Origin of the sequence: Arthrobacter sp. 260 (assembly GCF_013116745.1) — a bacterium.
Taxonomy (GTDB): domain Bacteria; phylum Actinomycetota; class Actinomycetes; order Actinomycetales; family Micrococcaceae; genus Arthrobacter_D.
Window position 1 is genome coordinate 115344 of the sequence record NZ_JABFOE010000005.1, and the last position, 113475, is coordinate 228818.

The 113475-nt window shown below is 64.5% G+C and carries 111 protein-coding genes and 1 tRNA gene (1 of these 112 cut by a window edge); 38 read left to right on the forward strand and 74 right to left on the reverse strand.

Annotated elements, in window-relative coordinates; genetic code table 11:
• Positions 1–96: 96 nt before the first annotated feature.
• The 6 genes from HMI57_RS07680 (at position 97) to HMI57_RS07705 (ending at position 3684) form a co-directional block, all read left to right on the forward strand.
• Entirely contained in the window at positions 97–522 is a 426-nt protein-coding gene (locus HMI57_RS07680; protein ID WP_171585358.1) for a hypothetical protein, read from the forward strand.
• Positions 515–895: a hypothetical protein gene (locus HMI57_RS07685; RefSeq protein ID WP_171585359.1), complete on the forward strand. Its 381-nt coding sequence runs from the start codon at positions 515–517 to the stop codon at positions 893–895. Before HMI57_RS07680 ends, HMI57_RS07685 begins: the two co-directional genes overlap by 8 nt.
• Positions 896–967: 72 nt before the next feature.
• On the forward strand, positions 968–1900 hold the full coding sequence (locus HMI57_RS07690) for a M23 family metallopeptidase (RefSeq protein ID WP_171585360.1): 933 nt from the start codon (positions 968–970) through the stop codon (positions 1898–1900).
• Between the two features lie 2 nt (positions 1901–1902).
• Positions 1903–2286 (forward strand): hypothetical protein, encoded by a 384-nt coding sequence (locus HMI57_RS07695; protein ID WP_171585361.1) that lies wholly within the window; start codon positions 1903–1905, stop codon positions 2284–2286.
• A gap of 293 nt (positions 2287–2579) precedes the next feature.
• Positions 2580–2831, forward strand: a complete 252-nt coding sequence (locus HMI57_RS07700) for a hypothetical protein (protein ID WP_171585362.1) — start codon at positions 2580–2582, stop codon at positions 2829–2831.
• Positions 2832–3393: 562 nt separating this feature from the next.
• Positions 3394–3684 (forward strand): hypothetical protein, encoded by a 291-nt coding sequence (locus HMI57_RS07705; protein ID WP_171585363.1) that lies wholly within the window; start codon positions 3394–3396, stop codon positions 3682–3684.
• 272 nt (positions 3685–3956) lie between these two features.
• On the opposite strand, the gene HMI57_RS07710 is transcribed toward HMI57_RS07705, so the two are convergent.
• Positions 3957–4415 carry a hypothetical protein gene (locus HMI57_RS07710; protein ID WP_171585364.1) on the reverse strand — a complete coding sequence of 153 codons (459 nt, stop codon included), beginning with the start codon at positions 4413–4415 and terminating at the stop codon, positions 3957–3959.
• 336 nt (positions 4416–4751) lie between these two features.
• Between HMI57_RS07710 and HMI57_RS07715 the strand changes: the two genes are divergently transcribed.
• Positions 4752–4997 carry a helix-turn-helix domain-containing protein gene (locus tag HMI57_RS07715; RefSeq protein WP_171585365.1) on the forward strand — a complete coding sequence of 82 codons (246 nt, stop codon included), beginning with the start codon at positions 4752–4754 and terminating at the stop codon, positions 4995–4997.
• A gap of 30 nt (positions 4998–5027) precedes the next feature.
• The gene (locus tag HMI57_RS07720) at positions 5028–5258 is read left to right on the forward strand and encodes a helix-turn-helix domain-containing protein (protein ID WP_216607238.1); all 231 of its coding nucleotides are present in this window, start codon (positions 5028–5030) and stop codon (positions 5256–5258) included.
• A 220-nt stretch (positions 5259–5478) separates the two neighbouring features.
• Here the strand turns inward: HMI57_RS07720 and HMI57_RS07725 are convergent, their stop codons facing one another.
• The 4 genes from HMI57_RS07725 to HMI57_RS07740 all read right to left on the reverse strand — a co-directional run bounded on the left by HMI57_RS07725 (position 5479) and on the right by HMI57_RS07740 (position 11981).
• Positions 5479–5679 (reverse strand): AsnC family protein, encoded by a 201-nt coding sequence (locus tag HMI57_RS07725; protein WP_228720987.1) that lies wholly within the window; start codon positions 5677–5679, stop codon positions 5479–5481.
• A 202-nt stretch (positions 5680–5881) separates the two neighbouring features.
• Positions 5882–8893 carry a bifunctional [glutamine synthetase] adenylyltransferase/[glutamine synthetase]-adenylyl-L-tyrosine phosphorylase gene (locus HMI57_RS07730; protein WP_171585367.1) on the reverse strand — a complete coding sequence of 1004 codons (3012 nt, stop codon included), beginning with the start codon at positions 8891–8893 and terminating at the stop codon, positions 5882–5884.
• A gap of 13 nt (positions 8894–8906) precedes the next feature.
• Entirely contained in the window at positions 8907–10247 is a 1341-nt protein-coding gene (gene glnA / locus HMI57_RS07735; protein ID WP_171585368.1) for a type I glutamate--ammonia ligase, read from the reverse strand.
• Between the two features lie 123 nt (positions 10248–10370).
• A complete protein-coding gene (locus HMI57_RS07740) occupies positions 10371–11981 on the reverse strand; it encodes an SLC13 family permease (RefSeq protein ID WP_171585369.1) in 1611 nt (536 codons plus the stop codon).
• Positions 11982–12090: 109 nt separating this feature from the next.
• On the opposite strand from HMI57_RS07740, the gene panB reads away from it, so the two are divergent.
• Entirely contained in the window at positions 12091–12975 is an 885-nt protein-coding gene (panB, locus tag HMI57_RS07745; protein ID WP_171585370.1) for a 3-methyl-2-oxobutanoate hydroxymethyltransferase, read from the forward strand.
• Between the two features lies 1 nt (position 12976).
• On the opposite strand, the gene HMI57_RS07750 is transcribed toward panB, so the two are convergent.
• Positions 12977–13141 carry an SPOR domain-containing protein gene (locus tag HMI57_RS07750; RefSeq protein WP_019481305.1) on the reverse strand — a complete coding sequence of 55 codons (165 nt, stop codon included), beginning with the start codon at positions 13139–13141 and terminating at the stop codon, positions 12977–12979.
• Positions 13142–13201: 60 nt separating this feature from the next.
• Here HMI57_RS07750 and map point away from each other — a divergent pair, with 60 nt between their 5' ends.
• The 3 genes from map to HMI57_RS07765 all read left to right on the forward strand — a co-directional run bounded on the left by map (position 13202) and on the right by HMI57_RS07765 (position 15743).
• Positions 13202–14080: a type I methionyl aminopeptidase gene (gene map, locus HMI57_RS07755; protein WP_171585371.1), complete on the forward strand. Its 879-nt coding sequence runs from the start codon at positions 13202–13204 to the stop codon at positions 14078–14080.
• Between the two features lie 62 nt (positions 14081–14142).
• A complete protein-coding gene (locus tag HMI57_RS07760) occupies positions 14143–14982 on the forward strand; it encodes a polyphosphate--glucose phosphotransferase (protein WP_171585372.1) in 840 nt (279 codons plus the stop codon).
• 5 nt (positions 14983–14987) lie between these two features.
• Entirely contained in the window at positions 14988–15743 is a 756-nt protein-coding gene (locus tag HMI57_RS07765; protein WP_171585373.1) for an SDR family oxidoreductase, read from the forward strand.
• A 99-nt stretch (positions 15744–15842) separates the two neighbouring features.
• On the opposite strand, the gene nrdR is transcribed toward HMI57_RS07765, so the two are convergent.
• The 6 genes from nrdR to HMI57_RS07795 form a co-directional block, all read right to left on the reverse strand.
• Positions 15843–16340, reverse strand: a complete 498-nt coding sequence (nrdR, locus tag HMI57_RS07770) for a transcriptional regulator NrdR (protein ID WP_171585374.1) — start codon at positions 16338–16340, stop codon at positions 15843–15845.
• Positions 16341–16451: 111 nt separating this feature from the next.
• Positions 16452–17813 (reverse strand): histidinol dehydrogenase, encoded by a 1362-nt coding sequence (gene hisD / locus HMI57_RS07775; RefSeq protein ID WP_346655159.1) that lies wholly within the window; start codon positions 17811–17813, stop codon positions 16452–16454.
• 94 nt (positions 17814–17907) lie between these two features.
• A complete protein-coding gene (locus tag HMI57_RS07780; RefSeq protein ID WP_171585375.1) occupies positions 17908–18303 on the reverse strand; it encodes a hypothetical protein in 396 nt (131 codons plus the stop codon).
• A gap of 84 nt (positions 18304–18387) precedes the next feature.
• The gene (locus tag HMI57_RS07785; RefSeq protein WP_171585376.1) at positions 18388–18777 is read right to left on the reverse strand and encodes a hypothetical protein; all 390 of its coding nucleotides are present in this window, start codon (positions 18775–18777) and stop codon (positions 18388–18390) included.
• The gene (locus HMI57_RS07790; protein WP_171585377.1) at positions 18770–19351 is read right to left on the reverse strand and encodes an Asp23/Gls24 family envelope stress response protein; all 582 of its coding nucleotides are present in this window, start codon (positions 19349–19351) and stop codon (positions 18770–18772) included. The genes HMI57_RS07785 and HMI57_RS07790 overlap by 8 nt, the downstream gene beginning before the upstream one ends.
• A complete protein-coding gene (locus tag HMI57_RS07795; RefSeq protein ID WP_216607239.1) occupies positions 19342–20061 on the reverse strand; it encodes an RNA polymerase sigma factor in 720 nt (239 codons plus the stop codon). Before HMI57_RS07795 ends, HMI57_RS07790 begins: the two co-directional genes overlap by 10 nt.
• Before the next feature lie 331 nt (positions 20062–20392).
• Between HMI57_RS07795 and HMI57_RS07800 the strand changes: the two genes are divergently transcribed.
• The 5 genes from HMI57_RS07800 (at position 20393) to HMI57_RS07820 (ending at position 22937) form a co-directional block, all read left to right on the forward strand.
• Positions 20393–20908, forward strand: coding sequence for an Asp23/Gls24 family envelope stress response protein (locus tag HMI57_RS07800; RefSeq protein WP_171585378.1), 516 nt, complete (start codon positions 20393–20395; stop codon positions 20906–20908).
• A gap of 158 nt (positions 20909–21066) precedes the next feature.
• Positions 21067–21249 (forward strand): hypothetical protein, encoded by a 183-nt coding sequence (locus HMI57_RS07805; protein ID WP_171585379.1) that lies wholly within the window; start codon positions 21067–21069, stop codon positions 21247–21249.
• Entirely contained in the window at positions 21246–21656 is a 411-nt protein-coding gene (locus tag HMI57_RS07810; RefSeq protein WP_171585380.1) for an Asp23/Gls24 family envelope stress response protein, read from the forward strand. Before HMI57_RS07805 ends, HMI57_RS07810 begins: the two co-directional genes overlap by 4 nt.
• Positions 21653–22219 (forward strand): DUF6286 domain-containing protein, encoded by a 567-nt coding sequence (locus HMI57_RS07815; RefSeq protein WP_171585381.1) that lies wholly within the window; start codon positions 21653–21655, stop codon positions 22217–22219. Before HMI57_RS07810 ends, HMI57_RS07815 begins: the two co-directional genes overlap by 4 nt.
• Positions 22220–22316: 97 nt before the next feature.
• Positions 22317–22937 (forward strand): hypothetical protein, encoded by a 621-nt coding sequence (locus tag HMI57_RS07820; protein WP_171585382.1) that lies wholly within the window; start codon positions 22317–22319, stop codon positions 22935–22937.
• A gap of 255 nt (positions 22938–23192) precedes the next feature.
• On the opposite strand, the gene HMI57_RS07825 is transcribed toward HMI57_RS07820, so the two are convergent.
• On the reverse strand, positions 23193–24293 hold the full coding sequence (locus HMI57_RS07825) for a D-TA family PLP-dependent enzyme (protein ID WP_171585383.1): 1101 nt from the start codon (positions 24291–24293) through the stop codon (positions 23193–23195).
• A gap of 224 nt (positions 24294–24517) precedes the next feature.
• On the opposite strand from HMI57_RS07825, the gene HMI57_RS07830 reads away from it, so the two are divergent.
• Positions 24518–25189, forward strand: coding sequence for a dihydrofolate reductase family protein (locus HMI57_RS07830; RefSeq protein ID WP_171585384.1), 672 nt, complete (start codon positions 24518–24520; stop codon positions 25187–25189).
• A 254-nt stretch (positions 25190–25443) separates the two neighbouring features.
• Here the strand turns inward: HMI57_RS07830 and HMI57_RS07835 are convergent, their stop codons facing one another.
• Positions 25444–26046 carry a hypothetical protein gene (locus HMI57_RS07835; protein ID WP_171585385.1) on the reverse strand — a complete coding sequence of 201 codons (603 nt, stop codon included), beginning with the start codon at positions 26044–26046 and terminating at the stop codon, positions 25444–25446.
• A gap of 123 nt (positions 26047–26169) precedes the next feature.
• Here HMI57_RS07835 and HMI57_RS07840 point away from each other — a divergent pair, with 123 nt between their 5' ends.
• Positions 26170–26514, forward strand: a complete 345-nt coding sequence (locus HMI57_RS07840) for a DUF1801 domain-containing protein (protein ID WP_171585386.1) — start codon at positions 26170–26172, stop codon at positions 26512–26514.
• A 673-nt stretch (positions 26515–27187) separates the two neighbouring features.
• On the opposite strand, the gene HMI57_RS07850 is transcribed toward HMI57_RS07840, so the two are convergent.
• From HMI57_RS07850 to HMI57_RS07875, 6 genes are all read right to left on the reverse strand, one after another.
• Positions 27188–27580, reverse strand: coding sequence for a hypothetical protein (locus tag HMI57_RS07850; protein ID WP_171585388.1), 393 nt, complete (start codon positions 27578–27580; stop codon positions 27188–27190).
• A 739-nt stretch (positions 27581–28319) separates the two neighbouring features.
• Positions 28320–28637: a hypothetical protein gene (locus HMI57_RS07855; protein ID WP_171585389.1), complete on the reverse strand. Its 318-nt coding sequence runs from the start codon at positions 28635–28637 to the stop codon at positions 28320–28322.
• A 64-nt stretch (positions 28638–28701) separates the two neighbouring features.
• Positions 28702–29238 (reverse strand): hypothetical protein, encoded by a 537-nt coding sequence (locus HMI57_RS07860; protein ID WP_171585390.1) that lies wholly within the window; start codon positions 29236–29238, stop codon positions 28702–28704.
• Between the two features lie 70 nt (positions 29239–29308).
• Positions 29309–29701 (reverse strand): hypothetical protein, encoded by a 393-nt coding sequence (locus HMI57_RS07865; RefSeq protein ID WP_171585391.1) that lies wholly within the window; start codon positions 29699–29701, stop codon positions 29309–29311.
• Positions 29702–29749: 48 nt separating this feature from the next.
• A complete protein-coding gene (locus HMI57_RS07870; protein ID WP_171585476.1) occupies positions 29750–30772 on the reverse strand; it encodes an NADPH:quinone reductase in 1023 nt (340 codons plus the stop codon).
• Positions 30773–30855: 83 nt separating this feature from the next.
• Positions 30856–31368, reverse strand: coding sequence for a hypothetical protein (locus HMI57_RS07875; protein WP_171585392.1), 513 nt, complete (start codon positions 31366–31368; stop codon positions 30856–30858).
• A 55-nt stretch (positions 31369–31423) separates the two neighbouring features.
• On the opposite strand from HMI57_RS07875, the gene HMI57_RS07880 reads away from it, so the two are divergent.
• Complete coding sequence (locus HMI57_RS07880) at positions 31424–31942, forward strand: flavin reductase family protein (RefSeq protein WP_346655160.1); 519 nt, start codon at positions 31424–31426, stop codon at positions 31940–31942.
• Between the two features lie 10 nt (positions 31943–31952).
• Here the strand turns inward: HMI57_RS07880 and dnaE are convergent, their stop codons facing one another.
• The 23 genes from dnaE to dinB form a co-directional block, all read right to left on the reverse strand.
• Positions 31953–35519: a DNA polymerase III subunit alpha gene (gene dnaE / locus HMI57_RS07885; protein WP_171585393.1), complete on the reverse strand. Its 3567-nt coding sequence runs from the start codon at positions 35517–35519 to the stop codon at positions 31953–31955.
• 69 nt (positions 35520–35588) lie between these two features.
• The gene (locus HMI57_RS07890; protein ID WP_171585394.1) at positions 35589–36524 is read right to left on the reverse strand and encodes an RluA family pseudouridine synthase; all 936 of its coding nucleotides are present in this window, start codon (positions 36522–36524) and stop codon (positions 35589–35591) included.
• The gene (lspA, locus tag HMI57_RS07895) at positions 36521–37141 is read right to left on the reverse strand and encodes a signal peptidase II (protein ID WP_171585395.1); all 621 of its coding nucleotides are present in this window, start codon (positions 37139–37141) and stop codon (positions 36521–36523) included. The genes HMI57_RS07890 and lspA overlap by 4 nt, the downstream gene beginning before the upstream one ends.
• A 158-nt stretch (positions 37142–37299) precedes the next feature.
• The gene (locus tag HMI57_RS07900; protein WP_171585396.1) at positions 37300–38070 is read right to left on the reverse strand and encodes a DivIVA domain-containing protein; all 771 of its coding nucleotides are present in this window, start codon (positions 38068–38070) and stop codon (positions 37300–37302) included.
• Between the two features lie 141 nt (positions 38071–38211).
• Entirely contained in the window at positions 38212–38508 is a 297-nt protein-coding gene (locus HMI57_RS07905; protein WP_171585397.1) for a YggT family protein, read from the reverse strand.
• A gap of 61 nt (positions 38509–38569) precedes the next feature.
• Entirely contained in the window at positions 38570–39088 is a 519-nt protein-coding gene (locus HMI57_RS07910; protein ID WP_171585398.1) for a cell division protein SepF, read from the reverse strand.
• Between the two features lie 38 nt (positions 39089–39126).
• A complete protein-coding gene (locus HMI57_RS07915; RefSeq protein ID WP_346655161.1) occupies positions 39127–39888 on the reverse strand; it encodes a YggS family pyridoxal phosphate-dependent enzyme in 762 nt (253 codons plus the stop codon).
• Positions 39885–40595 carry a laccase domain-containing protein gene (locus HMI57_RS07920; protein WP_171585400.1) on the reverse strand — a complete coding sequence of 237 codons (711 nt, stop codon included), beginning with the start codon at positions 40593–40595 and terminating at the stop codon, positions 39885–39887. The genes HMI57_RS07915 and HMI57_RS07920 overlap by 4 nt, the downstream gene beginning before the upstream one ends.
• Before the next feature lie 11 nt (positions 40596–40606).
• Positions 40607–41800: a cell division protein FtsZ gene (gene ftsZ, locus HMI57_RS07925; protein WP_171585401.1), complete on the reverse strand. Its 1194-nt coding sequence runs from the start codon at positions 41798–41800 to the stop codon at positions 40607–40609.
• Positions 41801–41986: 186 nt separating this feature from the next.
• Positions 41987–42859: a cell division protein FtsQ/DivIB gene (locus HMI57_RS07930; protein ID WP_171585402.1), complete on the reverse strand. Its 873-nt coding sequence runs from the start codon at positions 42857–42859 to the stop codon at positions 41987–41989.
• Positions 42856–44277: a UDP-N-acetylmuramate--L-alanine ligase gene (gene murC / locus HMI57_RS07935; RefSeq protein ID WP_171585403.1), complete on the reverse strand. Its 1422-nt coding sequence runs from the start codon at positions 44275–44277 to the stop codon at positions 42856–42858. The genes HMI57_RS07930 and murC overlap by 4 nt, the downstream gene beginning before the upstream one ends.
• Positions 44274–45383 carry an undecaprenyldiphospho-muramoylpentapeptide beta-N-acetylglucosaminyltransferase gene (gene murG, locus HMI57_RS07940; RefSeq protein WP_171585404.1) on the reverse strand — a complete coding sequence of 370 codons (1110 nt, stop codon included), beginning with the start codon at positions 45381–45383 and terminating at the stop codon, positions 44274–44276. The genes murC and murG overlap by 4 nt, the downstream gene beginning before the upstream one ends.
• Positions 45380–46738, reverse strand: a complete 1359-nt coding sequence (gene ftsW / locus HMI57_RS07945) for a putative lipid II flippase FtsW (RefSeq protein ID WP_171585405.1) — start codon at positions 46736–46738, stop codon at positions 45380–45382. The genes murG and ftsW overlap by 4 nt, the downstream gene beginning before the upstream one ends.
• Positions 46738–48288, reverse strand: a complete 1551-nt coding sequence (gene murD / locus HMI57_RS07950; RefSeq protein WP_171585406.1) for a UDP-N-acetylmuramoyl-L-alanine--D-glutamate ligase — start codon at positions 48286–48288, stop codon at positions 46738–46740. Before murD ends, ftsW begins: the two co-directional genes overlap by 1 nt.
• Complete coding sequence (mraY, locus tag HMI57_RS07955; protein ID WP_171585407.1) at positions 48285–49388, reverse strand: phospho-N-acetylmuramoyl-pentapeptide-transferase; 1104 nt, start codon at positions 49386–49388, stop codon at positions 48285–48287. The genes murD and mraY overlap by 4 nt, the downstream gene beginning before the upstream one ends.
• Positions 49385–50911 carry a UDP-N-acetylmuramoyl-tripeptide--D-alanyl-D-alanine ligase gene (murF, locus tag HMI57_RS07960; protein WP_171585408.1) on the reverse strand — a complete coding sequence of 509 codons (1527 nt, stop codon included), beginning with the start codon at positions 50909–50911 and terminating at the stop codon, positions 49385–49387. The genes mraY and murF overlap by 4 nt, the downstream gene beginning before the upstream one ends.
• Before the next feature lie 6 nt (positions 50912–50917).
• The gene (locus HMI57_RS07965; protein ID WP_171585478.1) at positions 50918–52516 is read right to left on the reverse strand and encodes a UDP-N-acetylmuramoyl-L-alanyl-D-glutamate--2,6-diaminopimelate ligase; all 1599 of its coding nucleotides are present in this window, start codon (positions 52514–52516) and stop codon (positions 50918–50920) included.
• A gap of 75 nt (positions 52517–52591) precedes the next feature.
• Positions 52592–54361, reverse strand: coding sequence for a penicillin-binding transpeptidase domain-containing protein (locus tag HMI57_RS07970; protein WP_171585409.1), 1770 nt, complete (start codon positions 54359–54361; stop codon positions 52592–52594).
• A 44-nt stretch (positions 54362–54405) separates the two neighbouring features.
• Entirely contained in the window at positions 54406–55044 is a 639-nt protein-coding gene (locus HMI57_RS07975) for a hypothetical protein (RefSeq protein WP_171585410.1), read from the reverse strand.
• Positions 55041–56051, reverse strand: coding sequence for a 16S rRNA (cytosine(1402)-N(4))-methyltransferase RsmH (gene rsmH / locus HMI57_RS07980; RefSeq protein WP_171585411.1), 1011 nt, complete (start codon positions 56049–56051; stop codon positions 55041–55043). The genes HMI57_RS07975 and rsmH overlap by 4 nt, the downstream gene beginning before the upstream one ends.
• A 206-nt stretch (positions 56052–56257) precedes the next feature.
• Positions 56258–56689 carry a division/cell wall cluster transcriptional repressor MraZ gene (mraZ, locus tag HMI57_RS07985; RefSeq protein WP_171585412.1) on the reverse strand — a complete coding sequence of 144 codons (432 nt, stop codon included), beginning with the start codon at positions 56687–56689 and terminating at the stop codon, positions 56258–56260.
• A gap of 355 nt (positions 56690–57044) precedes the next feature.
• Positions 57045–57425, reverse strand: a complete 381-nt coding sequence (locus HMI57_RS07990) for a DUF3040 domain-containing protein (RefSeq protein ID WP_171585413.1) — start codon at positions 57423–57425, stop codon at positions 57045–57047.
• Between the two features lie 225 nt (positions 57426–57650).
• Positions 57651–58862 carry a DNA polymerase IV gene (gene dinB, locus HMI57_RS07995; protein ID WP_346655162.1) on the reverse strand — a complete coding sequence of 404 codons (1212 nt, stop codon included), beginning with the start codon at positions 58860–58862 and terminating at the stop codon, positions 57651–57653.
• Between the two features lie 111 nt (positions 58863–58973).
• On the opposite strand from dinB, the gene HMI57_RS08000 reads away from it, so the two are divergent.
• Positions 58974–60098, forward strand: coding sequence for a polyprenyl synthetase family protein (locus HMI57_RS08000; protein ID WP_171585414.1), 1125 nt, complete (start codon positions 58974–58976; stop codon positions 60096–60098).
• An 88-nt stretch (positions 60099–60186) separates the two neighbouring features.
• Here the strand turns inward: HMI57_RS08000 and HMI57_RS08005 are convergent, their stop codons facing one another.
• Positions 60187–60540 (reverse strand): Rv2175c family DNA-binding protein, encoded by a 354-nt coding sequence (locus HMI57_RS08005; protein WP_171585415.1) that lies wholly within the window; start codon positions 60538–60540, stop codon positions 60187–60189.
• A gap of 262 nt (positions 60541–60802) precedes the next feature.
• Between HMI57_RS08005 and HMI57_RS08010 the strand changes: the two genes are divergently transcribed.
• Positions 60803–62179 (forward strand): lytic transglycosylase domain-containing protein, encoded by a 1377-nt coding sequence (locus HMI57_RS08010; RefSeq protein ID WP_171585416.1) that lies wholly within the window; start codon positions 60803–60805, stop codon positions 62177–62179.
• A gap of 83 nt (positions 62180–62262) precedes the next feature.
• Positions 62263–64383 (forward strand): PASTA domain-containing protein, encoded by a 2121-nt coding sequence (locus HMI57_RS08015; RefSeq protein ID WP_171585417.1) that lies wholly within the window; start codon positions 62263–62265, stop codon positions 64381–64383.
• A 95-nt stretch (positions 64384–64478) separates the two neighbouring features.
• On the opposite strand, the gene HMI57_RS08020 is transcribed toward HMI57_RS08015, so the two are convergent.
• Together HMI57_RS08020 and HMI57_RS08025 are read right to left on the reverse strand one after the other, a co-directional pair.
• On the reverse strand, positions 64479–65873 hold the full coding sequence (locus tag HMI57_RS08020; RefSeq protein ID WP_171585480.1) for a 3-deoxy-7-phosphoheptulonate synthase class II: 1395 nt from the start codon (positions 65871–65873) through the stop codon (positions 64479–64481).
• A gap of 82 nt (positions 65874–65955) precedes the next feature.
• Entirely contained in the window at positions 65956–66873 is a 918-nt protein-coding gene (locus HMI57_RS08025) for a lysophospholipid acyltransferase family protein (RefSeq protein WP_346655163.1), read from the reverse strand.
• A gap of 132 nt (positions 66874–67005) precedes the next feature.
• Between HMI57_RS08025 and HMI57_RS08030 the strand changes: the two genes are divergently transcribed.
• Together HMI57_RS08030 and HMI57_RS08035 are read left to right on the forward strand one after the other, a co-directional pair.
• A complete protein-coding gene (locus HMI57_RS08030; RefSeq protein WP_171585418.1) occupies positions 67006–67770 on the forward strand; it encodes an alpha/beta fold hydrolase in 765 nt (254 codons plus the stop codon).
• Positions 67767–68258, forward strand: a complete 492-nt coding sequence (locus tag HMI57_RS08035; protein WP_171585419.1) for a hypothetical protein — start codon at positions 67767–67769, stop codon at positions 68256–68258. Before HMI57_RS08030 ends, HMI57_RS08035 begins: the two co-directional genes overlap by 4 nt.
• A gap of 33 nt (positions 68259–68291) precedes the next feature.
• Here HMI57_RS08035 and HMI57_RS08040 read toward each other — a convergent pair whose 3' ends face one another.
• The 6 genes from HMI57_RS08040 to HMI57_RS08065 all read right to left on the reverse strand — a co-directional run bounded on the left by HMI57_RS08040 (position 68292) and on the right by HMI57_RS08065 (position 73874).
• Positions 68292–69179, reverse strand: coding sequence for an EamA family transporter (locus HMI57_RS08040; protein ID WP_228720988.1), 888 nt, complete (start codon positions 69177–69179; stop codon positions 68292–68294).
• Positions 69176–69907 (reverse strand): phenylalanine--tRNA ligase beta subunit-related protein, encoded by a 732-nt coding sequence (locus tag HMI57_RS08045; RefSeq protein ID WP_171585420.1) that lies wholly within the window; start codon positions 69905–69907, stop codon positions 69176–69178. Before HMI57_RS08045 ends, HMI57_RS08040 begins: the two co-directional genes overlap by 4 nt.
• Positions 69904–70506: an XRE family transcriptional regulator gene (locus tag HMI57_RS08050; protein ID WP_171585421.1), complete on the reverse strand. Its 603-nt coding sequence runs from the start codon at positions 70504–70506 to the stop codon at positions 69904–69906. Before HMI57_RS08050 ends, HMI57_RS08045 begins: the two co-directional genes overlap by 4 nt.
• A gap of 455 nt (positions 70507–70961) precedes the next feature.
• Positions 70962–71783 carry a PKD domain-containing protein gene (locus tag HMI57_RS08055; protein WP_171585422.1) on the reverse strand — a complete coding sequence of 274 codons (822 nt, stop codon included), beginning with the start codon at positions 71781–71783 and terminating at the stop codon, positions 70962–70964.
• A gap of 132 nt (positions 71784–71915) precedes the next feature.
• Positions 71916–72644 (reverse strand): DUF6318 family protein, encoded by a 729-nt coding sequence (locus tag HMI57_RS19065; RefSeq protein ID WP_228720989.1) that lies wholly within the window; start codon positions 72642–72644, stop codon positions 71916–71918.
• Between the two features lie 117 nt (positions 72645–72761).
• A complete protein-coding gene (locus HMI57_RS08065) occupies positions 72762–73874 on the reverse strand; it encodes an ROK family glucokinase (protein WP_228720990.1) in 1113 nt (370 codons plus the stop codon).
• 139 nt (positions 73875–74013) lie between these two features.
• Here HMI57_RS08065 and HMI57_RS08070 point away from each other — a divergent pair, with 139 nt between their 5' ends.
• The gene (locus HMI57_RS08070) at positions 74014–75822 is read left to right on the forward strand and encodes an AMP-binding protein (RefSeq protein ID WP_171585424.1); all 1809 of its coding nucleotides are present in this window, start codon (positions 74014–74016) and stop codon (positions 75820–75822) included.
• Between the two features lie 5 nt (positions 75823–75827).
• On the opposite strand, the gene HMI57_RS08075 is transcribed toward HMI57_RS08070, so the two are convergent.
• Together HMI57_RS08075 and HMI57_RS08080 are read right to left on the reverse strand one after the other, a co-directional pair.
• Positions 75828–77231 (reverse strand): mycothione reductase, encoded by a 1404-nt coding sequence (locus HMI57_RS08075; protein ID WP_171585425.1) that lies wholly within the window; start codon positions 77229–77231, stop codon positions 75828–75830.
• A gap of 125 nt (positions 77232–77356) precedes the next feature.
• Positions 77357–80764, reverse strand: a complete 3408-nt coding sequence (locus HMI57_RS08080) for a pyruvate carboxylase (protein ID WP_171585426.1) — start codon at positions 80762–80764, stop codon at positions 77357–77359.
• Between the two features lie 208 nt (positions 80765–80972).
• Here HMI57_RS08080 and HMI57_RS08085 point away from each other — a divergent pair, with 208 nt between their 5' ends.
• Positions 80973–81809 (forward strand): AAA family ATPase, encoded by an 837-nt coding sequence (locus tag HMI57_RS08085; RefSeq protein WP_171585427.1) that lies wholly within the window; start codon positions 80973–80975, stop codon positions 81807–81809.
• Between the two features lie 102 nt (positions 81810–81911).
• Here HMI57_RS08085 and HMI57_RS08090 read toward each other — a convergent pair whose 3' ends face one another.
• The 5 genes from HMI57_RS08090 to gcvH form a co-directional block, all read right to left on the reverse strand.
• On the reverse strand, positions 81912–82505 hold the full coding sequence (locus HMI57_RS08090; protein WP_171585428.1) for a MerR family transcriptional regulator: 594 nt from the start codon (positions 82503–82505) through the stop codon (positions 81912–81914).
• A gap of 197 nt (positions 82506–82702) precedes the next feature.
• Entirely contained in the window at positions 82703–83209 is a 507-nt protein-coding gene (locus HMI57_RS08095; protein WP_171585429.1) for a bifunctional nuclease family protein, read from the reverse strand.
• Between the two features lie 12 nt (positions 83210–83221).
• A complete protein-coding gene (locus HMI57_RS08100) occupies positions 83222–83971 on the reverse strand; it encodes a MerR family transcriptional regulator (protein ID WP_225668011.1) in 750 nt (249 codons plus the stop codon).
• A gap of 10 nt (positions 83972–83981) precedes the next feature.
• Positions 83982–84479 (reverse strand): FHA domain-containing protein, encoded by a 498-nt coding sequence (locus HMI57_RS08105; protein WP_171585430.1) that lies wholly within the window; start codon positions 84477–84479, stop codon positions 83982–83984.
• A gap of 107 nt (positions 84480–84586) precedes the next feature.
• Positions 84587–84973, reverse strand: a complete 387-nt coding sequence (gcvH, locus tag HMI57_RS08110) for a glycine cleavage system protein GcvH (protein WP_171585431.1) — start codon at positions 84971–84973, stop codon at positions 84587–84589.
• Positions 84974–85108: 135 nt separating this feature from the next.
• On the opposite strand from gcvH, the gene HMI57_RS08115 reads away from it, so the two are divergent.
• Positions 85109–86155, forward strand: a complete 1047-nt coding sequence (locus HMI57_RS08115) for an ATP-dependent DNA ligase (RefSeq protein ID WP_171585432.1) — start codon at positions 85109–85111, stop codon at positions 86153–86155.
• Positions 86156–86203: 48 nt separating this feature from the next.
• On the opposite strand, the gene ligD is transcribed toward HMI57_RS08115, so the two are convergent.
• Positions 86204–87226: a non-homologous end-joining DNA ligase gene (ligD, locus tag HMI57_RS08120; RefSeq protein ID WP_171585433.1), complete on the reverse strand. Its 1023-nt coding sequence runs from the start codon at positions 87224–87226 to the stop codon at positions 86204–86206.
• A 299-nt stretch (positions 87227–87525) separates the two neighbouring features.
• On the opposite strand from ligD, the gene HMI57_RS08125 reads away from it, so the two are divergent.
• The 4 genes from HMI57_RS08125 (at position 87526) to HMI57_RS08140 (ending at position 91785) form a co-directional block, all read left to right on the forward strand.
• Positions 87526–88008, forward strand: a complete 483-nt coding sequence (locus tag HMI57_RS08125) for a hypothetical protein (RefSeq protein ID WP_171585434.1) — start codon at positions 87526–87528, stop codon at positions 88006–88008.
• A gap of 130 nt (positions 88009–88138) precedes the next feature.
• On the forward strand, positions 88139–90952 hold the full coding sequence (locus HMI57_RS08130; protein ID WP_171585435.1) for an ice-binding family protein: 2814 nt from the start codon (positions 88139–88141) through the stop codon (positions 90950–90952).
• A gap of 3 nt (positions 90953–90955) precedes the next feature.
• Positions 90956–91528, forward strand: a complete 573-nt coding sequence (locus tag HMI57_RS08135) for a hypothetical protein (protein ID WP_171585436.1) — start codon at positions 90956–90958, stop codon at positions 91526–91528.
• A gap of 71 nt (positions 91529–91599) precedes the next feature.
• Positions 91600–91785, forward strand: coding sequence for a hypothetical protein (locus HMI57_RS08140; protein ID WP_171585437.1), 186 nt, complete (start codon positions 91600–91602; stop codon positions 91783–91785).
• Positions 91786–91887: 102 nt separating this feature from the next.
• Here the strand turns inward: HMI57_RS08140 and HMI57_RS08145 are convergent.
• The 9 genes from HMI57_RS08145 to HMI57_RS08185 form a co-directional block, all read right to left on the reverse strand.
• A tRNA-Pro gene (locus HMI57_RS08145) sits at positions 91888–91961 on the reverse strand.
• A gap of 207 nt (positions 91962–92168) precedes the next feature.
• On the reverse strand, positions 92169–93713 hold the full coding sequence (gene der, locus HMI57_RS08150) for a ribosome biogenesis GTPase Der (protein WP_171585438.1): 1545 nt from the start codon (positions 93711–93713) through the stop codon (positions 92169–92171).
• 16 nt (positions 93714–93729) lie between these two features.
• Positions 93730–94425: a (d)CMP kinase gene (gene cmk, locus HMI57_RS08155; RefSeq protein WP_171585439.1), complete on the reverse strand. Its 696-nt coding sequence runs from the start codon at positions 94423–94425 to the stop codon at positions 93730–93732.
• Positions 94422–95534 (reverse strand): prephenate dehydrogenase, encoded by a 1113-nt coding sequence (locus HMI57_RS08160; protein WP_171585440.1) that lies wholly within the window; start codon positions 95532–95534, stop codon positions 94422–94424. Before HMI57_RS08160 ends, cmk begins: the two co-directional genes overlap by 4 nt.
• Before the next feature lie 3 nt (positions 95535–95537).
• Positions 95538–96902: a pseudouridine synthase gene (locus HMI57_RS08165; protein ID WP_171585441.1), complete on the reverse strand. Its 1365-nt coding sequence runs from the start codon at positions 96900–96902 to the stop codon at positions 95538–95540.
• Positions 96903–96926: 24 nt separating this feature from the next.
• The gene (locus tag HMI57_RS08170; RefSeq protein ID WP_171585442.1) at positions 96927–97577 is read right to left on the reverse strand and encodes an SMC-Scp complex subunit ScpB; all 651 of its coding nucleotides are present in this window, start codon (positions 97575–97577) and stop codon (positions 96927–96929) included.
• Complete coding sequence (locus tag HMI57_RS08175) at positions 97574–98434, reverse strand: ScpA family protein (protein WP_171585443.1); 861 nt, start codon at positions 98432–98434, stop codon at positions 97574–97576. The genes HMI57_RS08170 and HMI57_RS08175 overlap by 4 nt, the downstream gene beginning before the upstream one ends.
• A 30-nt stretch (positions 98435–98464) precedes the next feature.
• Positions 98465–99343 carry an AAA family ATPase gene (locus tag HMI57_RS08180; RefSeq protein ID WP_171585444.1) on the reverse strand — a complete coding sequence of 293 codons (879 nt, stop codon included), beginning with the start codon at positions 99341–99343 and terminating at the stop codon, positions 98465–98467.
• Positions 99344–99590: 247 nt separating this feature from the next.
• Positions 99591–101027, reverse strand: coding sequence for a cation:dicarboxylase symporter family transporter (locus HMI57_RS08185; protein ID WP_171585445.1), 1437 nt, complete (start codon positions 101025–101027; stop codon positions 99591–99593).
• A 120-nt stretch (positions 101028–101147) separates the two neighbouring features.
• Between HMI57_RS08185 and HMI57_RS08190 the strand changes: the two genes are divergently transcribed.
• Entirely contained in the window at positions 101148–102791 is a 1644-nt protein-coding gene (locus tag HMI57_RS08190; protein WP_171585446.1) for a sensor histidine kinase, read from the forward strand.
• Positions 102784–103473 carry a response regulator gene (locus HMI57_RS08195; RefSeq protein ID WP_171585447.1) on the forward strand — a complete coding sequence of 230 codons (690 nt, stop codon included), beginning with the start codon at positions 102784–102786 and terminating at the stop codon, positions 103471–103473. The genes HMI57_RS08190 and HMI57_RS08195 overlap by 8 nt, the downstream gene beginning before the upstream one ends.
• Here the strand turns inward: HMI57_RS08195 and HMI57_RS08200 are convergent.
• Positions 103470–105395 (reverse strand): AMP-binding protein, encoded by a 1926-nt coding sequence (locus HMI57_RS08200; RefSeq protein WP_171585448.1) that lies wholly within the window; start codon positions 105393–105395, stop codon positions 103470–103472. The two genes, HMI57_RS08195 and HMI57_RS08200, sit on opposite strands and share 4 nt — an antisense overlap.
• Positions 105396–105653: 258 nt before the next feature.
• On the opposite strand from HMI57_RS08200, the gene HMI57_RS08205 reads away from it, so the two are divergent.
• From HMI57_RS08205 to HMI57_RS08220, 4 genes are read left to right on the forward strand one after another with little or no spacing between them, the layout of a single operon-like run.
• Positions 105654–106337 (forward strand): FCD domain-containing protein, encoded by a 684-nt coding sequence (locus tag HMI57_RS08205; protein WP_171585449.1) that lies wholly within the window; start codon positions 105654–105656, stop codon positions 106335–106337.
• On the forward strand, positions 106330–107865 hold the full coding sequence (locus HMI57_RS08210; protein ID WP_171585450.1) for an MmgE/PrpD family protein: 1536 nt from the start codon (positions 106330–106332) through the stop codon (positions 107863–107865). Before HMI57_RS08205 ends, HMI57_RS08210 begins: the two co-directional genes overlap by 8 nt.
• A complete protein-coding gene (gene prpB / locus HMI57_RS08215) occupies positions 107866–108819 on the forward strand; it encodes a methylisocitrate lyase (protein ID WP_171585451.1) in 954 nt (317 codons plus the stop codon). It abuts the gene before it with no gap.
• Complete coding sequence (locus HMI57_RS08220) at positions 108816–109964, forward strand: bifunctional 2-methylcitrate synthase/citrate synthase (protein WP_171585452.1); 1149 nt, start codon at positions 108816–108818, stop codon at positions 109962–109964. Before prpB ends, HMI57_RS08220 begins: the two co-directional genes overlap by 4 nt.
• A gap of 64 nt (positions 109965–110028) precedes the next feature.
• On the opposite strand, the gene HMI57_RS08225 is transcribed toward HMI57_RS08220, so the two are convergent.
• The 4 genes from HMI57_RS08225 to xerD form a co-directional block, all read right to left on the reverse strand.
• Entirely contained in the window at positions 110029–110505 is a 477-nt protein-coding gene (locus HMI57_RS08225; protein ID WP_171585453.1) for an NUDIX domain-containing protein, read from the reverse strand.
• Positions 110506–110612: 107 nt separating this feature from the next.
• Complete coding sequence (locus HMI57_RS08230; protein ID WP_171585454.1) at positions 110613–112004, reverse strand: PT domain-containing protein; 1392 nt, start codon at positions 112002–112004, stop codon at positions 110613–110615.
• A 1-nt stretch (position 112005) separates the two neighbouring features.
• Entirely contained in the window at positions 112006–112512 is a 507-nt protein-coding gene (locus tag HMI57_RS08235) for a sigma-70 family RNA polymerase sigma factor (protein ID WP_346655164.1), read from the reverse strand.
• 93 nt (positions 112513–112605) lie between these two features.
• Positions 112606–113475, reverse strand: partial view of a site-specific tyrosine recombinase XerD gene (gene xerD / locus HMI57_RS08240; protein WP_171585456.1) — the 3' portion only. 105 nt of this gene lie beyond the right edge of the window; 870 of the gene's 975 nt are visible here — the last part of the coding sequence; its start codon lies off the right edge, out of view — the gene reads right to left on this strand; the stop codon is at positions 112606–112608.

Sequence of the window (113475 nt, forward strand, 5' to 3'; positions counted from 1 at the left end):
ACCCCTAGTGGGTGCCATTTTTATGCCCGATTTGTGCTACCGGCCTGAACCCGGTGACTGCTACCCATCGTTCAACCACTAAGGCAAGGAAGGTCTATGCGCCTGAAACCATACGGCCCGCGAGGGGTGGCGATGCTGTTCCTCGCAGCACTGGCCCTCACGAGAGCCTTCGCTTACCTGCAGCCGAGCTCACCGGCATTCACCCCGTCAATCCTCACCGAGTGGGTCATCCCTATCTGGGTGTGGGGAATCCTCTGGCTCGGCACTGCGATCCACCTGACCATCGCCGCTTGCAGGATGAACCACGCCCTTGCTTTGGCGGCCATCCAATCGATGTCCCTGCTGTGGGCGATCGTCTACATCATCGCCGCCTGGAACCGGGCAATAGTCGATGGACTCTTCATGGCGTCTGGCACGATCATCACCGCGGTCGTCTACATTTGCTTCGCCGGCCTCATCTACTGCCTCTCCAAAATGGTGAACCTCTCCCGCAAGGACTTCGAGGTGAGGGCGCATGGATAGCTGGGGAACGATCATCACCGGGGTCCTCGCCCTCATCGGTGTGGGCCTCGGCACCTGGGCGACCTACAAGCGCGGCAAACAGTCTGACAAAGTCACCGCGACCGTGTCGAGGGAGGCCAACGCGATCACCTGGTCACAACAGCTCCTCGACCGTTTGGAGAACGTAGAGAAGGAAGTCGAGAAGCTCCGCACCGATCTGAACAAGGTCACCCGCACGTTCTCCACGGCGATCAACTTCATTGAGCGGCTCATGCTGTGGGCGATCGATGGGTGCAAGGGCCCAATGCCTGTTGTCCCCAGGACGTTGATTGAGCATCTTGACCCGGGTCTGGTGGATGAGCACCAGCGTCAGCAGTCCCACCCAAAAGCCTGACAGGTCTCACCAGGCACAATCCCAGCTCCGCATAGTCGGAGCATTTTTTATGCCCTCTGAAAGGCGTCCACCATGACTGTCCTAAAGCGCCACCCGGTAGACCGACCATCAATCAGCCAACGCTTCGCCGCCCTCAGCAATCGCGGGAGCCACCTCGGGGTGGACTATCGCCCCGACTACCCAGGGCAAACCGACTTCCCTGTGTACGCGGCGCACGACGGGTATGTGGTGTTCGCGAAAGACGGTCCCCACTCCTACGGCAACCCGTGGGAGCAGATCCCGGGCAATGGCAACAATGGCCGGTCGGTCATCCTGCAAGCAGTGGCACCACACCAAGCGTGCGCCACGTCCTACAACCACCTCGGGAACATTGCCGTCCGAGAGGGCCAGTGGGTCACCGCCGGCACGTTCCTCGGCTACATGGGCTGGTCGGGCTTTGTTATCCCCGCTGACCCGAATGGGACGCACCTACACTTCGAGCTGTTCATCGACTACGGCAACGGCCAGTACCCCGCAGGAACCAGCTACGGACGGGTCAACCCGCTTGACTACTTCGCCATCGAAACCATCGTCCCAGTTGCACCGGGGCCAGGTGGCGGATCCGGCACCACCAAACCGACAACCCCAGCACCCCAGAAACCGAAAGAGTGGTACGAAATGCCAATCCCCCAGACAGACCTCGACAAGATCACCCGCGACCTCCTGCACCAGCAGGTCCCGCTCAACAAGGGCGACAAGGCCTACCCGGCAGGCTTCAGCCTATCCGTGGAGTACCTGCTGTTCGATGCCCGGCGTCTGGCTCAGCAGAACGCGTCCCAGCTCGCATCACAGTCCGCCCAGATCAAGGGACTTATCGGAGCGATTGCCGCCATCTCAAAAGGTGAACCTTTCGATGAAGCCAAGCTCCTCGCCGGGGTGAAGTCCGCGGCCGAGGCCGGTGTGAAGAACGCGGTCGACTCAATCGAGAAGACCGAGACCACGACCGTCACCATTAAGGAAGGCTGACCATGGACGCCCTCGCAACCGTTCTCACGGCCGTCCTGACCATCGTCTCGCCGTTGGCGATCGCCTACCAGAAGAAATCCAGCTGGTCGACGCTGCTTAGGACGGCGGTCCCGATCATCGTCTCCCTGGTCATCGCCCTCGCCTACCTCTGGTACACCGGCGGTATCGTCGCGGGTGAAGACATCATCGCGGTCATCCTCGCGGTCTACGGACTGCAGCAGCTCGCCTACACCACGTTCCTCCGCTGGTGGGCTGGACTCCTGGAGAAGCACAACGACCCTGCGCGACAGGCCGATCAGGCGGCGGTGAGCGAACCTGCCGAGTTCGTGAACCTGGACGCCGATCAGTTGCGTGTACGCGAGGACCCTAGTCGGCCTGACCTGTAGGCATGGGTTTGACGAACTGTTAATGGCCCCCATCACCCCATCAGGGGTGGTGGGGGCCATTTTTCGTCGAGGATCTATGCACTTCGCTTCATCGGAGGCATACTGGTTTTGCGAGGGGGTCGGACGCTTAACCCAGGGTCCCCCGTCGGGGCATGGTGCTGTGACCACCTGCCCACTGGGCGGAGCCGGACGGCCCCAAACAGTTCCGGCTCCGCCCAGCCACCCTCGTCAACAATCTCCGATTCTGGGTAAAATCCTTAAGTCCAAACTGATACGAGCGATCGGGGCAAGTCATGAGTGAGTCCAGCCGCCTTTTACCGGAGGATCCTTTTCCAGAGGATCTCAGCGAGTTAGAGAAGGTTGAGGTCGAGGTGTTAAACAGCCGAGTCCACCGTGAATTAGACGCCGAGTACTTCGAAGACGACGGCCCGCAACCAGCGACACAGGACCGATTAGAAGAGATCCAGGAAGAGCTGGACCGCCGTGACGGGGTCGGACCGCAACGGGAATCCGTTACTCGCGAGACCGGTGAAAGTGTCGCCTAACCGCGCTCCTACTCAACCCACCTGGCTTAGTCGGCCTTTAGGCCTATCTAAAGTCTGGTGTCCGGGTGTACCGTATCCACATCGATAGACACACCATCGTTTTCGGCCGCTATCGTGCGATGGCAGTGTTCGAGGATAGCCCTCATCCCCAGGGGCAGGGGTGAGGGCTTTTCGTCGACTAAACACCTTTTGGGGGCGTTCGGCTGTTCCTTTTCATGTACGTTTCGCCCTATACTTTCGGCAGGCTTACATCCCCCAGACCCCGGGGTGTAAGTCCAAAAAGGGGTTTGAAATACCGCCAAAGTTTAGGCCAGACGCGACCAAACTCTTGCTCTGTACAACCAGCTTTACCCCGGGCATACTGGTGCCCGAGGGGTGGCCATCCGAAGGTGAGCCTGTCCCTTCTGGGTTCGGCGATCCGACCGCTGGACCAGCTGGGCGGGGTCGGTGGCCCCCACAAGCCGGCTCCGCCCAGCCCTCACAAGGCAGACGAAGGTTCGCCTTTTCTTCCTCCCCCGACTGTCAAGGTATTTTGTCGCCAGCCGGGAGTACCCTCCTGGACATGGCGCACAAGTTTCACGGTGACAGCTGGAGCCTCGCCCCCGGCACCCGCAACTGGACCCCACCCCTACAGGTGGAGGAACCAGATCCCGCCGTCGTGCACACCACCGACAAGACAATCCCCCTCTGGGCCGACCTCGCTTACCCCGATGGCCACACAGCGACAGCCAAAGGTTTTGCCCAGGCATGGACACGTGAAGTGGTCCGGATCCAATGGGTCGAGAACAGCCTTCCCCGGTACGCCTGGGTGGCTGTAGGCCAAGTTCGACGACGAACACTGAGTGGGCGGTAAGCTAACGCTTCATGAGCCGATCTCTTTCAACTGAAGAACTTGCCCAACGCTGGGGTCGGCGACAGGCCTGGATTACCGGCGAGGCACGGCGAGGCGGAATCCCTGGAGCATGGAAACTAGGTCACCTATGGCGGTTTTCCCTTCCAGAAATTGAAGCATTCGAAGTAGCGCAGCAAACGCCGAGCATCTTCGCACTCAGTAAAGGTGCAGCGGCACGGCGACGGTAGGACCGATCTTCCCAAACTTCGGATGAGGCATCTGCCGGGAAATCTTCAGGATCGGCAGGTCGCGAAATGGTCCAGCCCCTCGGCTTCTCCTGCGACTGCTGCGCGTTGCCTGATGTGGTCGCGAATGGCCTCCACGTCCTCCTTCGAGAGAGTGATCCTGTTCCGCTCTAGCCGTGTGCAGATGCCTGTTTGTCGGCACAAGCGGCGGAGAGTAGTCGGCTTCAATCCCAGTTCTGGTGCGACATCCTCGGGTGTGCGAAATACTTTTCCGGCCGCCGACGTTTCCATGGACGTTGCAATAGTGGTGCCGCTGTCATGCCTTCTTTGGAGTGTCGCCGGAAGGCCCAGCAGCCAGCCTTCCAAGTCATGGTGAAGGATGATTTGCTCCTCGCAAACGAAGCGTGCGACTAGGATTCCGTCACTCACTTGCTGGTCGATAGTGCGAACACTACAACCACACGCCTCTGCGGCTTCCTCCAGTGTGTAAGCGAGCTTAAATGCCATGCTTGAAATCCTAGGCCGGAAACGTACAAGAGGCAGCGGGCGGGGTTTAGCACCGACACCGTCCGGTAATGCCCGCTGCTACTGAAGACCTACTGATTATGTGACGTATTCACTCGGTAGGGAATCAAACCACGCTTTGAGTTCGTCCGCCCCGATGACTGGTCTGCTGGTTGGGTATCTGGCCACGAGGTTCCCGGCTTTGATGTGCGCTCGGATTACGTTGTGACTTACCCCGTAAGCGGCTGCAGCTTCGGGGATAGTGTAGGCGAGTTTTGAGGTCATATCGACAACCCTAAGGCGACCTCAACGGTGCAGCCAGAGGTAGGCTCACTGAGCATGACTTCACCTTCAGCCAACCTGACCGCAGCAGACATCGCCGAGAGATTGAACGTGGACGTAGAAACGGTTCGTCGTATGTGCCGGACGGGCATATGGTCTGCAACCAGGATCGGCAGGCTCTACCGTTTCACCGAAGACCAGTACCTCAGCATCATTGACCCCAAGCAGGCACCCGGCCCGACACAACAGCGACGGCGAACACAGCAACGCGAGAACATAGACCGGTTGTTCCGCAATCACTAAGCGTCCGATCTCAACAATAGGATCGACGGTATGAGCGAAGAATTGATGCGCGAGCGAAGCGACAAGATTGCGTACAACATCCAAGAAGCTGCGGCCGCGGTCGGCTGCAGCGCTGATACCCTCCGAGCACACATCAAAGCCGGCTACCTTATCGCCCGTTACCCGACATCGCGCCCGGTCATTGTTCGGGAGGAGCTGATAGCTTGGCTGAGTTCCCTGCCGTCGGAGCCTAAGGGGGGTCACGGCCCAGTAAGCCTGTAAGAGGTTTAGTCCGCAGAAAGTCCGCACGAGGTCCAAAACAGGGCTGATCTAGCCAACCACTGACAACGCCGAAAACCCCTAAAACAAGCGGATCTCAGCACCTACCAACACCCTGCAATAACCCCTGGTGAGTTCGAGCTCTACTACGGCGTCTAGTCTCTAGATGGCAGGAGGCCCGCACGGTGTTCCGTGTGGGCCTCCTTTTTGCCCGAAAGCGGGTCTACCGTTTGCCGTACTTCTTGTGCACGGCTTGCCGGCTTACTTCCAGCACTTGCGCGATCACCTCCCAGGAGAAACCCGCCTGACGGGCCTGGCGTACGGCTGCTGTTTCAGCCCGGGCAAGTTCCCTGCGCAACTCTTTGACGGCCCGCAACCGGTTGGCCGGCCCGCCGTCGTCGAGCGATCCAACGAGCGTTTTCATGCGTTCCACCTCCATGCCGTCAACTTTAGTTGACAGATGGGGTGGTGGGCAAGAGAACACGGGCATGGATTGGCTCAGGGTGGTGCAACAATCTCACCGAACACGTTCCATCGGTGGGATTGTCTAGACAGTCCCACTGATCGGGGCCGATGGGTGGGAAAGGTCGACGGCGGCGCACCAGGACCGCTGGGAAACTGGGGCTTCAGTACCCGTAGAAGGCGCGCTCGAAGATGGACCGCGCCCGGCGGGTCAGCCTCAGGTAGTCCTCTTCCAGCCGGGCGCCCATTCCGGGGCCGTACCCACACCAGCGGGCCACCGCTTCCAGATCCCGGCGCGACGACGGCAACAGGTCCGACGCCTTGCCGCTCCAGATCACGTTCGCCGCCCGCACCCGGCTCGACAGGCACCAGCTCTGCCGCAGGGTGGCTACATCCGCCGAGGGAAGCAGATCGGCCGCCTCGATGGCGTCCATCGCGGTGAGGGTGGAGGTGGTTTTCAGGGCGTCGTTCCCGTGGGCGTGCTGCAGCTGAAGCAGCTGCACCAGCCATTCGACGTCGCTCAGGCCGCCCCGGCCCAGTTTGAGGTGCCGCGACGGATCGGCTCCGCGGGGAAGCCGTTCCGACTCCATCCGCGCCTTCAGCCGGCGGATCTCCCGCAGGCTCTGACTCGAAATGGTCTCCGGATACCGGATGGGGTCGATCAGCTCGGTGAACGCCGCGGCCAGGTCGTCACTCCCGGCGACGGGCAACGCGCGCAGCAGTGCCTGTGACTCCCAGACCAGCGACCAGCGTCGGTAATACTCGCGGAAGGACTCCAGTGATCGCACCATCGGACCCTGCTTGCCCTCCGGCCGCAGATCGGCATCGATCTCCAGCACCCGCTCCGCCTGGATGGCAGGGGTGCAGGGCTGCTGCAGCAGCGCAGACAGCTGGCTGACAATCCGTTCGGCCTGGCCCTGCGCGGCTGCCTCATTGGCGCCGGGATGGGCCCGATGCACGTACATGACGTCCGCGTCCGAGCCGTAGGTGATCTCCCGTCCGCCCTGGCGCCCCATCGCGACGACGACGACCTCGGTCAGCGGCGCTTCGTTCGCGAACACCGCTCCCTCGGCCACATGCAGTGCGCCAAGGATGGCTGCCCGGTCAGTGGCGGACAGCGCCGCACCCACCTCGGCCTGGTCCAGCAGGCCGGAGCTGTCAGCAATCGCGATCCGCAGCAGTTCCCGACGGCGGATCAACCGGATCAGGCGCATCGCCTCCCGCGGCTCAGGGTGACGTGACATCTTCGACTGGATCTCGCCCCACTGGGCCTCGAACTCGACCGGGACCAGATCCTTGTCGTTGCCGAGCCACTTGGTCGACTCGGGTGAGACCTCCAGCAGGTCGGCGATGAAGCGGCTGCTGGAGAGGATGTGGCAGAGTCGCTCGGCGGCGGCCTTCGAGTCGCGGAGCATGCCCAGATACCAGTGGGTCTGCCCCAGCCCTTCGCTGAGCCGCCGGAAACCCAGCAGGCCGGCGTCGGGATCCACGCCGTCGGCGAGCCAGCCAAGCAGCACCGGCAGCAGCTGCCGCTGCAGGGCCGAGCGCCGGCTGATCCCGGAGGTGAGGGCCTCGATGTGCCGCATGGCCACCTTCGGGTCCAGGTAGCCCAGGGCTGCGAGGCGGGCCCGGGCCGCCTCCGGGGTGAGCTTGACCTCATCAACGCTGAGATTAGCGGCGGTGTTCAGCAGCGGACGGTAGAAGATGCTCTCGTGGAGTCCCCGCACCAGCCGCTTGGTCTGCTGCCATTGCTCCAGCAGGGCGGCAGCAGCGGGCCGGGTGGTGACCTGCGCACCCTGGGAGGACATGGCGAGGGCGCGGCGTGAGGCGTCGTCCTCGGGCATCAGGTGGGTGCGGCGCATGTTGACCAGCTGGATCCGGTGTTCCAGCACGCGCAGGTACCGGTAGGACTCGTCGAACGCCTTCGCGTCGGAGCGGCCGATATAGCCGGCCGCGCTCAGTGCAGCGATTGCCGACGTAGTGTCGCGGATTCTGATCGACTCTTCCGCTTTCCCGTGCACCAGCTGCAGCAGCTGGACGGTGAATTCGACGTCGCGCAGGCCACCCGGGCCAAGCTTCAGCTGGCGTTCCGCCTCGTGGGAGGGAATGTTGTCGGTGACCCGGCGGCGCATCGCCTGGACCGAGTCGACAAACCCTTCACGCTCCGACGAGTTCCAGACGAGGGGCGCCACTGAGTCCTCATACCGGCGGCCGAGGTCTACGTCGCCAGCGATGGTGCGGGCCTTCAGCAGTGCCTGGAACTCCCAGCTCTGGGCCCACCGTGCGTAATAGGACAGGTGGGAGTCAAGAGTTCTGACGAGGGGACCATCGCGACCCTCCGGACGCAGATTGGCGTCCACCTCCCAGAGGCCCGGTTCGATCCCACTGGACGTGATGGCCCGGGAGATCCCGGTCGCAAGTGACGTCCCGATCTTCACGGCCAGGTCCTCGGCGAGGTCCGGCGCGTCGATCACGTAGATGACGTCGACGTCAGAAATGTAGTTCAGCTCGCCGGCACCGCACTTGCCCATCCCCATCACAGCGAGGCGGACCGAGGCAATATCGGCGACGGAGAAGCTGCTCGCCAGTTCAGCCCGGGAGACGGCCAGCGCTGCCTCGACGGCCGCCGCTGCCAAATCGGCGAGTTCCTGGCCAACGGTGGGCAGGTAGTCCACCGGCGATGCCGAACACAGGTCGCGTACGGCAAGCTCCACCAGGTGGCGGCGGTAGCGGGTGCGCAGGAGGGCGTAGGCTTCCTTCCCGCCCGCCTCAGCCACGGGCGTGCCCGACGACGGGTCGGCACCGACCGCCTCCAGCAGGGAGGACCGGAGCTGCTGAGCGGAAACCCCGCCGGGGGCCCTGCTGGGGCTGACCTTGATGGTGTCGAGGTGCTCGGGCCGGCGCATCAGGAATTCTGCCAGAGCCTCCGACGCCCCGAGCAGGCGGAACAGCGGTTCGCTGCTGGCACCGCCGTCGGCCACCACCGACGCCAACCCTGGTTCAACCGCCAGGAGGCGGACGAGGGACTGCAGGGCAAGATCGGGGTTGGCCGAGCGCGCCAGCCCATCAAACAGGGACCGCTCCGGGATGTCCTTCAATTCAGGCGCATCCAGGAACCGGGTGCTTTTCTCCAGATCGGTGAAGCCCCTGCTGATGAGTTGGCGGTTCAGGCTCATGGTGGGTGCCAGCTTAGAGAATCCCGAGGTTGCGACGCAGTTCGTAGGGCGTGACCTGGATGCGGTAGTCGTGCCACTCGGCGCGCTTGTTCCGCAGGAAATTCTCGTAGACCTGCTCACCGAGAATCCCTGCGACCAGCTCCGAATCCTCCATCACCCGGATGGCGTCGTGGAGGCTCGCTGGCAGCGGGTCGTGACCCATGGCGCGGCGCTCGGTGGCCGTCAGGCTCCACACGTCGTCCTCGGCGCCGGGCGGCAGCTCGTAGCCTTCCTCGATACCCTTCAGACCGGCGCCCAGCAGCACCGAGTAGGCGAGGTAGGGGTTGCTGGCCGAGTCGATGCCGCGGTACTCGATGCGAGCAGACTGGCCCTTGTTCGGCTTGTACAGGGGGACGCGGACCAGTGCAGAACGGTTGTTGTGCCCCCAGGACAGGTAGCTGGGCGCTTCTCCCCCGCCCCAGAGGCGCTTGTAGGAGTTCACGAACTGGTTGGTGACCGCGGTGAACTCGGGCGCGTGCTTGAGGATCCCCGCGATGAATTGGCGGGCCGTCTTGGACAGCTGGAATTCGGCGCCGGCCTCGTAGAAGGCGTTGGCGTCGCCCTCGAAGAGGGAGAAGTGGGTGTGCATGCCGGAGCCGGGGTGGTCGGAGAACGGCTTGGGCATGAAGGTGGCGTAGCTGTTCTGGGTCAGCGCCACCTCCTTGATGATGGTCCTGAAGGTCATGATGTTGTCGGCGGTCTGCAGCGCGTCGGCGTAGCGCAGATCGATCTCGTTCTGCCCTGGCCCGGCTTCGTGGTGGCTGAACTCCACGGAGATCCCCACCGATTCCAGCATCGCGACGGCGGTACGCCGGAAGTCCTGCGCCACCCCGCCCGGGACGTGGTCGAAGTAGCCCGCCTGGTCCACCGGCACGGGCTGGCCGTCCGGACCCAGCTCGTCGGACTTGAGCAGGTAGAACTCGATTTCCGGGTGGGTGTAGCAGGTGAACCCCATGTCAGCGGCTTTCGCCAGGGTCCGCTTCAGCACCCCGCGGGGGTCAGCCGTGGAAGGCATCCCGTCAGGGGTGAGGATGTCGCAGAACATCCTGGACGTCGGTTCCTTCTCCCCGCGCCAGGGCAGGATCTGGAAGGTGGACGGGTCGGGCTGCGCCAGCATGTCCGATTCGAACACCCGCGCCAGGCCTTCGATGGAGGAGCCATCAAAGCCCAGCCCCTCCTCGAAGGCACCTTCCACTTCCGCCGGGGCAAGTGCCACCGACTTCAGTGATCCCACGACGTCGGTGAACCACAGGCGCACAAACCGCACATCGCGTTCCTCGATGGTACGGAGTACAAATTCCTGCTGGCGGTCCATTGCTACCCTCTTTCATGCAGTTGATTGGTGCCCGCGCATCATCACGAGTTCGGGCCACCAGTTCACTCTACTGGGCGGGGTGACTAACGGCAGGATTGTGCCGCTATGCCGGGTGGGTAAGCGTCAGAGCACCAGGCCCAGGGCGAAAGGACCGATCATGACCGTGAAGATCGTGATGAGGATGACGCCCACGATATTGAGGACAATACCGCCGCGCACCATCTCGGAAATCTTCACGTTTCCGGTGGCGTAGACGATCGCGTTCGGAGGCGTACCGACCGGGAGCATAAACGCGCAGGTGGCTGCTAGAGCCGCCGGGATGAGCAGTGTCTGCGGGTCGATCCCGATGCCGATGGCAACGCCGCCGAGGATTGGGATGAAGGTGGCCGCCGTCGCCGTGTTGCTGGTGATTTCTGTCAGCAGCAACACGATCGTCACCACAGCGGCCAACAGCAGCACGATTGGCAACGCGCCGAGCCCGCTGACCTGTTCGCCGAACCAGGCATCGAGTCCGGTCCGTGCAACAGCGCCGGCGAGAGCGAGACCGCCGCCGAACAACAGCAGCACGCCCCAGGGCAGGCCCTCTTCGGCGTCCTTCCAGACCAGGGTCATGTTGCCCTGCTTGTCGGCGGGGATCATGAAAAGTGCAATGCCCGCCGCGATTGCGATCGACGTGTCGTCGAGGGTTCCGAGCCACGGCATGGCCGACTCGATGGCTCCGATGTTCGACAGCAGCCCGGGGAAGATCCAGAGGAAAGCGGCGCTGGCGAAGACGGCGAGGACGGTCTTCTCGCCCTGGCTCATGGTGCCCAGCTTGCTGATCTCAGAGTCGATCAGTTCCTTGCCGCCCGGGATCTCCTTCAGGGAGAACTTGAAAATGACGCGGGTGATAAGCAGCCAGGCGATCCCGATGAAGACGATGACAATCGGGACACCGAGCATCATCCACTGGACGAATCCAACGTCCTCACCAAGTTCGGTGCTGATGTATCCGGCAACGATCGCGTTGGGAGGGCTTCCAAGAAGGGTACCCAGACCACCGATGGTGGCTGCCCAGGCGATCGAAAGGATGAGGGCCACACCGAAGATGCGGACCTCCTTGTCACTGACGACGTCGCTGATGGACTTACCGGCGTCCAGGTCCTTGGCGGTCTGGCCGGTCGGCGTCTTGGACCCGTGGCTGTTCTCGACGACGAGGGTCAGGATACTGAGCGCGATCGGGAGCATCATCAGGGTGGTCGCCGTATTGGAGACCCACATCGAGAGGAAAGCAGTGGAGATCATCAGGCCGAGGATGATCCGGCGTGGATGGGTGCCGACGCGTCGCAGGGTCAGCAACGCGATCCGGCGGTGCAGGTTCCATTTCTGCATCGCGATGGCGATGAGGAAGCCGCCCAGGAACAGGAACACGATCGGGTTGGCGTAGGGTGCCGTGGACTCTGCCACCGTCGCTCCGGAGAGCATCGGCAACAGGACGATCGGCAGCAGCGACGTTACTGACAGCGGAAGAGCCTCAGTCATCCACCAGACGGCCATCAGGCCGGCGATGGCCGCAACGGCGCGGGCCTCGTTGGGAAGATCTGAACCCCCCAGGGCGAAGTAAATCACCAGGGCAATGACAACCCCGAGACCCCGTACCATCCAGAGGCGACCTGCCGACCGGGTCGGCTCGCCCCCGTCGGTTGCGGCGCCCGCCGTCGCTTCGCTCGTAGTTGATTCCGCCTGATGACTCATAAGTGCAGCTCCCTCACGCCGTCGTGTTGTCCATCACAACCTAACATCGTTTCGCCAGCGGATCCTGCCGGCCTACAGGCGAGCAGGGGGTCTGAAGTAGGCTCGGGGTATGACTTCAGCAGATATTCCAGCACCCTACGGCACGGGCGCCCGGGACGCCGACGCCGGTGCGCCAGCCGCTGACGCCACGCCCCGGACACCCGCCCGAATCCGTACCCATCACCTGCAGCAGGCCAAGGCCGAGGGGCGGCGCTTCGCCATGCTCACCGCCTACGACCAGTACGCCGCAGAGATCTTTGACGATGCCGGCATCGAGGTTCTCCTCGTCGGCGATTCGGCCGCCAACAACGTCCTCGGCTACAAGACCACGCTGCCGATCACCGTGGACGAAATGATTATCTTCTCCCGCGCCGTCACGAACGGCGCGCACCGCGCGCTCGTGGTGTGCGACCTGCCGTTCGGGAGCTATGAGGTCTCCCCCGCCCAGGCCATCGAGTCGTCGGTCCGCCTGATGAAGGAGGGCGGGGTGCACGCGGTGAAGATGGAGGGCGGACGGCACTACGCTGACACCGTCCGGGCCCTGTCCGCTGCCGGAATCCCGGTGATGGCCCACATCGGCTTCACCCCGCAGAGCGAGCACGCCCTGGGCGGGTACCGGGTCCAGGGCCGCGGTGACGCCGCCCAGGAACTCATTGACGACGCCGTTGCCCTCGCCGATGCCGGGGCGTTCTGTGTCCTGATGGAGATGGTCCCCGCAGAGGTGGCCGCCGCCGTCGACCGGGCCGTCGGCGTACCCACCATCGGGATCGGCGCCGGTAATGCCACCACCGGGCAGGTACTGGTCTGGCAGGACATGGCAGGGGTCCGCACCGGGCGTCAGCCGAAATTCGTCAAGCAGTTCGCTGATGTGCGGTCAGTCCTGGCGCAGGCCGCAACCACATACGGCGAGGAAGTCCGTAACGGTACCTTCCCCGGACCGGAACACAGCTTCTGAGTTACTGCTCGTCCTCGGCGTCCCACGCCTGGTTGCGCTGCGCCACCTTTTCCAGGGCGCGCTCGGCCTCCGCCCGGGTGGGGTAGGGCCCGATCAGTTTCCGCCAGTCTGACTGTGCGTCCTCTTCGATCTCGTGGGTCTGTACGTTGTACCAGAACTCGGCCATGGGTGTCCTCCTCGATCGTGACTTTCGGCGGGACGCCGTACCGCCTATAAGATCAAGAGTATGCCTCAGCAATCCGTCAGCGCACCCGTTGGAACGCTCGTTCCGGGGACCGTCAGCCCTCAGCTGCCGGTTCCGGCCAGCATTCCCCGCCCCGAGTATGTCGGCCGCAGCGGACCGGCCCCCTTCACGGGGTCCGAGGTCAAGACTCCAGAAACCATCGAAAAGATCCGCCGGGCCAGCCGTCTGGCCGCCCAGGCCATCGTCGAGGTGGGACGCCACATTGAGCCAGGCGTCACCACCGACCAGCTGGACCGGGTGGGCCACCAGTTCCTCGTGGAGAACGGCGCGTACCCCTCCACCCTGGGCTACCGCGGGTTCCCGAAGTCCATCTGTTCCTCGCTGAACGAGGTGATCTGCCACGGCATCCCCGACACCACGGTGGTCAACGACGGCGACATCATCAACATCGACATCACCGCGTACCTGGACGGGGTCCACGGGGATACCAACCACACCTTCCTGGTGGGCGACGTCGACGACGAGTCGCGCCTCCTGGTGGAGCGCACGAAGGAATCCCTGAACCGGGCCATCAAGGCGGTAGCCCCAGGCCGGGAGATCAACGTCATTGGGCGGGCCATCGAGTCTTACGCCCGACGGTTCGGATACGGGGTGGTGCGCGACTTCACCGGGCACGGCGTCGGTGAGGCGTTCCACACCGGCCTCATCATCCCCCACTACGACGCCGCGCCGGCCTACAACCGGATCATCGAACCGGGGATGACGTTCACCATCGAGCCGATGCTCACCCTTGGAACCATCGAGTGGGACATGTGGCCGGATGAATGGACCGTGGTCACCAAGGATCGCCGGCGCACCGCACAGTTTGAGCACACCCTGCTGGTGACCGACAGCGGCGCCGAAGTTCTGACAGTCCCTTAGCCATCGGGTTCCGGCGGCACCCTGCTGCGTCGGCAACCCATGACCTACCCCTGGAGATAAACGTGGGCAAAAGTACCGAGAAGAAGCAGGGTAAGCACCTGCCCAACACCGTCATCGGGATCGACATCGGTGGGACCGGCATCAAGGGCGGCATTGTTGACCTGGTGGCCGGGGAGATTGTGGGTGAGCGATACCGTGTCCCCACCCCACAGCCGTCCACCCCGGAGGCGGTCGCCGAGGTAGTTGCGCAGATCGTCGCGGAACTCTCCACCCGGCCCAACGCACCGGCGGCGGACGTCCCGATCGGTGTCACCTTCCCGGCGATCATCCAGCACGGCATCGCCCGGTCGGCGGCCAACGTTGACCAGAGCTGGGTGAACACCGACGTCGACGGCCTGTTCAGCAAGGTCCTGGGTCGCGACGTTCACGTCATTAACGACGCCGACGCCGCCGGCCTCGCCGAAGTGCGGTACGGCGCAGGCAAGGGAGTCGACGGCACGGTCCTGGTCATCACCCTGGGCACCGGGATCGGCTCCGCGTTCATCTTCGATGGGAAGCTGGTGCCCAACGCTGAACTCGGCCACCTTGAGATTGACGGGTACGACGCCGAGACACGGGCTTCTGCGGTTGCCCGCGAACGCGACGGCATCGATTGGGACGAGTACGCCGTCCGTCTTCAGCGGTACTTCTCCCACGTCGAATTCCTGTTCTCGCCGGAACTGTTCATCGTGGGCGGCGGCATTTCCAAGCGCAGCCAGGAATACCTGCCCGGGCTCAACCTGCGCACCCGCATCATTCCGGCGCAGCTGAAGAACCAGGCCGGCATAGTGGGCGCCGCCCTGCAGGCTGCCCTGCATTTCAAACGTCTCGCGAAGCTGGCAGCGGCCGTCCCCGAGGCCTGATCCCTATGTCTGATCACCGTGGCGTGATCCTGGTGACCGGTGCCAGCCGGGGAATCGGGGCCGCGATCGCGCGGCGCTGCGCCCAAGACGGATACGCGGTTGCCGTGAACTATGCGTCGGACAGTGAAGGCGCGCGACAGACGGTTGCCGCCATTGTTGACGCAGGCGGGACCGCTGAGGCCATCGACGCGGACGTGAGCCTCGCGTCCGACGTCGTCAGGCTGTTCGACCGCGCCGCCGAGCTGGGAATGCTTGCCGCCGTCGTCAATAACGCGGGTATCACCGGCAACCTGATCGGCCCCCTGGCCGAGGTGCCGTCCGAGATCCTCCAGCGGGTGGCCGACGTCAACGTGGTGGGTCCCCTGCTGGTCTGCGGTGAGGCGGTCCGCCGTCTGTCGACCCGGCTCGGCGGCACCGGAGGGCAGATCATCAACATCTCCTCCACGGCGGTGAAGGCGGGCTCCCCCGGCACCTGGGTGCACTATGCGGCGACCAAGGGTGCTGTGGATGTACTGACCGTCGGCCTGGCGTCCGAGGTGGGGCCGGAGGGCGTTCGGGTGAACTGTGTAGCACCGGGGAGTACTCATACCGGCCTGCACGCGGCCGCCGGGATGCCGGACCGCACCGCCAGGCTGAGCCCTGGCATTCCTCTGGGGCGGGCTGCCGAGCCGGAGGAGGTGGCCGCCGCTGTCTCCTGGCTGCTCTCCCCCGAGGCGTCCTACATCACCGGGGCGATCCTGCCGGTGAGCGGCGGGCGCTGACCTGACGTACCAAGCGCAGGACGCCCGGGTCTCTGGGTGAGGAAGTGGTGCCGGTGGCGGCGTCGGCTTCCCCTCCGCAGCCACCACCGGAGCTCTGTGTTACTGCGCGGTCAGCGGCCTCTGGGTGCCGGTGGGGCCCGAGGGGCCCTCGCTGGCCTCGCGGCGCAGTTTCGCGATGGCTGACTCGAAGTCCTCGAGTGAGTCGAATCCCTGGTACACACTGGCAAACCGAAGGTAGGCTACCTGGTCAAGCTTCTGCAGCGGACCGAGGATGGCCAGCCCTACCTCATGGGCGTCGATTTCTGCTGCGCCGCTGGCCCGGATGGATTCCTCGACCTCCTGCGCCAGGAGTGCCAGGTCGTCTTCGGTGACCGGCCTGCCCTGACAGGCTTTTCGGGCACCGTTAATGACCTTGCTGCGGCTGAAAGGTTCACCGACTCCTGAGCGTTTGATTACGCTCAGGCTGGTGGTCTCGACGGTGGTGAACCGCCGGCCACACTCCGGGCACTGGCGGCGGCGCCTGATGGCTGAACCGTCGTCGGCCAACCGGCTGTCGACCACCCGCGAATCGGCGTTACGGCAAAAGGGACAAAACATGCCGCGCCTTTCAATCGGTGATGATCGGTAGCGGGGCCACCGTGTGGAACACCACCATTCTAGAACTAGATATGGGAAAACTACAACAGTGTCATTACTACATGTAGTGGTTTAGGTGAACCGAATGGAGACGGCATCGCCGTGGGCGGGGAGGTCCTCGGCGCCAGCGAGGCTGGTGATGTGCTGGCTGACTTCCGCCAGAGCCGCCCTGTCGTAATTGATCACCTGGACCGCTTTGAGGAAGGTGGTCACATTGAGCCCGGAAGCGAACGTCGCGGTCCCCCCGGTCGGCAGGACGTGGTTGGACCCGGCGCAGTAGTCGCCCAAGCTGACCGGGCTGTACTCGCCCACGAAGACAGCTCCGGCGTTCCGGATCCGCGCTGCGACCGCTGCAGCATCAGCCGTCTGGATTTCCAGGTGTTCGGCCGCATAAGCGTCGCAGACGGCGATCCCGTGTTCGACGTCGTCGACCAGAATGGTGCCGGACTGTCGGCCAGCCAGCGCCTCCCGTACCCGATCGGCATGTTTGGTGGTCGCGATCTGCGCGGCCAGTTGGACGCGGACCCGGGACGCGAGTTCTTCGGAATCGGTGATCAGCACCGACGCGGCCTGCGGATCGTGTTCGGCCTGGCTGATGAGGTCGGCGGCGATCAACCGGGGATCGGCGTCGGCGTCGGCCAGGACGGCAATCTCGGTGGTGCCAGCCTCAGCGTCAATACCGACAGTCCCCTTCAGGAGACGTTTGGCGGTCGCCACAAAAATGTTGCCCGGACCGGTAACCACATCAACGCGTTCCAAGGCGTCCTCTGCGGTGTCACCGTCCACCCCATAGGCGAACGCGGCCACGGCCTGAGCTCCGCCGATCGCGTACACCTCGGCGATGCCGAGCATCTCCGCGGCAGCGAGGATCACCGGGTGCGGGAGCCCACCGAACTCCTTCTGGGGCGGAGAAGCGATAGCGATCGACTGCACTCCTGCAGCCTGCGCGGGCACCACGTTCATCACCACCGAGGACGGGTAGACGGCCAAACCGCCCGGAACATAAAGGCCCACGCGGCGGACAGCTACCCACTTGTGAGTCACGACGGCGCCTGGCGAGATCTCCACCTCGACGTCGCCCGGGACCTGCGCGGCAGCGAAACGGCGAGCGCGGTCGATGGATTCGGCGAGCGCCAGCCGGACGTCCGGGTCAAGGTCGGCGAGGGCACGACTCAGCGCCTCCCGGGGAACCCGAGGGGTGGTCTGCTCAACGCCGTCGAACTTCAGCGCCAACTCCCGCAGCGCGGCAAGGCCACGCTCCCGGACGTCGGCGAGAATCGCGGCGACCGGGGCTTCCACCCCGGAGCCGCCCACCTCGGGGCGTGGCATGACCTCGCTAAGGGCTGCACCAGTGAGCGCACTGCCACGCAAATCGATGGTCCGGAAGTCGGTAAAAGAGTCAGTCGGGGACTGTTGAGCGAGCGAATTGTTCACCCTTCGAGTCTACCGGGCGGTACCAGTTGAGACTCCAACGAACCGTTGATGTGCTTCGGGCTGTCCGTTCCTGGGCCCGGGTCGGGGTGTGTGGTCAGGGAGTCGCTGGCTCGCTCGTCTCGGCGTCCCACCCGCTGGCGCCGTAGTCCACCAGGGGGCGGACCTCGACGCTTCCATAGAGCGGCATGCTCTCTGCGATGGCGAGTGCCCCGGCAAGTTCCGGCACGTCGACGAGATAGAAGCCGCTGATGTGCAGTGTGCCAGCTGTGGGGTCCGGTTGCTCTCGGGGCTCTGGGCCGGCAAGAGACGGCTGGACCATAACCGCCGAGCGCACGGGTTCAAGTTCACCGCTATCCAGGTAGGCACCACCTTCGCGCACCCTGGCCTCGAAATCCATCCACGCCTGGTAATCGGCGTCGCCGCCAAATCCCTCGGCGTAATCCTGCCCTTCGGGCACGTCCTTGGTCCACATCAGCAACAGGTATTTCACGGTACGGAGCCGAGGGGCAGGACCCGGCTCAACCTCCCTCACCGCATTAGACCACAGCCTGCACGGCCCGGGAAGTACTGCTACCTACTGGCCCTCGATCGCGAGGATCGTAATGTCGATCTCGCCAGGGGCCAGCCCACTGTCCTGGATTCTACGAGCGATCAGGGCTTGAAGCTGCTCGGCAAGCCCCAGGGCCCGGTGCTCGACATCCGTCGCAATGTCGGCGCTGACGTGGACCCGGTCATCAGCGACTGTGAGAACCAGTCCATCCCGGGTGACGGTCGACGGTGCGCTGGCGGCGGCGCGGGAGCCCGGCTGGGTGGAAGCCACGAGGCTCACCTTGAACTTCCGGATCATACTTTTCACCGTTGGCTCAAGGCGAAGGAGGCCCGGCTGCTCCATCAGCTCTGAGGTGAGTGAGTCGGCAAGCGCATCGAGGTCTGCGACCTGGTCCACGAGAGGCTGATCAGACATCATAAAGATCCTCCACAACAATATCGATCTGTTTCATGATGATTGACGTTTGGGCTTCGACCACTGTCCCCACACGCTCGCGCACCAGCGCCAGGGTCTCCGGGATCTTGACCGTCGAGGACAGGGCAACTGTGAGGGCGATGCGCACTTCTGTCGGGGTGGGACTGTCCAATGCTGGCCCCCGATTGTCGGCATGTATCTCGCAGCGACGGGCCCGGACGCCCGGCAGGGTCGACGCGGCGAACCGAATCAGCGCCACCAGGGCCTGCTCACTGATCTCGATTGCTCCGAGTGAGGTTCTCTTCAGCGGCGTTTTCTTACCACGACGGATTTCGGCCCGCGCGACGAGCATGATCGCTTCCTTGACCCGGCTTCCAGGCTGCAGTTCCGGGTCTATTTTGTCCCGTTCCCTCATGGACTCTGTGACGGCCGCCAGGTGATACAGCGAGTTTCTTGCGCTCTGACAGTCAGCGCACGATTGCTCATGTGCGGTCGGGGGTTCATCGATGGATGCCCAGAACTCGTCGAGTTCACGGCCGCACCCCAGGCGGGAATGGTCATTGTTCATCGCCATGGTTCCATCCCTTCTGCTAAGAATCGTTTCGCCCGGGCTATCCGTCCCCGGACTGTGCTTTCAGGCAGTTGAACGATCGCTGCAATGTCGCGGTAGGAAAACTCGTGAACTTCTTTCAGTAGCCAACACGCCCGCGGTCCCGGGGGTACTGTCTGGAGCAGATCGGACAACGCCCGCATCTGCGCCTGGTTCTCATATTCGCTGGCAGGATCCGCCAGTGGACCCTTACCGATACTAGTCCTGGACTCAGCAGACTCCTGGCCGCTGTCGTTTTCGTCGTGCGGTTGTTCGGGCCTCCGCTTGCGGGTACGGAGCAGGTCGAGGCACTTGTTGGTCGCAGTTCGATACAGCCAGGGGATGAATGCCTGGGGAACTTTCAGGTCGGGCAGCGCCCGCCAGGCACTGATGAAGGTTTCCTGAACCAGGTCTTCAGCCTCTGACCGGTCGTTGAGCATCCGCAGGCATAGCCGGTACAGCCCACCCTGGTACTCGGAAATGAGCCATTCAAAAGCCTCAACATCCCCGTCCTGCGCACGATTGATTATCGTGACTTCATCGATCTCATCCAGGGGCATCCACACCCGAGCATCGGGGTCGCCGTCCTGCTGGAACCCGCCCTGAGAATCACCCATCCCCGGGAACGATTCGTCCCCGGCGTCCTTCCCGGGCTGACGGGGGTGCTCCCGTCCGGGAGCTTTCGTCTCATCCATTTTCACTCTTCCTCGACAACACTATCCATCAACCTCGTCCGAGATTTCCATCCTTCCCGGGGCGAGAACCCGTCGAGATAGACACCAGCATAAGGTAAGCAGCCTGCTGGTCTGGGCACCGGGTTCCACCCGGTATGAAGCACCTTCCGTCGCCAATGGCCCTCCCACGTTTCTGGTCTGAGGGGGTCTAGCCCGTTGAAACTGGTGAATAAATCCGTTGGCCGGTTGCTGAACAAAAAAAGTTTCACATCTCGCGTGAGGAATGAACGGCCGCTGCGTCTTACCTATGTAAACCAGAAGCTATATGCGCCTTTGAGGAGATTAGATTCACATGTCAGACGAACAGAATTCACGTCGCACCGCCGTTGTCCCAGCTACTGGTGAAGAGCAGCAGCGCCGGGCTGACCAGAAGTCGAAGGACGCCGACCGGAAAGAAAATGTTGGGCCTCTTCAGACCGACATGGGCAACACCACCATCACCGAAACGGTGGTTCAGAAGATCGCTGGCATCGCTACCCGCGAGGTACCGGGCGTCTACGCAATGGGCAGCGCCGGCCGCCGGGCATTCAGCAATCTGACCGAACGCATCCCCGGCTCCCAGACCAACGTTAGCGGCGGCGTCAGCGTTGAAAAGGGCGAACGGCAGGCCGCGATCGACCTGACCATCGTCGTCGAGCACGACGCTTCGATTGTCGAGATCAGCCAGATGATCCGGCGGAACGTCATTTCGTCAGTCGAGGACGCCACCGGACTGGAAGTGATCGAGGTCAACATCAACGTTGCTGATGTCCACCTCCCCGAGGATGACCAGGACCAGGACAACTCGAACCACAAAGACCTTCAGTAGGTCCCACAGACGCTGACCGGCGCACCCCCTAGCGCCGGTCAGCCCAGAAGGTGCTGCGCGGAACAACATCCATCTCAGCGGATCCGCGCAGCATCTTCCCACCATCTGCCCTGCGACCCTCATCGCTCGGCTCCATCGCATCAGAAAAGGCAACCACCATGAACACGACAGCCCTTGGCCTCCTCGCAGGTCTCTTCCTGGGACTCGCAGCAGCATTCGGAGGATTCTCTGAATTTCTGATTGTCGCCGCCTTCGGTGCCCTCGGCCTCCTAGCAGCCAGGGTGATCGAAGGAAAGCTTGACCTCAGCGCACTCACCGGCCGATCGAGCTCCCGCAAATGACCGCAACCCAGCACCCACGCAGGATAGTGGGCAGTGAGCACCGCGACTCTGGCGCCCGCGGAACGCTGACCATCTCCGAGAAGGCCATCGAGAAGATCGCGGGGCAGGCCGCGGCGGAGGTTCCTGGTATCCACGGAACCTCCGGTGGCTTCCTGGGCCTCGGATCCCACAGTGATGAAGACGCCCGGCCGAAGGTCAAAGTGCAGCTGAGCGGTCGCATTGCCGCACTGCACATTAGTGCTGGGGTGAAGTACCCGGCACCTCTGCGGGTAACCACTGATCGCCTTCGCCAGGCAGTCAAGGACAAGGTGAACGCATCCTGCGGAATCGAGGTCCGCCAGATTGATATCGATGTCCAGACACTTGTCAGTGCCGCCACCACCCCGGGAAGAAGAGACCTCCTATGAGTAAGAAGCCCGTCTCACAGTCGCTACGGCGGAGATCCAGCAGGGCGCTCCCCGCTGCGATCGCCGCGCTGGTGCTCCTTACCGCCGCAGCGCTCGCAATCTGGGGATCCGTTGCCTATCTGACCACCGGCATGTGGCCGGCATTCCTTTCAGGACCCAACGATCTGGCGGCCTCCCTTAACTGGAACGCACCCATCGTCTGGGTGGCCTCAGGGGTGGCGCTCCTCCTCGGAGTGGTCCTGCTCCTCGCGTCCCTCCTCCCCGGGAAGCACACGTCCATCCGGATTGGCGGCACCCAGGAGACCAACCATGCCCTGTCTGAATCGGTGATCAGCCGCCAGGGACTGGCCAGGTTGACCGGTGCCCTTGTTGATCAAACCGACGGCATCAGATCGAGTTCAGTGGCGGCGACGGCCCGCGTAGTCAAGGTCAATGCCAGGAGCACCCTCCATGATGCCGGAACTCTGTCGACTGAGCTGAAGGCGATGTTGACGCAGGAGTTCCAATCAATGGGTCTCACCCCGGTTCCCCGGGTCCGCGTTAACGTCCGTCCCTCCGCCTAACCACCGACTCCACCGTCCCAGCTGAAAACCGATTGATCGGGCTTCGGCACGTCGCGCTCCGCCACGGAGATGCACACTACAGAGATAAGGAACCAAAATGAGGGAAACAGCCGGCACGCTCAACAGGACCTGGTTGGCCATCATTGCACTGCTGATGATTTTGGCAGGGACAGCGGGAATACTGCTTTCGAGTGGCCTCGCGGGTTCGCTAGCGGAATCCTCCGGGATCGGAATCTCCCCGGTCGGCCCCAACGAGCAGGTCTTCCCCGTTGCGCCGGGCGAGGTGCTAAACACTCCCCTGGCGGCCATTATTGTCACGGTAGTGGCTGCACTGGTGGGTCTTCTCGCCTTGGCGTGGCTCAGCGCACAGGTGCCCAAGCGCCATCAGGGAGATACCTTTCGACTCCACGGAAAGCAAGGATCGGATGGCTACACGCTGTGCGACCCCAGGGTGCTCGCCTCTGCCGTTGAATCGGAAACAGAAGCGCTACTGGGCGTCGCTTCGGCTTCCGCGATCCTTCGCGGCAGTGCCAACGAACCGGAATTGAACCTCGACATCAAGATGGATGATCGGGCGAAAGTACAGCAGGTGATCGAAAGCGTGCACCGACAGATTGCACCAAATCTGGAATCCGCTCTTGAGGTTCCGTTGCGAAAGGTCGCGGTCCTTTTGAACGTCACGCGTCGTCCGTCGAGCGATAAAACTGCAGTGATCTGACAACTATCAATAAGGTATGCCACGCCGTTGGATCGGCTTGTCGTGCCTAAACTTCACAGACTGCCTGAAGGGTGACCGATTAATATGAGGAACAAACTACTGACCGTCCTGCTCACCGCCATTGCCGGCTGGATCAAGGGACGGTCTTCCCGCCCCACCAAGTCGGGTCGGTCAAAGAGACGATAAACCACGGACCGCTGGGCTCGGGCGCAAGCTCGAGGCCAGCGGACCATGCTGGCGTCCTCCGGCTGATGGCTACTTGTTCTTGCCGCGGGCGTCGACGCTCCAGCGGGCGACAGCTGTGCCGTCACTGACTACAGTGGCCTCATCGACAAGGTTCATCGTCAGGCACACATGGTTTGGGATTACCCGTAGACGTGTTCCCAGCGCTGGAAGCTCACTGTCATCTGGCCAGATCACGGTGGCGTGGTGCTCCGACAGCGCACTGATGCGGGCTCCGGGGTGGTCCAGGAGGCGCCCGAACCCACTCGCCCAGGCCGGACGGTCGCTGCCGATGATCTTGCTTCCCGCATCCAGGACACACCGGCGCGGCGTTGACCCCTCACCCTCATGGCGGCTGACAACGGTCGCCGCTACGGTGAGCGCGATCTCGTCGAGGGTGCAACGCCCAAGTTCCAACTGCTGAGCATCGCCAAAGACATAGACACCCGGCCGAACCTCGTTTGCCGCTGACCGTCCGGCGAGCGCTGCCGTGGGTGTGGATCCTCCGCTGATCCGGGAAATGTCGAATCCTGCACGGCGAAGAAGGCTAACTGCCTCCTGAAGAGCTAGATGCTCCTGTTCTGCTGCTTTCACCGGCATCCCCGGAGCGTAGCTGTGACCAGGGAAGGTGAAGACCCCTGACACCCGCAGACCCGCAGCAGTAGCCGACTCCGCCACCTCGACAGCGTGTGATGGTCTGACACCACTGCGATGGTGACCACTGTCGATCTCCACCATGACCTCTATGCTGCCGGTCAGGTTCGAAAGTGCCGCACCCATTGCCTGGGCGGCCTCCACCGAATCTGTACCAACAGCGACCCGTGCCACGGAGCCTAGCTGGGCCAGTCTGCGAGCATGATGCGGTGTCACCCACAGGGGATACGCGATAAAGACATCCCTGGCGCCATGCTGCACAAAAACCTCAGCCTCCCCGATGGTCGCCACCGTCAATCCAACCGCTCCCGCCGCCAGTTGCAGCGAGGCGATCTCCGGCATCTTGTGAGTTTTCACATGCGGTCGAAGGTCAATCCCCTTGGCCAGCACAGCGGTCGCCATTCGGTCGATGTTTCGCCCCAGGATGTCCCGGTCAATCAGAACCTCCGGGGTCTGAACGTCAGCTGGCACAGCACTCATTGTTCCTCTTCCGTTGTTCCTTTTCCTGGGACCCGGTTCATTCGGTCTCGATCGTAGCGGTCCCTAAGCCGAGCACCCACTGATGCAGCCTCTCCCCACACCGATTCATCTTGCTTGCGGCATATCGGCGGACTGCGCTACCGTCGGCGCAACAATTCCAGTGAACCGGCCAGGCTGACCGCAGTCCCCGTTCAGCGCCGACCGCCTTCATACCAGGAGCAGCCATGTCACTTGTTCGCGTACACAACTTCTCCATCTCACTCGATGGATTCGGCACCGGGGAAGGACAACAGCTCGACGCTCCGTTCGGACACGCCGGAACGCGCTTGCTTGAGTGGGCTTTCCCAACGCGCACCTTTCAGGCGTTGGGCTTCCACGGCAAGGAGGAGGGCTCAGACGGGATCGATGAAGCTTTCGCCAGCAGCTGGGCCTCGGAGATTGGCGTAGAGGTGATGGGGCGTAACAAGTTCGCACCCCTGCGCGGGCCTTGGATCGACGAGGAGTGGAAGGGATGGTGGGGAGATGACCCGCCATTCCACACCCCGGTGATCGTCCTCACCCATCACCCGCGCCCCGAGCTGACCATGAACGGCGGCACCACTTTCCACTTCATGGACGCCAAACCCGCCGAAGTGTTCGAACGGGCGCGGGCCCTCGCCGGTGGTCAGGACGTGCGAATCGGTGGCGGGGTGTCCACCGTCCGCCAGTTCCTCGCAGCGGACCTGATCGACCACATGCATCTCGTTGTTGTCCCAATCGTGCTTGGCCGTGGCGAGCGGTTGTGGGACGGCCTGGAAGGCGTCGAAGAGCGCTTCGGTATCGAAGCCGCTTCCTCCCCCAGCGGGGTGATTCATCTGACCTTTAATCGACGGGAGCGTGCCGGAAAAGAGCAATAGGACGATAACCCTCGTTTCAAGGCAATGCTAGCCTCGTAGACACACGGTCAGATATATAGGCAAATAATGGGGGTATCGGATGATGTATGCGGGGATAATCGGAATTCTCTACATCCTGATAGTGGCAATATTCGCAATCCTGGCGATCTATGCCTTGGTGCTGGTGATAATCTTCCTTCGTCTTCGTATCGACGAAATCCGAGCCGGGCGGAGTGCCGGGCCAATCAATTGATTGGTCCTTGAATGTTCTGCAATCAGTCCTGCAGGACCATAAAGGTGAACCAGGTTTCGACGTCGCTACACGTGTCCGGGATATCGATCTCGTTTGGCGGCAGATCTCCTCCACCAAACACCAGTGTCGCGCCGGCGGGGTAGGTTATCCCGTCGAACGTCAATTGACCATTTGCCCAACCCGGTTCAGACTCGGCACGGAACAGAGGCAGCAGCTCTTGCCCGTCAGGGAGGCGAATCAGGAGGCATCCCTCCTTTTCCACTAACTTTCCGGTCGTTGCCCCCGCGGGCCCAGAGGGCTCCGGGGAGCTGAATGTGACGACGCTGGCCCGCCCGAGTTCTTTCTCCCCCGCAGGGACTTCCGCTGCTGAGGTTTCATCGGGGGCTGCGGGACTCGTCGTCGAATCCTCAACAGCTGCGATCTCCGCATCCGGTGGCGTCGCGGCGGCTTTCGTTTCCGGATGCGAAGCTGACGAAAACGAAGTAGCTGTCGATTCCGGTGGCGACGCCTCATCAACCTCAGCGCCACACCCTGATAAAACGATCAGCCCGATCAGTGCTCCAGCGAACTGCGCCCGACGCCGATATCGGCATGATGATAAAGCATTTTCCAAGATTTCCCCCACCTTGATCTTTTGGTCGCGATGTTCAAAGGGTACGCCTGCTTCTTCGGCTGGCTGAAGGAACCATTGATTGTTATCCAGTCGTTAGAGATGTCCGTGGATAGGAGGCTGCGCTATGCTCGCGTTATGGCTGAAAAAGCGAAAAGCATCGAAGAATATCTCAATGCGCTCGACCCTGAATACCGGACTGAACTCGAACGGATCCGCACCCTGGTGCAGCAGCTCGTACCGGGTACCGAAGAGGCAATAAGCTACGGCATGCCGACGCTCAAGTACAAGAATCGGGCGCTGGTATATTTCACAGCGTCCAAGAAACACATGAGCTTCTACCCGTCCTCATGGGCAATCGACGAGTTGAGGGACCAGCTCCAGCACTACAAGACCACCGAACACGCAATCGCCCATCCAAGGATCGGCCGGATTAGATGGGAGTCCAGGATTCGGCCGATGTGTCCCATTCCCGGATCGTAGTCGTATCCGGTTATAAACCTGGTTCCACCATCAGTCGGAACATAGCGCCAATAGCCTGAGCCCTTTCTGATGGGTGATAAGGGGTTCGCGGTAGAGAATTTCAGCACCGACGTTGCCTGCCCATCAGCCCGGAACCGGTGTCCCAAGGAAACACCAATACCTGTGATCGCGTAAAAGGGAAGATTGAACCCGTACCGGAAATGCGTGACCTCTTGGTCGCCGGTGCTGACCGGGACGATGCTAGAAAATCGCAGATCCCACCGGGGATGCTGTTCCGGGTTTTGGCTAAGATCCCACACTTCCTCGAGGGATGCACCGATTTGGGTCTCGACGTAAATCTGCTTTCGATCTGCGGCAGCTACCTTCTTCTTCCCCATTGTCCCCATTTCGGTAGCTTACTGGGCAAGTCAAACTCTTCGGCCCTATAGGTCTGGCAGGTGGAAGCCGGCACAACGATCCCGTTTCCTTTACGGTCCGTTTTCGCCGCCGTAAGCCGGTCCCCACCGCCACGACTTGTCCTGTGGACTTGTGCGTGGCCTTACGGAACGAAGGAGGATTATCTGCTGGTCCTTTCGCTCCTCTGTGAGCATCCCGAAAGCGCAACACATGGATGGGCTTCCTACTGCCATCTGCGCGGAAGTTCGATTAATCCGCTGTTTCACCAAAGCTCGTCCTAGTCCTCCTTCGAGCCAAGCCCGAATCGATAGGTGGAGCCCACGAGAGCTAACGCGATGAACAAAGGTGCTACGACTGCTACGACGGGGATGCCAACCAGCGAAGTGCCGGTCACATCCCCTCGCGTCGAATCGTGAAAGGCGAGGATCAACGACAGGGACATGGTTCCTATGACAAGGCCCCTGTTGAGCATGGGGGCAAAGGATCGACTCAAGACAATAACCGTCGCTGCCAAACCGGCGTACTCCCATGCCTGACCATAGGAATGCCAGAGACCGTCACGCACAGTTCCCCCAAGCCAGGCGAACCACAGGAACAACGACAAATGGGTGAGGATCCACAGCATCACAACCGCAGTAGCCTGCGCCACCAACCGCTGCGGAACGTTCAACCGATCCCACCACTCAACCACAATGGCTCACTCCGTCCGTCACTAGAATGCTCTGTCGTCCTGGCAGATGGCTCAGATACCCCGCTCGGCTGTGATTCAACTTCATCCTTGCCTAGCGTCGCTGATCATCCGACGATCCGTAGGGGGATCTCCACCGCGAAACCTGTCCATGCATTCCTATGGAGGGGTCTGCATCAAGCGCGGCGAGCCAACTATTTGGTTTGACTTGTCCGGCATTGCCAAGCCTTCTCAATTTGGCCACCAGCTGGGTCCAGGGGGTCGTTCTTCGACTAATCTGTCTCACGTTCGCCTCAGGGCCGCTTACGGTCTCCCATATTCAATGCATTCTCGGTCCCAATAATCTCGTGCGCGTCCAAGATGCCCCGCCTCACTCCCGACGCTATTACGTCTCTCAAAAGAAAAGGAAAACAGCGGCGAGAACAATAACAGAGACAAATCCCCAAATATCCATTAGCCCACCCTACCCAGAGAACCAGTGTCGACGTGCTTGACCGCTAGCGGATCCCTCAACCGAACCGACCTACATGATCCGAGTGTCTTCAGGCAAAGAATCCTGATCAGTGGACCCGTAGGATCCATAAAACTCCCTTACGAAAAGACTGGCCGACGGACCTGAAAGCTTAGCGACCCGTGGTCGAACAAGGTTCCGGGGAGTACCTTTATGGCGTGGAGACGCGCGAATCTAAGACCGTCGTCGTTCCCGGATCCCCACCGCAAGTCACTTTCGCAGTGGCGACCGAAGAGATCGCAGGACCAGCTTCGCCTGGTCCCGGACCCGATTGCCGTTGTAGATGATGAAGTCCTTCCCAGCATGGACCCCTGGTTTACCGGCACAGGCCACCGTCCTTTGGTGCAGAGCCTCAAGCTGCTGAACGGTCACAGGGAGAGGCCGTTCGTGGGGGTGCTGCCGGGCACCCAAAGGAAAGTCCCGTCCTGCATCCATTGTCAGTTCGACGTGACCGCCGAGGAGATGACTCACGGGATGGGTGTCCGAGAATTCCACCAGCGTTCCAATCGTGGCAAGAAACGCGTCCATGTCACGGACGTAGAGCCGCCCCGGATAGATGGTGTCACCAGTGAAAAGACTTGCGGTCCACTGGTCATAGAAACGTGATCGACGCTTCCTGGTGACCAGGGGAAGGGATCAGCACCAGCTCCCGACCGCCCAGATTCACCGATGCTGTCTGTGAGGGCCACTTGGTGAACCCGAAATGCTCAATGACGTCATCCAGGTCACTCCCCACGACTGTCGTGTCCGGCCGATCCAGAAACTCCTTGTCGCCGGCGGTGTGATCGCCATGCCCATGGGAATGCGCAACGATCAGCCCGTATGCCTTACGCGGATGCTCCGTTAGCCATTCAGCGATCAGCCGCTCGACGACGGCGCGCAGGGGCCACTTCAGGGGGTCCCGCGTCGCACCCGTATCGATGAGGAATGCGGTGGAGTTGCCAAACAGCAGATAGACAAACGGCCCTTCGGGGCTGGTGCGAAGGCTCTGCCGGATGATGTAGGTGTGTTGCTCCAACCGGTGAACCTGATAGCTCGGTTCATCGACGTCTGTTCCGTCGATCCAGCGGACGTTGGCGTCCACCGTGGTGGGAGCCGCAGTGACAAAATCTATTTCGTCGTTTGTCATGGCAGCACCCTAATCCATGAGGAAGCTGGCGGGTTAGCTTTGGCAGGCTGACCGTAATCAACAAGCAGTTTTACGGCTGTGGATCGATTCGCTGCCCGAACCGTGGCGGCTCGATCATCGGATCGTCTGGCGAGCGGCCGTTGACTGGTTCTTCCCGCCGCAAACGTTGGGTCAGCTGGTCGTGTGAGGTCCCGCCTGGGTCCGGGCGTACGGGGCTTGGGTCGGCGTCGTCGGCCGTGTCGTCGTCGTGCGAGGGAAGGAGAATAGTGAAGAGGAAGGCGACCGCGAAGGCCACCAGTCCTGCGCGCAAACCGACGTCACTGCGCAGGACGTTGTCTGTCCCGCCGGAGGTCACCACTGCAGCGACGATTCCAACGAAAAGGCCAACACCGGCACCGAGGGCCAGACCGCGTCCGACCCGGAGAAGAAGCCGACGAAAAATGTCGTGATGCTCAAATTTCATAGCCCACTTCTCCGGGTATCGGGACACCGTCAGATGGACGTGTGGTACCTAGGCGGTCTCGTCCGCCACCCGGATGAGGACCTTGCCGGTGACACCGCTTTCGACGGCGTCGTGCGCAGCGGCAGTCTCCTCCAGGGGGAACCAGTGCAGCGGAAGTCCGGCGGACTCCCCCACGGGCAAAGCCCCGTCGCGCAGGGCTGCGGTGATGTCCTCGGCGGCGGCGAGCAGCGGCTCGGTCCCTACCGTGTAGAGGAGCAGTCCCTGCCAGCGGACGTTCTTCGCAAAACTCGCGATGATCGGTGCCGTGAAATCGTCACCATTATTGTTCGCGTAGTAGGCGATGCTGCCATGGTTGGCCAGCACCTCAACGTCGAGCGCAGCGTTCTGGGCGGGAGCCACCTCGACCACCTGGTGGACGCCGTCGGGAGCGATCTCGCGGATCCGGTCAGCGAGGGCGTCATCGGGATACTGGACCACGTGGTGTGCACCGGCAGCGCGGGCCAGTTCGGCCTTCGCCTCGCTGCTGACGGTCGCGATCACTGTGGCGCCAGCCCAGACGGCAAGCTGAATCGCTGCATGTCCGACGGCCCCCGCTCCACCCTGCACGAGAACCACCCGACCGGTCAGCGCTTCGGGCGCAAGACGTGCTGGCCCCTGCTCGTGGACGGTGAGCGCACGGTGCGCCGTCATCGCGGGGACGCCAAGGCTGGCGGCCACGTCAAAGTCGATACCCTCAGGCAGTGCCACTACCCGGTCCGCGGGAAGGACAGCGAACTCCTGCGCCGTTCCGGTGGGACGGCCATGCGCAGCCAGGTACACCCAGACCCTGTCGCCGACCGCCAGGCCGGTCACGCCGTCGCCGAGCGATTCGATGACGCCGGCACCGTCCTGGTTGGGGACTACCTCGTCAAAGGCGAGGTCCCCCTCGGAGCGGGCCTTCCAATCGGTGGGATTGACGCCGGAAGCGGCGATGCGGACCCGGACTTCGCCGGGGCCGGGGGCAGCTGCTTCGCGCTCGACGAGGGACAGGACTGAAGATGCTCCGGTGACGGAGTAAACGATTGCTTTCATATTCAGGCCAACCGGCTCTGTCATCGGCCTATTCCCTGCGGACCGTGCGCCCGGTCCTGGGACCCACCGTTTGGGACGTGGTGCTAGCCGCGGCGTTTGCCCCAGGCCAGATCGATCAGGGCTGAAATGAACACAACCAGCGCCGCGGCTGCTGGCCAGATGGCGGCGGCACCCAGGGAATGCAGGACAAAGTCAGGTTCGGCACCGAGCATCATGCCCAGCCATTGGCCGACGACGACGGCGAGCACCGACCCCACCAGCGATCCGCCCACCGCCGCAACGATCCGCTGCCAGGCGCCGGGTAGCTCCATCCGCTGCACCAGGAGCCAGCCCACCACGATCCCGACCACCAACTGGAGCCCGGCAAGGGTAAGGTCCCCCACCAGGGGCGCCTCCTCAGGGGCAGGGTCACCATAGAGGCCGCCCCCGGGTGCAGCAAACCACCACACCACGCCCATCAGCAGGCCCAGGCCAGCCATGGCGCTGGCCCACCAGACCAGAGACGTCGGCGGAACTCCGGTGTCCTTGGTGGCCACTGAGTAAACGGGAGGTGGGTAGCTGCCGGGTTGCTCGGCGTCGGGACTGGTGGGGCGCATGACTTATACATTAACAAAGTTATGCGGCACCAGTACCTCACCTAGGGTGGGGTGCGTGACTCAACAAGCCCCCGCCGACCAGCCAATCCCCGACCCGGCAGCAGCCTTCCGTGACGCTTTCCGCCGCCATCCGGCGGGAGTCACGATCATCACCGCTGTCTATGAGGGTAAACCGTTCGGGTTCACCGCTACCTCGGTATCTTCCCTCTCCGCCGACCCGCCACGGTTCAGTTTCAACATGGCCCGCACCTCCTCGTCCTGGCCCGCCATCGCCAATACGAACTACATCGGTGTGCACATGCTGGGGCTCGCCAACCGCGAACTCGCGGATCGGTTTGCGCGCAGCCGCAACCGTTTCGACGGCGACCATTGGAAGCCCGGACCGCACGGCGTGCCCGTGCTGGAGAACGTGGCGGCGCACCTGATCGGCCGGATCAGCATGCGGCTGTCCTTCGAGAACAACGCGGTGGTGGTCGCCGAAGTGGCCTCCGGCGAAGTGGGCGCCCCCGGTGTTCCGCTGCTTTACCACGGCGGATCGTACGGGCAGCCGACAGCTCTCGACTACGAAATCTAGCGCGGCCCGCCTACACGTCCAGGCAGGCGGGCCCCAACAGCACCTTCAAGTCGCCAAAGAGTGACGACGTCGGATTGACCCTCAGCTCGACGCCGAGCCGCATGACCTCGACCTTGCGGTTGCTGTTCAGGCGAATCTGCACTTCGCTGGTACCCGGGTGGGTCCGCAGCACGTCCCGTAGGGCGACAACGGCGGTTTCGGTGGCCTTGTGGTGCGCCATCGAAATAACCACAGGGCCTGAATGGCCCTCGCTGAGGTCCGGAACACTGAGCTCCTGCGCGTTAAGGGTGACGGCGCCGTCGTCGCGCCGTTGCAGCCGGCCGCGCACGACCACGATCAGGTCCTCGGCGAGGACACCGGCGATCGGCCCGTACACCTGCCCAAAGAACATCACTTCCATTGACCCTGCGAGGTCCTCGATCTCGGCGCGCGCGTAGGCGTTGCCGCTGTTCTTCGCGATCCGCCGCTGCAGGGAGGTGATCATGCCGGCGATGGTGACCATCGCGCCGTCGGCGGGGCCCTCATCGCTGATGATCGAGGTGATCGACGAGTCCGCATGCTGGCTCAGGATGCCGTCGAGGCCCTGCAGCGGGTGGTCGGACACGTAGAGCCCGAGCATGTCGCGTTCGAAGGAGAGCTTGTCCTTCTTTTCCCACTCCGGCAGGTCCGGCACCTCGACCGAGAGACCACCGACGGACCCGGGTTCGTCGAACGCGCTGAACAGGTCGAACTGGTTCGCTGCCTCGTTGCGCTTGAGGACAATCACCGAGTCCACGGCTTCCTCATGGATCATGGCGAGGGCACGGCGCGGGTGCTTGAGCGAGTCGAACGACCCGGCCTTGATCAGGGATTCGATGGTCCGCTTGTTGCAGACCACCGCCGGAACCTTCTGCAGGAAGTCGCTGAAGGAAGTGAAGGCACCCTTCTCGGTACGTGCACCCACCATGGCGCCCACCACGTTGGCCCCAACGTTGCGGATGGCGCCCATCCCGAAGCGGATGTCGGTGCCGACCGGGGTGAAGTTCACGCTCGACTCGTTGACGTCCGGTGGCAGGACGGTGATGCCCATCCGGCGGCACTCGTTGAGGTAGATCGCCAGCTTGTCCTTGTCATCGCCCACGCTGGTGAGCAGGGCGGCCATGTACTCGGCCGGGTGGTGGGCCTTGAGGTAGGCGGTCCAGTAGGACACCAGCCCATAGGCGGCGGAGTGGGCCTTGTTGAACGCGTAGTCCGAGAAGGGCAACAGGATGTCCCACAGCGTCTTGATCGCCGCTTCGGAGTATCCGTTGTCCTTCATGCCGTTGGCGAAGCCCTCGTACTGCTTGTCCAGTTCCGACTTCTTCTTCTTGCCCATCGCACGGCGAAGGATGTCGGCACGGCCCAGCGAGTAGCCGGCGACCTTCTGGGCGATAGCCATCACCTGCTCCTGGTACACGATCAGGCCGTAGGTGGTTCCCAGGATCTCGGCAAGCGGCTCCTCCAGCTCCGGGTGGATCGGAGTGACCTCCTGAGCGCCGGTCTTCCGCAGCGCGTAGTTGGTGTGCGAGTTCGCGCCCATGGGTCCCGGCCGGTACAGCGCGATGACGGCTGAGATGTCTTCGAAGTTGTCGGGGCGCATCAGCTTCAGCAGGGCACGCATCGGCCCGCCGTCAAGCTGGAACACACCCAGGGTGTCGCCGCGGGCCAGCAACTCGTAGGAGCCCTGGTCCTCAAGGTCCAGGTCCTCCAGGACCAGATCGATGTCCTTGTTGAGCTTGATGTTCTCCACCGCGTCGGTGATGATCGTCAGGTTCCTCAGGCCAAGGAAGTCCATCTTGATCAGCCCGAGGTTCTCACAGGTCGGGTAATCGAACTGCGTGATGATCTGACCGTCCTGGTCACGGCGCATCAGCGGAATGATGTCGATCAGCGGGTCCGATGACATGATGACGCCGGCCGCGTGGACACCCCACTGGCGTTTCAGGCCCTCCAGGCCCAGAGCGGTTTCGAAGACCTTCGCCGAGTCGGCGTCGGACTTCAGCAGTTCACGCAGCTCCTCGGCTTCGGAGTAGCGCTTCGAGTTCTTGTCGTGCACATCGGTCAGGGCCAGGCCTTTACCCATGACGTCCGGCGGCATCGCCTTGGTGAGTCGCTCCCCCATCGAGAACGGGTACCCCATCACCCGGGAGGAGTCCTTCATGGCCTGCTTCGCCTTGATGGTGCCGTAGGTGACGATCATGGCCACTCGCTCGTCGCCGTACTTCTCGGTGACGTACCGGATCACCTCGGACCGGCGCCGATCATCGAAGTCGACGTCGAAGTCGGGCATTGACACACGCTCGGGGTTGAGGAACCGTTCGAAGATCAGCCCGTGTTGCAGCGGATCGAGGTCGGTGATGCGCATCGCGTAGGCGACCATCGACCCGGCACCGGAGCCACGGCCGGGGCCCACCCGGATGCCGTTGTCCTTGGCCCAGTTGATGAAGTCGGCGACCACCAGGAAGTAGCTGGGGAAGCCCATCTGGGTGATGACGCCAGTCTCATACTCGGCCTGCTTGCGGACAGCGTCGGGAATGCCCGCCGGGTAGCGGTACTGCAACCCGGTCTCGACCTCCTTGACGAACCAGGACTGCTCGCTCTCCCCCTCGGGGACGGGGAAACCGGGCATGTAGTTGGCTTTGGTGTTGAATTCGACGTCGCAGCGCTCGGCGATGAGCAGGGTGTTGTCGCAGGCCTCGGGGTGGTCCCTGAAAATGGAGCGCATTTCAGCGGGCGACTTGAGGTAGAACTCATCGGCGTCGAACTTGAACCGCTTCGGGTCGGCCATCGTGGACCCGGACTGGACACAGAGCAGCGCTGCGTGAGCCTTCGCATCCTCTGCGTGGGTGTAGTGCAGATCGTTGGTAGCCACCATCGGCAGCCCGAGTTCTTTGGCCAGCTTGATCAGGTCCGACTGGACGGCGCGCTCGATGTCCAGCCCATGGTCCATCAGCTCGCAGAAGAAGTTGTCCGCACCGAAGATGTCACGGAAGTCGGACGCCGCCTGCATCGCTTCGCGGTACAGGCCGAGCCGGAGCTTGGTCTGCACCTCCCCCGAGGGGCAGCCGGTGGTGGCGATGAGGCCCTTGCCGTAGGTCTGCAGCAGGTCCCGGTCCATCCGCGGTTTGTACAGGTAGCCTTCCAGGGACGCGAGAGAGGACATCCGGAAGAGGTTGTGCATTCCCTCGGTGGTTTCAGCCCACATGGTCATGTGCGTGTAGGCGCCAGCACCCGAGACGTCGTCGCGGCCGCCACCGCCCCACTTCACCCGGGTCTTGTCCGCACGGGCGGTGCCGGGCGTCAGATAGGCCTCAACACCGATGATCGGCTTGATCCCGGCCGACCGGGCTTTGTCCCAGAAGTCGAAGGCCCCGAAAACGAACCCGTGGTCGGTGGTGGCGAGGGCTTTCATGCCCAGTTCCTCGGTGTGAGAGAACAGATCAGTCAGCCGGGCGGCACCGTCGAGCATTGAGTATTCGGTGTGATTGTGCAGGTGGACGAAGGAATCGTCGCGGGTCGGCTTGGCTGGGGAAGCTTGGGGAGATGCTGTTGAAACCACCCTCCCATTCTAGGCCAGTCCATCTCCCCGCCCGACGGACATGCCGGGTGCGGCAGGAGACGGATCAGCTCACACGTCGCCCGCGGCGAGGGCGTCCAGCGCGTACCGGAGATCATCCGGATAGGGGCTGGTGGCGCTGACCGTCTCCCCCGACACTGGGTGCTCGAACGAGAGCTTCTGGGCGTGGAGCCACTGCCGGGTCAACCCCAGGTGGGCGGCCAGGCTGGGATCGGCGCCGTAGGTCAGGTCCCCAACACAGGGGTGGCGCAGGGCAGAGAAGTGCACCCGGATCTGGTGGGTGCGCCCGGTTTCCAGGTTCACTTCCAGAAGGCTTGCCTTCCCGAACGCCTCCAGCACCGTGTAGTGGGTCCGGGACGGTCGTCCGTCCTCCAGCACGGCGAAGCGCCAGTCGTGGGCCGGGTGCCTGCCGATGGGAGCGTCGATGGTTCCCTCCAGCGGGTCCGGGAGTCCCTGGACCAGGGCGTGATACACCTTTTCCACTGTGCGTTCCTTGAAGGCGCGCTTCAGGACTGTGTAGGCGTGCTCGGTTTTGGCGACCACCATGGCTCCGGAGGTGCCGACGTCCAGGCGGTGGACAATTCCGGCGCGTTCGGTGGCGCCCGACGTCGAAATCCGATAACCGGCTGCCGCGAGGGCGCCGACGACCGTCGGTCCCACCCAACCGGGCGAGGGATGTGCGGCAACCCCGACGGGTTTGTCGATGACCACCAGGTCGTCGTCGTCGTACAGGATGCCCATGCCGTCAACGGTCTCGACGACGACGGCGAGGGGGTCAACGGTGGCAGGGACCCTGATCTGCAGGACCGCCCCGGCGGCCGGCCGATCGGACTTGCCGATCGCCTTACCGTTGCTGGTCACGAAACCGGCCACGCACCAGGCGGCGGCGGCGGACCGGGAGACCCCCGCGACTGCTGCGAGGACCGCGTCGGCGCGGGCGCCACCAAGCTCGGCCGGGACCCGCTCGTCCCGTTCAACGGCGTTCATTTGGTGTCTTCCGGGCCGTCGACGGCCGGTTCGTCGGTGCTGCGTTGACCGTCCAGGCCGATGCCCCGGAGGGTGAGCAAGCAGATGAGGCAGACACCGGTGACGACGGCGGAGTCGGCAATGTTGAAGATGGCGAAGTTGGGGAATGCGATGAAGTCGACCACGTGGCCCTGCCCGAAGGAGGGTTCCCTCAGCAGCCGGTCGGTCAGGTTGCCCACGGCCCCACCGAGCACCAGGCCCAGCGCGACAGCCCATGACCAGGACGCCACCTTGCGGACCTGGGTGATGATGGCGATGGCCACCGCGGCCATGATGATGGTGAACACCCAGGTGTAATCGGTGCCGATGGAGAACGCCGCCCCCGGATTGCGAATGAAGTGCCAGTTCAGGATGGGCGGGAACACCGGCGTGATCTGGCCCTCGGTCATGGTGGAGACCACCCAGATCTTGGTCAGCTGGTCCGCGATATAGATGACTGCGAAACAGGCGATGAAGAGCAGCGCGTATTTAGCTCCAGTGCGCCGCCGGTGGCTGGCGCCTGTCGTCGGAGCGTGGTCGGCCGGTGAAGGTTCGTCGGAGCCGGTGGGGGTGCCGCGCTCGGGTGTCTGGTCTGTCATGGCGCTTTCGTGTGTGGCGCTGGCCGCGCCTAGCGGGAGGGGTGCATCGGTGCTGGTAACCAGCCTACGGCAGAGGCCGGCCGCCGGGGATCCCGGTGGCCGGCCTCATGGAGTGCCTGTAGCTGTGCTGCGCCGCCAAGACGGCGCAGGGACTTGACCTAGGAGGTGGTGGCCTCGGAGGCAACCGATCCGCGGGAATCCAGGTCGCGGAGCTGGCCCTCGATGTACGCCTTGAGGCGCGAGCGGTAGTCGCGTTCGAAGATCCGGAGCTGCTCGACCTTGCCCTCGAGGACAGCCTTCTGCTGCTCGAGCGCACCAAGGGTCTCGCGGGTCTTTTCCTCGGCGTCGTCAACCATGCCGGTCGCCTTGACCTGCGCTTCGGCGATGATCTTGTCGCGCTGCTCCACACCTGCGTTGACGTACTCGTCGTGGAGCTTCTGCGCCATGGCGAGAACTCCAGCGGCAGCGTCAGCGGTTCCGGCGGCGGGTGTTGCCGCTGCTGGTGCTGCGGCAGCGGTGGTGGTGTCGTCCGACTTCGCGGCGACGGCCTTCGTGTCGTCGGCCTTCGTGTCGTTGGCCTTTGCGCCGTCAGTCTTGGCGTTGTCGGCCGTGCCTGCGTCAGTCTTCACCGCGGTGGCGCTGGTCTCGTCGCTCTTGGCCGCGGGGGTCTTCGGCTCGTCCTTGACCTTCTCCGTGTGCGAGCTTGCCGCTACGGGGGCGGGCACTGCTGTGTCCGGGGCTGAATCCTGGGACGTGGAGGAGGTGGCGTCCGCGAGCTTGCGCCGCAGTTCGTCGTTCTCCTGGTTCAGGCGGCGAAGCTCGACGACGATCTCGTCGAGGAAATCGTCTACCTCGTCCTGGTCGTAGCCTTCACGGAACTTAGTGGGCTGAAACCTTTTGTTGACAACATCTTCTGGCGTCAGAGCCATCTGGTCACCTCATAGTGGTTATAAGACATGCCTGCCTATGAAGCAGACCTGACTACGGTACCGAATTGTGGACACGAAACTCTAGAATCTACACCGATTATGTGATTCAGCGTATATCTTTTGGGACTCGAAAACGAACCGTTAGACCGAGCGGGCCAGGCTGTCTGCGACGAACATGAGGATGGTGACACCCAGGAACACCACCAGGAAGGCCAGATCGAGCGACACTCCACCCAGCCGCAGCGGGGGGATGAGCCGGCGAAGGGCCTTGATCGGTGGGTCGGTGACAGTGTAGACGCCCGACGCCAGAACCAGTGCGGCCCTCTTGGGGCGCCATCCGCGCGCGAACATCTGCACGGCGTCGTAAACGATCCGAATAATCAGCGCTACCTGCACAAGCATCAGCACCAGGTAGATCAGAACAAAAACCAAACTCACGCGGCAGTCACAGTCCTAAAAACGATACTTCGAGAGGAACCCGTGAAATAAGTCAACCACGCTAGCTTTGATTGAAGAAACTAGCCTGCGCCTCGCTGGCCTTCTGGTCTTCGCCCAGCACCTCGATGTAGGAGGGCGACAGGAGGAACACTTTGTTGGTGACGCGCTCGATGCTCCCGTGAAGTCCGAACACCAGACCTGCCGAGAAGTCGACCAGACGCTTGGCGTCGGATTCACCCATGTCGGTGACATTCATGATGACGGGGATACCGTCCCTGAAGCTTTCACCAATGAGCTTGGCGTCATTGTAGGAGCGCGGGTGCACGGTGGTGATCTGGCGCAGGGCGGCTGAGTCTTCGCGTGAGGACTGCGCACGCTTGATCGGTGTCACTGGGGCCCGATACTCGTCGACCGGCGCAAGCCGCGCCGCTGGTGCGGCATCAGCATGTCGGTCGTCACGGTCGTAGTCCACTGAGTGATCCTCGTTCCTGGCATGTGTTGTCTTCTGCTCGTTTTCGTAGTGCTCATCACCGTCGGCGAGCCCAAGATAGATCATTGTCTTGCGCAGTGCGCCAGCCATGGGAAGCTCCTGTCATTTCGTTAGGTATAGTCCAGACGCTACCCCAAGGGCGGGCGTTCACCGAGGACCTGAGAGCCAATTCTGAGGTGTGTCGCGCCGGCCGCGACCGCGGCTTCGAGATCTCCGCTCATGCCTGCCGAGATGGCCGTGGCGGCGGGGAATTCGGCACGGAGCATGGCGGAGATCCCGGCGAGCTGATGGAAGGCCGCCAGGGGTTCGTGGCCCAGCGGGGCGACCGCCATCACCCCCGCCAGAGACAGTCCGTCGGTGGCCTCAATCAGGTGCCCGAGGGCGTTCACTTCCTCCGGGGACGCTCCCCCACGCTGGTGTCCGCTGACACCCTCGGTGGCACCGTCCGCGCCGGAGAGGTCAACCTGGATGAAACACTTAAGGGATGGCCGCTCAGGGCTGGTCTCCCGCTCGACGGCGACGCCCCTGCCTAGCGCCTTCACCAGGGAAGCACGGTCCACCGAATGCACCGCGTGTGCATACCGTGCCACTGACCGCGCCTTGTTGGTCTGTAGTTGACCGATAAAGTGCCAGCGCAGGCCAAGGCCCGCAAGTTCCTGAGCTTTCGCTGAAACCTCCTGATCCCGGTTCTCCCCCAGGTCTGTCACACCGAGATCGGCCAGGATCCTGATGTCGGCCACCGGGAAGTACTTCGTGACGACAATGAGCTGGGGCCGGTCAGTCCGTCCTGATTCAAGAAGGGCCGCATCAATCCGCTGGTTGACTGCCGCCAGCCGCTCGGTGAGTTCTTCCACCCGCGCGCCATCTTCCGCCCGCGAGCCAGTGGTCACTGGTTCCATACCAGGCCCACGAACCGGCCGGAGGCGGCACTGCGGCGGTGGGAGAAGAGAGACTCGTTGTCCAGGGTGCACAGCTGTGCTGGGTCGCCGACGGGATGCACCTGCACCCCCATCTGCTGGAGCTGCGACGTGACTGCCGCGGGGAGATCGAGGCCTGGGGTACCCCAGCGGGTGGTTGCCCACGCGGCCGGCACCACCGCTGCGACGTCGTCGCGCATATCGGCGGGAACCTCGTAGCAGCCGCCGCAGATCGACGGGCCAATCCAGGCGCCCAGATCCTCGGTGCCGAGCCGCCGAAGCTCGGCCACGGTGTTGGTGATGATGCCATCGAGAATCCCCTGCCGTCCCGCGTGGACGACGGCGGTCGCTCCCGCACCCCCACGGGCCGACAGCACCACGGGGACGCAGTCGGCGACCATGACGGCCAGGGGAACCGAGCCGTCGTCGCTGATCAGCGCGTCGGCAGTTACCACCGCTGCGCGATCGTCCCCGGACCCCACCGCGACAGCGTCGGCGGAATGGGTCTGGTGCATGAAACGCAGCGAGCCAGCAGGGACGTGCATGGCGGACTCCAGTTGGGCCCGACGACGAAGCACCGAAGCGGGCTCATCCCCCACATGGAGTGCGAGATTGCCCGCCTCGGCGTTCGAAAAGGCTGCCCACCGGCCCGGGTAGATTTCCTGGCGCCAGAAGAACACTGTGTCAGCTGTTATTTCAGGAAGTCCGGCACGTCGAGTTCATCGGAGCGGCTCGAGGAAAAATCCGGCTCAACGACGGCTGGCAGGTCAACGTCGAAACCCGAGTCGGCGGGAACGTTGTTGGACTGCTGTGACCGCTGCGACCAGGCTCCGAGACCCGCTGAGGCGGGAACGGCTGCTGCGGCGGCAGGCACGCTGGCTCCCACTGACGGAGCGGAGACCGGCTTGGACAGCTGTGCACTGGGCTGCGAGGTGGCATCGACCTGGTCGAAACCAGCAGCGATCACTGTCACGCGGGCCTCGTCGCCAAGAGCATCGTCGATGACCGCACCGAAGATGATGTTCGCCTCCGGGTGTGCCACTTCCTGGACGAGGCGTGCGGCCTCGTTGATCTCGAACAGACCCAGGTCCGATCCGCCCTGGATGGACAGCAGGACGCCGTGGGCGCCGTCGATCGACGCCTCGAGCAGCGGCGACGCAATGGCGAGTTCGGCTGCCTTGACCGCGCGGTCTTCGCCGCGGGCCGAGCCGATGCCCATCAGGGCCGAGCCGGCACCCTGCATCACTGACTTCACGTCGGCGAAGTCGAGGTTGATCAGGCCGGGGGTGGTGATGAGGTCGGTGATGCCCTGGACGCCAGAGAGGAGAACCTGGTCGGCCGAGCGGAAGGCGTCAAGCATCGAGACGTTGCGGTCGCTGATGGACAGCAGCCGGTCGTTCGGGATGACGATCAGGGTGTCGACCTCGTCGCGGAGGGTGTCGATCCCGGTCTCGGCCTGGTTGGACCGGCGCCGTCCCTCGAACGTGAACGGCCGGGTGACAACGCCGATGGTCAGCGCGCCGAGTGAGCGCGCGATGCGGGCGACGACGGGCGCGCCACCGGTACCGGTACCGCCACCCTCACCGGCGGTAACGAAGACCATGTCCGCGCCGCGCAGTACTTCTTCGATTTCCTCTGCGTGATCCTCGGCGGCACGGCGGCCCACCTCGGGGTCGGCGCCGGCGCCGAGGCCGCGGGTCAGTTCCCGCCCGACGTCGAGTTTCACGTCGGCGTCGCTCATCAGGAGTGCCTGCGCGTCGGTGTTGATGGCGATGAACTCAACGCCACGCAACCCCACCTCGATCATGCGATTGACGGCGTTCACGCCACCGCCGCCGATGCCTACTACCTTGATGACGGCCAAGTAATTCTGCGGTGCTGCCACGGTCCTGTGTCCCTTGTTCGAATGCGCTGTGTGGTGCTTGTCTGGCTGGATCTGTTCCCAGCCTTAGTCTTGACCAACGTTAACTCTCAACTTGAAAGTCAATGTTATGTCAAGTAACTTCTATTCAAGACGCTATGGGCAGGTGCACGCTTCTGCAATGACCGAGCCCGCGTGTCGGATTTTTCTTTAGCGAGTGACCGGTCGTGACGGCGTGCTCACGTCGAAAACCTTTGCTGGCGGGTCCGCCGGCGGGGCTTCCAGCAGCGCCTCAAGTACCAGTGCCTTCGCTTCGTTCTGCTCGGCACTCCCCCAGAAGATGGTCTGGTCGTTGGCGAGGGACAGTTCCACTGAATCCACCGAATCCGCCGAGGCGTGGTTCAGCTGGTTCAGGATGCTCTCCGGCAATGCGGCGAGAACCGCAGCAATCGAGGAGAACACCTCGCTGTTGACCGCATCGGTCCCGCCGTCGATCAGCGGAAGCTGGACCGCGTCACGGTCCGTCACGGAGGCCAGCTGGCGCCCGTCCTCGTCGATCAGCAGGAACTGCCCGCTGCTCTGGAGGATGGCGACCGGAACACGCTCCCGGATGTTGACGGCCAGTCCCGACGGCGGAACTGCGGCGACCGTGACGCTTTCGATGGGGGCGAAGCCGTCCATGAGTTCCGCGACCTGCTCATCGGAAATCTGGGGCAGGGGAATGCCGAGCAGCGGTTCCAGGGCTTCGGTGGCCTCCTCGGAGGTCACCAGGGAGTTGCCGGTGACCTCAACACTGCGGAGCGCCAGTGCCGGGGAGAAGATGAGGTAGGCCAGTAGCCCGCCGATCAACAGGACCAGCGTGATGAGTCCGAGGATGAGGTACAGCCGTCGCCGGCTCTTGCGCGGTTTCGGAAATTCGACCACCGAACCGTGGGAGTCGTCCTCGGCCGGCAGCCACGGGTCGTCGGCGGTGTCGAGGAGGGAAACTTTGCTGCTGTTGACCCGTGGGACACGAACCGGTCCAGGCTTCGCTGGGGACCCGGACGTGGACACCACCGGCGGGGTCGGCTTCCGGCGGCTCATGAGGGTCCGGTGGAGTTGCCGTGCCCGGTGAGGGCAGCCACCAGCTGGGCGCCGTACTGGGTCACGTCACCGGCACCGATGGTGAGGATAATGTCTCCCGGGACTGCACGGGCGGCGACCGCTTGCACGGCCTCGGATGGATCGGCGAGGTACCCGCCCGGTACGGTGAGCCGGTCGGTGATCAGGCGGCTGGTCACCGACGGCGTGGGGTCCTCCCGGGCGGCGTAGATGTCCAGCACGGTGGCCGAGTCGGCCAGGTTCAGGGCCGTCGCGAACTCCGCAGCGAACTCCCTGGTCCGGGAAAACAGGTGCGGCTGGAACAGCACGTGTACGCCGTGCCCGGCAGCGACGGCACGGGCAGCGTGCAGCGCAGCGGTCACTTCGGTGGGATGGTGGGCATAGTCGTCGAACACCCGCACTCCCCGACCAGTGCCCTTGGCTTCGAACCGGCGGGCAGCGCCGGTGAAGGAGGCAAGGCCTGCGGCTGCGGCTGCCGGGTCCACTCCCAGTTCGAGGGCGACGGTGAACGCCGCGGCAGCATTCCGCACGTTGTGGGCGCCGGGGACACCCAGCCGCAGTTCCTGCTCGCAGTCGAGTCCGTCCACCGAAAAGGAGAGCAGGCTGGTGGAGGCGCTACCTGCGGTGTGTGTCTCGCCGATGCGCACGTCCGCGAACTCGGAGTACCCGTAGGTCCGCGTCCGGCGGGTGTCACCGACCCGGGCAACAAGGGCGGCGGCGCCGTCGTCGTCCAGGCACGTGACGAGCACGCCGTCGTCAGAAGGCAGCAGGGCAGCGAAGCGGTCGAACACCTCGTAGACGGCGTCGGCAGTACCGTAATGGTCCAGGTGGTCTGCCTCGACATTGGTGACCACGGCAATCCGCGGCGAGTAGTTGAGGAAGGATCCGTCGGATTCGTCTGCTTCAGCGACGAAGACTGAGCCGTCCGCCCACGCGGCGTTCACGCCCAACGCGGCGACGTCGCCACCGATAGCGAAGGACGGGTCACGCCCAGCCGACTGCAGCATCACGGTGATCATGGCGGTGGTGGTGGTTTTGCCGTGGGTACCGGCGACGGCCACCACTTCCCGACCGGTCATCGCGACCGCCAACGCTTCTGACCGGTGCAGGATCCGGAGGTTGCGCTGTCGGGCTGCCGCCAGCTCAGGGTTGGTGGCCCGGATGGCTGAGGACACCACCACCGTGTCCACTTCGTCAACGTTTCCGGCCTCATGGCCCACGGTGGTGATGGCCCCGAGGCCGGCAAGGGAACTGAGCGTCGGGGATGCGGCGGCGTCCGATCCGGACACCGGCACTCCCTGACCCAGCAGGACCCGGGCCACCGCCGACATGCCGGCGCCGCCGAGTCCGATGAAGTGGACCCGGCCCAGGTCACCGGGTGCCAAAGTGGGGGCGCTCATGCTGCTGACTTCCGTGCAGCGGCGACCACGAGGCTGGCCATTTGGACGTCGGCGTCCCTGACGCCAAGGTTGGTGCTGGCGGCGGCCATCGCGGCCAGGGCCGCCTCGTTCTTCAGCAACGGGAAGACTTCCTTCTTCAGCCAGTCTGCGGTCAGTGCCGCGTCCTCGACCAGGAGGGCGCCGCCAGCAGTAATCAGATCGGCGGCGTTGCGGCGCTGTTCGCCGTTGCCGTGCGGGAGGGGGACAAACACGGCGGGCAGGCCGACGGCGCTGACCTCGCTCACGGTGGCGGCTCCTGCCCGAGCGAGCAGGAGGTCGGCCGCAGCGTAAACCGTTTCCATGTCATCGACGTACTCAACCTGGCGGTAGCCCTCAGTCTGCAGGGGCTGCCCGTCGGCACCGGTCACCTGCTTGCCGCCGCCGGTGATGTGCAGCAACTGAATCCCCTCGGCAGCGAGCAGTGGCACAACGCTCGCCACCGCGCGGTTGATGCTGAGGGCACCCGATGAGCCGCCGGTCACGATCAGGGCCGGCTGGCTGGCGTTCAGATCAAGCGCGGTCCGCGCCGCGGCCCGCGCGTCCGCCCGGTTGAGGGTGGAGATGCTCCGGCGCATCGGCATGCCTACCACCTGGGCCCCCGGCAGACCTGTGCCTTTGAACGCGGCGGCCACCGTGGTGGCGATCCGTGAACCCAACCGGTTGGCCAGGCCGGGCCGGGCGTTGGCCTCGTGGATGACCACCGGGACCTTCCGCCGCCACGCCGCCAGGTACAGCGGGGTCGAGACGTAGCCGCCCACCCCGACGACGACGTCGGCACCGGCGCGGTCGATCACCGCGGTCGCCTGCCGGACGGCGCGCACCAGGCGCGCGGGAAGTTTCACCAGGTCGATCGACGGACGCCGGGGCATCGGCACCCGGTCGATCGTTTCCAGCGGGTAGCCGGCGGCGGGAACCAGCCGGGTTTCCATGCCGGCAGCTGTGCCGACCACCGTCAGGCGGATGCTTGGATCGTGCTCGCGGAGGGCGTGGGCGATGGCCAACAGTGGACTGATGTGGCCGGCGGTGCCGCCACCTGCCAGGACCACCGAAAGGGGGCTTGTGCTCATCGGGCTGTGGGATCTCTTTCTGGGGAGCGCAGTGTGGTGACGGAGGCGACGGGCGCATCTGCCACGGGGGCGGGAGGCATCTTCCGGGCGAAAGCGAGGAGCACCCCGACGGCGGCGAGGGTGAAGGTCAGCGCCGACCCGCCGTAGGAAATGAATGGGAGGGGGACGCCGATCACGGGCAGCACGCCTGTAACCATGCCGATGTTGACGAAGGCCTGGCCGATCAGCCACACCAGGATCGAACCGAGGAGGATCCTGACGAACGGATCCGTGTAGCGGCGGGCGACCCGAATGGTGGCGACAGCGAGGATTCCGAAGAGGGCGACGACCACGAGGGTCCCTATCAGACCGAACTCCTCACCGATGATGGCGAAAATGAAGTCGTTGTGGGCTTCAGGGATCCAGTTCCACTTTTGCCGGCTCTGCCCAATGCCGACCCCCCACCAGCCTCCGGAGGCCAGCGCGAACAAGCCGTTGTTGGCTTGGAGGCAGAGGTCCTGGCCGTCGTCGCAGTTAATTCTCAGCCAGGCGCTGATCCGGTCGCTACGGTTTCCACTGGTGAGGACCATCACTATCGCGCCGGCGGCACCAGCAAGCCCGGCGATGGTGAACATCTTCATCGGCGCGCCAGCGAAGAACAGCGCGGCTGCCAGGATCATCATCAGGATGATGACGGTACCGAGGTCACCACCGAGCAGGACGAGCCCGATGGGAAGGCCACCCAGGGGGATGGCCGGGATCATTGCGTGTTTCCAGTTTCTGATCAGCCGGCCCTTCCGCGCCAGCACACTGGCGAGCCAGAGGGCGAGGGCAAGCTTCGCTGGTTCTGACGGTTGCATGCTGAACCCGCCGATCCGGATCCAGTTCTGGTTGCCGTTGATGTTCTCGCCGATGGCCAGCACCAGGACCAGCAGCACCACTGCTATGCCCAAGCCGGGCCAGGCCAACATTCGGTATCCCCGGGGACCGAAGCGGGAGAGGATGAGCATGAGCACCAGTCCTCCGGCCGCCCATCCTGACTGTTTGAGGAACAGCTCGAACTCGCTGGTTCCTTCGGCAATAGCCTCTACCGATGACGCCGAGAGCACCATCATGAGGCCGATCGCCGTGAGGGCGAGGGCCGCCCCGAGGATCATGTAGTAGCTGGCCCCGCTGGCCTGCTTGTCGCTGCCTTCGAGATACGTCCAAAACCTGCCGAAGCGGGCTCGGAGGCCTTTCGCGGGCGGGGCTGTCTCCTCGAGAGACGCGGACTGCTCGCCGGCGGCAGGAGGTGCCGTGGCGGTTGGGGTCGAAGAACGGGAATGCTGACGCATCACCGGCTTCCGGCGGACTGGCCGGGTGGGCGTGGTGACCATTAGAACTCCTTTGCGGTCTTCGCCTGCCCTTCCACGATCACGCGGACTGCCTCGATAAAGGCCTTGCCTCGGTGAGCATAGGAGGAAAACTGATCCATGGATGCTGCCGCCGGAGCCATCAGCACGGTGTCGCCGTCGCTGGCTAACCGTGCCGATTCCTTTACCGCCGATTCCATCACGCGTTCACCCTGGGGTGCGGTGGTGGTCTCGTCGGCCAACGTCACGTTTCCAGTCTCTCCCGGGCCCGCGTTGATCAGCGGAACATCTGGAGCGTGTCGGCGCAATGAGGCGATGAGGTCGGAACTGTCGGCGCCGATCAGCACCACCGCCTTCAACCGGCGGGCGTGGGTCTGCACCAGCTCGTCATAGTTGACGCCCTTGGACAGTCCCCCGGCAATCCAGATCACCGAGTGGAACGCCGCCAGGGAAGCGGCGGCAGCGTGCGGGTTGGTTGCCTTGGAGTCGTTGATCCAGAGGACCCCGTCATGGGAGGAGACCAGCTGGATGCGGTGGTCGGTGGGCTGGTAGTTGCGGATCCCGGTGCGAATCGCTGCCGGTGACACTCCTGCGGCCCGGACCAGCGCCGCAGCGGCCAGCGCGTTGGCGACGAGGTGGCGGGGCACCAGTTCGCCGAGTTCAGTGATGGCGGCAAGCTCGACGGCGGAGTCCTTGCGCTGTTCGATGAACGCGCGGTCCACCAGCAGGTTGTCGACCACGCCGAGCATGCTCACCATGGGGGTGGAGGTGGTGAAACCGATCGCACGGCACCCCTCGACGACGTCGGCGTCCTCCACCATCCGCTCGGTGGCAGGCTGTTCGGCGTTGTAGACGCAGGCAACCTTGGTGTTCGCGTAGATCTTTGCCTTGTCGGCGGTGTACTGGTCGAAACCACCGTGCCAGTCGACGTGGTCTTCCGCGACGTTCAGGCAGACACTGGCCAGCGGGGAGATCGCGTTGATCCAGTGCAGCTGGAAGCTGGAGAGTTCAACGGCGAGGAAGTCATAGCCCTGGGGATCCCTGATCGCATCGAGGATCGGGGTGCCGATGTTGCCCGCTGCTATCGCTCGGAGCCCGCCCGCCTGCAGCATTGACTCCACCAGCGTGACGGTGGTGGTCTTGCCGTTGGTCCCCGTGACGGTCAGCCATTCGGCGGTGGGCCGACCCTCGCGGATCCGAACCCGCCAGGCGAGTTCCACGTCGCCCCAGACGGGGATACCGGCGTCGGCCGCTGCACGCAGCAGGGGCTGCTGCGGGGTCCAGCCGGGTGAGGTGACCACCAGATCGGGGAGGCTGCCGTCGATCAGGGGAAGCGCGGCGGCGTGGTCGGCGCCGAGCAGCACATCGACGGCGCCCACGATGGTCAGGGTGTCCGCCTTCGCCCGGTTCTCGTCGGTGTCCGATCCGTCGACGACGACAACGCGGGCACCAAGTTCGATCAGGGTGTCGGCGACCGAGAACCCGGTGATGCCGATGCCGGTTACGGCGACCCGGAGCCCCGCCCAGTCGGAGTCCCAGGAGGTCAGGGCGTCAAGGTTGGGCGTGACGGTCATATGAGTACTACCCATTCGGCGTAGAAGATGCCCAGCGCGACTGCCACGAATAGTCCGGCCAGGATCCAGAACCTGACTACGACCGTTACTTCCTGCCAGCCCTTGAGCTCGAAGTGGTGCTGGAGCGGGGCCATCTTGAAGACACGCTTGCCGCCGGAGAGTTTGAAGTAGCCCACCTGGATGATGACCGACAGGGTGATCATGACGAACAGACCGGCGAGGATCACGAGCAGCAGCTGGGTGCGGGAGAGGATGGCGAAGCCGGCGATGGCGCCGCCGATCGCGAGGGAACCGGTGTCGCCCATAAAGATTTTCGCTGGGGAGGTGTTCCACCAGAGGAAACCGACGAGCGCGCCGCACATGGTGCCGGCGATCAGGGCCAGGTCGAGGGGATCGCGCACGGTGTAGCAGACGCTGCGGGACACTTCGTCCAGCGCACAGCTCTGGTTGGACTGCCAGATGCCCATCAGCATGTAGGCGCCGAACACCAGGACCGACGCTCCGGCGGCGAGGCCATCGAGACCGTCGGCGAGGTTCACGCCGTTGCTGGCGGCCGTGATGATCAGGTTGGACCAGATGACGAAAAGCACCGCTCCGACAATGGTCCCCGCGAACGCCAGGTCCACCGACGTGTCCCGGATGAAGGAGATGGCGGTTGACGCGGGGGTCCTGCCGTTCTCGTTGGGGAAGCCGAGGGCGAGGACGGCGAAGATGATCCCGACCAAGGTTTGCCCGGCGATCTTGGCGGGCGCGCTCAGCCCGAGGCTGCGCTGCTTGGAGATCTTGATGTAGTCGTCGAAGAACCCAACGATTCCCATCCCGACCATCAACATGAGCAGCAGCAGGCCAGACGCTGACGGCCCGTTGGATACCCCGGCCATCATCATCAGGAGGTGGGTGACGAAGTAGGCGAGGAGCACGGAGCCGACGATGACGGCGCCGCCCATCGTCGGTGTGCCGCGCTTGGTGTGGTGCGCGGTGGGTCCGTCGTCGCGGATGAACTGCCCGTACCCGCGGTTCACCAACAGGCGGATGAACAGGGGGGTTCCCACGAGGGCCAGCACAAGCCCCATGGCGGAGCCGATGAGTAGCGCAATCACAGCTGCGGCCCCCCTTGGAGGTCAGTTGGGCCGGGCGCTGATGTTCCAGGCATGGCAGTGGTGGGTTCGGTCGATGACAATGCTATCCGATCCCCCAGGAATCGAAGCCCGGAGCCGTTGGAGGATTTGAACAGCACCAGGTCGCCTGGCAGCAGTGCCGCGGTCAGCATCGTCTCGGCTTCGGCGACGTCAGCGGCGAAGAGGACCTCGTCCCCCCACGACCCTTCCAGGACCGCCCCGTTGTAGAGGGCGCGGGCGCCCATCCCGACCACCAGAAGCTTGGTGATGTTCAGGCGGACCACTACCCGACCGACGGCGTCGTGCTCGTTGATGGAGTCCTCCCCCAGCTCGAGCATTTCCCCCAGCACGGCCCAGGTTCGCCGGCCCCGGCCAAGTTCGGCCAGGGTGCGCAGCGCCGCGCGCATCGATTCCGGGTTGGCGTTGTAGGCATCGTTGATGATGGTGACGCCGTCGGCCCGTTCGGAGCGTTCCATCCGCCAGCGGCTCTGGGCCTGCAGGCGGGAGAGGGCTGCAGCGATGTCGTGGCCGGGGATGCCGAGGGCACTAGCCACCGACGCGGCGGCGAGGAGGTTGGTGATCTGGTGGGTGCCGATAAGTTTCGCGGTGACCGGGTAGGTGGTGGTTCCGCCGTCGGCGGCGGGTACCACGAGGTCAAACGCGGGGTACCCCTCAACTGTGGTGGTGACCGCGGTCGCCCGGACTGTCGGGCCGCCGTCGGGAAGCTGCGAGGAATCGGAGGTGAAATAGAGGCGTTGTGCGGCGGTGACCGACTTCATCGCGAGCACGCGGGCGTCGTCGGCGTTGATGACGGCGGTACCGGACGCCGGGAGTGCGCGGACCAGTTCCGATTTTGCGCGGGCGATGTTGTCCACGCCGCCGAACTCTCCGGCATGCGCGCTTCCGACCCCGAGGACGACACCGATATCGGGGGCCACCATGTCCGCGAGGTAGGTGATCTGCCCGATCTTGGTGGCGCCCATCTCGATGATGAGGTAGCGGGTGCCGTACTCAGCACTGAAGACGGTGAGGGGCACACCCACTTCGCCGTTGTACGACCCGATCGGCGCCACTGTGGGGGCCTGCTCGGCGAGGATGCCAGCCAGGAGGTCTTTAGTGGTGGTCTTGCCGGCGGACCCGGTGATGCCGATGACGGTCAGCGGCGAGTGGGCGCGCAGCCGCCGGACCACTTCGGCGGCGAGGCGGCCCATTGCGAGGACGACGTCGTCGACGACTACCGCCGGGTATTCGCCGGGACCGTCGGGCTGCTCCTGCGGGACGGGGTGCTCCACCAGGGCCAGCACCGCCCCGTTCCGGAACGCCTGGGGCACGAACTGATGACCGTCGGCTGTATCGCCGGGCTTGGCGACGAAGAGACCGCCGGCTTTGACCTCGCGGGAGTCCACCGAGACGGACGTCACGGCGAGGGTCTGCCGGGCTGCGGCTGCGGGGGTCAAGGCGCCCCTGGTGATTGCCGCGATTTCGGCTGCGCTTAGTTCAATCATGACGGTCTAGGATTCTATCCTGTGGCTGGGATGGACAGAGAATCCATGGCGTGTCAACGCCCGGGCCAATTCCACCCGGTCGTCGAGGGGCAGGTTCACTCCCTTAACCTCCTGCCACACCTCGTGGCCGCGGCCCGCGATCAGCACAGTGTCGGCCGGTCCCGCCAGCGCCACGGCACGGTCAATCGCCTCGGCGCGGGGGTAAACCTCAAGGATCTCGCAGGCCAGGTTCTCGGCGTCGCGTGCCTGCTGTGCACCGGCCAGGACGCCCTGCCTGATCTCTGCCTCGTCCTCGTCGTGGGGGTCGTCATCGGTGACGATCACGACGTCGGCGAGCCGGGCTGCCGTGGCTCCCATGACGGGCCGCTTGGTTTGGTCCCGCTGGCCGGTGGCACCGAAGGCGACGATCAGCCGGGCGCCCGCAGCGGGTGGGCGGACCGATTCCAGGGTGCGTGCCAGCGCATCAGGGTTATGGGCGAAGTCGACGATCGCTGCCGGGCTGTCCCCGATCAGCTGCATCCGCCCCGGTACGGCAGCCGAGAAGGGGTCGGAGCGGTCGGCTGACCGCTGCACCTCGTCGGGGTCCACTCCGGAGGCGAGCACCATCACGGTGGCGAGAGCCGCATTGGAGATGTTGAAGGTTCCGGGCAGGCCTGAATGAAGGAACAACCGCTCCCCCGCCGGCCCTCGCAGGGTGAACCGGTGGCCGAGCCCGTGGCGTGTCACGTCACCAACCGTCCAGTCCGCGTCCTGGGTCAGCCCCGCGCCCGGGTCGGTGCTGAGCGTGACGACGTCGCTGCTGGCTTCCTCGACGAGTTTCCGGCCCCACGCGTCGTCGACAATGACCACGGCGCGGCGTGACCGCTCGGTCTGGAACAGGGCAGCCTTGACCGCGAAGTACTCGTCCATGGTGCCGTGCAGGTCGAGGTGGTCCTGGGTGAGGTTAGTGAAACCGGCGACGTCGAAGCGCACGCCGTCAACCCGGCGGTACTCGATCGCGTGGGAGGACACCTCCATCGCGGCGGTGTGGATTCCCCGCTCGCGCATCAGTCCGAGGATGCCATGCACCTGGGGCGACTCCGGAGTGGTGAGCGCGCTGGCGATGGGTTGTCCACCGGCGTGGATCTCGATGGTGCCCATCAACCCGGTGGACTGGCCCAGACCCTCGAGCAGCGCGTTGATGAAGTAGGTAGTGGTGGTTTTGCCGTTGGTGCCAGTGACGCCGAACAGGGTGGGGCGGGGAGCCTCGGTGGGCTGGCTGTTGAAAATGATCGCCGAAAGGGGGCCTACCAGTGCCCGCAGGTTCTCGGACCGGAACACCGGGGTGCTGCCGGCAGCGCCCGCGGCTGCGGCAAGGCCAGCTTCGTCGGTGAGTACCGCCACCGCTCCCGCGTGCAGGGCCCGTTCCGTGAAGGCGGCTCCGTGCCTGCCGGTTCCGGGCAGGGCGATGTAAAGGTCGCCGGGGCGGACCAGCCGGGAGTCGATGGACACCCCGGTGACCGAAACCGGAACAGCACCGCTGTCGCCGTGGACGGCTGGCAACCCGGCAGGTAGACGGCTGAACGCAGCGGCCAGCGAGACCGGGGTCACCTCGGCGGGACGCATCCCTGCATCGGGCTGCGCTGCTTCATTGGGTTGCGCGGCGGGTTCTTCAATTGTTGGCACGTGTGTTGCTCCGGGCTAGTACTCGATGGGGTAGGTCTCGGGCTCGCCCGAGGACGGCGCGACGTTCCTCGCGTTCAGCACCTGTTCCATGACCTTCTGGAAGGACTCCCCCGGGATCAGATAGTACAGATCCCCCTGCGGGCGCTGCAGTGTGATCACCACGACGTATTCGGGGTCTTCCATGGGTGCCATACCGGCGTAGGTGAGGGTGAAGCCGTCGTAGCCACCCGAGGCGCTGGGGGCCTCAGCGGTACCGGTTTTGGAACCTACCCGGTACTGGTCCAGAGCCCCGGAGGCGCCCGATCCATCCACGGTGACGGTTTCAAGCATCTTCTGGAGCTGCGCCGAGGTCTCGGTGGAGACCACTTCGACTCCCTCGTCCTGCGGGACCTTGTGTTCGGTACCATCGGGGTCGATGTAAGAGTCGATCAGGCGCGGCTTCAGCCGGACGCCGTCGTTCGCGATGGTCTGGTAAACCATTGCGGTATGGAGGGCGGTCTGGGCGAGGCCCTGGCCGAACAACACCGTGTACTGCTGGCGGTCGTCCCAGTCTTCCGGCTGGGCGAGGATTCCGCTGGTTTCCCCGTTCAGCCCGACGTCGAGGGGCTGGCCGATCCCGAACTTGGTCAGCCAGTCGTAACGCTCCTGCTTGGTGAGTTGCTCACCGATCATCACCGTGCCAGTGTTCATCGACTTGGCGAAAATGCCTGCGGCTGTCCGGCGCTCCTCGCCGTGCTCGAAGGCATCCTTGAAGGTCTGGTTGTCAACGGTGTAGGTGTTGGGGAGGAGGAATTCGCTGGTGGGTTCGATGATCCCCTCCTCAAGGGCCGCGGCCATGGTGATCAGCTTTGTAGTGGAGCCGGGTTCGAAAGAGGACGTGACCGAGAGGGGTTTGCGGAACTCGGGTTCGGTGGCGCCCGGATTGTTGGGGTCCATGGTGGTCGACTCGGCCATGGCGACGATCCCGCCGGTATCCGCCTCCACGACCACGATGTTGCCCCACTGGGCGTTGTATTCCTCCACCTGGGAGGCGATGGTCTGCTGGGCGAACCACTGCAGGTCCTGGTCGATGGTCAGCTTCACCGACTGGCCGTCCTTGGCGGGAACATCCTCGTTGGTCGCATACGGGATGCGGATCCCGTCGCCACCGATCTCGAAGGTGCGGCTGCCCGGCTCCCCCGTCAGGATGTCATTCTGGGTGAGTTCGAGCCCTTCGTTTTCTTCTCCGACGAATCCGACGATGGACCCGGCGACCGGCCCCGATGGGTAGGTGCGGAGGCTAATCGCGTCAGCATAAACGCCGGGCATACGTACGGCCAGGGCTTCGTTCTTCACCTCGGGCGTGACCGACCGGGCAACATAGCCAAATTTCTTGTCCCCGATGATTGCTGCTTTCAGATCTGCCGCGTCCTGCCCGAGGATCTCCGACAGCTCGGCGAAACCTTCGTCCATGGTGACCTCTTCACGGTCACCATCGGCGTTGATCCGTGCGAAGGTATCACCCTCGGCGAGGGTCTGGTCGACGACGATATCGAAGCGTTCAACGCTGCGGGCCAGGTAGTTTCCCTTGCTATCGAGGATGTCGCCACGCACGGGCTGCACCGGGAAGGATTCCAGCCGCTTGTTCAGCCCAGCCTGGGCCATACCACCAAGGTCAAGTGCCTGCACCTGGAACAGCCGGACGCCGAGTACCAGCAACAGGATCAGGACGAAGGCCAGCCCAACCCGTAGCCGCTTCGTGCCGAGAGCCACCCGGAATTTGTCGTGCTCGGTTGCTGTAGCCACTTCAATTTCCTTCGGTGTCTTGCTGGTGATCGGTGAGCTGTGCGTTACCCGCCGGTGCCCTGCTGAGGCGCTGGGATCGACCCGCCGTTGAGTTCGATCGCCTGTGGCTGCTCGGACTGAACGACCGGCTCCTCGGCTTCCGCTACTTCAGGCTCCTCAGCGGCGGGAGCTGCTGGTTCGTCCTCGGCCGAGCTGTCAGCGGCTGGCGCCCCGGCGGCGGCGTTGCTACTGGTGGACACATCTGGTGCAGCGATCAGCGCCAACGGCTCACCACCCTTCGTCGCAGCTTCTGGGGTACCGGTAATTTTCATTGAATCTACATCAATCGCACCGAATCCCGGGGAGGCAACCATGCCGAGTTCCCGGGCCTCCGCGGCAAGGTTCTGCGGGGCCTGTTGGTCTTCCATCTGCTGGGTAAGGGCCTGGTTTTCCTGGGCCAGCGCGATCTGCTGGTTCCGCAGCTCGACGAGCTCGTATTGGCTGCTCGATACCGAGATGTTGAGCATCAGCACCGTGACCAGGGCTCCGACCAGGGCGAGCATGCTGAACACTGCAAAGGGGATGCGGCGTCGGGCCGGGCCAGCCGGGACCAGCGACAGCGGTGTCCTGACCTGCTGGGACGATGCACCACCCAGCCGAGGGGTAGCCAGCGGCGCGTAGGATTCAGCGAGTTGCTGGCTCATGATGCATTCCTGTCTTTGGTGTTACGAGAGTCATTTTTGATGCGTTCAACGGCCCGCAGCTTCGCCGATGCGGCTCGTGGGTTTTCTTCGATTTCCAGCTCGGTGGGAGCTTCAGTTCCGCGAGTCAGAGATTTGAGGTACGGCTTGTGCTCCTCGAGCTCCACCGGGAAACCCACTGGAGCGGAGGATCGGGTTCCTGCGGTGAACGCGGTCTTCACGATTTTGTCTTCCAGCGAGTGGTACGACATGGCCACCACTCGACCGCCGACGTTCAGTGCGTCGATGGCGGCGGGAACCGCGCGGGTCAGCACCGTCAGTTCCTCGTTCACCTCGATCCGCAGCGCCTGGAAGGTTCGCTTGGCGGGGTGTCCACCGGTCCGGGCTGCCCCGGCGGGGACCACCGCGCGGATGGCCTCCACCAGTTGCCCGGTCGAGGTGAAGGGCGTCTGACGCCGTGCGGAAACGATCGCCGAGGCGATCCGCCCGGCGAACTTCTCCTCGCCCCAGGCCCTGATGATTCGGAGCAGCTCAGCTTCGGGGTACGCGTTGACGACGTCGGCGGCGGTCTGACCGGTGCTGGTATCCATCCGCATATCCAGCGGGGCATCGTAGGAGTACGCGAACCCGCGGTCCCGCTCGTCGAGCTGGAGGGAGGACACACCGAGGTCGAACAGCACGCCGTCAACGGCGTCAATGCCCAGGTCGTCCAGAACGTCGGGAAGTTCGTCATAGACCGCGTGCACCAGGTCGGTTCGGCCGGCGAAGGAGGCGAGCCGCTCACCCGCGAGGGCGATGGCCTGCAGGTCGCGGTCGATGCCGACCAGGTGTGCCTGCGGGAACCGCTCAAGCATTAGTTCGGAATGTCCGCCCATACCCAGGGTGGCGTCGACAACTACCGGGGTGCGGCCAGCAGCGACGGCGGCGTTAACGGCTGGTTCGAGGAGCGAGATGCAACGTTCACGCAATACCGGGACGTGTCGGTCACCGGTAGGGCGATCGTCGCTCATCCGTTCGCTCCTTCCTCGGTCTTGCGTATTGGTTTGTTGTCACTGCGGGTTTCTTGGACCAGATCCCCATCCGACCAGGCGCTGTGCCCGCCTGGCTCCGGGGAAGGTGATCCAGGTGGAACGTGCGCCGGGCGGCTGGAGATCTCGTTCAAGAAACCATCCTGCTGTCCTGCTGTGTACTTCGGTGGTGCTGGTCCTGCTCGGTTCTAGAAGAACCCGGGTAGCGCTTCCTCGTCGGTCTCGGAGAACGTGTTCTCCTTCTCCGCCAGGTAGTTCTCCCATGCCGTCGCGTCCCAGATCTCGGCCCGGCTACCCGCACCAATCACTGCCAGTTCCCGCCCCAGACCGGCGTAGGTGCGGAGCGCCTGCGGAATGGTGATGCGCCCCTGCTTGTCCGGAACCTCATCTGACGCACCGGACAGGAAAACCCTGGCGTAATCACGTGACTGCCGTGATGACAGTGGCGCTGACCGCATCTGCTCGTGAAGCTGTTCAAACTCGGACTGACTAAAAACGTAGATGCACCGTTCCTGGCCCCTGGTCAACACCAGCCCGTCTGAAAGTTCATCACGAAATTTCGCTGGGAGGATCAACCGACCCTTCTCATCGAGGCGTGGCAGATGAGTTCCAAGGAACATCTGCCACCGCCCATCCGATCCGGAAAGCACCTCGCGGCACCACTACACTCTTATAACCACCACTTTACTCCACATCCCTCCCCCGTCAATCCATTTTGACCCTCTGTGGCGGTAATTTTCCTGGCAGTTTCCTGTGTTTGAGCGGATCTTCTGCGGTGGTGGGAAGTGGAGGGAAATCCCGCACGCGGGACCAGTCAGACCCCTCCCTGAGGGGTGAATATCAGCCCGGAGGTCGTGGCGGCCCGGTTAAACACCGATAGACCCACCGTGGCGGGTCTATCGGAGATGCTGGGTGCGGTCTTTGGGACAGCGGTGGATGAAAGTGGAGGGCTTTACGGCACCCCTACCTCGGAGCTCAGGGCTGTTCGCGTTTCCGCTCGTCCCATTTCTCTTCGAGGGTGCTCAGGAAGCCACCGCTTCGATTGACGGGTGCCGCCTTAGTGGTCCCTCGAGGCATAGGAGCCGCTTCGCTTTCCTTGGACCGGGTCGTGGCGAAGTAAACGCCCGCGCCCATCACCAGGAACCCTGCCACGCCCACCAGAATGATCTGGTTGGCGACGCCCAGCAGCAGGATCAGGATCCCTGCAACAGCCATCAGCGCGCCAATCACAATTCTGCGCGTCGACATTGATCGCGGTGTGCTCGATGCCATTGAACTGGCGAACTTCGGATCGTCGGCGTGCAACTGCTGCTCCAGCTGATCAAGCAGCCTCTGTTCGTGTTCCGAGAGTGCCATCACTGCCTCCATACGGTTAATTAACTCTGGTCCCTCACCCCAACCAACGAGTACCGAATACATCGAGTTCCCTGCCACAGGAACACCTGTGTCCGGGCCCAGATTCAACCGATACAGATGGCTAAAATTGACCTTTGCTCTAAGGATAGATCGCAATGCCCACAAGGGAAAGCCACCGGCTGCGCGGACCGGTTGGCCGCTCTGTCACGGGGTCCGCCGGATGCCTTAAGGGGAAGAATCGCGGGGCCGGCCAAAGAGCTGTGCCGGTTGGATTGCAGCCTTTCCGAACTTCCGGTTCACCTCGTCGAGCGCCGACTCCGCCAACCGCCAGTTTTCGTCGCGGCGGTCGATGGTCAGTTGGTGACCCAACCCGGATGACGGTTCCAGCTGGTCAGCGCGCACGCCGACCAGGCGAACGCTCATCGGACGCTCACCGAGGGCGGCAAGCAGGGACAGCGAGGCAACGTAGATGGCATTGGCGCTGTCGGTCGGCTCGCTTAGCCGTTTGGTCCTGGTCAGTGTGGAGAAATCGGCGTAGCGCAGCTTGATGGCCACGCCACCGCACTGCAGGTGGGCAGCGCGCAGCCTGGCCGCCGTGCGATGGGACAGCCGGAGCATCTCGGTATGCAGCGTGGGATCGTCGCTGACATCATCGGCGAAAGTCTCCTCGGCGCCGATGGTCTTCTCTTGGCGGGTGACCGTGACGGTCCGGGGGTCCCTGCCCCAGGCCAGATCGTGGACGTGCTGGCCGGTCACACCGAGCAACTTGCGCAGCGAGGACACGGGGGTCTGGGCAAGATCTTCCACCGTCCGTATCCCCAGGCGCGCCAGCACTTCCTGGGTTTTCGCGCCGACCCCCCAGAGCGCTGACACCGGAAGGGTGTGCAGGTAGGCGACCGTCTCCTCTCCGCGGATCACGAGCAAACCATTGGGCTTGGATCTGGTTGACGCGATCTTGGCGACAAACTTGGTTGTTGCCGCCCCCACACTGGCGGTGATCCCCAGCTCGCTTTTGATCCTGGTCCTGATCAGTTCGCCGATATCACGCGGTCCACCCAGCCGGCGCATCGACCCGGCAATATCAAGGAAGGCTTCATCGACGCTGAGCTGCTCGACAAAGGGGGTGATGGTGCCGAAGATGGCCATCACCGCACTGGATACCGCAGCGTATTTGTCGTGGTGGGGTTCGAGGATGACGCCCTGCGGGCACAACCGCATCGCTGCAGACATCGGCATGGCCGATCGGACCCCAAACCGCCGCGCTTCATAGGACGCTGAGAGCACCACCGACCGACCACTGGGGGAACCCACAATCACCGGCACACCGACCAGGTCCGGCCGGTCCAGCAACTCCACTGCTACATAGAACGCATCCATGTCCACATGGAGGATGGTGCACTCAGCATCCTGTAGCTTCGCCCTGGGCCCAACAATCACTGTCCAATCGTAGCCAGTCACTAGGATGGAGTGAGCCCAAAGATTGCCCCGGCCAGGGAAATGCGCGCTGCGCACTGGCGCGGACTCTTGCCCGCACCCAGAGGAGAGCCCATGACCGCCACGAATCCACTTGTCGAAGAAGGCTCGGTTGAGCAGCTGGTCACCTCGGAACAGACCGCCTACCGCGCCGGTGTGACCGCTGGCCTGGACAACTTCCTTGCCCGTCAGCGGGAAATCCTTGCCTCGATTGCCGAGGATGCCCTTGAGCCAGCCGCGGCGATCACCCGGCTGACGGCGGGTGGCAAGCGACTGCGGGCGCTGCTCTGTTACTGGGGTTTCCGGGGCGCTGGCGGTGCAGCAGGGGCCCCCGAACCTGTTCTAGCCGGCGTTGCACTTGAACTGTTCCAGGCGGCGGCGCTGATTCACGACGACGTGATCGACCGCTCCGACACCAGGCGCGGGTCACCGAGCGTCCACCGCCAGTTCGGAACCCTCCATGAGGGCAACCGGTGGCATCTGAGTCCCGACCGGTTTGGGGTGTCAGCAGCGATACTGACTGGCGACATGTGCCTGTCGTTCAGTGAGGAACAGTTTTCTGCCATCGGGGCGATCGCCGGTTCGGGAACTGAGGGCCGGGCAATCTTCAACCGGATGCGCACGGAGGTCATGGCGGGTCAGTACCTTGATCTACTGGAGGAAGCAGCAGGGCCTGACCGGACACCGTCCGAGGCCGCCGAGCGGGCTCGGCAGATTGTCCGCTTCAAATCGGCGAAGTATTCGATCGAGCATCCGCTGGGCCTCGGCGGCGCCCTCGCAGGTGCCAGCCCCGCCCAGCTCAGAGGGTATTCGGCCTTCTCGTTGCCGCTCGGCGAGGCATTCCAGCTCAGGGACGATGTGCTTGGCGTGTTCGGAGACCCGCTGGTTACTGGTAAGCCTGCAGGCGATGACCTCCGCGAGGGCAAACGTACCCTCCTGATCGCCCAGGCGCTCAAGGACGGCAGTCCCGCCGACCGTCAACTGATCAATTCCACCCTGGGCCGCGCCGATCTGGACGACGACGGCGTCAGCCGGCTACGGGACGCGATCTCCACCTCAGGAGCCCTGCAGGCGGTCGAGTCCCTGATCGCCGAGCGGTGGGATGCGTCGACCGCCGCCCTGGACCAGATCGAGCTGGACACTGTCTGCCGCTCAGCCCTTTCGGGTTTGGCAACCGCAGCGGTCAGCCGGTCGGCCTGACCGCCGCCACCAGGTTTGTTTGACTACTACTGCCTACAGCTAGCACCTACTGCTAACGCCTACTAGGGGCTAGCTGCTGTTCGCCGATCTACCAGGCGGCAGCCTGCGCACGGCGCCGGATCTCGGTCTTCCGGCCTTCACGGAGGGCGTCGATGGGGCGGCCCGGCAACGACTCGTCAGGGGTAAACAACCACCGGACAATGTCCTCATCGCTGAAGCCTGAATCGGCGAGCACGATGATAGTCCCCTTGAGGCTGTCCACCACCGCGCCCTCGAAGATGAATTCTGCGGGAACGCTTCGGACGTTGCGTTCCTTGCTGCGGAGGGCAATCAGCGACTTCTCGTCGAGGAGGCCATGGACCTTGGTGATGGGCACATCCAGTTCGAGTGCCACCTCCGGCAGGTTCAACCATGCGGGCACAAGTTCTTCGAGTTCATTCACCCCCTAAGGGTGCCAGATGTGAGGCCTCCGCTCCACTTCTGCTATCGACACGCCGACGGGGCTGTAAAGGTGTGACCCAGGACTATTGTGCTAGGCAACTTTTGGTGTAGATTCTCATGAGTCACACCAGTAACACCAGTCACTTTTTACTCTCGCGCACCATCAGATGATTTTGATTGAGGACCCGACGACCCTGGTCGATCGGGCCTGTTTCGGCCATCGGCGCGGCCCGTTCCGTTGACCATAGATTGAGGATTAGACCATGACTGCCCAGCGCCCGTCATCGCCGCTGTTCGGATCCCAGGCACGTGCCCGGGGCACCCGCCTTCCCAGCCGCTTCAACATTGCGGTATCCACCGCCGCGATCCCCGCCATGCTGTTCTCCGCCGTCGCCCTGGCCCAGCCAGCCAGCGCCGCGCCGGTGACGGTCAATGCCCAACAGGCACCACGCCTTGCCCCTGCGGTAATTGTCCCAGCGGGCCTGACGTCCGCCACCGGGAACGTTGCCGCCCGGATTCCCAGCTTTGTGGCACCCGCCCAGAGTGCCCCAAAGACCTACACGGTCAAGGCTGGCGACACCATCAGCGGCATTGCGCTCAAGCACGGAGTGGACACCAGTTCGGTCCTCACTGCGAACGGCCTCAACGCAAGCTCGCTGATCCACCCGGGTCAGAAGATCAAGCTCAGCGGTGCGCCAGCCAGCAAGGCTGCGGCGAAGCCCGCTGAGGCTGCGCAGCCGAGCGCAGCGGCCGGATATACGGTCCGGGCCGGTGACACACTCAGCGCCATCGCGGCCACGCACGGCGTCAGCCTCAGTACGGTCCTGAAGGCAAATTCGCTGTCGATGACGTCGGTGATCTACCCCGGCCAGAAGCTCAAGCTTGGCGGCTCAGCCGAGGTCTCGGTGGCTTCAACCGAGATCGCTCCGGCGGCACCCAAGCCAGCTGCACCTGCGTCCACCGGGTCCTACACCATCAAGGGCGGTGACACCCTTGGCGCCATCGCCGCAAAGCACAACGTGAGCCTCAGCGCACTCCTGAAGGCCAACAAGCTCAGCGCGACAACCATGATCCATCCCGGGAAGAAGCTGACCATCCCCGGCGCAGCCGCACCCACCACTGCACCTGCAGCGGAGACCGCACCCCCGGCAGACCTGGTGCCGTCCACATTCCTGCACTACACCTACCCCCAGCACGTGGTGTCGGAGGCAAACCGGAACAAGCACCTGCTGAATTCCCTCCCGGTTCCCAGCAATGAGGCAATGAAGACCATCGTTGCTGACACCGCCCGCTCGATGGGCGTGGATCCGAGCCTCGCACTTGCCGTGTCCTACCAGGAGTCGGGATTCAACCAGCGTGCCGTCTCCCCGGCCAACGCCATCGGTGCCATGCAGGTCATCCCCATGTCAGGCGAATGGGCATCGGACCTCGTGGGACGGAAGCTGAACCTGCTGGACCCCCACGACAACGCAACCGCCGGCGTTGCGATCCTGAAATCCCTGATCCGGACCAGCCCCAACCTGGAGGATGCCATTGCGTCCTACTACCAGGGGCAGTACTCGGTGAGCACCCACGGTATGTTCAGCGACACGAAGAGCTACGTCGCTGCGATCAAGTCACACCAGGCGAACCTGCGGTAACTCCCCCTAGGGACGACCGGTGAATCGGGGTGGAATCGGGTGTCGATTCCACCCCGTTCCATGTCTGCACTTAGGATCGAAGGGTGCATGAACGGCAGAACGACCCGCTGGTGGGCTCGGTGGTGGACGGGCGGTATCTCGTGCTGTCGCGCCTTGCGCGGGGCGGCATGTCGACCGTTTACCGTGCCACCGACCAGCGCCTTGACCGCGACGTGGCACTGAAGATCCTGTACCCCCACCTCGCCGAGGACGCCAGCTTCCTGGACCGGTTTGAACGCGAGGCGAAGTCAGCGGCACGGCTATCCCACCCCCATGTGGTGGGCGTCCTGGACCAGGGAGTCGAGGACTCCGCTGAGCGGTCACTCGCCTACCTGGTGATGGAATATGTGCCAGGCAAAACGCTTCGGGACCTGCTGCGGGAGAAGGGGCGACTGACCCCCCGAATCGCCCTGGCCATGATGGATCCCGTGGTTGAAGGACTGGGCGCGGCTCACGACGTCGGGCTGGTCCACCGCGATGTGAAACCCGAGAACGTCCTGCTCGCCAGCAACGGCCGGATCAAGATCGCCGACTTCGGCCTCGCCCGCGCGGTCTCCACCACCACCAACACCGGCACCCTGATCGGCACGGTCGCCTACCTGTCCCCCGAGCTGGTCACCGGCGGAGGTGCTGACGCCCGCAGCGACATCTACTCGGCTGGCATCATGCTGTTCGAACTCCTCACCGGAAAGCATCCCTACACCGGCGATGTTCCCATCCGGGTGGCCCTGCAGCACGCCAATTCCACGGTGCCCGCCCCCTCAACCCTGGTGCCCGGGCTCGCGGCGGACATCGACGAGCTGGTCCAGTGGTGCACATCGGTCGACCCAGAGGATCGGCCCATCGATGGCAACGCCCTCCTCGGCGAACTCAGGCACATCCGGACCACCCTAACCGACGAGCAGCTGGACTTCGAACTTCCCGACGATGACGAGGGTAAAGACGACGCCCCCACAGCGGCGACCGGTGCAGTGCCCGGCGGGACCGAAGTGATCGATTCCCTCGCCGGCAGCGGCGCCACCGAGGTGATCGGCGGACGTGGCGGCCCGAGACCAACAGAGGTGATCGGGGCTGACCAGTTCAGGACGTCGGTGATCGCCAACGACGTCCAGCACACCCGCGCGTTCCGGACGGCACCGGAACCTCAGTCCGCACCGCGGCAGGAGCCGGATTCGAAGACCCGCGACAAGGCAGCAGCGCGGGACTTCAAGGTCTATCAGAAGCAGCAGGCAAAGGCGGCCCAGCGCCCCGAAAAATCCCTGCATCCGGGACACCGGGGCCGCCGCAACGCACTCTGGATTGTCCTGTTGCTCCTCCTTGCAGGCTTGGCGGCAGGGGTCGGCTGGTTCTTCGGCGTCGGTCCCGGCGCCCTGGCCACCATGCCCGACGTCGTCAACCGCTCGGTGCCGCAGGCGGAACTGCTGCTCGCAGAGAGTGGCCTTGACTCCCCCCGCTCGGAGGAGGAGTTCCATGACGAGGTGGAGTCCGGCCTGGTGATCCGCAGCGAGCCGGCGGCGCAGACACAGCTTCGCCGCTACGAGTCAGTCGAACTGTTTGTCTCCAAGGGGCCCGAATTGTTCGCTGTCCCCAACGTGGTCAACCGCAGCGAGGCGTCGGCGACTGAACAACTCGACGGAACCGAGCTGGCGGTCGGCGAGATCACCCGGGAGTTCAGTGCCGACGTCGCAGACGGGCTGGTCATCAGCCAGACGCCCGCCGCTGGCGAGCAGTCACCGCGCGGGACAGCGGTCAACCTGGTGGTGTCGCAGGGCCCGGAGCCCATCGACGTCCCGGTGGTGTCCGGCCTGTCCAGGGCCGAGGCTGTTGAAGCGATCGAGGCCGCTGGGCTGGTCGCCGCCTTCGCACCCGACGGCGAGAACAGCCGGGACATCCCCGAGGGGGCCGTCGTCGGACAAAGCCCATCGGGCGGGCAGCTCACCCGTGGCGAGACCGTCACCCTGACGTTGTCCCTCGGCCCGCGCCTCGTGGAAGTGCCCAACGTGTTCTCCCAGCGGGAGGAAGCGGCAGTGGCCGAGCTCGAGGCGGCCGGTTTCGTCGTCGTCGTTGACTACACCTTCGGCAGTTCCGTGCTGGGGCTGGTAGCGGGCCAGGACCTGACCGGTGAACAGCCCGAGGGGTCGACGGTCACCATCACAGTCACGTAGCCGTCTCTCATTCCCGAACCACCGGGGTGCGCCCCAGAAATACTTCGGGACACAACAAAGGCGAAGCGTTTCCGCTTCGCCTTTGTTATGTGCTGCTAGCGCTTGGAGAGTGCTCCGGCAACCAGGAATGCCATCTCAAGGGACTGCATGTGGTTCAGACGGGGATCGCAGACCGATTCGTAGCGTTCCAGGAAGGCTTCCTGGTCCACTGGATCGGCGCCACCCAGGCACTCGGCGACGTCGTCGCCGGTCATTTCGACGTGCAGGCCACCCGGGAAGGTCCCCAGCGAGTTGTGAACCTCGAAGAAGCCTCGGACCTCGTCCATGACGTCGTCGAAGTTGCGGGTCTTGTAGCCGTTCGGCGACGTGACGGTGTTCCCGTGCATGGGGTCGGAAACCCACAGCACCTGGGCGCCGGAGTCGGTGACCTTCTGGACCAGCTTGGGTAGCTTCTCGCGGATGTTCCCGGCACCCATGCGGGTGATGAAGGTCAGGCGGCCCGGTTCGCGGTTGGGGTCAAGCTTGTCGATCAGGGCCAGCGCATCGTCCGGGGATGTGCCGGGGCCGAGCTTGACGCCAATCGGGTTCCGGACCCGGGAGAGGAAGTCGATGTGCGCGCTGTCGATGTCGCGGGTGCGCTCACCAATCCACAGGAAGTGGGCCGAGGTGTCGTACGGCAGGCCCGTACGGGAGTCGGTCCGGGTCAGAGCCCGCTCGTAGTCGAGCAGCAGGGCCTCATGGCTGGCGAAAAACTCCACCCGCTTCAGCGCCTCGAAGTCGGCGCCGCAGGCGTCCATGAAGCGGACGGCGCGGTCGATCTCACGGGCCAGCGACTCGTAACGCGAGTGCGCGGGGTTGGCGGTGAATCCCTTGTTCCAGTGGTGCACCAGGCGCAGGTCGGCGAAACCGCCCTGCGTGAAGGCACGAATCAGGTTCAGGGTCGAAGCCGACGTGTGGTACGCCTTGACCATGCGGGAGGCGTCATGGCCCCGCGATTCTGGGGTGAAGTCGTAGCCGTTGACCATGTCGCCGCGGTAGGCGGGGAGGGTCACGCCTTCACGGGTCTCGTCGTTCGATGAGCGGGGTTTGGCGAACTGTCCGGCCATCCGGCCCATCTTGATGACGGGAAGTGATGCGCCGTAGGTCAGTACCACTGCCATCTGGAGGATAGTGCGGACACGGGCGCTAATCCGGTCTGCGGTCGCGCCTTCGAAGGTCTCGGCGCAGTCGCCGCCCTGGAGCAGAAACGCCTTCCCCTGCGCGGCGGCGGCCAGGCGGCTGCGCAGCACGTCGACTTCACCGGCGAAGACCAGCGGTGGAAGGGTGGAGAGCTCCTTGACGGAGGCCGAATACACGCTGCTGTCCTGCCAGGTGGGCTGCTGCGAAATCGGCAGCTCGCGCCAGTGATCGAGCATGGAGTCGGTCTGCTGGCTGCTCTGCCCGGCTGAGGAAACGGTGGAATCGGTGGGTGCGAGGATATCAGTCACCAGTTAAGCGTAATGGTTCAGGCAACCCGTAGTGGCCAGGGCCGTCACGCAGCCGGGCGGCGCTGTCATATTGTGCCGGCCATTACTACCGCTTGCGGGTCAGCCAGGATGGGAGCTTGATGCTGGTGAGCTTGTCGCGGACCGAGGCCTTGTCGGTCACCAACGCGTCAGCCGCGTCCTTCCCGGTTCCACCCTTCCCGGCGTCGACGTCCACCTTGGGCCCGGTGGGTTCGTGATCGGTCGACGTCGTATCGGTAGCTTTTGTCTCTGACGCCTTCTTGTCGGAGGCTTTCTTGTCAGCGGACTTCTTTTCTGTGGCCTTCGCGGCCGCCAGCTTTTCCTTGACACTGCTCGCGTACACGTCCACGTACTCCTGGCCGGAGAGCCTCATGAGTTCGTACATGATCTCGTCGGTGACTGACCGCTGAACAAAGCGGTCCTCCGCGAGTCCCTTATACCGGGAGAAGTCCAGGGGTTCACCGACGATGATGCCGATCCGGCGAATGTTGGGGATGCGCCTGCCGATGGGCTGCACCTTGTCGGTGCCGATCATCGCCACCGGGATCACTGGCACACCCGTGGCCAGAACCAGCTTGGCAACGCCTGTCTTCCCGCGGTACAGACGTCCATCCGGGCTGCGCGTTCCCTCGGGGTAAATCCCCAGGATGCCGCCGCCGTTGAGCACCGCTTCCCCGGCGCTCAGCGAGGACGACGAAGCAGCACCGCCCGAACGGTCCATCGGGAGCTGGTTCGAGAGACGGAAGAACATCGCGGTGAGTTTGCCCTTAATACCCTTGCCCGTGAAGTACTCGGACTTGGCCAGGAAGATCACCGGGCGCGGCACCGCGATCGGCAGAAATATGGAGTCGGAGAAGGAGAGGTGGTTGCTGACCAGCACTGCTGGGCCCTCTGCGGGGACATTGTCCATTCCCTTTACCCACGGGCGGAAGAGCAGACCCAGAATCGGACCCACAATGATCCGCTTCATGAACCAATAAAACACGCTGACAGCCTTCCTAGACCCGGACGGGACCACACGGGAATCCCCCACTGATGATCGCGCTTTTCCTTGAGAGACTACTCTAAGGGGCGCCTCCGCTGGTAAGGCATCGACAGCAGGTGGCACGATGGGGCTATGACATCCAGTGCCGGCCCGGTCGCCTTCTCCAACGATGGTTTTGGGGAGGCCTCCCGCATTGGGGTAGTGATGAGCCACGGCTTCACCGGATCCCCGGTCAGCCTGTTGGAATGGGCGCGGTATCTTGCGGACCAGGGGTATGCGGTGAGGCTGCCGCTGCTTGCCGGGCACGGAACCACCTGGCAGGAGCTGGCCCGCACTCCGTGGCAGCACTGGTACGCCAGTTATGAGGCCAGCTACCGGGAACTGGAAGAATCGACCGACGTGGTTGTCGCCGCTGGACTTTCAATGGGTGGAACCCTCGCCCTGCGGCTGGCAGCATTGCAGCCGGTGGCTGGCGTCGTCGTCGTCAATCCGGGCCTGACCATCGCCGATCCGCGGGCGCGCTACGCGGGACTGCTGAAGTACGTGATGCGGTCGGTGCCGGCGATCGCCAACAACATCAAGAAGGAAGGTCTCGACGAGGGCGCCTACGCGCGGACCCCCGTCGCCGCCGTCGTTCAGCTCTCCAAACTGTTCCGGGAGACGGTGGCGCAACTGCCCAGCGTTACCGCCCCGACGCTGGTTTTTCGTTCATCAGTGGACCCGGTGGTACCGGAGAGCAGCATCGAGGTATTGCAACAGCGGATCGGGAGTGCTGAACTGGAGATTGTCCGTTTGGAGAACAGCTATCATGTTGCGACCATGGACCATGACGCGCAGTCAATTTTTGAACGCTCAGCGCAATTCATCCAGCACGTGACGGCAGGTAGCACCGCATGACATCCCGAGGTCAGGAACCCAACGAGTCCACCGACGATGCCGTGTGGCAGGATTTGGTGGCGCGGCTGGAGCAGACTCCCAGCGCGCCGGACAGGGCGGGCGAAGAAGCCCCAGCGCCGGCACCCGAACGTAACGCGGGTGTGGGGATGTCCGATCAGGAGCGGGTGCGCGCTCTGTTCGAGAATCAGCCCCGCCGCTCCCCCGCAGGTCCCCGCGACTACACCCCGAAGGAATCCGACGACGACGAGGACGAGGGGTATCACCCGCCGGAGCCACCGGCTTTGGGCACGGGCGAACCGCTTCTGGTGCTCGCCTGGTTCGGTGCCGTGGGTGGACCGATCGCCCTGCTGCTCCTCGCCATGTTCTGGCGTGCAGCACCGCTCATGATGATGCTGGGAGTGTTGGCCATCTTCCTGGGCTCGGTTGCCTTCCTCATTTTCCGGCTCCCCAAGACCCGCGACTTCGACGACAACGGCGCGGAAGTCTAGCGAGGCTTTTGCCCAGATAGACCTGCGGTTCAGTCACCCGGGAACGTGGAGCGTTTCGGCCCGTGGGGTGGCAGAGGACTTGTCGCGCCGGCCTCCTCGTTGAGCGGCGGCTCCGGCGATCACCACCAGGGCAATCCCGATGATCTGCAGGACCCCTAGCTGCTGTTGAAGAATGATCAGCCCCAGCAACACCCCAAACGCCGGCTCGAGCGCCATCAGGGTTCCGAAAGCCGTCGGGGTCATTCGGCGCAGGGCGAGCATTTCCAGGGCGAAGGGCAGCACCGGCAGCAGGACCGCAAGCCCCAACGCCGCAATGAGGATGCTTGGGGTGATCTGCCCGACCGCCTGGGGGATGCCGATGGTTGCCGCCGCGAGTGCCGCAATCGGCACGGTCAGTGACAGGGAGCCGATCCCGGTAAAGCGGTCGCCGATGCGCTGTGTCAGCAGAATGTAGACCGCCCACCCGACGGCGGCCATGGCTGCGAACCCGACCCCGGTGGGATCGAACTCTCCCCGCCACGGTTGGGTCATCAGGACCACACCGAGTAGGGCGAGCGCTGGCAATAGCAGGGCGCTTCGCCGGTGGCTGCGGATCGCTGCGACGGTCAGCGGTCCAAGGAACTCGATCGCTACGGCGGTTCCCAGGTCGATGTGCTCCAGCGCTGCGAGGAACCCGACCGTCATGACACCCGTTGCAAGGCCGAGGCCGAGGATGGTGGGGACGTCCTGCCGCCGGATCGAGCGCAACGGCGGGCGGACCAGGAGGATCAGGATGATCGCTCCCATACTCAGGCGCAGCCAGGCAGTTCCCGCGGGTCCAACGGCTCCGATCATCTCGACTGACAGGGCGGAGCCGAGCTGGACGGACAGCATCGCGGTGACCGCCAGCCCCCACGGCGGGATCGGAAGTGTTCTGGTCATGGCTGTTCCCGAGGGGTCTCCATGAGACGCCTGGCCACCTGCACATCGGGGCCGAGCCGTTCCAGGTGGGTGTACAAGTCGGCGGTGGCTTGGCCGAGCGCCTCGTCCGAGAGTGGAGCCAGCGCGTCGAGAATAAACAGCGCACTGGTGGTGTGGTCATGGAGCTGTGTTCGCCGTCCCTGGCGCCAGTTCCAGCGCCGGCAGGTGACTCCGGCGTCGTCGCACCACACCACTTCGCCCGGCTCCGGGTGTTCCACCGTCGCTTCTCCGCCGGTTGCGGTATCGAAGGGTTCGGTGCCGTTGGCGCGGATCAGCCGTGGGGCGCCAACGTAGCCGGCCAGGTCCTCTCCGCCCAGGGGGATCTGGTGCAGGACCGAGATCGCGTTATACATGTCAGTCAGACGGTTTACCCGGGGCAATCCGGTTGCGGCCCGGCGCACCAGTGCCTCAAGACTGTTCCTGGTGCGCTGCGGTTTGGCGCCGAAGGCCCGGTAGGCATCGCGCCACGCTGCCACGTGCGGCACGTCCTCCACCGGTCCGGCGGCGAGGAGCTGGACCGCGAACGCTTCGGCCTTTTGCAGGAGTGCTTCGCTGACGTCGTCGCTGGGGCCCGGCACCAGACCATCGACGGCGATGAGTACGGCCCGGTAGTCCGGGCGCAGGGCGAATACCTCGGGATCCACCCCGGCGGACTCGACCAGGTGCTGCAGCGCGCCCTGTTCACTCATTGCTTGCCTCCGATTGAATGCCCCAGCCCGACGCCAGGCTCAAAGACGGCCATGGCGAATCGGGTGGGTTCGGCTGTGTCGTTCCGGTAGGAGTGGTCAACATCCCCGGGGAAGGACAGGGCGTCTCCCGGCCCGAGCACGATTGGCTGGTCATCGACCACGACCGTGAGCGAGCCTTCCAGCACCTGTAGCAATTCCTTGGTCCCCTCAGAGTGGGGCTCGCTTGGATGGTGATCTCCGGGCACCATGACCCATTCCCAGAGTTCCACGACGTCAGGTGATTCGGTGCCCGCTACGAGAATGCCGCGCCCGCCGGCCTCCGACGTCCAGAGCGCGGCTCCCTCGCCACTCCTGGTGACGGTGACGGGTTTGGGCGCAGGCGACTCCACCAGGGCCGGAAGTCCGACCCCCAGGGCGTCGCTGATCCGCAACAGGGTCCCGACACTAGGGTTCACTGCGCCCTGTTCAACATTGATCAGCATTCGTCGGCTCACTCCTGCGGCCTCGGCCAACTGCTCGAGTGTCAGGGAGCGAGATTGCCGCTCCTGTTTGACCCGTGCCCCGATTGCCGCTGCGAGAGCGGTGGTACTTGCATCCATAAGTGCATGATACTGCACTATTAGTGCAGTATGCATCCTGCTCGTACTTCCTTGACGGCCGGATGGCTACTGTTTGGGGCGCTTAGTGCAGTTGTGGCGGGTCCTCCCGATTACGCGCCGGGTGCTTGTGCAGTTGTGGCGGGTGCGTGAATTTGCCCCGCGTTGCTTGTGCAGTTGTGGCGGGTCCTCCCGATTACGCGCCGGGCACTTGTGCAGTTGTGGCGGGTGCATGAATTTACCCCCCGCTGCTTGTGCAGTTGTGGCGGGTCCTCCCGATTACGCGCCGGGCACTTGTGCAGTTGTGGTGGGTGCATGAATTTACCCCGCGTTGCTTGTGCAGTTGTGGCGGGTGCAGGTCGCAGGCACCCACCACAAGTGAACGAATGGTGGAGCCTACCCACCACAAGTGCACACCTTAAGATCGCGGCGGGTCCCACAGCTACTCTGCGAGCGTGTCAGCAGCCAACCCCGGCGGGGTTCTCTAGGCAGTTATCCGCGACACTGTGCCGCTCACTGCGCCAGATACTCATCAGGTGCGGTTCCGACGAGACCCGGGCGAGGCCTGCCACCGGTAACCACGGCCCGCCATCAACCGAGTAGTCCCCGGCGAACAACGTGTCCAGCTGGACGAAGTAGTCGCCAGTTTCCGTATACAGATGACTCGTGGGGGTTTCGGTATCAAACCCGTCGCCTGGGACGGCGCTTCCGGGGTTGGAGGTGGTCAGGCTTGTGCCGTCACCGTAGGACCATTCATAGGAGACCGGCCAGGCACGCAGTTCGATCTGGGCGTTCTGGAACTCGAAAGTGAATTCCTGGTCATTGGCGACGGCGTAAAGGTTGCTGTGGGCGTTCCGCAACCCAAACTGGTCTGGCTGAGAAAAGACACCCGCAGCCAGAATCGGCTGACTCTCGAACTCAGTCAACGTGATGATGATCGGTGCTTCCCCGAGGGTTTCGGCAGTCGGTGCCACCGGTGGTTGTCCCGGGTAAAGGCACCCGCTCCGTCCCGTCGCCGTCTCAGTGGGTGGACTGGTGTTCCGGTTGACCTCAATCCACTGCACCAACATCCCGTCGGCCTGCGCATCACACTGGGCGTTCAGCTGCACACAGTATCCGGGATCCATGAAGTCTTGAGCGCCGGCTGTGCAGACCCGCTCGTAGATGTAATCAATCCCGTCATCGGTTGGAAGGTAAGCGTTGGTAGCTCCGGCGGCTTCCCGTTTCCCTGAACCACCAGAACCACCAGTGGATTCACGGCTGACATTCTTTGCACTCACGTTGGATTCGTCAAAGGTAATGCCAGACTCGCTTTCAGCTGCGAGAGCAGGCGCCACGGAGATAGATAGAGACGAGGCAACGCCGACAAATACTGCGATCGTAATGGCTAACCAAGTTCTGCTCATGCGACGTCACGTTCCCTCTGGTGATCCAAAATCAAGCATGATCCACCTATTTTGTTCATAGATCGCGATTAGGACATCGATGCCTGGCTCCGAGCTTGGCGACTCTCCCACAGCCTCACCGGACTGCGAGAACAAGGTCACCTCGCCTTGCCCCACTTCGACAAAAGAATTGATAGAACCAGCCGTGTTAAGTTCAAAATCAGTGGAAAAGGTAAGCACTTCGGCTTCTCCACCGGCTACCCAACCGCCGGAAGCGAATTGCTCTTGAACTCCCTCAACGACGTTGGCGCAGGTCCCGCATCCGCTATCAGTGATCTCGAGAAACTCAGCCCAGTCGTTGGTGATGTACCCGTAGCTAAAGAGTTCGAACCAGTACTCGGTGAACGCCTCCAGGCCTTCTACCGAGTTCTCGTCGGCGAGGGCGGGTTTCTCGGGCACCGGGATGTTGGCGGCTGGACCGTCTGACGACGCTGCGGTCGGTTCGGGCGCGGCGGGTTCAGACGGTGCAGTCGTATGTGTGGACAACGGGCTTGTGGGTTCCGGAGCCGAGGCGGAGGTCTCCCCCGCAGTGGGGCCCGGCGGCGATGCGTCGCCCTGACATCCCGTCACCAGTAACCCGAACACGATGGCAACTGCGACGGTCCGGCTGCGCGGGTGGAACAAACTACGGAGCGGGAGCAAGGTGCTGGGTTGGATCAAACTGCGGAGCGGGACCAGACGGCGGGGCGGGGACATGCTACGAGGCTGTGACACTGTGACTCCCGGGGATGTGGGGCCGAGTCGAAGCTATCGAAAGACAACAGAATAGCGGAATCCGAAATTTTGCCAACAGTTATCCACAGCCCGAAAGAGTCAGCTCCGGGAGGTTCGCGCGCCTCTCAATCGCGGACTGAGCCGGGACAGATCCGCCGCTCCCACCAGCCCCGCGTATGGCCCCAAAGCTGCTGCCTCCACCCGGGCAGCTGGACGAAAACCCCTGCCCGTGAGGTTCCGCGCGAACGCCCGGCGGGCCGGCTCCAGCAGCAGGTCGCCCGCAGCCCCCAGACCGCCGCCCACCACGAACGTCCCAGGGTCCAGCGCCGCCGCCAGGTTGGCCATCCCCAGCCCAAGCCACTGACCGACGTCGTCCACCAGTTCCCGGCAAGCGGGATCGCCCTCGAGCGCCAGCTTGGTCACCACGGCACCGGTGATGAGCTGGGGGTCGCCGTCGACCTCGCGCAGCAGAGCCTGCGCCACAGGCGAATTTGCCACCGCCAGTTCACGGGCCTCGCGCCCGAGTGCGTTGCCCGAAGCGTACTGCTCCCAACAGCCGCGGTTTCCGCACTCACACCTGTGCCCCTGCGGCACGATGATCTGATGCCCAAATTCTCCCGCGACGCCAAAGCGCCCACGCTCCAACGCGCCGTCCATGATCATTGCCCCGCCAATGCCTGTCCCAAGGGTGATGCAGACCAGTCGGCTCTCCCCCTGTCCGGCGCCGAACCGCCATTCGGCCCAGGCGGCGGCATCGGCGTCGTTGACCACCGTCACGCGGCGGCGGAGGATCTGCTCCAGATTGTGGCGGAGCGGCTCGTTCCGCCAGGCCAGATGGGGGCTGAACAGTACAGTCCCGTTGGTCAGGTCCATCCAACCAGCTGCCCCAATACCGACGGACCGGATGCGGTATCCCACTGACAGTTCAGCCACCAGTTCGGCGATGACCGCTTCCACGTGCCGCGGGTCCTGACCGGGTGTGTCCCGGCGTGCCTGCGCCAGGATGTTTCCCCGGATGTCGACGACGCCAGCCGCGACCTTGGTTCCACCAATATCGATCCCAATGGCGAGCCCCCGCCGCAGGAAGTTCGGCGAATCAACTGGACCGGCAGCGACCCCCGGGCGACGTCGGCCCGGTCGTCCGCCCGGCCCAGGGACGCGCGGCTGGCCCCGCGGCCGGGGCGGTGCTGCGGCGTCCGTCTGCCTGATCATGGGTGGCCCTCTTCCCTGCGTCTGCTATTGGCGTTGCCTTACCGTTACCGATTCGTACATTACTGGAGAGTATTTACACCTGTGGAACCTATAGGCTAAAGAAATCCCGCAGGTTTTGGAGATATCAAAGGAGATAGTCGTGCGCGAATACAGCGTCCCCGTCCTGGTGGACACCCCCCGTGACAGCAATATCACGGAGCTGGTTGTCAAACAGGCTTCGAAGCCCTCCAACCCGGCACTGTTCTCGAAGAAGGACAGCGCCGGAGAATGGCAGGGCATCCGGGCGACTGAATTCCTCGCCGACGTCCAGGTGCTGGCTAAAGGTCTGATGGCCAGCGGCGTGCAGGCCGGCGACCGCGTCGCAATCATGGCACGCACCCGCTATGAATGGTCACTGGTTGATTTCTCGATTTGGTTCGCCGGAGCCATCTCGGTCCCCGTCTACGAGACCTCCTCCCCGTCCCAGGTGGGCTGGATCCTTGAGGATTCAGGGGCTGTCGCTGCGTTCGTCGAATCGGCACGCCACGAGAACGTAGTCCGCCAGGCATCCGCCGCAGCCAACATCCCGGGCGCCCAGCATGTCTGGCAGCTCGACGGCAACGGACTCGACGCCCTGCGCAGCGCTGGCAGCGGCATCGACGACGCCGCCCTGGACGCCCGACGCCGGACCGCTGGCCTCGACGACGTCGCCACGATCATCTACACCTCGGGAACCACCGGCAAGCCCAAGGGGTGTGAACTGACCCATGGGAACTTCGTTGAACTCTCGGTCAACGCTCAGGCCGCTCTCCCCGAGGTCGCCCACGAAGGCGCTCAGACCATCATGTTCCTCCCCCTTGCTCACGTGTTCGCCCGGTTCATCTCGGTCCTGTGCGTCGCCGCTGGTGCCACGGTGGCCCACACCCCCGATGTGAAGAACCTGCTCCCGGACCTACAGAGCTACAAGCCCTCCTTTATCCTCGCTGTCCCCCGGGTGTTCGAGAAGGTCTACAACAATTCAATGCTCAAGGCCGAGGACGGCGGCAAGGGCAAGATCTTCCACGCCGGCGCCAAGGTGGCCATCGAATGGTCCAAGGCGGATCAGGCCGGCAAGGTCCCGTTGATGCTGAAGGTGAAACACGCCGTGTTTGACCGGATCCTGTTCAGCAAGATCCGCGAGGCGATGGGCGGCCGGGTGGAGCACGCCGTCTCCGGCGGCGCGCCACTGGGTGACCGCCTGGGCCACTTCTTCCACGGCATCGGCCTGATGGTCCTCGAGGGCTACGGTCTCACCGAGACCACCGCCCCAATCACCGTGAGCACCCCGAAGAAGATCAAGATCGGCACCGTGGGCGCCCCGCTTCCCGGCAACGCCGTGAAGATTGCCGACGACGGCGAGATCCTCGCCAAGGGTGTGTGCGTGATGCGCGGCTACTACAAGCGCGACGACCTGTCCGAGGAAGCGTTCGTCGACGGCTGGTTCCGCACCGGCGATATCGGCGAGCTCGACGACGAGGGATTCCTGAAGATCACCGGCCGCAAGAAGGAAATCATCGTCACGGCCGGCGGCAAGAACGTGATCCCAGCGCAGCTGGAAGACACCATCCGCTCCAACGCCCTGGTATCGCAGTGCGTGGTCGTCGGAGATCACCGGGCGTTCATCTCCGCGCTGATCACCCTCGACGAGGAGGCCCTGCCGGGCTGGCTGGACCGGCACCAGCTGCCGAAGGACACCACCGTCGCCCAGGCAGCCGAGCACCCACTCGTCACAGCCGAGGTGCAGCAGCTGGTGGATCAGGCCAACGCGAACGTCTCACAGGCGGAGTCGATCAAGGCCTTCCGCATCGTGGCCACCGACTTCACCGAGACCAGCGGCCACCTGACGCCGTCCCTGAAGATCAAGCGAGCCCAGGTCCTGAAGGACTACTCCTCGGTGGTCGAATCGATCTACTCGGCGCCACGCGCGTAGCGGGTTTACCCGGCCTTCAGGGACAGGAGCGCGTTTTCGACAACCTCCGTGAGGGCCGGGTGAATCCAGTATTGCCCGCTGGCCATGGTCTGGGCGTCCAGGCCGAAGGACATGGCCTGGATCAGCGGCTGGATGATCATCGAGGCTTCGTGCCCCATGATGTGGGCTCCCAGCAGTTGACCGGTGCCTTGGTGAGCGATGAGCTTCACAAAACCTGTGGTGTCTTCCATGGCCCAGCCGTAGGCGGTTGACCCGTACTGCTGCACAACGACGGTGACCTCGAACCCTTCGGCCTCCGCCTTCGCCAGCGCCTCGGTCTCCGTCAGCCCGACGACGGCGATCTGCGGGTGGGTGAACACGGCCGCCGGGACGAAGCGGTGGTCGCTGCGGCGCAGCTCGTCAGGGTGGGTCACGTTGTGCGCGACGATCCGCGCCTCATGGTTGGCGACGTGTTTGAGCTGGAACCTGTTGCTGACGTCGCCCAGCGCCCACAGCCCGTCCACCGGCACGCCATCCCGGAGCACCCGCTGGTGCGAGTCGACCACCAGGCGGCCATCGGCTTCCAGATCCAGCCCGACGTCGGCCGCTCCCAGACGGTCGGTGTTTGGCACTCTTCCAGCGGCCACCAGGACGACGTCGATGTCCAGTACGCGGTCGTCGCCGTCGCCCGCCAGCACCGCGCGGACCGAGCCGTCGTCGTTGGCGGTGAGGGAGGAGACCGTGCGGTTGAGAACTACGTCCCACTGGCGTGAGGCTTCGGCGGTGAACGCCTCGGAGACGCTGTCGTCGAGTGACCGCAGCAGGGTCCCGGAGCGGTTGACCACCGTGACCGCCGACCCGAACGCGCCGAAGATGTGCGCGAACTCCGCGGCGATGTAGCCCCCACCGAGGATCAGGATCCTGCCCGGGAGCTCCTCCAGCCGCATGATGGTGTCGGACGTGTGGACCTGCGGCAGGGTGATGCCCGGGATGTCGGGAAGGAGCGCACGCGAGCCGGCGGCGATGACCACCTGCTCGGCGTGGATTTCCTCGCCCGCGCCGGTGACGAACGACTTGTCGCCGGTGAACCGGACGTACTCCTCGTAGAGGGTGACGTTATCCAGTTCCTCGGCCCGGTAGTGTCGGCCGGCCTGGGAGATGGCGTCGATGCGGGTGAAGATCCGGTCACGGATGGCCCGCCAGTGCACGTTGCGCAGCTCCAGGTCGACGCCCAGCCGGGAGGCCTCGCGCGCATCGGTGGCCTGCTCGGCCGGGTAGACGAACATTTTCGTCGGAATGCAGCCCACATTGAGGCAGGTCCCCCCGAAGGTTCCCCCATCAATGATCGCCACCTTGCGGTTGTCCCAATCCGGTGTGATCAGGCTGTTCCCGGATCCGGATCCGACGATTACCAGGTCGTAGTGGGTCATCGGCGGCCGCCGTTAGCGGAGCGTTCTTGCAGGGACATGGTTCCTCACGGGTCAGTGGGGCGCAGCGAAGGGCGCCCGGTCTCAAGCAAAACACTAGCGCACCCTCCCCCGCGCCGAGGTACCGGTTAGGCGGGCTCCACCACGATCAGCAGGTCGCCACCCTGCACCTGCGACACCTTCTCGACGGCGACACGTTTGACCGTACCGGCGACCGGCGAGGTGATGCCCGCCTCCATCTTCATGGCCTCGATCGACGCGATCGTGCCGCCCTGTTCAACAGTGTCACCCTCGGCGACCGTAATGGTGACCGCCCCCGCGAACGGTGCAGCGATCTGACCGGGGATGGCCTTGTCGGCCTTCTCCGCCGCCTTGACGTCGCTGTGGATGCTCCGGTCCCTGACGACGACGGGACGCATCTGCCCGTTGAGGGTGCACATGACGGTGCGCATGCCCTTCTCGTCCGCCTCGGACACCGCGCTCAGCGTGGCGATGAGCCGGACACCCTTCTCCAGGGCGATCACATGCTCGCTGCCCTGCTGCAGTCCGTAGAGGTAGTCCCGGGTGTCCAGGACGGAGACGTCACCGTAGGTTTCCCGGGTGGCCAGGAAATCCTTGGTGGGCCCCGCGAACAACAGCCGGTTCAGGGTAGCGCGCCGCTGCGCGGAATCCCCGGTCAAGGCGGCCTGATCCTCGCTGCTCAGCTCGGTATCGCGGACCTTGACCTCGCGGCCCTGGAGCGCCTTGGTGCGGAAGGGTTCAGGCCAGCCGCCCGGCGGGTCGCCCAGTTCACCGCTGAGGAAGCCGATCACGGAGTCGGGGATGTCATAGTTCTGCGGGTTCTGCTCGAAGTCCGCGGGGTCCACGTTGGTGCCCACGAGTTGCAACGCCAAGTCTCCGACCACCTTGGACGACGGCGTGACCTTCACCAGCCGTCCGAGCATCCGGTCCGCCTCGGTGTACATGTCCTCGATGGCCTCGAACCGTTCCCCGAGACCCAGGGCAATGGCCTGCTGCCGTAGGTTGGACAGCTGGCCGCCAGGAATCTCGTGGCGGTAGACCCGTCCGGTGGGACCGGGGAGGCCGGATTCGAAGGGTGCATACACCCGGCGGACCGCTTCCCAGTAGGGTTCCAGCGAACACACATCTGCCAGGGAAATGCCGGTGTCGCGTTCAGTGTTGGCCAGGGCCGCGACCAGGGCCGACGCCGAGGGCTGGCTGGTGGTGCCCGCCAGCGAGGCGCTGGCGACGTCGACGGCGTCGACTCCTGCATCGACCGCGGCCAGCAAGGTGGCGAGCTGTCCGCCAGCGGTGTCGTGGGTGTGCAGGTGGACCGGCAGGTCAAAGCGTTCCCGCAGGGCGGTGACCAGCTGGGCCGCCGCGGCGGGCCGCAGCAGTCCGGCCATGTCCTTGATTGCCAGGATGTGCGCACCGGCGTCGACTATCCGCTGGGCCAGGTCCAGGTAGTAGTCGAGGGTGTAGAGCTTCTCCTCGGGGTCCAGCATGTTGGAGGTGTAGCAGAGGGCCACTTCCGCGACGGCGGTGCCGGTGGCGCGGACCGCGCGGATGGCAGGTTCCATTTGTGAGACGTCGTTCAGGGCATCGAAGATCCTGAAGATGTCGATGCCGGTCTCTGCTGCTTCCTTGACGAAGGCCTCCGTCACCTCCTCCGGGTACGGGGTGTAACCGACAGTGTTGCGTCCCCGCAGGAGCATCTGCAGGCAAATGTTGGGCAGTTCCTTCCGGAGCGCGGCGAGACGCTCCCACGGCTCCTCTCCGAGGAACCGGAGGGCAACATCGTAGGTGGCGCCGCCCCACGCCTCTACCGAGAGCAGCTGGGGCATCCGCCGGGATACGGCATCGCCGGCAGCCACAAGGTCACGGGTGCGCACCCGGGTGGCGAGCAGCGACTGGTGCGCGTCACGGAACGTGGTGTCGGTGACAGCGACGGCGGTCTGGGCGCGAAGCTCGGCGGCGAACTTCTCGGGGCCGAGCTCCTGCAGCCGCTGCCGCGATCCTGGACCGGGGGCGGCGTCGTGCTCGCCGGCAACGGGGAGCTTCTCGGCCGGGTCGATCTCAACGAGCCGCTCGCCGTGGGGTTTGTTGACAGTGACGTCGGCGAGCCAGGTGAGCAGCTTCGTGCCGCGGTCGGCGGACACCCTGGCGGTCAGCAGCTGGGGGCGCTCGTCGATGAAGTTGGTGGCGACGTCCCCGGCGATGAAGTCCGGGTCGTCGAGCACGGCCTGCAGGAACGAAATGTTGGTGGAGACCCCCCGCACCCGGAACTCGGCGAGGGCACGCCGGGCACGGGTCACCGCTGACTTGTGGTCGCGGCCGCGGCAGGTCAGCTTCACCAGCATGGAATCGAAGTGGGGGCTGATTTCGGCGCCCGCGTAGACGGTGCCGCCGTCGAGCCGCACCCCTGCTCCGCCGGCGGACCGGTAGGCGGTGATCTGCCCGACGTCGGGCCGGAAACCGTTTGCGGGGTCCTCGGTGGTGATCCGGCTTTGCAGGGCGGCGCCCCTGACCTGGACGCTGTCCTGGCTCAGGCCCAGATCGGCCAGGGATTCGCCTGCAGCGATACGGAGCTGCGCCTGCACCAGGTCGACGTCGGTGATCTCCTCGGTGACCGTGTGCTCTACCTGGATGCGGGGGTTCATCTCGATGAACACGTGTTGGCCGGCCCGCTCCCCGACCGTATCGACGAGGAACTCGACGGTTCCCGCGTTGACGTAACCCAGGGCCTTGGCGAAGGCAACGGCGTCGCGGTGCAGCGCCTGCCGGATGTCCTCGTCAAGGTTGGGCGCCGGGGCAATCTCGATGACCTTCTGGTGGCGGCGCTGGATTGAGCAGTCACGCTCGAAAAGGTGCATGACGTTGCCCTGCGCGTCGGCCAGAATCTGGACCTCGATGTGGCGGGGCCGGAGCACCGCCTGTTCCAGGAACATCGTGGGGTCGCCGAAGGCGGAATCGGCCTCGCGCATGGCTGCCTCCAGCGCGTCTTTGAGCTGCTCGCGCTTGTCCACCCGCCGCATGCCCCGCCCGCCGCCACCGGCAACCGCCTTGGCGAAAATGGGGAACCCGATCTCGTCCGCGGCGGCGATGAGCTCGTCGAGGTCTGAGCTCGGCTGCGAGGACTTCAGCACCGGGATGCCAGCCTTGCGTGCGGCCTCCAGCGCGTGGACCTTGTTGCCGGCAAGTTCGAGGACGTCTGCTGGTGGGCCGACGAAGGTGATGCCCGCCTCCTCGGCGGCCCGGGCGAGGCCGGGGTTCTCGGAGAGGAACCCGTAGCCCGGATAGATCGCATCGCAGCCGGATTCCTTGGCAACCCGGACGATTTCCTGCACGTCCAGGTAGGCACGGACGGGGTGGCCTTCCTCACCGATGAGGTAGGCCTCGTCAGCTTTCTGACGGTGGATCGAGTTGCGGTCCTCGTAAGGGAACACTGCAACTGTCTTCGCGCCGGCCTCGAAGCCAGCACGGAAGGCACGGATGGCTATTTCGCCACGGTTTGCTACCAGAATCTTCGAAAACATCGCTCTCCTGCGTACGTGCATCTCACCAGTGGATACGTGCGACCGTGTGCTACATCACGGCACTGCTCACCCTACCGCGCTGTGAGGTTCCACTCTTAACCCTTCGCAACATCGTGTTCCGGAAGCGGCGTGGGCTGGCTTCGTAACGGCACCCGGTCAACCTATGATGGGAGCGTTGTTCGACGAGATGTTAGGTATTGGGTAAGAAGTGCAAGTAGTGAGCATCAGCAGTCTCAAGGGCGGCGTCGGTAAGACTTCGGTCACTCTCGGACTGGCATCCGCAGCGCTGGCAGCCGGCATTCCGACCCTGGTGGTGGATCTGGACCCGCACGCAGATGCCACCACCGGCCTGGGCGTGAAGCCAGGCGACCGGATCGACATCGGGCGGCTATTGAGGAACGCCCGCCGCGGCGACCTCCCCGCCAATGTGGCACCGAGCGGCTGGGTAGCCTCCGCACGGCAACGCAACCTGCCGTCGTCGGGCGCCAAGCCCGTCCTCGATGTGGCCGTGGGCTCCGCCTACGCGGGTATCTATGACCGGCCCGATCTCGGCCGGCGGGACCTGCGCCGCCTGACCACTCTATTGTCCCGGGTGGAGGGCTACGGCCTTGTCCTGATTGATTGCCCGCCGTCTCTGAACGGGCTGACCCGGATGGCGTGGACCGCCAGCAACCGGGTGCTGCTGGTCGCCGAGCCGGCCCTGTTTTCCGTGGCAGGGACCGAACGAACCATGCGCGCGATCGAGCTGTTCAAGCGGGAGTTCGCCCCGAACCTGTCGACTGCGGGGATTGTCGCCAACCGGGTCCGGCCGAACTCGAATGAACATACCTTCCGGCTTGCCGAGATGCGGCAGATGTTCGGTGACCTGCTGTTGAGCCCGATCATCACCGACCAGGAGAACTGGCAGCAGATCCAGGGTGCCGCCCATTCGGTGCACCATTGGCCAGGGGAATTGGCGCGCCAGACGTCCGGCTACTTTGACGAGCTGCTGAGGAACGTGGTGGACTCGGGGCGGCTGCGGAGCCGGGTGGCACGTCGCGCCTGAGGCGTGGCGGGCGGGGCCTGCTGGGTCGAATTGACTGGCGGGCCCGACGGGATAAGTCCCTTGCCCCGGAAAAGGCGGGATTCCCTGTTGTGAGGCGGGAAGCTAGCTGATTTTGCGGGTGGCCCGGCGCTTGCTGAGTTCGTCGTCCGGGAAGTCCTGGTCCGCTGCGTGTTCGCTGGGTAGCGCAGCCAGGCTGCCTTCCACCTCGCGCCAGACCTTACCGACGGCGATGCCGAACACACCCTGTCCGCCCTGAACGAGGTCGATGACTTCCTCGGCGGAGGTGCACTCGTAGACGCTGGCGCCGTCGCTCATCAGCGTGATCTGGGCCAGGTCCTCGACGCCGCGTTCACGGAGGTGTTCGATGGCCGCACGGATCTGCTGCAGGGAGACGCCGGTGTCGAGGAGCCGCTTGACCACCTTGAGCACGAGGATGTCCCGGAAGCCGTAGAGACGCTGGGTGCCGGACCCGGAAGCGCCGCGCACCGCAGGTTCGACCAGACCGGTGCGGGCCCAGTAGTCGAGCTGGCGGTAGGTGATGCCGGCAGCTTTGCAGGCGGTGGGACCGCGATAGCCGGCGTCCTCGTCGAGGATGGGGAGGTCTTCGGTGAAGAGGAGGCCCTGTGCGCTGGCAGGGATGCCAGTTCCGGCCGCTACCGCGTTGGAACCCGTACCGGCGTCGCCTTTGGGACTCACGTGCTGCCTCCTCGTTCTGTTAACCGTTGGAATACTGGGCACGGCAGGCATTCGACACACACCAAGATTCTCAGGGTTTGCTCTCAAGTCTGCCCTGAGTTCATTGGTAGTGCAATGGAACCGTATGCTTCGACGTTAGATTGCCGGACACCCCAGGTCAAAGATGCGGGCCCTAAAGAGTTTGGCGTGTCGGGCCGTCAGCGCTCAAAATCCTCCGGCTCGACGTCAGCGAGAAACTCGCGGAACTGGCGCAGTTCGCGTTCGGCGTTCACCGGAGGGGTGGCGGGAGCTTCGTCGTCTTCCTCGGTCGCCTCGGTGATCTCGACGCCAGCCTCCTCCATGACCGAGGGCGCGCAATAGATCGGGCAGGGGACGCGGAGGGCGACGGCGATGGCGTCGGAGGCCCGGGAGCTCACCGAGGTGCCGTCGTCGAACACCAGCTCAGCGTGGAAGACCGTGTCCTCCACGCTGGTGAGCTGCACCTGCCGGACGGACCGGCCCAGGGCGTGGACCACGCTGACCATCAGGTCGTGGGTCATGGGGCGCGGCGGGACGATGCCCTGCTGGACGAACGCGATGGCGCTGGCTTCAGGCGCGCCGATCCAGATGGGAATGTGGCGTTCGCCCTGGGTCTCCTTGAGGAGGACCAGGGGCTGGTTGGAGGGCAGTTCGATTCGTACTCCGACAACTTCTACTTCAAGCATTTGTGGGCCGCCTCAGCTATCCATGCGGGAAATTTGTCCCTGCACTAGCGCCGTGTGCAGGTTGAGGCACAGCTCGCTGATCTCGCGGGCCATTTCGGCGGCGCGGGCCTTGGAGGCGACGTCACGCCGGGAGGCGACGGGTGCAACCACCCGCTCGACGAGGCCCAGTTCGCGGTCAGCGGCCGCACGGAACGGGCGGAGGTGACGGGGTTCAATGCCGTGACCTTCGAGCAGCACGCACGCCCGCGTGATCCGCAGGGCGTGTTCGTCGAATCGCCCGTCGACCGGGGCGATCAGCCCGAAGCCCACCAGGTCGAGGACCAGCGCGTGCCGGGCCCCTGCCTCAGCTGTCAGGGTTTCAAGCGTGAGTGAACGGGTATAGGAGTGCAGGTCGCGGGACAACTGCTCGGAGACCATCCGCGGCGACAGGGTCATCCCGCCGGGGAGGGACTCGGGCTTCTCGCCGCGGTCGATCGCGTCGACGTAGTCCTTGATGACCTTCAACGGCAGGTACTGGTCCCGCTGCAGCGCCAGCACGAACCGGAGGCGCTCGACGTCGTGCGGTGCGTACTTGCGGTAGCCGGCGCGGGTGCGCTGCGGCGAGATCAGGCCCTTCTCTTCAAGGAACCTGATTTTGGACGCAGTGATCTGCGGGAAGTCCTCGGACAGCTCCGTCAGGACCTCGCCGATGTTGAGCACGTTGCCGTGGACTCGCTCGGGAGCGATGCCTACGGTGCGCCGTGCTGACTGGGGTGAGGGCATGCAGCGGGACCTATTCCTGTCCGAGTGGCGGGACTGGGGGCTGCTGTGTTGCTGCGGTCTGGGCGCTGTAGAAGGTCAAACGGAACTTGCCGATCTGAATTTCATTGCCGTTGCGCAGCACCACATTGTCCACCCGGTCATTGTTGACATAGGTGCCGTTGAGGCTGCGGGTATCACTGACAGTGAACCCGCCCTCGACGCGCTCAAATTGGGCGTGCTTGCGCGACACCGTGACGTCGTCGAGGAAAATGTCGGCGTTGGGGTGACGGCCGGCGGTGGTCAGATCCTGGTCGAGGAGGAATCGCGCACCGGCGTTGGGGCCGCTGTGGGCGATGAGCAAGGCCGAACTGCTGGGTAGGGCCGTAACTGCTGCCTGCTCTTCGGGGGAAAGCTTGGGGTCCACCACGGCTGCCGGTGCCAGTGCAGGGATTCCGATGGTGGTGGTCTCCGGCGACGGCGCCTGCTGCTCTGATCCGCCATGCGTGGCTGCGTTCTCGTTGCCAACCATTGGTGTTCCCTCCCCAAAATATGTGGCCAACCAGTCGAGAGACCGATTGGCCACCGTGTCCTTGCAACGGTGATCTTGCCTAGCTGTGCCGGACGTGCCCGGTCCCTCTAGCCTACCTGCTGTGAGTACTCCGTTGAACTCAGAAGTTCATCCACAGCCGAGGGATCGGTGACCTTGATTTCGAGGAGCCATCCTTCCCCGTACGGATCGGAGTTGATCAACGCCGGGTTGTCCTCGAGGGCCTCGTTGCGTGCCACCACTTCACCGGTGACGGGGGCGTAAATGTCGCTGACGCTCTTGGTCGACTCGACCTCACCCACCACATCGGCGGCGGTAACGGGTGACCCGGCCTCGGGCATCTGGACGTACACCACATCACCGAGGGCATCCTGGGCGAAGTCGGTAATCCCAACGCGGACCACACCGTCGTTGCTGGGCGTAGTCACCCACTCGTGGTCGGAGGTGTACTGAAGATTCTCTGGAACGTTGCTCATGGGCGGCCTTTCGTCATACTCCGGTCGACTGGGCGCGACGTCCTGGGGATGCCACTGATCGAGTATAGGCATAGTGCCTGGTCAATGGGCAGGTGCGCACTACCCACTGACCGCCGAGTGAGGAAAGATCGAACCATGACCGATCTGCCCTTCCCCCTCCAGCCCATGCTCGCCAAAGCCGTCAGCGAGGTGCCCGCGCCCGACACCGTGACCGGCGGCCTGTTGTACGAACCTAAATGGGATGGCTTCCGGGCCATCATCCACCGCGACGGCGACACCGTTGACATTGGCAGCCGCGGGTCCAAGATGCTCACCCGGTATTTCCCCGAACTGGTGGAGGCGCTGAAGGTTTCCCTTCCCGAGCGCTGCGTGGTGGACGGTGAGATTGTGGTGCGCACCGGATCCCCGGGCAATGAGCGACTGGACTGGGAGGCCCTGTCCCAGCGCATCCACCCCGCGGAGAGCCGGGTCCGCCTGCTCGCGGAGGAGACACCCGCCTCGTTTATCGCGTTCGATCTGGTGGCCGACGGTTCCGAGAACCTTCTCGACTCCCCCTTCTCCGAACGCCGCGCCGCACTGGAACGGATCGCGGGCGAGTTCACCGCACCCGTCCACCTGTCACAGACCACCGATGACGTGGAGCTCGCCCGCCGCTGGCTGGTTGAGTTCGAAGGTGCGGGGCTCGACGGTGTGGTCGCCAAGCCGCTCGCTGCCGGGTACGAGCCGGGAAAGCGCCGCATGCTCAAGATCAAGCACCACCGCAGTGCCGACGTCGTCGTCCTTGGCTACCGGGTGCACACCAGCGGTGCCGGTGTCGGTTCCCTGCTGCTGGGACTGTACGACGACGGTGAGCTGCGCAACGTCGGCGGCGCTTCAGCGTTCACCAACAAGCGGCGGCTGGAGCTGGTGGAGGAACTGGAGCCCGACGTCGTGCGGGACGCCGACGGCGATGCGGTGCGTGGTGAGACCGACCGCAGCCGGTTCAGCGGGAGCAAGGATGTGTCGTTTGTGCGCCTGCACCCCCGCCGGGTAATAGAGGTCAGGTATGACCAGATGGAGGGCTCACGGTTCCGGCACACCGCCCAGTTCTCGCGGTGGCGGCCGGACCGTGACCCGGAGTCGTGCACGTTCGAGCAGTTGGAGGTCCCGGTGGCGTACGACCTGAGCGAGGTCCTCGCCTAGGTTACGTGCGGTCTGCTTGCCCTATTTATCCTTCCTGGCCTCGGTGTCCTACTTATCCTTTTTGGCCCGGCTGGGCTGGACGCGGGACGGCTCCCCCGGCATCTTGGGATAGTCCGGCGGGAATGGGAGTTCGCCCAGTCCCGAGTCGAGGTCGCGCTGCCACCAGCCCAGCAGTTCATCGATGGAGCCCGGCTTGTCATGGAAACGGGCCCATGGATCGCCAATGGTCTTGAGCCGGTCCGGCACGGTGAGGACTGTGTAGTTGCGGGGGTCGGCGTTCTCCAGTTCCTCCCACTCGATCGGGCAGGACACCGGGGCATGGGCCAGGGCACGAGGACTGTAGGCGCCGGCAATGGTGCGGTCCCGGTTGGCCTGGTTGAAGTCGACGAACACTTTCTCTCCGCGTTCTTCCTTCCACCACGCCGTCGTGACGGCGTCGGGCATCCGGCGTTCCAGTTCACGGGCGGCAGCAATCACCGCGTGGCGTACGTCCAGGAACTCCCGCACCGGTTCGATCGGCGCGAACACGTGTAGCCCACGGTTGCCTGAGGTCTTGATGAACGCCTCGAGCCCGGCCTCCTGCAGTACCTTGCGCAGCTCGATCGCGGCGGGGATGGCGTCGTCAAAATCGGTGCCAGGCTGCGGGTCAAGGTCAATCCGCAGCTGGTCCGGGTTATCCGAGTTGTCCGCCCGCGACGGCCAGGGGTGAAAGACGATCGTGTTCATCTGGGCGGCCCAGACAGCGGCGGCCGGCTCGTCGATGACGAGCTGGGGATGGGACCTGGCACTGGGATAGATCACCATCACCGACCGGATGTACTCGGGGGAACCCTTGGGCGGGTTCTTGGAGAAGAACTGCTCGCCCCCAATGCCGTCCTTGAACCGCTGCAGCGCCAGCGGACGGTCACCGTTGGCCGCGACGAAAGGCTCGCCCACCTCCACCAGGTATTTGGCCAGGTCCAGCTTCGTGATCCCAAGGTCGGGCCACAACACCCGGCTGGGACTCGAGATCCGCACATCACGGGTGCCATGGGGTCCGTCAACGGTCAGGACTGTCGCCTCAGATGCCATAGCTACAACATACTCCCGGGCCCGCTGGTTGTCCGGGAGGGAATCCCTTCCTTGCTCTGGTGAGCTGACGGTTCCCATGGATGGCAGTACCTGATCAAATGCAGCGGAAAACATTCTTAAAACATTCGTCATTAGATTGATTACTGCCGTTACAGTGGGGGCATCACGCACATACATTTATGTGCGACGGTCTCTTATATTCGCTTCTTTCAACGCTGGGCCAGCCTTCTATCGGGAGTTTTTTCCAGGCGTGGAGTGGCAGAGAGTTCATGCTCATTAACGCACTACAGGAGCACATCATGACCAGAACAACCTCCCGCGGCAAAAAACGCATTTCGATCGTTATTGCATCGCTCTTTATTATCTTGGGTATTGGCGCAGCCTATGCCTACTGGACCTCCACGGGAACTGGGACGGGAACCGCTCAAACCGGCACCAGTGAAGCCTTGGAGATTACCTCGGAAGCTGCCGTCGGCACTATTGTTCCTGACGGTCCCGGCCAGACAATCGACTTCACCGTCACCAATCCCAGCGAAGGCTCGCTCTACCTCACAGGTGTCACTGTCGAAATGGCAACGGCCCCGGGAATGCCCTGGGTCCCGACCGGTGACTGCTCCATCGACGATTACACGGCCGCCATCACCACTGCACCGACCGCGGGCGACATTCCCAGCCTGGGCACCGTCGACAACGGTGTGGCAACAGTGACCCTCGAAAGCACCGGAGTCAACCAGGACGATTGCAAGGGACAGGAAGTACCCCTGCTCTTCACGGCTTCATAACCACGAAACCAGGCTCCGTGCCTCACACCGCGCTTCTGCGGCATGAGGCACGGAGCCTGTGCCTTGATATCCGCCCCTCCCACCCGTAAGCGCGTCCGCGCCGAAGAGAAACCCACCTCTGCTGATGAGCATGCCCGCGAAGATCCACCTAGCACGTCACAAGGTTGGGATCCAGCGCGTCATCATCGGGATCATCGCCTCCATTTTGGCTGTTGCACTCACGGTTCCGCCGGGGTCCGCGTACTGGAGCAGCACAGGCACGCTATCGGCCACGACGGTTACCGGAACACTTGCTCCGCCCGAGGATGTTCAGGTGACGTCCGCGACGGCCGGCGAGGTTGACGTCGTCTGGTCCCGCGGCATCGGTCCACTCGACCCGACCGGCTACTACATCACCCGGGACAACGGTGGGGCAATCTCCCCCGCCTGCGGGAGTAACCCCGATCAGCTGATCACGGACACCCTGTGCACCGATACAGCGGTCCCCCCGGACGACTACACCTACACGGTGACCGCAGCGTTCCAGACCTGGACGGCTGTCAGTACTCCCAGCGAACCGGTGACGGTCGCCGAACCCAGCCTGCTTGGCGCTGCAGCAAACTTCTCGATCCTCGCCGGGACCATGGTGACCAATACCGGCGCAACATCTGTTAGCGGCGACGTCGGGGTCAGCCCCGGAACTGCAATCGTCGGATTTGGCCCCGGAACAGCCGGCGGCGACCTTCATTCAAACGACGCCGCCGCTGTGGCCGCGCAGGTAGCCCTTGACTCAGCATTCACCGAGCTTGCCGGCAGGCCAGCCGATGCGGCAATTGTCGACGACCTGGTCGGACAAGTCCTGACGGCCGGTACCTACAGCAGCATCGCCGCGTTGGCGTTGACCGGGAACGTCACCCTCGACGGCGAAGGGGACCCGAACGCTGTCTTCATCTTCCAGGCGGGTGCGGCTTTCAATACCGCCGCAGGCGCCACAGTCACCCTGATTGACGGTGCGCAAGCCCACAATGTCTACTGGGTAGTCACCGGCGCCGCCGGAACGGGCGCATCGTCGAACCTTGCCGGCACGATCCTCGCCCGCGGCGCCATCACCCTCGGCGCAGGGACCGCGCTCATCGGCCGGGCACTGTCCCGTGACGCTGTCACCTTGGCCAGCAACTCCGTCCGCTTCACCGAGGCCTTGCCGCCCACTATCGCGATCGACGGCGGGCCCTCCACCAGCACCAGGGACATCTCCCCCACCATCACCGGAACCACCAACTCTGCCCCCGCCAGCCCCATCACCGTGACCATTGCAGGCCAAACCCTCACCACCGTTGTAGGCGCCGGTGGAGTCTGGTCGGTCACCGCCGGCGACCTCGCCGCGGGCCAGTACTCCATCGTCGCCAAGGTCAGGGACAGCGCCGGCAACGGCAACAGCACTACCCAGACCCTTACCGTCGTCGTCAATCCGGCACCGATCGCCGTCGGTACCGCGAGCAGTTTCTCGGTGTTGGCTGCCACCAGTATCACCAACACCGGGGCCACCGCCCTCAGTGGGGACCTCGGGATCAGCCCCTCGACCGCCGTCGCCGGCTTCCCTCCGGGCACCTATGGCGGCACCCTCCACGCCGGCAACCCGACAGCGGCCACCGCCCAAGCCGACCTTGCGACCGCTTACACCGACGCCGCCAACCGTGCACCGCACACGAATGTGGTCGGCGACCTCGGCGGGCAGACGTTCCGCGTCGGGATCCATCGCACCATTGGGGCCATGTCTCTCACCGGAACGGTGACTCTCGACGGCGAAGGTGACCCCAACGCCACCTTCATCTTCCAGGCCGGCGCCGCCTTCAACACCGCGGCAGGGGCCAGCGTCGCCCTCATCAACGGTGCGCAGGCCCACAATGTCTATTGGGTGGCGACGGGAGCCGCGGGTGCAGGAGCCACCTCCCACCTGTCCGGCACCATCCTTGCCCAGGGCGCCATTACCCTCGGCGCAGGCACCACCCTGATCGGTCAGGCACTCTCACTCGACGCGGTGACGCTGGCTGACAACACCGTGCGCTTTACCGAGGCGTTGCCGCCTTCCATTGCGATCGACGGTGGCCCCAGCATCACCACCACAGACACCACTCCGACCGTTACCGGCACCACCAGTGCCGCCCCGACCAGTCCAGTTACCGTGACCATCGCCGATCAAACCCTCACCACCACCGTCGGTTCTGGCGGAGCGTGGGCGGTCACCGCTGCCGACCTGCCCGCGGGGCAGCACACCATTCTTGCCAAGGTCAAGGACAACTCCGGCAACGGCAACAGCGCCACCGCGACGGTCACCGTCGTCGTCAATCCAGCGCCCATCAGCCTGGGAACCGCCAGCACCTTCTCCGTTCTGGCAGCCACCAGCATTACCAACACCGGCGCGACGATGCTCAGCGGCGATGTCGGGATCTCCCCCTCCACCGCCGTCGCCGGTTTCCCGCCCGGCACCTACGGCGGAGCCCTTCACGCTGGCGATCCGACGGCAGCCGCGGCCCAGGCCGACCTGCTGACCGCGCTCGACGACGCATCGAGCCGCGCGCCCCACACCATTGTCTCCGGTGACCTGGGAGGGCAAACCTTCCGGGTCGGAATCCACCGCACCATCGCAGCCATGGCCCTCACCGGAACCGTAACCCTCGACGGCGAGGGCGACCCCAACGCCACCTTCATCTTCCAGGCCGGCGCCGCCTTCAACACCGCGGCGGGCGCCAGCGTGGTCCTCATTAACGGCGCGCAGGCACAGAACGTGTACTGGGTGGTGACCGGGGCTGCCGGAACCGGCGCCGGTTCCGGGCTCTCCGGCACCATTCTGGCCCAGGGAGGCATTACCCTCGGCGAGGGCACCACCCTTGCCGGCAGGGCACTTTCCCGAGACGCCGTTACGCTCTCTGGCAACACTGTCACCGGCGTGGATCCCGCGGAGTAGACGATGACCTGCGATGCAGTGCCGGATTTCGGACCCCTCGCAGGGTACGGACTATTGGTCGTGGTGGGTCTGATGTTTCTGGCCACCGTGGTGGCGTTGTGGTTCAGAAGGACGGGCACGGTCGGGATTGGTGCGCGGGTGTATGTTCCCTTGGGGTTGGTGGCCGTGCTCGCTGGCTTCCTGGTCTCTCCCCCACACGTGGCGCCCGAAAAATGTGTTGCCGCTGATAACTCGCTGACCATGACCCAGTCTGCTGCGCCGATGGTGGTGGGTCCCGGGTTCATCCCTGCCGCTATCGCCGGGCAGGTCACCTACGACGGGGTCGATGAAACGTTCATCACGTCGATCGAGGTCTCCCTGAGTTCCGTCACACCAGCCAAGGATGCGGGGCCCGGGACGTGCAACATCACCGACTATCTGGTGTTGAACAACTCGATGGCGGTCGGCTCGATGCTGCATCCCGGGGATAGCGCCTCTTTCGCCGGTGCATCGCTCGGCTTCAACGACAAGCCGAGCAATCAGGACGCCTGCGAGGGGGCAACTGTGCACCTGAGATACTCGGTGACATCCCAGTAGGACGCCGACGTTGAAAGGGCCCGGAGCAGGGCTCAGGCTGCACGGCAGTCTTGGGCCCTATGCTGTGCTCTATGGATACGTTCGTGGTCGCTGCCATCGCGGTGATGGTGGTGGGTCTGGTGTTCAACGTGGTCGCCCTCCGAGCGAACCCCGACCGGGGTCCTGAGGAACGCAAAGCCTTCGCCATTCCGATGATGCTCGCCTCGGCCTGTTACCTCGCGGGTGCAAGCTACCTCGGCATTGCGATCCTTATCTAGGGCCGGAGGTCACACCTGGGACCGCTCCGGCTCGTAGTGCACCGAGCACGAAAAAGCCCGCCAATCCCGACCCTGAGGTCTGGATTGACGGGCTTCTATCTGTCGGGATGACAGGATTTGAACCTGCGACCCCTTGACCCCCAGTCAAGTGCGCTACCAAGCTGCGCCACATCCCGATTCGCCAGCCGATAACGGCTGAACCACCTGAAGAATCCTATCGCATACCGAGGCCCTGAACGAACCGGGGCCGTACGTGGATCTCCATCCCGCAGAGCTGTGCATCTTTCCCCAGGTACTGGCGGCGTCGACGTCGGACAGTCGGCGTGTTTGCGGCGACACGCGGTCGTGGGTCTAGTACCTGGGGAAAGTTGTACGCAAGCGGACTACTTCTTCTTGCCGCGCTTCTCGCGAACCCGCATGCTGACCTCGATCGGGGTTCCTTCGAAGCCGAAGGTCTCCCGGAGGCGACGCTGGATGAAGCGGCGGTAGCCCGGGTCCAGGAACCCGGTGGTGAAGAGGACGAACTTCGGCGGACGCGAGGAGGCCTGCGTGCCGAAGAGGATGCGTGGCTGCTTTCCGCCACGGACGGGGTGCGGGTGGGCGGCAACCAGCTCGCCGAGGAACGCGTTGAGGCGTCCGGTCGGGATGCGGGTGTCCCAGGATTCCAGCGCGCGGTCCAGGGCCGGGGTCAGCCGGTCCTTGTGCCAGCCGGTCAGCGCCGAGATGTTCACCCGGGGCGCCCACTCGACGTGCGCCAGATCCTGTTCAATCTCACGCTCCAGGTAGCGGCGACGCTCGTCGTCCATCAGGTCCCACTTGTTGAACGCGAGCACCAGTGCGCGGCCGGACTCCATGGCCAGGTTGAGGATACGGATGTCCTGCTCGCTGAGCACTTCATCAACGGCCAGCAGCACGACGGCGACCTCGGCCTTTTCCAGTGCCGACTGGGTCCGCAGCGACGCGTAGAAGTCGGCGCCCTGCGCCATGTGCACGCGGCGGCGGATGCCAGCGGTGTCCACGAAACGCCAGACACGACCATCGAGTTCGATCATTTCGTCCACCGGGTCGCGGGTGGTGCCGGCCAACGGATCCACCACCACCCTGTCGCTGCCAGCCAGCTTGTTCAGCAGCGAGGACTTGCCGACGTTGGGACGCCCGATCAGTGCCACGCGGCGGGGCCCGCCGGAGCGTTCCAGTCCACCGTGGGCGGAGAACTTCGGCAGCACCTCGAGTGCCTGGTCCAGCATGTCGCCGGTGCCGCGGCCGTGGAGGGCCGAGACCGGCCACGGCTGACCGAAGCCCAGGCCCCACAGGGTGGCGGCGTCGGCTTCGTTCTGGATGTCGTCAACCTTGTTGGCGACCAGGATGACCGGCTTCTTCTTTTTGCGCAGCATCTGCACGATGGCTTCGTCAGTGGCGGTGGCGCCAACTGTCGCGTCGACGACCAGCAGGACGGCGTCGGCCATGTCGACGGCGATCTCGGCCTGGTCGGCTACCCGGGCGTGGATGCCGCGGGCGTCGTGCTCCCAGCCACCGGTGTCCACGAGGGTGAACCCGCGGCCGTTCCAGGTCGCCGAGTACATGACGCGGTCACGGGTGACGCCGGGGGTGTCCTCGACGACTGCTTCGCGGCGGCCGAGGATACGGTTCACCAGGGTGGACTTGCCCACGTTGGGCCGCCCCACGATGGCCAGGACCGGGTCGAGGCGCAGCGGCGCGTCGGCGTCGTAGTCCTCGGGCTGCAGGGCAAGCAGCGCCGCGTCCTCTTCATCGAGCTCATAGTCGTCGAGTCCTGCCCGGAGGGACCGGGCGCGGACCTCCGCCTCGTCGTCGTCGATTCCGGCCAGGCGCTCCGCAATCGAGTCCTCGCCGGTCGGCTCAAACTCTTCTGCCCCTTCAGTGTCAGGGCGGGCCTGGTTGTCAGTCATGAGTGCTTCCTTTGTGTCAGTGTGCAACGGTTCGAACGACGTCGAGCACGGCCGTGATGGTCTGCTCAAAGTCGAGGTCCGATGAATCTACGGTAACCACGCCATCTGCGGCCTGGTGAAAATTAACTACTGTCGAGTCCTTGGTGTCCCTGCCCAGGACCTGGTTGTGCAGCTCCGCCTCGGTCTGCGTGCCGCCCAGCTGGTCGCCGCGGCGGCGCAGCCGTGCTGCCTCGCTGGCGGTGAGCAGGATGCGCACTTCGGCGTCGGGCGCGACGACTGTGGTGATGTCCCTGCCCTCGGCGACGATCCGGTGGCCCGACTCAGCAATGATCTGGCGCTGCCGGCGGATGAGTTCGCTGCGGGCGCCCATGGTGGTGGCGACGGCCGAAACGGCGTCGGACACTCGGGGCTCGCGGATCGCGTCGGTGACGTCAGTGCCGCCGACAGTCACTGACTCGTGATCCGGCTTGGTGCTGATGCCCAGGTCGATCGTGCGGGCGGCGTGTTCGACGGCGGCTCCGTCGCCGAGGTCCACCCCTTCCGCGAGGCAGTGCCAGGTGACCGCACGGTACATGGCACCGGTGTCAAGGTACGCGGCGTGCAACTGGCGCGCGGCTTCCCGGCTGACGCTGGACTTGCCGGAGCCCGACGGACCGTCGATGGCGACGACGAGCGATTTGCCGATGCGGAACGAGGAATGGGGGGTGTTCACTGGACCACTTTCCAACCATTGGCGGTGAGGAACTCAAGAAGGTCGTGCCGTTTGCCGGGTACCACCGAAATTTCGGCCATGCCCACCTGACGTCCGGGCGAGTGTTCCAGCCGCAGATCCTCAAGGTTGATGCCGGCGTCGCCGATCTCGGTGAGCAGCCGCGCGATCTGGCCGGGGACGTCGTCGACCAGGACGGTCATGCGGGCGAACGCCTCGGGCGGGGTGCCGTGCTTGCCGGGGATGCGGGCCTGGCCCACGTTTCCCTCGGAAATCAGTTGGGCCATGTCCAGGCGTGAACCTGCGCCGGTCGGGTTCTCGAGGGTGCCGATCAGCCGGTTCAGGTCTTCCCGCACGCCGTACAGGATCTCAACCAGCCGTTCGGCGTTGGCGGACAGGATCTGCACCCAGAGGCGCGGATCGCTGGCGGCGATCCGGGTGACGTCGCGCAGTCCGTTGCCGGCCAGGGCGAGGGCGTGCGGGGGCGAATCCTGCAACCGGCTGGCCACCAGTGAGGAGAGCACCTGCGGCAGGTGGGAGATCAGCGCGACCGACTGGTCGTGCTCCTCGGCGCTCATACGCGCGACGACCGCGCCAAGGTCGATCGCCAGCGCTTCGGCGGTGCGGATGGCCGCGGCGGTGCTCTGCGGCCCGGCGCACACTACCCACGGCATGCTGGTAAAGAGTTCGGCGCTGGCGGCGACCGGTCCCGACTTCTCGCGACCCGCCATCGGGTGGGTCCCCACGTACCGGCCGAGCGCGGCTTCGTCGACAGCAGTCTCCAGTTGATCAAGCACCGAGGCTTTCACACTGGCGATGTCAACGACGACGGCGTTCGGGTATTCGGTGAGGGCCTTGATCCCCAGGTCTGCAGTGACGTCCGGTGGTGCAGCGATGACCACGAGCTCCGGGTCGAGGGTTTCGACCGGCGTGAGGGATCGTCCCGCACCGATATCCTCGGCCACCGCCTGGGTGGACGGTGAGATGTCGGTCAGGACGACATCGATCCCCCGTGTCCGCAGCCCCAGCCCAATGCTGGCGCCCAAAAGCCCCGTGCCCACAATGAGCACGGGACCGGACAGGTGGGTACCACCGTTGTTAACGCCAGGCATGTATTAGAGTCCCACCGCTGCCAGGAGGTGTCCGACTTCCTGGTTGCCGAGGACCCGGATGCTGCCCTGGCGCTGGTCATTGACCCGGATGGGGCCCACCTGGGTGCGGACGAGACGTTCGACGGGATGACCAACGGCTTCGAACAAGCGGCGGACCACACGGTTACGGCCGGAGTGGAGAACCACCTCTACCAGGATGTGTCCCGGGGTGGAGTCGACCAGACGGAACGAGTCGACGCTGGCAATGCCATCCTCGAGCTCGATACCTTCACGCATCTGCGCGCCGATACCGTGGGCCATCGGTCCACGCACCTGCACCAGGTAGGTCTTGGGGACCTCATAAGACGGGTGCGTGAGACGGTTGGTGAGTTCGCCGTCATTGGTCAGGAGCAGCAGCCCCTCGGTGTTGACGTCGAGACGGCCCACGTGGAAGAGCCGCTCGTTTTCATTCTTGTTCTTGAGGTAATCACTGATGCAAGGGCGACCCTCGGGGTCCTCCATGGTGCAGATGACGCCCTTCGGCTTGTTGAAGACGTAGTACACCAGGTGGTCGTTGAGCTGCAACCGGATGCCGTCCACGTGAATGGCCACTTTGGCGGGATCGACGCGCACTCCGAGGTCGGTGACGATGGTGCCGTCGACCTCGACGCGACCATCCTCGATCATTTCTTCACAGACGCGGCGCGAGGCTACTCCTGCCGAGGCCATGATCTTCTGCAGGCGCACGCCGTCGGGATTGTGGACGTCGAGCCGGTCCACGGGCAGTGCCTTGGGGCCCTGCGTCTTGGGACGGCGGACCGGTCCGAGGCTTTTGCCGAAACGTTCGCGACCGAAGGCCTTGGGCCCGGCTGGCTTCTGACGGTTACCGGTCTTCTTGGCACCGGCGGGCTTGGGGGTGCGGTTAGCAAAAGGGCGGCCCTCGCTGGAGCCTTCGGCCGAACCACGGTAACCACCGCTGGTGGGACGTTCGCCGCGGGGTGCACCGTCGCGAGCTGGCTTCCCCCGCGCTGCGCTGCCCCGGGCTGGGCCTTGGCGCTTGGCACCCTCACGGGCTGGTCCGCGACGTTCGCCAGCGCGTTCCGCTCCGAAACGGTCGGAACCGGCGCGGTCGGAACCCGTTCGGTCGGAACCTCCGCCACGGCTGGCACCGTCGCGTGATGAACCTGGGCGGGAGTCGCCGTCGCGACCGGCGCCTGCAGCCGAACCGCGACCAAAGGCGTCACGTGCTGAACGGCCGCGCGCTGACCCCGACCCGGCGCGGGGGGCACCGCCGCGTGCGGACCCGCCGCGGGGCGCGCCCTCGCGGGGACCGCCCTCGTCGCGTTTGGGGTTGTTGCGGCCGGAGCCGGAACGTGGCGCCTGTGTCATTGAATATCCTTTTAGCTAGCGTATTTAGTAAGTGGTGTCATCGAAGTCACCGAGGTTTTCCAACCCGGGTAGATGTGGTGAAAGCTGCGGCAGGTCAGCAACGCTGCCTATCCCTAATCTTTCCAGAAAGTACTGGGTTGTTCCGTACAGGATTGCGCCCGTTTCAGGATCGGTTGCCGCTTCGGCGATCAAACCGCGCAGCGCCAGGGTGCGTACCACCGAATCCACGTTCACTCCGCGGATTCCCGAAACTCTTGCCCGAGACACCGGTTGCCGGTAGGCGATGACGGCGAGGGTTTCCAAAGCTGCCTGTGACAGGCGGGCGCTTTGTCCTTCGAGCACGAACTTCGCCACTACCGGCGCAAACGTACTGCGCGAGAAAATCCGCCATCCTCCGGCGACGCTGCGTAGCTCGAAGCCACGCGGCTGTGAAGACGCCGGTTCGGTGGTGTGCCCTTCCGGGCCCTGACCAGTATAGCCGTCATACTCCTGCTGCAGTTCCACCAGCAACCCGTGCACCTCGTCGACCGGGACCAGCAGGGCGGTGGCGAGCCGTGTGGCGGTAACCGGTTCGTCGACCACCATCAGGACGGCCTCGAGGGCGGCCTTGATGCCGCCCGGCTCACTCGAGGCATCAAAGAGGGGTTCATCGACGTCGGACTGATGGTCTTTCAACTCGGTCCTTCCAGTGCAGGTGGGGTGGGGGCTGGCTGGTCGTATTCCTCACTGATCGACGCCGGTGACCAGTTCTCGACGTCGGCCGACCACCGGACCGTCAGGTTTCCCAGTGGTGCGCCCTGGTCGAAGGAGATCACTGCGTCGCGGAACATTTCCAGCAACGCGAGGAACCTGACCACGACGGTGAGCATGTCCTCGGCGTCCTGGGTGAGCTGCCGGAAGGAGAGCGGGTGTCCGCGCCGCAGGCGGATCCCCAGCAGTTCGGCCTGTTCACGAACACTGACCGTCGAACCGTGCAGGTGAGCGATACCCACCTCGGTCGGAGCGGGCTCGCGCGGTTCCAGCGCTTTGGCTGCAAGCTTCGCAAACTGTTCCGGGGTGGTGCGCCAGGTGAGGTCGGGTAGCATCGCCGCGAACTCGGGCTCCAGGCTGACCTGCCGGGGAGTCTGCTTGGCTTCCTCGGCCAGGCGCTCCCCCAGCTGTCGGGCAATTTCCTTGAAGGCTTTGTACTGGAGCAGCCGGGCGAACAGCAGATCGCGCGCTTCCAGTAGCGCGACGTCCTCGTCGTCCTCCACCTCACCGGCCGGCAGCAGCCGGGCGGCCTTCAAATCGAGCAGGGTGGCGGCAATCACCAGGAATTCGCTGGCTTCATCGAGCGAGAAGTCCGCGTCGGTACCCTGGAACGCCCTGATGTAGCCGATGAACTCGTCGGTGACGGTCGCCAGGGCTATCTCGGTGATGTCCAGCTCATGCTTGGAGATCAGCCCCAGCAGCAGGTCAAACGGCCCGTTGAAGTTCTCCAGCCGGACGGTGAAACCGGTTGGTTCGGCAGCGTCGGGGAGGGCGTCACGCATCAGAGGTGGGCTGCGCAGCGCGCTGCATCGTTAGGGGGCGCCGCCACGCGAGATCAGTTCCTTCGCCAGTCGGCGATAGGAGTCGGCCCCTGAGTGGTTGGCCGCGTAGGACGTGATGGGTTCGGCAGCGACAGTGGCATCGGCGAACTTGATGGTGCGCTTGATGACCGTTTCGAACACTTTGTCGCCGAACGCCTCGACGAGCCGTGCGATGACCTCGCGGCTGTGCAGGGTCCGCGCGTCGTACATGGTGGCCAGAACGCCGTCGACCTGAAGGCGGGGGTTCAACCGGTCCTGGACCTTTTCGATTGTCTCGACCAGCAGGGCGACCGCACGCAGCGCGAAGAACTCGCAGATCAGCGGGATGATGACGCCGTGCGCTGCGGTGAGCGCATTGACTGTTAGGAGTCCCAGTGAGGGCTGGCAGTCGATCAGGATGACGTCGTAGTCGTCCGAGACCTTCCGGAGGGCGCGGTCGAGGACCTGTTCGCGGGCCACCTCGTTGACCAGCTGCACTTCAGCGGCCGACAGGTCGATGTTGGCGGGCAACAGGTCGACATTCTCGAACGCGGTTGTCTGGATGGCGTCCTGGATCTGCACCTTGCGGTCCATGAGCACGTTGTAGACGGTGACGTCGAGCTCGTGCGGGTTGGTGCCCAGACCGGCGGAGAGTGCGCCCTGCGGGTCGAAATCGACCAACAGTACCCGGCGTCCGGCTTCGGCGAGCGCTGCGCCCAGGTTGATGGTGGAGGTGGTCTTGCCAACCCCGCCCTTCTGGTTCACCATCGCAATCACACGGGCCGGCCCGTGCGAGGACAGGACCGGTGGTTCGGGAAACACTGTGACCGGGCGGCCTGTCGGCCCGATTTCGACGTCCTTCAGAGTTGTGGAACCCTGTTCGCTACTCACGTATGTATCCACGCTTCCGTTTAATCGCGTTATTGAAATTCTTGCCTCTTACCTGCCCTCAACGTTACAACCGGTGGCGCATCCGCGCGGGGAAATCCGTTGCACCTCCCCGCGAGCCTTTAGTTTCAACCTGAGGTCTAACCTTCTTTTCAGGGCAGCGGTGGAGGCATGAAACCGGCAAGGGGATGGGCCCCTACCCTGCCGAGGGAAGGGGCCCATCTCGGGCATCTACTAAGGGTAGTCGGATTTAGCGGGTTACTCCGACGCGGCGGTCACCGTCGAGGTCATCGAGGTTGGCCACGGCCTGGTCAGTGGTGGCCGCCGATCCGTCTTCGACGTCGTCGTCCAGGTGGTTGGACGTCATGGTGGCCTCATCGAACGGCAGGTTCCCGGACAGAACCTCGTCGACGCGGCCCCGGTCGATCTCATTGGTCCACTTACCGATCAGCACGGTGGCGACGGCGTTACCGGTGAAGTTGGTGAGGGCGCGGGCTTCAGACATGAACCGGTCGATACCGACGATCAGGCCGACGCCGTCCACCAGATCGGGGCGGTGGGACTGCAGTCCACCGGCGAGCGTGGCCAAGCCGGCACCGGTGACTCCCGCAGCACCCTTCGAGGCGATGATCATGAAGATCAGCAGCGAGATCTGCTCTCCCAGGGCCAGCGGTGTGCCCATCGCCGAGGCAACGAACAGAGACGCCATGGTCAGGTAGATGGCGGTGCCGTCCAGGTTGAACGAATAGCCGGTGGGGACTGTCACGCCGACAACCGGCTTGGAAACGCCCAGGTGCTCCATCTTGGCAATCAGGCGGGGCAGGGCGGCCTCGGAGGACGAGGTCGAGAAGATGAGCAGATACTCGCGGCCCAGGTACTTCATCAGCTTGAAGATATTGACACCGGTCACCAGCTTCAGTAGCCCGCCAAGGATCACGACGATGAAGAGGACACAGGTGATGTAGAAAGCGGCCATCAGGGTGAACATACTCACGATGGCCTGGACACCGGTTTCGCCGACGACGGCGGCGATCGCGCCGAAGGCACCGATCGGTGCCAGCCACATCACCATGATGAGGATACGGAAGACGAGGGCCTGGATGTGGCCGATTCCGCGGAGGACGGGCTTGCCCGCTGCCCCCATGCTCTGCAGAGCGAAACCGACCAGCAGGGCGACGAAGAGGGTCTGCAGGATGCTGGTTCCGGTCAGTGAGGCGAGCAGCGAAACCGGGATGATGCCGAGCAGGAAGTCGGTGGTGCTGGTGGCTTCCTCGGCGGCGGGCCCATCGTACTGGGCGTTGGACAGGTCAAGGCCCTCACCGGGCTGGACGATATTGCCGACCACCAATCCGATGGCGAGGGCGAAGGTCGACATCAGCATGAAGTAGCCCAGGGCCAGCCCGCCAACCTTACCGACGGTCGCCGCCTTGGCGATCGACCCGATACCCAGCACAATGGTGCAGAAGATAATGGGAGCGATCATCATCTTGATCAGGGCAATGAAACCGGTGCCGATGGGTTTCAGGCTTTTCGCAAATTCGGGGGCCATCAGGCCCAGGATCGCGCCGAGGATCACCGCCGCAATGACTGCAATGTAGAGGAAGTGGGTCTTGTCGACCCTCTTCCTGGGCTTCCCCTGACCGGCGGCCCCAGCTGGCCGGTTAGTGGTGGGTTTCGATGGCGCCATAGCCATGCTCCTTCGGTGGATGATTCAAAGCTGTCTGTTCAATGCTCGGGCGTACAGTGATGTGAATCACCATTGCGTTCATACTGTTCGCGAACATCTTTGAAGGGAGCCGTCGAAACGGTGAGGAAATGGAGCCTGGCGCGGCAGTTCTTCATCGGTCAGTTGCTCTTTGTGCTGGCGCTGACGTCAGCCATCTCCTGGGTTCTCTATCTCGACGCCGAGCAGAGCACCTACGAAGCGTCAGCCGACCGGATGCTCGCGATCGCCACCACCTTCGCCGATGATCCGTTTGTCAGCGAGTCGATCCAGCTTCCCAACCCGAGCGCCGCATTGCAGCCGTACGCGAGCGAGGTGATGGATGATCTCGGTGTTGGCTTCATCACCATCATGGCGCCGGACCGGACGCGGTTTACCCACCGCAACCCTGAGGAGATCGGCAGACCGTACATCGGATCGGTTGAGCAGGCCCTCGACGGCCGGTCCCATACGGAAACCTTCGCCGGCACCCTGGGGCCATCGGTGCGGGCTATCGTCCCAGTGCTCGACGACGACGGGTCGGTGGCCGCAATGGTCTCCGCGGGTGTGACAGTGGACGCTGTCACCATCGCCCGAAACGCTCAACTCCCGCTCCTCTTTCTCATCGCTGCCGGTGCCGTCACGGCGGGCGCAGCGGTGTCGTTCCTGCTCAGCCGGCACCTGCGACGGGCCACTCTTGGGCTCGGCACCGACCAGCTCTCCCACATGTTCGTGTTCTATGACTCGGTGCTCCACTCAGTTCGCGAAGGCCTGATCCTGACCAATCCGCGCGGAGAACTGGTCCTTTACAACGATCAGGCCGCACAGCTGCTGGCCCTGCCTGCTGCCCGCGCCGGCCAGCCCACCCCCGCGGGCAGCCTGGACCTGCCGGCGTCGCTCAACGAACTGCTGGCGACCGGACGGCAGGCGATTGACGAATTTCACGTCACGGCCGACCGCATCCTGGTGGTTAACCAGGAAGCGGCAGTGCCCGGCGGAGGCGCACCCTCCCCCGGAGGAAAGCCGCTCGGGACGGTCACCACCCTGCGCGACCACACGGAGATTGAGTCGCTGACGGGTGAGCTGCAGACCATGAGGACCCTTACCGATGCGCTGCGTGCCCAGACCCACGAACACGCCAACCGTCTTCACACCATCGTGTCCCTGATCGAGCTGGACCGCCGGGCCGAAGCCCTGGACTTTGCCACCAGGGACCTGGCCCAGTCGCAGCAGCTCACCGACGACGTGCTGGGGGCCATCGACGAACCGTTCATCACAGCGCTGCTGGTGGGCAAGGCCGCGCAGGCCAACGAGCGGGGAATCGACCTCGAGATCACCGTCGACGGCTCAATCGACACCGCACACCTTGACCCGAGTGCCCTGGTCACCATCATTGGCAACCTCCTGGACAACGCGTTCGACGCCGCTGCTGACTCGCCTGACCGCCGCGTGGTCCTCACCCTGCAGCGCAGCGGCGGTGACGTCCACATCGTGGTGCACGATAGCGGGCCGGGTATGTCCACCAGTGGCGCTGCCGCCTTCACCCTGGGGTTCAGCACCAAGGAGTCCAACCCGGTCAGCGGGGCTGGCAGGGGCCTGGGCCTGGCCCTGGTCCGCCAGGCGGTCCAGCGGCTCGGCGGGTCAATAGCTGTCACTGACGACGACGGAGCACGCTTCACCGTGCTCTTGCCGCTGTCAGCCGATGACGCCGACCTGCCCACCGGCGCGATGGGTGCGGGACATGCCTGAGGACATCAGGGTTCTGGTGATCGAGGACGACACCATCACCGCCGAGGCCCACGCGGAGTACGTCAAACGAGTGGATGGGTTCTCCCTCATCGGGGTGGCCCACAACGGGTCCGAGGCGATGGCATTCCTCAGCTCCGGCGCTGAGCCGGTGGACCTGGTGCTGCTGGACATGAACCTGCCCGATATTCATGGACTGGACATCATTCGCCGGATCCGTGGCGCTGGATTGCCCACCGACGTCATCGCGATCACCGCGGTCCGCGAACTGCATATTGTCAGGACGGCGATCTCCTCCGGGATTGTCCAGTACCTGATCAAGCCGTTTACCTACTCGGCGTTCAGCGACAAGCTGACGAGCTACCGTTCCTTCAGGAACAATCTCGTGGCCCAGGCGTCGTCCACTACCCAATCCGAGGTGGACAATGCGCTGGCGGCCCTTCGACCACCGGCTCAGGGCAGCCTCCCCAAAGGACTCTCACAGGAGACGCTGAAGACCGTCATCCTGATGCTCAAGGGCGGCAGCACAGCAGTCTCGGCGGTCGAGGTGGCAGCTGACCTTGCACTGTCCCGCGTGACCGCCCGCCGCTACCTTGAGTATCTGGCCGACCAGGAGTCGGCGCGCCGTGCGCCGCGCTATGGCACCCGTGGCCGCCCGGAGTTCGAGTATTCCTGGATTGGCTAGCGGTCCGCGGTTCCCTGGAGAATCGGCTTCATGGCGTCGAGCACGCTCCGGTCCTCGATAGTGGAAGGCACCACGTAATCCTCCCCGGAAGCCATCTGCCGCATGGTCTTGCGGAGAATCTTCCCCGAGCGCGTCTTCGGTAACCCGTCCACCACCACCGCCTGCTTGAAGTCGGCCACCGGCCCGATCTGGGTCCGCACCAGGGTAATCAGTTCCTGTTCCAGCACGGCGGGATCAATGTCAGCGCCAGCTTTGAGCACCACGTAGCCGCTGGCGCGCTGGCCCTTCAACGGATCGGCCAGGCCAATCACTGCGCACTCGGCAACCGCCGGGTGCTGCGCCAGCACCTGTTCGATGGCGCCGGTCGACAGCCGATGCCCCGCCACATTGATGATGTCGTCGGTGCGGCCCATCACAAAGACGTAGCCCTCGTCGTCGACGTAGCCCGAATCACCGGTGACATAAAAACCCTCAAACGCGCTGAGGTATGAGCTGATATAGCGCTCATCACTTCCCCAGAGCGTGGGGAGGGTTCCCGGCGGAAGTGGGAGCCGCAACGCGATGTTGCCCTCGGTTCCTGCTGGCACCGCCTGCCCGTCGCCGTCCAGAATCACCAGGTCGTACCCGGGTTGCGGCAGCGTCGGTGACCCCGGCTTGAGCGGAAGCTCCTCGATGCCCCGTGGATTGGCGCAAATCGGCCAACCGGTCTCGGTCTGCCACCAGTTGTCAACCACGGGGACGCCAAGAATCCGGCCCGCCCATTGGTAGGTGTCAATGTCGAGCCGCTCCCCCGCGCAGAACAGCAACCGCAGGCTGGAGGTGTCATAACCGGCGAGCAGGGCCGCCTCCGGATCCACCTTCCGGACCGCCCGCAGCGCGGTAGGTGCTGTGAACAGGACGTTGATGCGGTGGTCGCTGATCAGTCTCCAGAACGCGCCGGCGTCCGGGGTGCCCACCGGTTTCCCCTCGTACAGCACGGTGGTTGCACCCGCGAGCAGCGGTGCGTAGACGATGAAGGAGTGTCCTACCACCCAGCCGACGTCGGACGCCGTCAGCATCACATCTCCCGGGCCGATGCCGAAGATGTTCTTGATCGACCAGGTCAACGCGACGGCATGGCCGCCGTTGTCCCGCACCACGCCCTTCGGCGAACCCGTGGTGCCCGACGTGTACAGGATGTAGAGCGGGTCGGTCGCGAGGACCGGCACCGGATCAGCGGGCTCCGCGCCGGTCAGCGCCTCGTCCCAGTCCAGCCAGGCAGTATCGGCGCGTGGGGTGCCCGACGCCGACCCGTACTCTGATGCCTGGTGGACGAACCCCTTCCGGGACTTCACGATCACCGTAGCCACCCGGTGGTCGCACAGTGTCAGCGCCTCGTCGACTGCGGGCAGGTATTCGAGGGGCCCGCGGGGCTCCAGGCCACCCGACGCGGTTACCACCACCGTGGGGCGGGCGTCCTGGATCCGGGAGGCGAGCTCTTTCGCGGCAAACCCGCCGAAGACCACCGAGTGGATTGCTCCGAGCCGGGCGGTGGCCAGCATCGCGATGAGCGCCTCGGGCACCATGGGCAGATAGATCACCACCCGGTCTCCCTTGGTCACGCCCTGATCACGCAGCACGCCGGCGAAGGACGCCACCTCGTCGCGGAGTTCCGCATAGGTGTACCGCCGCACCAGGCCGAGCATCGCGGAATCGTAGATCAGGGCGGTGCTGTCGCCGCGACCCGCTTCCACGTGGCGGTCCAGCGCGTTGTAGGAGGTGTTCAGTTCGCCGTCGGGAAACCAGCGGTGGAGCGGAGCCCCGGTGCTGTCCAACGCCGTGGCGGGGTCTCGGACCCAGTCGACGGCGCGCGCCGCGTCAAGCCAGAACGCGTCGGGAGCCTCAAGGCTTTGGCGGTGCAGCGTGCGATAGTCCTGGCTCATCCGGTGTCCTCCACGTCGTTGTGTTGTGCTGTCATCCTACTGAGACATCCCACCCGGGACCCGAACCGTGAGTTCGTGTGACGCTGGGATCTTGTCGGGCGCCAGACCTCGCCGCTGGGTGGAACCCAGCATGTATACACAGGCCCCACTTTTCGACGGTGAAACAGGCCTTATCTTGCACTTCCTACCCCCTGTGTATACATTTGCTAGAGAGAAGGTACCCTTTTCCAGGGCCACGTCAACGACGACAGGAGATCAGTGCGAGCGAGTGACAGAGCCTATGCAGCGCTGAAATCCGACATCATCGAGTGGCGGCTGGTTCCCGGGACCGTCCTCGCCGAGGTGGAGCAATCGGCCAGGCTTGGAGTCTCCCGGACACCCGTCAGGGAAGCACTCGCCCGCCTCGGCGCCGAGGGCCTCACTGCGGCACAGGCCGGCCGTGGTGTTGTCGTCACCGATATCTCTCTGGAGAAGATGACCCAGCTCTTCGACGTCCGGCTGGCACTGGACTGCAAGGCCGCCGAACTGGCGGCGGACCGCCGCGCTCCCGGAGTGTTCATCTCGCTCGCGGAACGCTTCGAGTCCGCAGGCACCCTCATCACCGGAGACGACCCTGACCAGCGCGACTACTATGCCCTGGTCTCCGACCTGGACCACGCGGTCGACGACGCCGCCGACAACCAGTTCCTCCGGCAGGCCCAGCACCAGCTGCGCGCCCAGCTGGTAAGAATCCGCAGACTCGCGAAGGACAACAGCGATAGGCTACTGGCCTCCGCCGCCGAACACGCCCAGATCGCCCGGTCCATCGCCAGCGGCAACGCCGACCGGGCCGCCGCGGCCACCACCCTCCACCTCCACAACAGTCTTGACCATCTACTGGCGTCTAAACACAGCTTCGACGCCGGCTCCGTCCCACCCCGAAAGGCCCACCTCAATGGTTGAACATCATCTGGTCCGTACCCACCGCAGCGATGAGAATCTGGTCCGCGAAGATCAGCTCGCCTACCGGCTGGCGTTGGTCGCCGCCGACCAGGTGGAGGTGGACGCCGACGTCGCCGACATGGTCATCAACCGGATCATCGACAACGCCTCCGTGGCGGTGGCCTCCTTCAACCGTGCTCCGGTGGTGGCAGCCCGTGCGCAGGCCACCAGCCACCCGTCGTCGTCCCACGGCGCGGGAGCCACCATCTTCGGGATCCCGGAGAAATCCTCCCCGGAGTGGGCCGCCTGGGCCAACGGCGTCGCCGTCCGCGAACTGGACTACCACGACACGTTCCTGGCCGCAGACTATTCGCACCCGGGCGACAACATCCCGCCGATCCTCGCCGTCGCCCAGCACACCGGCCGATCCGGACGGGACCTGCTGCGCGCCATCACCACCGGCTACGAGATCCAGGTGGATTTGGTCAAAGCCATCTGCCTCCACAAGCACAAGATCGACCACGTAGCGCACCTCGGCCCATCAGCTGTCGCCGGCATCGGCACCCTGCTGGATCTGGACGTCGAGACCATCTTCCAGTCCATCGGCCAGGCCCTGCACACCACCACCGCCACCCGGCAGTCCCGGAAGGGCGAGATCTCCACCTGGAAGGCCCACGCACCGGCGTTCGCCGGAAAGATGGCGGTCGAGGCCGCGGACCGGGCCATGCGCGGCCAGACCTCACCCACCCCCATCTACGAGGGTGAAGACGGATTCATCGCCTGGCTGCTGGACGGCCCCGACGGTCGCTACGAGGTGCCGCTGCCCGCCGCAGGCGAATCGAAGCGCGCCATCCTCGACACCTACACCAAGGAGCACTCGGCCGAGTACCAGGCCCAGGCCCTGATCGACCTCGCCCGCAAGCTGCATACAGCCCACCCGGAGGCCACCGATCCGGAGCTAGTGCAGTCAATCGTCATCCACACCTCGCACCACACCCACAACGTCATCGGATCCGGGGCGAACGATCCGCAGAAATACGATCCCACCGCATCCCGCGAAACCCTTGACCACTCGATCCCCTACATCTTCACGGTGGCCCTGCAGGACGGCTCCTGGCACCATGTCGATTCCTACACTCCCGAGCGGGCTGGCCGGAGCGACACCGTGGCACTCTGGCACAAGGTCACCACCCTGGAAGACCCTGAGTGGACCCGGCGCTACCACTCACTGGACATCAGCGAGAAGGCTTTCGGCGGCCGGGTGGAGATCACCCTGACCGATGGGGCAGTCATCACCGATGAGCTGGCCGTCGCCGACGCCCACCCGCTGGGCGCCCGCCCGTTCGCGCGGGAGCAGTACATTAACAAGCTCCGCACCCTGGCCGCCGGTCAGGACGGGCACCGGATTGTCGACGAAGCCGAGATTGACCGGTTCCTCGCCGTCGTCGAGCGTCTCCCCGAACTGGCCGCTGGCGAACTGGATCAGCTCAATCTGGTCGCCGCCGCCGGCGTCATCGACCCCGCCACCGCCCCGAAGGGACTGTTCTAAATGTTGTACTCATCAATTACCCCCGAGCAGAAGCGCATCGCCTTCCGGGAAGGGCTCGCCTCGGGGCGCATCCAGCAGTTCCCCGGCGCATTCAATCCGCTGTCGGCGCGGCTGATCGAGGACAAGGGGTTCGACGGCGTCTACATCTCCGGCGCGGTCCTCGCCAATGACCTGGGGCTGCCCGATATCGGCCTGACAACGCTGACCGAGGTGGCCACCCGTGCCGGGCAGATCGCCCGGATGACCGATCTGCCGTCGATTGTCGACGCCGACACCGGCTTCGGCGAGCCCATGAACGTTGCCCGCAGCATCCAGGAACTGGAGAACGCCGGGCTGGCGGGCTGCCATATCGAGGACCAGTTCAACCCCAAACGGTGCGGCCACCTTGACGGCAAGAACGTGGTGGACCTGGACACGGCCACCAAGCGCATCCGCGCCGCGGCGGACGCCCGCCGGGATCCGAACTTCCTCATCATGGCCCGCACCGACATCCGCGGCACTGACAGCCTCGACGCCGCCAAGGACAGGGCGAAGGCCCTGGTCGACGCCGGCGCCGACGCGATCTTCCCTGAGGCGATGCGGGACCTCACCGAATTCCAGGCCATCCGTGACGCCGTCGACGTCCCCATCCTCGCCAACATGACCGAGTTCGGGAAGAGCGAGCTGTTCACCCTGGACCAGCTCGCCTCCGCGGGCGTCAACATGGTCATCTATCCAGTGACCCTGCTGCGTAGTGCAATGGGCGCAGCGGAGCGTACGCTGGAAATCATCAAAGCCGACGGCACCCAGCAGGGCGCCGTCGATGCCATGCAGACGCGGGCCCGTCTCTACGAGCTGGTGGACTACGAGGCATACAACCGTTTTGACACCTCGGTTTTCAATTTTCAGGTGCCCGGCTCGCCGGCGCACACGACGCATCAGGCCCCTTCCGCCGTTGAACAGGAGTCACCATGACAGAGACCACAGAAACGCAGATCTACAAAGGGCTAGCCGGGGTCACTGTCGACACCACAGCTATCTCAATGGTCAACTCCGACACCAACTCCTTGCTGTACCGCGGATACCCGGTGCAGGAGCTGGCTGCCAAGTGCAGCTTCGAGGAAGTCGCCTACCTGATGTGGCACGGCGAGCTGCCGACGAAGGACGAGCTGGCCGAGTTCATCTCCTTTGAGCGCAGCCACCGCACGCTGGCCGACAACGTCAAGGCCGCCATCGATCTGCTGTCAACGACCTGCCACCCGATGGACGTTGCCCGCACCGCCGTCTCGGTACTCGGAGCCAACCACCCCAAGGCGTCGGACTCCTCCCCCGAAGCCAACCTCGAAAAGGCCATGGAGCTGTTCGCTGCTTTCCCAGCCGTAGTCGCGTATGACCAGCGCCGCCGTCGTGGGCAGGACATTGTTGCCCCGCGGGACGATCTCGACTACTCGGCCAACTTTCTCTGGATGACTTTTGGTGAGGAGGCGGCGCCCGAGGTGGTCAAGGCGTTCAACGTGTCGATGGTGCTCTATGCCGAGCATTCCTTCAACGCGTCGACCTTCACCGCCCGGGTCATTACGTCCACCCTGGCTGACCTCCACTCGGCGGTCACGGGGGCCATCGGCGCCCTGAAGGGACCGCTGCATGGCGGGGCCAACGAGGCTGTGATGCACACGTTCGAGGAGATCGGCATTCGCACCGATGAGTCCCGTGAGGATGCTGCTGCCCGCGCCAAGGCGTGGATGGAGGATGCTCTCGCCCAGAAGAAGAAGGTGATGGGCTTCGGCCACCGGGTCTACAAGAACGGTGACTCGCGGGTGCCCACCATGAAGTCCGCCCTGGACTCCATGATCGAGCACTTTGGTCGGCCGGAACTGCTCGGCCTGTACAGCGGACTGGAAACCGCGATGGACGAGGCGAAGAGCATCAAGCCCAACCTCGACTATCCGGCCGGCCCCACCTATCACCTGATGGGGTTCGACACCGAGATGTTCACGCCCCTGTTCATCGCCGCACGGATCACCGGGTGGACCGCGCACATCATGGAACAGACCGCTTCCAACTCCCTGATCCGCCCGCTCAGCGCCTACAACGGTCCGGAGCAGCGCCAGGTCCCCTAACCCTGTTGTCCTGATCGGGTCCCTCCATGAGTGAGGGGCCCGATCAGGTTAATGCCCAATCGGGTCAGGCGAAGACCGCGGTGCTCACGGTCTCGTTGTCCGGGTTGAGGGTGACGAGCACGTCCAGCGGGGTTCCAGCGATGACCGCTCCCAGCCAGTGTTGTGCGTCCTCCCACATCCCTTCCCACGGCAGCTTGTCGACCGGGTACCAGGCCGGCTCCACCTCGAGGGTCGGCTCGGGGGTCCCGGCCCATTCGACGGCGGTGAAGATGGCCGCGTCCATGTCGGCTGCCGGCTGGGCGGGGAAGCGCCAGCGCACCCTGCCGAGGGCGGTCAGGCTGGCCTCGTCGACGACGACTCCCGATTCCTCGGCGACCTCGCGCACCGCCGCCTGCGCTGCGGATTCGCCGGGTTCGATTCCCCCACCGAGGGTTACGATCCGCCCGACGCCGAAGCCGGACTTCTTCAGTCCGAGCAGCACTTCGCTTCCTGCCTCGGTGGTCCGGAACAGGAAGCACAGTGCGACGTGGCGGGGTTCCATGAGCCCCAAGTCTAGTCTCCCGATCCCCCGCCAAACCGTTGGCTCTGGCGAGTCAGGGGCGGCCTGAGTCACCAGAGCTCACGTCTCGGCGGGGTGTCGGTGGCTGTTTAGTCGGTGATGACGAGCGACTCCGCGATGGCTGCGAGGGCGTCGAACTCCGCCGACCCTGCGTACTGTTCCGCGTCGGCCACTGACGCGAAGACCGTGCCGCTGCCCTCCGTGTGGGGAGACAGCTGGAACTCGTTCGTCAGGGCCAGCAGGCCCACCTCGGTGCTTGAAATGACGTTGTAGAGCATGCATCCCTCGCCCGACGTCGGGTCGGTGGCCAGCACCACTCCGGTTGCCCCCACCACCTGCGCGCCCTCGAAGATCCGGAGAGCAAACCGGGCACTGACCGGCCCGCTCGGGGTGTCAATCGATACCGGGATCGATCGCACTTCGCGCCACGGCACGGAGGCCTCCTGACAGGCGCCGCCGATCCCCGATTCCCGCGCCCGCTGCAGGGTGATGACCGGGGTGCCCGCCGTGTTGACCAGGTCCACTCCGTCCGGCCCGTCCACGATTCCCCAGGCGAGCGGGATCTGGTAGCGCAGGCCGAGCTCGGGGTTGTCGAGGCCCCGCACCAGCTCCTCAGCCGTTGGTCCTGCTCCCACCAGTTCCTCCCGCAGTTCCACCGGGATACCCGCCTCGATGAAGCGCTGGTCCATCAGCTCCTGGGGTGTCCCGTTGGGGTCTTCCATGAGGAACTCCCACTTCAGGACAGCTCCGTAGGTGTCAGTATCAATGACCCATTGACCATCGACCCGCTTGGCGATGAAGTACCAGGCGTTTCCGCCGTCCTTGCCTTCGGCCGCGTAGCCCTCGTCGGTCATATCCATCGACATCCACTCGTCAGTGCACCCGATGACCGGGTAGAACTGGGGGTTGGTGGTCCACGGCGTATACGAGGAGAAGTCGCTTCCCTGCTCCATCAGCCGGTCCACGTCCTGGGGCCGGCACCCGACGTCGGCTGGTGGCCCGGTCGGGACCCCCGTAGGCTCCGCCCCGGGTTCACCGGTCGGCTCCCCCGTGGCGTCGCCGGTCGGCTCGGCTGTCGGCTCGCTGGTCAGTGTCGGCGCCCCGTCGACGGGCGTCGTCGCCTCGGGAATCGGCGCCGGTTCGGTGGTGGCAGCTGGCATCGGCCCCTGGGCGCCGAGCGTAGTGCCCACCACGATCGCGCCGGCCACGGTTGCCGCCGCGGCCGCACCAGCGAGGACGACGACTACCCTGCGCCTGCGGGAGAGCGGCACCACTACCGGCCGGTCATCGCTGAACACTCCATCGTCGTCGTCGTCATCAGTCGCCGCGAGAGGAACGGCCAGTGGAATTGGGGTGACAGGATTTACGACGGCCCGGGAAGAGTCGGTGCCCGGGACTGAGCCGGTATCGGGCCCGGTGGTGGCCCGGTCCTCTGCGCGTACCGGGTCAAGCCCCCGGATCAGATTTTCGATGTGGTCCATTTCAGGCAGCTCCTTCAGCCATCAGTGCGGTGGGCAGCAGGGCGGCGAACGCCTTGCGGGCCCGGTGCAGGCGGACTTTCGCCGCGGACGGGCTGCAGGCCAGAACCTGGGCGATGTCAGCCACGGGCAGGTCATCCCAGTACGCCAGGAGCAGGATCTCCCGTTCCTTGTCCCGCATTCCCAGAAGTGCGTCAGCCACCGTCTGCTGCTGGGCGCCCTGTTCGGTGCGCGATTCCAGCACCGCAGTGGCGCGGATCCGTTGCATGAGCATCTCGGATCGTTCCCGCCGCCGGTACTCATTGCCGATCAGATGGTGTGCCACGGCCAGAAGCCAGGCGATGGTCAGTTCCGCGGGATCCGGGTTGCGTTGCCACGCGACGCGGAAGACGTCGTTGGTCAGCTCGTCAGCCGCTTCGCGGCTGTTGATCCGGCGGTGAATATAGTTGAAAACGCGCGGGCGATGTTCCCTATGCAGTGCGGCAAAAACGCCTTCGTCATGCTGCAACACGTGGCCCCCTGGAGTGAGTAACCTGTTCATGCACAGTTAGTTTCCAGCTAACCCGCCAAGGTTACAGAGCGGCCCGGTTACGCTGCCGCCAGTTTAGAGGGCGCGTGGATGCGCAGCAGCATATACCTCGCGGAGCGTATCCGCAGTGACCAGCGTGTACACCTGCGTGGTGGTGACCGAGGCATGTCCCAGCAGCTCCTGGACTACCCGCACGTCGGCGCCACCCTCCAGGAGGTGCGTCGCGAACGAGTGCCGCAGGGTGTGCGGCGACACCTCCCCGGTGACTCCCGCCTTCTCTGCGGCCGACTTCAGGATGGTCCACGCACTTTGCCGGCTCAGCCGCCCGCCGCGCAGGTTCAGGAACAGCGCAGGGTTACCCCTGCCGTTCGCCGAAAGGGCAGGCCGTGCCCGCACCAGGTACGAGTCGATGGCCTTCGCCGCGTAGGATCCCAGCGGCACCATCCGCTCCTTGGACCCCTTGCCGAACAGGCGGACGACGGCGGGACCCTCAAGCGCCTCGTCGACCGATACGTCGTCGACGTCGAGTCCCACCGCCTCGCTGATCCGGGACCCGGTGGAGTACAGGAATTCCAGGAGCGCCCGGTCCCGCTGGCCGCCCGGGGTATCGGTGTTGACCGCCTCGAGGATCCGGGTCACCTCGTCCACCGAGATGGCCTTGGGGAGCCGTTTCCCGGCGATGGGCGGGTGCACGTCGTGGGCGGGGTCGGCCGTGCAGATCCCTTCCAGAGCCCAGAACCGGTGGAGACCACGGACGGCGACGACGGTGCGCGCGGCCGAGCGCGGGCTTAGCGGGGCGAGGCCGTCCGACCCCGTGGAGATGGCCTGCGCGAACGCTGAAATGTCGTGCCGGGTGATTAGCTGTACCTCGGTGATGGCGCGGGCGGCGATAAACCGGTGGTACCGCAGCAGGTCGCGCCGGTACGCGGCGAGCGTGTTCACCGA

Excerpts from the sequence above, each read along its gene's own strand:
- HMI57_RS07680 (WP_171585358.1), top strand. The coding sequence starts at position 97 with ATGCGCCTGAAACCATACGGCCCGCGAGGGGTGGCGATGCTGTTCCTC.
- HMI57_RS07685 (WP_171585359.1), top strand. The coding sequence starts at position 515 with ATGGATAGCTGGGGAACGATCATCACCGGGGTCCTCGCCCTCATCGGT.
- HMI57_RS07690 (WP_171585360.1), top strand. The coding sequence starts at position 968 with ATGACTGTCCTAAAGCGCCACCCGGTAGACCGACCATCAATCAGCCAA.
- HMI57_RS07695 (WP_171585361.1), top strand. The coding sequence starts at position 1,903 with ATGGACGCCCTCGCAACCGTTCTCACGGCCGTCCTGACCATCGTCTCG.
- HMI57_RS07700 (WP_171585362.1), top strand. The coding sequence starts at position 2,580 with ATGAGTGAGTCCAGCCGCCTTTTACCGGAGGATCCTTTTCCAGAGGAT.
- HMI57_RS07705 (WP_171585363.1), top strand. The coding sequence starts at position 3,394 with ATGGCGCACAAGTTTCACGGTGACAGCTGGAGCCTCGCCCCCGGCACC.
- HMI57_RS07710 (WP_171585364.1), bottom strand. The coding sequence starts at position 4,415 with ATGGCATTTAAGCTCGCTTACACACTGGAGGAAGCCGCAGAGGCGTGT.
- HMI57_RS07715 (WP_171585365.1), top strand. The coding sequence starts at position 4,752 with ATGACTTCACCTTCAGCCAACCTGACCGCAGCAGACATCGCCGAGAGA.
- HMI57_RS07720 (WP_216607238.1), top strand. The coding sequence starts at position 5,028 with ATGAGCGAAGAATTGATGCGCGAGCGAAGCGACAAGATTGCGTACAAC.
- HMI57_RS07725 (WP_228720987.1), bottom strand. The coding sequence starts at position 5,679 with ATGAAAACGCTCGTTGGATCGCTCGACGACGGCGGGCCGGCCAACCGG.
- HMI57_RS07730 (WP_171585367.1), bottom strand. The coding sequence starts at position 8,893 with ATGAGCCTGAACCGCCAACTCATCAGCAGGGGCTTCACCGATCTGGAG.
- glnA (WP_171585368.1), bottom strand. The coding sequence starts at position 10,247 with ATGGACCGCCAGCAGGAATTTGTACTCCGTACCATCGAGGAACGCGAT.
- HMI57_RS07740 (WP_171585369.1), bottom strand. The coding sequence starts at position 11,981 with ATGAGTCATCAGGCGGAATCAACTACGAGCGAAGCGACGGCGGGCGCC.
- panB (WP_171585370.1), top strand. The coding sequence starts at position 12,091 with ATGACTTCAGCAGATATTCCAGCACCCTACGGCACGGGCGCCCGGGAC.
- HMI57_RS07750 (WP_019481305.1), bottom strand. The coding sequence starts at position 13,141 with ATGGCCGAGTTCTGGTACAACGTACAGACCCACGAGATCGAAGAGGAC.
- map (WP_171585371.1), top strand. The coding sequence starts at position 13,202 with ATGCCTCAGCAATCCGTCAGCGCACCCGTTGGAACGCTCGTTCCGGGG.
- HMI57_RS07765 (WP_171585373.1), top strand. The coding sequence starts at position 14,988 with ATGTCTGATCACCGTGGCGTGATCCTGGTGACCGGTGCCAGCCGGGGA.
- nrdR (WP_171585374.1), bottom strand. The coding sequence starts at position 16,340 with ATGTTTTGTCCCTTTTGCCGTAACGCCGATTCGCGGGTGGTCGACAGC.
- HMI57_RS07785 (WP_171585376.1), bottom strand. The coding sequence starts at position 18,777 with ATGTCTGATCAGCCTCTCGTGGACCAGGTCGCAGACCTCGATGCGCTT.
- HMI57_RS07790 (WP_171585377.1), bottom strand. The coding sequence starts at position 19,351 with ATGGCGATGAACAATGACCATTCCCGCCTGGGGTGCGGCCGTGAACTC.
- HMI57_RS07795 (WP_216607239.1), bottom strand. The coding sequence starts at position 20,061 with ATGGATGAGACGAAAGCTCCCGGACGGGAGCACCCCCGTCAGCCCGGG.
- HMI57_RS07800 (WP_171585378.1), top strand. The coding sequence starts at position 20,393 with ATGTCAGACGAACAGAATTCACGTCGCACCGCCGTTGTCCCAGCTACT.
- HMI57_RS07805 (WP_171585379.1), top strand. The coding sequence starts at position 21,067 with ATGAACACGACAGCCCTTGGCCTCCTCGCAGGTCTCTTCCTGGGACTC.
- HMI57_RS07810 (WP_171585380.1), top strand. The coding sequence starts at position 21,246 with ATGACCGCAACCCAGCACCCACGCAGGATAGTGGGCAGTGAGCACCGC.
- HMI57_RS07815 (WP_171585381.1), top strand. The coding sequence starts at position 21,653 with ATGAGTAAGAAGCCCGTCTCACAGTCGCTACGGCGGAGATCCAGCAGG.
- HMI57_RS07820 (WP_171585382.1), top strand. The coding sequence starts at position 22,317 with ATGAGGGAAACAGCCGGCACGCTCAACAGGACCTGGTTGGCCATCATT.
- HMI57_RS07825 (WP_171585383.1), bottom strand. The coding sequence starts at position 24,293 with ATGAGTGCTGTGCCAGCTGACGTTCAGACCCCGGAGGTTCTGATTGAC.
- HMI57_RS07830 (WP_171585384.1), top strand. The coding sequence starts at position 24,518 with ATGTCACTTGTTCGCGTACACAACTTCTCCATCTCACTCGATGGATTC.
- HMI57_RS07840 (WP_171585386.1), top strand. The coding sequence starts at position 26,170 with ATGGCTGAAAAAGCGAAAAGCATCGAAGAATATCTCAATGCGCTCGAC.
- HMI57_RS07855 (WP_171585389.1), bottom strand. The coding sequence starts at position 28,637 with ATGGACGCGTTTCTTGCCACGATTGGAACGCTGGTGGAATTCTCGGAC.
- HMI57_RS07860 (WP_171585390.1), bottom strand. The coding sequence starts at position 29,238 with ATGACAAACGACGAAATAGATTTTGTCACTGCGGCTCCCACCACGGTG.
- HMI57_RS07865 (WP_171585391.1), bottom strand. The coding sequence starts at position 29,701 with ATGAAATTTGAGCATCACGACATTTTTCGTCGGCTTCTTCTCCGGGTC.
- HMI57_RS07870 (WP_171585476.1), bottom strand. The coding sequence starts at position 30,772 with ATGAAAGCAATCGTTTACTCCGTCACCGGAGCATCTTCAGTCCTGTCC.
- HMI57_RS07875 (WP_171585392.1), bottom strand. The coding sequence starts at position 31,368 with ATGCGCCCCACCAGTCCCGACGCCGAGCAACCCGGCAGCTACCCACCT.
- HMI57_RS07890 (WP_171585394.1), bottom strand. The coding sequence starts at position 36,524 with ATGAACGCCGTTGAACGGGACGAGCGGGTCCCGGCCGAGCTTGGTGGC.
- lspA (WP_171585395.1), bottom strand. The coding sequence starts at position 37,141 with ATGACAGACCAGACACCCGAGCGCGGCACCCCCACCGGCTCCGACGAA.
- HMI57_RS07900 (WP_171585396.1), bottom strand. The coding sequence starts at position 38,070 with ATGGCTCTGACGCCAGAAGATGTTGTCAACAAAAGGTTTCAGCCCACT.
- HMI57_RS07910 (WP_171585398.1), bottom strand. The coding sequence starts at position 39,088 with ATGGCTGGCGCACTGCGCAAGACAATGATCTATCTTGGGCTCGCCGAC.
- HMI57_RS07930 (WP_171585402.1), bottom strand. The coding sequence starts at position 42,859 with ATGAGCCGCCGGAAGCCGACCCCGCCGGTGGTGTCCACGTCCGGGTCC.
- murC (WP_171585403.1), bottom strand. The coding sequence starts at position 44,277 with ATGAGCGCCCCCACTTTGGCACCCGGTGACCTGGGCCGGGTCCACTTC.
- murG (WP_171585404.1), bottom strand. The coding sequence starts at position 45,383 with ATGAGCACAAGCCCCCTTTCGGTGGTCCTGGCAGGTGGCGGCACCGCC.
- ftsW (WP_171585405.1), bottom strand. The coding sequence starts at position 46,738 with ATGGTCACCACGCCCACCCGGCCAGTCCGCCGGAAGCCGGTGATGCGT.
- murD (WP_171585406.1), bottom strand. The coding sequence starts at position 48,288 with ATGACCGTCACGCCCAACCTTGACGCCCTGACCTCCTGGGACTCCGAC.
- murF (WP_171585408.1), bottom strand. The coding sequence starts at position 50,911 with ATGATTGAACTAAGCGCAGCCGAAATCGCGGCAATCACCAGGGGCGCC.
- HMI57_RS07965 (WP_171585478.1), bottom strand. The coding sequence starts at position 52,516 with ATGCGTCCCGCCGAGGTGACCCCGGTCTCGCTGGCCGCTGCGTTCAGC.
- HMI57_RS07975 (WP_171585410.1), bottom strand. The coding sequence starts at position 55,044 with ATGAGCCAGCAACTCGCTGAATCCTACGCGCCGCTGGCTACCCCTCGG.
- rsmH (WP_171585411.1), bottom strand. The coding sequence starts at position 56,051 with ATGAGCGACGATCGCCCTACCGGTGACCGACACGTCCCGGTATTGCGT.
- mraZ (WP_171585412.1), bottom strand. The coding sequence starts at position 56,689 with ATGTTCCTTGGAACTCATCTGCCACGCCTCGATGAGAAGGGTCGGTTG.
- HMI57_RS07990 (WP_171585413.1), bottom strand. The coding sequence starts at position 57,425 with ATGGCACTCTCGGAACACGAACAGAGGCTGCTTGATCAGCTGGAGCAG.
- HMI57_RS08000 (WP_171585414.1), top strand. The coding sequence starts at position 58,974 with ATGACCGCCACGAATCCACTTGTCGAAGAAGGCTCGGTTGAGCAGCTG.
- HMI57_RS08010 (WP_171585416.1), top strand. The coding sequence starts at position 60,803 with ATGACTGCCCAGCGCCCGTCATCGCCGCTGTTCGGATCCCAGGCACGT.
- HMI57_RS08030 (WP_171585418.1), top strand. The coding sequence starts at position 67,006 with ATGACATCCAGTGCCGGCCCGGTCGCCTTCTCCAACGATGGTTTTGGG.
- HMI57_RS08035 (WP_171585419.1), top strand. The coding sequence starts at position 67,767 with ATGACATCCCGAGGTCAGGAACCCAACGAGTCCACCGACGATGCCGTG.
- HMI57_RS08040 (WP_228720988.1), bottom strand. The coding sequence starts at position 69,179 with ATGACCAGAACACTTCCGATCCCGCCGTGGGGGCTGGCGGTCACCGCG.
- HMI57_RS08045 (WP_171585420.1), bottom strand. The coding sequence starts at position 69,907 with ATGAGTGAACAGGGCGCGCTGCAGCACCTGGTCGAGTCCGCCGGGGTG.
- HMI57_RS08050 (WP_171585421.1), bottom strand. The coding sequence starts at position 70,506 with ATGGATGCAAGTACCACCGCTCTCGCAGCGGCAATCGGGGCACGGGTC.
- HMI57_RS19065 (WP_228720989.1), bottom strand. The coding sequence starts at position 72,644 with ATGTCCCCGCCCCGCCGTCTGGTCCCGCTCCGCAGTTTGATCCAACCC.
- HMI57_RS08065 (WP_228720990.1), bottom strand. The coding sequence starts at position 73,874 with ATGATCAGGCAGACGGACGCCGCAGCACCGCCCCGGCCGCGGGGCCAG.
- HMI57_RS08075 (WP_171585425.1), bottom strand. The coding sequence starts at position 77,231 with ATGACCCACTACGACCTGGTAATCGTCGGATCCGGATCCGGGAACAGC.
- HMI57_RS08080 (WP_171585426.1), bottom strand. The coding sequence starts at position 80,764 with ATGTTTTCGAAGATTCTGGTAGCAAACCGTGGCGAAATAGCCATCCGT.
- HMI57_RS08095 (WP_171585429.1), bottom strand. The coding sequence starts at position 83,209 with ATGCTTGAAGTAGAAGTTGTCGGAGTACGAATCGAACTGCCCTCCAAC.
- HMI57_RS08100 (WP_225668011.1), bottom strand. The coding sequence starts at position 83,971 with ATGCCCTCACCCCAGTCAGCACGGCGCACCGTAGGCATCGCTCCCGAG.
- HMI57_RS08105 (WP_171585430.1), bottom strand. The coding sequence starts at position 84,479 with ATGGTTGGCAACGAGAACGCAGCCACGCATGGCGGATCAGAGCAGCAG.
- gcvH (WP_171585431.1), bottom strand. The coding sequence starts at position 84,973 with ATGAGCAACGTTCCAGAGAATCTTCAGTACACCTCCGACCACGAGTGG.
- HMI57_RS08115 (WP_171585432.1), top strand. The coding sequence starts at position 85,109 with ATGACCGATCTGCCCTTCCCCCTCCAGCCCATGCTCGCCAAAGCCGTC.
- ligD (WP_171585433.1), bottom strand. The coding sequence starts at position 87,226 with ATGGCATCTGAGGCGACAGTCCTGACCGTTGACGGACCCCATGGCACC.
- HMI57_RS08125 (WP_171585434.1), top strand. The coding sequence starts at position 87,526 with ATGACCAGAACAACCTCCCGCGGCAAAAAACGCATTTCGATCGTTATT.
- HMI57_RS08130 (WP_171585435.1), top strand. The coding sequence starts at position 88,139 with ATGCCCGCGAAGATCCACCTAGCACGTCACAAGGTTGGGATCCAGCGC.
- HMI57_RS08135 (WP_171585436.1), top strand. The coding sequence starts at position 90,956 with ATGACCTGCGATGCAGTGCCGGATTTCGGACCCCTCGCAGGGTACGGA.
- HMI57_RS08140 (WP_171585437.1), top strand. The coding sequence starts at position 91,600 with ATGGATACGTTCGTGGTCGCTGCCATCGCGGTGATGGTGGTGGGTCTG.
- der (WP_171585438.1), bottom strand. The coding sequence starts at position 93,713 with ATGACTGACAACCAGGCCCGCCCTGACACTGAAGGGGCAGAAGAGTTT.
- HMI57_RS08160 (WP_171585440.1), bottom strand. The coding sequence starts at position 95,534 with ATGCCTGGCGTTAACAACGGTGGTACCCACCTGTCCGGTCCCGTGCTC.
- HMI57_RS08165 (WP_171585441.1), bottom strand. The coding sequence starts at position 96,902 with ATGACACAGGCGCCACGTTCCGGCTCCGGCCGCAACAACCCCAAACGC.
- HMI57_RS08175 (WP_171585443.1), bottom strand. The coding sequence starts at position 98,434 with ATGCGTGACGCCCTCCCCGACGCTGCCGAACCAACCGGTTTCACCGTC.
- HMI57_RS08185 (WP_171585445.1), bottom strand. The coding sequence starts at position 101,027 with ATGGCGCCATCGAAACCCACCACTAACCGGCCAGCTGGGGCCGCCGGT.
- HMI57_RS08195 (WP_171585447.1), top strand. The coding sequence starts at position 102,784 with ATGCCTGAGGACATCAGGGTTCTGGTGATCGAGGACGACACCATCACC.
- HMI57_RS08200 (WP_171585448.1), bottom strand. The coding sequence starts at position 105,395 with ATGAGCCAGGACTATCGCACGCTGCACCGCCAAAGCCTTGAGGCTCCC.
- HMI57_RS08210 (WP_171585450.1), top strand. The coding sequence starts at position 106,330 with ATGGTTGAACATCATCTGGTCCGTACCCACCGCAGCGATGAGAATCTG.
- prpB (WP_171585451.1), top strand. The coding sequence starts at position 107,866 with ATGTTGTACTCATCAATTACCCCCGAGCAGAAGCGCATCGCCTTCCGG.
- HMI57_RS08220 (WP_171585452.1), top strand. The coding sequence starts at position 108,816 with ATGACAGAGACCACAGAAACGCAGATCTACAAAGGGCTAGCCGGGGTC.
- HMI57_RS08225 (WP_171585453.1), bottom strand. The coding sequence starts at position 110,505 with ATGGAACCCCGCCACGTCGCACTGTGCTTCCTGTTCCGGACCACCGAG.
- HMI57_RS08230 (WP_171585454.1), bottom strand. The coding sequence starts at position 112,004 with ATGGACCACATCGAAAATCTGATCCGGGGGCTTGACCCGGTACGCGCA.